At 69.2% G+C, this 113,702-nt stretch carries 95 protein-coding genes and 9 pseudogenes (1 of these 104 only partly in view); 42 read left to right on the top strand and 62 right to left on the bottom strand.

Going from position 1 to position 113,702, the window contains the following annotated elements; all coding sequences use genetic code 11:
- Positions 1-394, bottom strand: the 5' portion of a protein-coding gene (locus ACIGXX_RS18030; RefSeq protein WP_383825502.1) for an SDR family oxidoreductase. Its footprint begins 299 nt before the window's first position; 394 of the gene's 693 nt are visible here — the first part of the coding sequence; the start codon lies at positions 392-394; its stop codon lies beyond the left edge, outside the window.
- Between the two features lie 131 nt (positions 395-525).
- Between ACIGXX_RS18030 and ACIGXX_RS18025 the strand changes: the two genes are divergently transcribed.
- Positions 526-1,107, top strand: coding sequence for a TetR/AcrR family transcriptional regulator (locus ACIGXX_RS18025; protein WP_351173004.1), 582 nt, complete (start codon positions 526-528; stop codon positions 1,105-1,107).
- 45 nt (positions 1,108-1,152) lie between these two features.
- Here ACIGXX_RS18025 and ACIGXX_RS18020 read toward each other — a convergent pair whose 3' ends face one another.
- On the bottom strand, positions 1,153-1,443 hold the full coding sequence (locus tag ACIGXX_RS18020; protein ID WP_351173007.1) for a hypothetical protein: 291 nt from the start codon (positions 1,441-1,443) through the stop codon (positions 1,153-1,155).
- A 2-nt stretch (positions 1,444-1,445) separates the two neighbouring features.
- Here ACIGXX_RS18020 and ACIGXX_RS18015 point away from each other — a divergent pair, with 2 nt between their 5' ends.
- A complete protein-coding gene (locus ACIGXX_RS18015) occupies positions 1,446-1,631 on the top strand; it encodes a hypothetical protein (RefSeq protein WP_361470333.1) in 186 nt (61 codons plus the stop codon).
- Between the two features lie 126 nt (positions 1,632-1,757).
- Here ACIGXX_RS18015 and ACIGXX_RS18010 read toward each other — a convergent pair whose 3' ends face one another.
- Genes ACIGXX_RS18010 through ACIGXX_RS17990 form a run of 5 tightly spaced genes read right to left on the bottom strand, consistent with a single transcriptional unit; the run spans position 1,758 to position 8,212 of the window.
- A complete protein-coding gene (locus tag ACIGXX_RS18010) occupies positions 1,758-2,999 on the bottom strand; it encodes an amidohydrolase (protein ID WP_399976679.1) in 1,242 nt (413 codons plus the stop codon).
- Positions 3,000-3,022: 23 nt separating this feature from the next.
- Positions 3,023-3,814, bottom strand: a complete 792-nt coding sequence (locus ACIGXX_RS18005) for an ATP-binding cassette domain-containing protein (RefSeq protein ID WP_361470337.1) — start codon at positions 3,812-3,814, stop codon at positions 3,023-3,025.
- A complete protein-coding gene (locus ACIGXX_RS18000) occupies positions 3,811-5,649 on the bottom strand; it encodes a dipeptide/oligopeptide/nickel ABC transporter permease/ATP-binding protein (protein ID WP_399976675.1) in 1,839 nt (612 codons plus the stop codon). The genes ACIGXX_RS18005 and ACIGXX_RS18000 overlap by 4 nt, the downstream gene beginning before the upstream one ends.
- Positions 5,649-6,644 (bottom strand): ABC transporter permease, encoded by a 996-nt coding sequence (locus tag ACIGXX_RS17995; protein WP_399976672.1) that lies wholly within the window; start codon positions 6,642-6,644, stop codon positions 5,649-5,651. Before ACIGXX_RS17995 ends, ACIGXX_RS18000 begins: the two co-directional genes overlap by 1 nt.
- Positions 6,644-8,212: an ABC transporter substrate-binding protein gene (locus ACIGXX_RS17990; protein WP_399976669.1), complete on the bottom strand. Its 1,569-nt coding sequence runs from the start codon at positions 8,210-8,212 to the stop codon at positions 6,644-6,646. Before ACIGXX_RS17990 ends, ACIGXX_RS17995 begins: the two co-directional genes overlap by 1 nt.
- A gap of 119 nt (positions 8,213-8,331) precedes the next feature.
- On the opposite strand from ACIGXX_RS17990, the gene ACIGXX_RS17985 reads away from it, so the two are divergent.
- From ACIGXX_RS17985 to recA, 4 genes are all read left to right on the top strand, one after another.
- Positions 8,332-9,396, top strand: coding sequence for an Lrp/AsnC family transcriptional regulator (locus tag ACIGXX_RS17985; protein WP_399976666.1), 1,065 nt, complete (start codon positions 8,332-8,334; stop codon positions 9,394-9,396).
- Between the two features lie 262 nt (positions 9,397-9,658).
- Positions 9,659-11,110 carry an amidase gene (locus tag ACIGXX_RS17980; protein WP_361470347.1) on the top strand — a complete coding sequence of 484 codons (1,452 nt, stop codon included), beginning with the start codon at positions 9,659-9,661 and terminating at the stop codon, positions 11,108-11,110.
- 203 nt (positions 11,111-11,313) lie between these two features.
- Positions 11,314-13,302 carry an acyl-CoA synthetase gene (locus tag ACIGXX_RS17975; RefSeq protein WP_399976663.1) on the top strand — a complete coding sequence of 663 codons (1,989 nt, stop codon included), beginning with the start codon at positions 11,314-11,316 and terminating at the stop codon, positions 13,300-13,302.
- Between the two features lie 341 nt (positions 13,303-13,643).
- Positions 13,644-14,720 carry a recombinase RecA gene (recA, locus tag ACIGXX_RS17970; RefSeq protein ID WP_383825484.1) on the top strand — a complete coding sequence of 359 codons (1,077 nt, stop codon included), beginning with the start codon at positions 13,644-13,646 and terminating at the stop codon, positions 14,718-14,720.
- A 200-nt stretch (positions 14,721-14,920) separates the two neighbouring features.
- Here recA and ACIGXX_RS17965 read toward each other — a convergent pair whose 3' ends face one another.
- From ACIGXX_RS17965 to ACIGXX_RS17955, 3 genes are all read right to left on the bottom strand, one after another.
- Complete coding sequence (locus ACIGXX_RS17965) at positions 14,921-15,757, bottom strand: hypothetical protein (RefSeq protein WP_399976659.1); 837 nt, start codon at positions 15,755-15,757, stop codon at positions 14,921-14,923.
- Between the two features lie 77 nt (positions 15,758-15,834).
- Positions 15,835-16,479, bottom strand: a complete 645-nt coding sequence (locus ACIGXX_RS17960; protein ID WP_351174014.1) for a sigma-70 family RNA polymerase sigma factor — start codon at positions 16,477-16,479, stop codon at positions 15,835-15,837.
- Positions 16,480-16,757: 278 nt separating this feature from the next.
- Entirely contained in the window at positions 16,758-18,224 is a 1,467-nt protein-coding gene (locus ACIGXX_RS17955; protein ID WP_399976655.1) for a non-reducing end alpha-L-arabinofuranosidase family hydrolase, read from the bottom strand.
- A 697-nt stretch (positions 18,225-18,921) separates the two neighbouring features.
- Between ACIGXX_RS17955 and ACIGXX_RS17950 the strand changes: the two genes are divergently transcribed.
- Both ACIGXX_RS17950 and ACIGXX_RS17945 read left to right on the top strand, forming a co-directional pair.
- On the top strand, positions 18,922-21,087 hold the full coding sequence (locus ACIGXX_RS17950; RefSeq protein ID WP_399976652.1) for a glycoside hydrolase family 9 protein: 2,166 nt from the start codon (positions 18,922-18,924) through the stop codon (positions 21,085-21,087).
- Between the two features lie 245 nt (positions 21,088-21,332).
- A complete protein-coding gene (locus tag ACIGXX_RS17945) occupies positions 21,333-22,775 on the top strand; it encodes an endo-1,4-beta-xylanase (RefSeq protein ID WP_399976649.1) in 1,443 nt (480 codons plus the stop codon).
- Positions 22,776-23,242: 467 nt separating this feature from the next.
- On the opposite strand, the gene ACIGXX_RS17940 is transcribed toward ACIGXX_RS17945, so the two are convergent.
- The 3 genes from ACIGXX_RS17940 to ACIGXX_RS17930 form a co-directional block, all read right to left on the bottom strand.
- Positions 23,243-24,106 carry a carbohydrate ABC transporter permease gene (locus ACIGXX_RS17940; RefSeq protein WP_351174026.1) on the bottom strand — a complete coding sequence of 288 codons (864 nt, stop codon included), beginning with the start codon at positions 24,104-24,106 and terminating at the stop codon, positions 23,243-23,245.
- Complete coding sequence (locus ACIGXX_RS17935) at positions 24,103-25,071, bottom strand: sugar ABC transporter permease (protein ID WP_361470361.1); 969 nt, start codon at positions 25,069-25,071, stop codon at positions 24,103-24,105. The genes ACIGXX_RS17940 and ACIGXX_RS17935 overlap by 4 nt, the downstream gene beginning before the upstream one ends.
- Positions 25,072-25,164: 93 nt before the next feature.
- Positions 25,165-26,484 (bottom strand): ABC transporter substrate-binding protein, encoded by a 1,320-nt coding sequence (locus ACIGXX_RS17930; RefSeq protein ID WP_399976644.1) that lies wholly within the window; start codon positions 26,482-26,484, stop codon positions 25,165-25,167.
- Between the two features lie 269 nt (positions 26,485-26,753).
- Between ACIGXX_RS17930 and ACIGXX_RS17925 the strand changes: the two genes are divergently transcribed.
- Entirely contained in the window at positions 26,754-29,165 is a 2,412-nt protein-coding gene (locus ACIGXX_RS17925) for a glycoside hydrolase family 2 protein (RefSeq protein WP_399976641.1), read from the top strand.
- Positions 29,162-30,199: a LacI family DNA-binding transcriptional regulator gene (locus tag ACIGXX_RS17920; protein WP_351174038.1), complete on the top strand. Its 1,038-nt coding sequence runs from the start codon at positions 29,162-29,164 to the stop codon at positions 30,197-30,199. The genes ACIGXX_RS17925 and ACIGXX_RS17920 overlap by 4 nt, the downstream gene beginning before the upstream one ends.
- Before the next feature lie 41 nt (positions 30,200-30,240).
- Here ACIGXX_RS17920 and ACIGXX_RS17915 read toward each other — a convergent pair whose 3' ends face one another.
- From ACIGXX_RS17915 to ACIGXX_RS17905, 3 genes are all read right to left on the bottom strand, one after another.
- Entirely contained in the window at positions 30,241-31,260 is a 1,020-nt protein-coding gene (locus ACIGXX_RS17915; protein WP_399976637.1) for a LacI family DNA-binding transcriptional regulator, read from the bottom strand.
- A 90-nt stretch (positions 31,261-31,350) separates the two neighbouring features.
- Entirely contained in the window at positions 31,351-32,694 is a 1,344-nt protein-coding gene (locus ACIGXX_RS17910) for a cellulase family glycosylhydrolase (RefSeq protein ID WP_399976634.1), read from the bottom strand.
- Between the two features lie 335 nt (positions 32,695-33,029).
- Entirely contained in the window at positions 33,030-34,031 is a 1,002-nt protein-coding gene (locus ACIGXX_RS17905) for an ROK family protein (protein WP_399976631.1), read from the bottom strand.
- A gap of 325 nt (positions 34,032-34,356) precedes the next feature.
- Here ACIGXX_RS17905 and ACIGXX_RS17900 point away from each other — a divergent pair, with 325 nt between their 5' ends.
- A complete protein-coding gene (locus ACIGXX_RS17900; RefSeq protein ID WP_399976628.1) occupies positions 34,357-35,844 on the top strand; it encodes an aminotransferase class I/II-fold pyridoxal phosphate-dependent enzyme in 1,488 nt (495 codons plus the stop codon).
- Between the two features lie 371 nt (positions 35,845-36,215).
- Positions 36,216-36,659 (top strand): hypothetical protein, encoded by a 444-nt coding sequence (locus tag ACIGXX_RS17895; protein ID WP_351174052.1) that lies wholly within the window; start codon positions 36,216-36,218, stop codon positions 36,657-36,659.
- Between the two features lie 161 nt (positions 36,660-36,820).
- On the opposite strand, the gene xdhC is transcribed toward ACIGXX_RS17895, so the two are convergent.
- Genes xdhC through ACIGXX_RS17880 form a run of 3 tightly spaced genes read right to left on the bottom strand, consistent with a single transcriptional unit; the run spans position 36,821 to position 41,584 of the window.
- A complete protein-coding gene (gene xdhC, locus ACIGXX_RS17890) occupies positions 36,821-37,630 on the bottom strand; it encodes a xanthine dehydrogenase accessory protein XdhC (RefSeq protein WP_399976625.1) in 810 nt (269 codons plus the stop codon).
- 1 nt (position 37,631) lies between these two features.
- Complete coding sequence (gene xdhB / locus ACIGXX_RS17885; protein ID WP_399976622.1) at positions 37,632-40,073, bottom strand: xanthine dehydrogenase molybdopterin binding subunit; 2,442 nt, start codon at positions 40,071-40,073, stop codon at positions 37,632-37,634.
- Entirely contained in the window at positions 40,070-41,584 is a 1,515-nt protein-coding gene (locus ACIGXX_RS17880) for an FAD binding domain-containing protein (protein WP_351174061.1), read from the bottom strand. Before ACIGXX_RS17880 ends, xdhB begins: the two co-directional genes overlap by 4 nt.
- Before the next feature lie 753 nt (positions 41,585-42,337).
- On the opposite strand from ACIGXX_RS17880, the pseudogene ACIGXX_RS17875 reads away from it, so the two are divergent.
- The 7 genes and pseudogenes from ACIGXX_RS17875 to ACIGXX_RS17845 form a co-directional block, all read left to right on the top strand.
- Positions 42,338-43,456 (top strand): annotated as a pseudogene (locus ACIGXX_RS17875) (polysaccharide lyase family 1 protein); the annotation flags it as partial.
- Positions 43,457-44,201: 745 nt separating this feature from the next.
- Positions 44,202-44,567 carry a MerR family transcriptional regulator gene (locus tag ACIGXX_RS17870; protein ID WP_366465262.1) on the top strand — a complete coding sequence of 122 codons (366 nt, stop codon included), beginning with the start codon at positions 44,202-44,204 and terminating at the stop codon, positions 44,565-44,567.
- Positions 44,568-44,649: 82 nt separating this feature from the next.
- Positions 44,650-45,099 carry a MerR family transcriptional regulator gene (locus tag ACIGXX_RS17865; protein WP_399976618.1) on the top strand — a complete coding sequence of 150 codons (450 nt, stop codon included), beginning with the start codon at positions 44,650-44,652 and terminating at the stop codon, positions 45,097-45,099.
- An 86-nt stretch (positions 45,100-45,185) separates the two neighbouring features.
- Positions 45,186-45,548, top strand: a complete 363-nt coding sequence (locus tag ACIGXX_RS17860; RefSeq protein WP_351174067.1) for an NIPSNAP family protein — start codon at positions 45,186-45,188, stop codon at positions 45,546-45,548.
- 100 nt (positions 45,549-45,648) lie between these two features.
- Positions 45,649-45,892, top strand: a pseudogene (locus ACIGXX_RS17855) (IS5/IS1182 family transposase); the annotation flags it as partial.
- Between the two features lie 37 nt (positions 45,893-45,929).
- Positions 45,930-46,274, top strand: coding sequence for a hypothetical protein (locus ACIGXX_RS17850; protein ID WP_399976614.1), 345 nt, complete (start codon positions 45,930-45,932; stop codon positions 46,272-46,274).
- Between the two features lie 1,097 nt (positions 46,275-47,371).
- Positions 47,372-47,641: a DUF1905 domain-containing protein gene (locus ACIGXX_RS17845; RefSeq protein ID WP_351167913.1), complete on the top strand. Its 270-nt coding sequence runs from the start codon at positions 47,372-47,374 to the stop codon at positions 47,639-47,641.
- 94 nt (positions 47,642-47,735) lie between these two features.
- Here ACIGXX_RS17845 and ACIGXX_RS17840 read toward each other — a convergent pair whose 3' ends face one another.
- From ACIGXX_RS17840 to ACIGXX_RS17815, 6 genes and pseudogenes are all read right to left on the bottom strand, one after another.
- A complete protein-coding gene (locus ACIGXX_RS17840; protein ID WP_351167915.1) occupies positions 47,736-48,365 on the bottom strand; it encodes a molybdopterin-dependent oxidoreductase in 630 nt (209 codons plus the stop codon).
- 1,119 nt (positions 48,366-49,484) lie between these two features.
- Positions 49,485-50,876: pseudogene (locus ACIGXX_RS17835) on the bottom strand (SAV_2336 N-terminal domain-related protein); the annotation flags it as partial.
- A gap of 83 nt (positions 50,877-50,959) precedes the next feature.
- A complete protein-coding gene (locus ACIGXX_RS17830; RefSeq protein WP_351167589.1) occupies positions 50,960-51,967 on the bottom strand; it encodes a MoxR family ATPase in 1,008 nt (335 codons plus the stop codon).
- Positions 51,968-52,015: 48 nt separating this feature from the next.
- Positions 52,016-54,118, bottom strand: coding sequence for a trypsin-like peptidase domain-containing protein (locus ACIGXX_RS17825; RefSeq protein ID WP_383825196.1), 2,103 nt, complete (start codon positions 54,116-54,118; stop codon positions 52,016-52,018).
- Positions 54,111-54,503 carry a CU044_2847 family protein gene (locus ACIGXX_RS17820; protein WP_351167593.1) on the bottom strand — a complete coding sequence of 131 codons (393 nt, stop codon included), beginning with the start codon at positions 54,501-54,503 and terminating at the stop codon, positions 54,111-54,113. Before ACIGXX_RS17820 ends, ACIGXX_RS17825 begins: the two co-directional genes overlap by 8 nt.
- A gap of 284 nt (positions 54,504-54,787) precedes the next feature.
- Positions 54,788-55,819, bottom strand: a complete 1,032-nt coding sequence (locus tag ACIGXX_RS17815) for a hypothetical protein (RefSeq protein ID WP_399976609.1) — start codon at positions 55,817-55,819, stop codon at positions 54,788-54,790.
- Between the two features lie 241 nt (positions 55,820-56,060).
- On the opposite strand from ACIGXX_RS17815, the gene ACIGXX_RS17810 reads away from it, so the two are divergent.
- The 4 genes and pseudogenes from ACIGXX_RS17810 (at position 56,061) to cdgB (ending at position 60,063) form a co-directional block, all read left to right on the top strand.
- Positions 56,061-57,239 carry an acyl-CoA dehydrogenase family protein gene (locus ACIGXX_RS17810; RefSeq protein WP_399976606.1) on the top strand — a complete coding sequence of 393 codons (1,179 nt, stop codon included), beginning with the start codon at positions 56,061-56,063 and terminating at the stop codon, positions 57,237-57,239.
- 176 nt (positions 57,240-57,415) lie between these two features.
- Positions 57,416-57,766 (top strand): hypothetical protein, encoded by a 351-nt coding sequence (locus ACIGXX_RS17805; protein ID WP_361474189.1) that lies wholly within the window; start codon positions 57,416-57,418, stop codon positions 57,764-57,766.
- Positions 57,767-57,774: 8 nt separating this feature from the next.
- A pseudogene (locus tag ACIGXX_RS17800) lies at positions 57,775-58,410 on the top strand (caspase domain-containing protein); the annotation flags it as partial.
- Between the two features lie 117 nt (positions 58,411-58,527).
- Complete coding sequence (cdgB, locus tag ACIGXX_RS17795) at positions 58,528-60,063, top strand: diguanylate cyclase CdgB (protein ID WP_399976911.1); 1,536 nt, start codon at positions 58,528-58,530, stop codon at positions 60,061-60,063.
- Positions 60,064-60,225: 162 nt separating this feature from the next.
- Here cdgB and ACIGXX_RS17790 read toward each other — a convergent pair whose 3' ends face one another.
- On the bottom strand, positions 60,226-60,564 hold the full coding sequence (locus tag ACIGXX_RS17790) for a thioredoxin family protein (protein WP_351167917.1): 339 nt from the start codon (positions 60,562-60,564) through the stop codon (positions 60,226-60,228).
- A 138-nt stretch (positions 60,565-60,702) separates the two neighbouring features.
- Between ACIGXX_RS17790 and ACIGXX_RS17785 the strand changes: the two are divergent.
- A pseudogene (locus ACIGXX_RS17785) lies at positions 60,703-60,993 on the top strand (helix-turn-helix domain-containing protein); the annotation flags it as partial.
- Between the two features lie 163 nt (positions 60,994-61,156).
- Here ACIGXX_RS17785 and ACIGXX_RS17780 read toward each other — a convergent pair.
- The 5 genes and pseudogenes from ACIGXX_RS17780 to ACIGXX_RS17760 all read right to left on the bottom strand — a co-directional run.
- A pseudogene (locus ACIGXX_RS17780) lies at positions 61,157-61,255 on the bottom strand (IS5/IS1182 family transposase); the annotation flags it as partial.
- A 202-nt stretch (positions 61,256-61,457) separates the two neighbouring features.
- Positions 61,458-61,970, bottom strand: a complete 513-nt coding sequence (locus ACIGXX_RS17775) for a hypothetical protein (protein ID WP_399976603.1) — start codon at positions 61,968-61,970, stop codon at positions 61,458-61,460.
- Positions 61,971-61,995: 25 nt separating this feature from the next.
- Positions 61,996-63,219 carry a lytic transglycosylase domain-containing protein gene (locus ACIGXX_RS17770; RefSeq protein WP_399976600.1) on the bottom strand — a complete coding sequence of 408 codons (1,224 nt, stop codon included), beginning with the start codon at positions 63,217-63,219 and terminating at the stop codon, positions 61,996-61,998.
- A gap of 25 nt (positions 63,220-63,244) precedes the next feature.
- Positions 63,245-64,537 (bottom strand): lipase family protein, encoded by a 1,293-nt coding sequence (locus ACIGXX_RS17765; RefSeq protein WP_399976597.1) that lies wholly within the window; start codon positions 64,535-64,537, stop codon positions 63,245-63,247.
- Between the two features lie 96 nt (positions 64,538-64,633).
- Positions 64,634-65,848 (bottom strand): glycosyltransferase, encoded by a 1,215-nt coding sequence (locus ACIGXX_RS17760; protein WP_399976595.1) that lies wholly within the window; start codon positions 65,846-65,848, stop codon positions 64,634-64,636.
- Between the two features lie 670 nt (positions 65,849-66,518).
- Here ACIGXX_RS17760 and ACIGXX_RS17755 point away from each other — a divergent pair.
- Entirely contained in the window at positions 66,519-67,658 is a 1,140-nt protein-coding gene (locus tag ACIGXX_RS17755; RefSeq protein ID WP_399976592.1) for a DUF6801 domain-containing protein, read from the top strand.
- A 118-nt stretch (positions 67,659-67,776) separates the two neighbouring features.
- The gene (locus tag ACIGXX_RS17750) at positions 67,777-68,805 is read left to right on the top strand and encodes a WxL protein peptidoglycan domain-containing protein (RefSeq protein ID WP_383825170.1); all 1,029 of its coding nucleotides are present in this window, start codon (positions 67,777-67,779) and stop codon (positions 68,803-68,805) included.
- A 121-nt stretch (positions 68,806-68,926) separates the two neighbouring features.
- On the opposite strand, the gene ACIGXX_RS17745 is transcribed toward ACIGXX_RS17750, so the two are convergent.
- A complete protein-coding gene (locus ACIGXX_RS17745) occupies positions 68,927-69,913 on the bottom strand; it encodes a DUF6801 domain-containing protein (RefSeq protein ID WP_399976588.1) in 987 nt (328 codons plus the stop codon).
- 449 nt (positions 69,914-70,362) lie between these two features.
- Between ACIGXX_RS17745 and ACIGXX_RS17740 the strand changes: the two genes are divergently transcribed.
- Both ACIGXX_RS17740 and ACIGXX_RS17735 read left to right on the top strand, forming a co-directional pair.
- Entirely contained in the window at positions 70,363-71,634 is a 1,272-nt protein-coding gene (locus ACIGXX_RS17740; protein ID WP_399976585.1) for a DUF6801 domain-containing protein, read from the top strand.
- Positions 71,635-71,729: 95 nt separating this feature from the next.
- A complete protein-coding gene (locus ACIGXX_RS17735) occupies positions 71,730-72,893 on the top strand; it encodes a DUF6801 domain-containing protein (RefSeq protein WP_399976582.1) in 1,164 nt (387 codons plus the stop codon).
- 55 nt (positions 72,894-72,948) lie between these two features.
- Here the strand turns inward: ACIGXX_RS17735 and ACIGXX_RS17730 are convergent, their stop codons facing one another.
- The 18 genes from ACIGXX_RS17730 to ACIGXX_RS17645 all read right to left on the bottom strand — a co-directional run bounded on the left by ACIGXX_RS17730 (position 72,949) and on the right by ACIGXX_RS17645 (position 89,756).
- Positions 72,949-73,695 (bottom strand): class I SAM-dependent methyltransferase, encoded by a 747-nt coding sequence (locus ACIGXX_RS17730; protein WP_351167625.1) that lies wholly within the window; start codon positions 73,693-73,695, stop codon positions 72,949-72,951.
- Between the two features lie 158 nt (positions 73,696-73,853).
- Positions 73,854-74,930, bottom strand: a complete 1,077-nt coding sequence (locus ACIGXX_RS17725; RefSeq protein WP_399976578.1) for an HTTM domain-containing protein — start codon at positions 74,928-74,930, stop codon at positions 73,854-73,856.
- Positions 74,927-75,556, bottom strand: a complete 630-nt coding sequence (locus tag ACIGXX_RS17720) for a DUF5819 family protein (protein ID WP_399976575.1) — start codon at positions 75,554-75,556, stop codon at positions 74,927-74,929. Before ACIGXX_RS17720 ends, ACIGXX_RS17725 begins: the two co-directional genes overlap by 4 nt.
- 12 nt (positions 75,557-75,568) lie before the next feature.
- Positions 75,569-76,147, bottom strand: a complete 579-nt coding sequence (locus ACIGXX_RS17715) for a hypothetical protein (protein ID WP_399976572.1) — start codon at positions 76,145-76,147, stop codon at positions 75,569-75,571.
- A 13-nt stretch (positions 76,148-76,160) separates the two neighbouring features.
- Positions 76,161-76,808, bottom strand: coding sequence for a hypothetical protein (locus ACIGXX_RS17710; RefSeq protein WP_399976569.1), 648 nt, complete (start codon positions 76,806-76,808; stop codon positions 76,161-76,163).
- Positions 76,809-76,819: 11 nt separating this feature from the next.
- Positions 76,820-77,365, bottom strand: coding sequence for a hypothetical protein (locus ACIGXX_RS17705; protein WP_351167634.1), 546 nt, complete (start codon positions 77,363-77,365; stop codon positions 76,820-76,822).
- A gap of 30 nt (positions 77,366-77,395) precedes the next feature.
- The gene (locus ACIGXX_RS17700; RefSeq protein WP_399976565.1) at positions 77,396-77,911 is read right to left on the bottom strand and encodes a hypothetical protein; all 516 of its coding nucleotides are present in this window, start codon (positions 77,909-77,911) and stop codon (positions 77,396-77,398) included.
- A gap of 91 nt (positions 77,912-78,002) precedes the next feature.
- Positions 78,003-78,503 (bottom strand): hypothetical protein, encoded by a 501-nt coding sequence (locus ACIGXX_RS17695; protein WP_399976562.1) that lies wholly within the window; start codon positions 78,501-78,503, stop codon positions 78,003-78,005.
- Positions 78,504-78,553: 50 nt separating this feature from the next.
- Entirely contained in the window at positions 78,554-79,765 is a 1,212-nt protein-coding gene (locus ACIGXX_RS17690; protein WP_399976559.1) for an MlaD family protein, read from the bottom strand.
- Positions 79,762-80,919, bottom strand: a complete 1,158-nt coding sequence (locus ACIGXX_RS17685) for an MlaD family protein (protein WP_399976556.1) — start codon at positions 80,917-80,919, stop codon at positions 79,762-79,764. The genes ACIGXX_RS17690 and ACIGXX_RS17685 overlap by 4 nt, the downstream gene beginning before the upstream one ends.
- The gene (locus ACIGXX_RS17680; RefSeq protein ID WP_399976553.1) at positions 80,916-82,118 is read right to left on the bottom strand and encodes an MCE family protein; all 1,203 of its coding nucleotides are present in this window, start codon (positions 82,116-82,118) and stop codon (positions 80,916-80,918) included. The genes ACIGXX_RS17685 and ACIGXX_RS17680 overlap by 4 nt, the downstream gene beginning before the upstream one ends.
- Complete coding sequence (locus tag ACIGXX_RS17675; RefSeq protein WP_399976907.1) at positions 82,118-83,206, bottom strand: MCE family protein; 1,089 nt, start codon at positions 83,204-83,206, stop codon at positions 82,118-82,120. The genes ACIGXX_RS17680 and ACIGXX_RS17675 overlap by 1 nt, the downstream gene beginning before the upstream one ends.
- Positions 83,203-84,237: an MCE family protein gene (locus ACIGXX_RS17670; RefSeq protein WP_351167648.1), complete on the bottom strand. Its 1,035-nt coding sequence runs from the start codon at positions 84,235-84,237 to the stop codon at positions 83,203-83,205. The genes ACIGXX_RS17675 and ACIGXX_RS17670 overlap by 4 nt, the downstream gene beginning before the upstream one ends.
- Entirely contained in the window at positions 84,234-85,514 is a 1,281-nt protein-coding gene (locus tag ACIGXX_RS17665; protein ID WP_361472421.1) for an MCE family protein, read from the bottom strand. The genes ACIGXX_RS17670 and ACIGXX_RS17665 overlap by 4 nt, the downstream gene beginning before the upstream one ends.
- A 35-nt stretch (positions 85,515-85,549) precedes the next feature.
- A complete protein-coding gene (locus ACIGXX_RS17660; RefSeq protein ID WP_397707729.1) occupies positions 85,550-86,380 on the bottom strand; it encodes an MlaE family ABC transporter permease in 831 nt (276 codons plus the stop codon).
- Positions 86,381-86,383: 3 nt separating this feature from the next.
- Complete coding sequence (locus tag ACIGXX_RS17655; protein ID WP_399976548.1) at positions 86,384-87,181, bottom strand: MlaE family ABC transporter permease; 798 nt, start codon at positions 87,179-87,181, stop codon at positions 86,384-86,386.
- Positions 87,178-88,194: an ABC transporter ATP-binding protein gene (locus tag ACIGXX_RS17650; RefSeq protein ID WP_399976545.1), complete on the bottom strand. Its 1,017-nt coding sequence runs from the start codon at positions 88,192-88,194 to the stop codon at positions 87,178-87,180. Before ACIGXX_RS17650 ends, ACIGXX_RS17655 begins: the two co-directional genes overlap by 4 nt.
- A 119-nt stretch (positions 88,195-88,313) precedes the next feature.
- Entirely contained in the window at positions 88,314-89,756 is a 1,443-nt protein-coding gene (locus ACIGXX_RS17645; protein WP_399976542.1) for a DUF6801 domain-containing protein, read from the bottom strand.
- 706 nt (positions 89,757-90,462) lie between these two features.
- Between ACIGXX_RS17645 and ACIGXX_RS17640 the strand changes: the two genes are divergently transcribed.
- The gene (locus tag ACIGXX_RS17640) at positions 90,463-91,704 is read left to right on the top strand and encodes a PucR family transcriptional regulator (protein WP_399976539.1); all 1,242 of its coding nucleotides are present in this window, start codon (positions 90,463-90,465) and stop codon (positions 91,702-91,704) included.
- A gap of 100 nt (positions 91,705-91,804) precedes the next feature.
- Here the strand turns inward: ACIGXX_RS17640 and ACIGXX_RS17635 are convergent, their stop codons facing one another.
- The gene (locus ACIGXX_RS17635) at positions 91,805-92,368 is read right to left on the bottom strand and encodes a TetR/AcrR family transcriptional regulator (RefSeq protein ID WP_399976536.1); all 564 of its coding nucleotides are present in this window, start codon (positions 92,366-92,368) and stop codon (positions 91,805-91,807) included.
- 119 nt (positions 92,369-92,487) lie between these two features.
- On the opposite strand from ACIGXX_RS17635, the gene ACIGXX_RS17630 reads away from it, so the two are divergent.
- From ACIGXX_RS17630 to ACIGXX_RS17620, 3 genes are all read left to right on the top strand, one after another.
- Positions 92,488-93,993 carry an MFS transporter gene (locus ACIGXX_RS17630; protein ID WP_399976904.1) on the top strand — a complete coding sequence of 502 codons (1,506 nt, stop codon included), beginning with the start codon at positions 92,488-92,490 and terminating at the stop codon, positions 93,991-93,993.
- A gap of 246 nt (positions 93,994-94,239) precedes the next feature.
- A complete protein-coding gene (locus ACIGXX_RS17625; RefSeq protein WP_399976533.1) occupies positions 94,240-95,526 on the top strand; it encodes an erythromycin esterase family protein in 1,287 nt (428 codons plus the stop codon).
- Positions 95,527-96,064: 538 nt separating this feature from the next.
- Positions 96,065-96,319: a hypothetical protein gene (locus tag ACIGXX_RS17620; protein WP_351167665.1), complete on the top strand. Its 255-nt coding sequence runs from the start codon at positions 96,065-96,067 to the stop codon at positions 96,317-96,319.
- Positions 96,320-97,066: 747 nt separating this feature from the next.
- Here the strand turns inward: ACIGXX_RS17620 and ACIGXX_RS17615 are convergent.
- Positions 97,067-97,438: a helix-turn-helix domain-containing protein gene (locus ACIGXX_RS17615; RefSeq protein ID WP_351167667.1), complete on the bottom strand. Its 372-nt coding sequence runs from the start codon at positions 97,436-97,438 to the stop codon at positions 97,067-97,069.
- Between the two features lie 92 nt (positions 97,439-97,530).
- On the opposite strand from ACIGXX_RS17615, the gene ACIGXX_RS17610 reads away from it, so the two are divergent.
- Positions 97,531-98,370 (top strand): SDR family oxidoreductase, encoded by an 840-nt coding sequence (locus tag ACIGXX_RS17610; RefSeq protein ID WP_399976529.1) that lies wholly within the window; start codon positions 97,531-97,533, stop codon positions 98,368-98,370.
- Between the two features lie 318 nt (positions 98,371-98,688).
- On the opposite strand, the gene ACIGXX_RS17605 is transcribed toward ACIGXX_RS17610, so the two are convergent.
- Together ACIGXX_RS17605 and ACIGXX_RS17600 are read right to left on the bottom strand one after the other, a co-directional pair.
- Complete coding sequence (locus ACIGXX_RS17605; protein ID WP_361472358.1) at positions 98,689-98,994, bottom strand: hypothetical protein; 306 nt, start codon at positions 98,992-98,994, stop codon at positions 98,689-98,691.
- Positions 98,995-99,051: 57 nt separating this feature from the next.
- On the bottom strand, positions 99,052-99,642 hold the full coding sequence (locus tag ACIGXX_RS17600; protein WP_351167674.1) for a TetR/AcrR family transcriptional regulator: 591 nt from the start codon (positions 99,640-99,642) through the stop codon (positions 99,052-99,054).
- 85 nt (positions 99,643-99,727) lie between these two features.
- Between ACIGXX_RS17600 and ACIGXX_RS17595 the strand changes: the two genes are divergently transcribed.
- From ACIGXX_RS17595 to ACIGXX_RS17585, 3 genes and pseudogenes are all read left to right on the top strand, one after another.
- Positions 99,728-100,741 carry a saccharopine dehydrogenase gene (locus ACIGXX_RS17595; RefSeq protein ID WP_399976524.1) on the top strand — a complete coding sequence of 338 codons (1,014 nt, stop codon included), beginning with the start codon at positions 99,728-99,730 and terminating at the stop codon, positions 100,739-100,741.
- A gap of 398 nt (positions 100,742-101,139) precedes the next feature.
- Positions 101,140-101,961: an MBL fold metallo-hydrolase gene (locus ACIGXX_RS17590; protein WP_399976521.1), complete on the top strand. Its 822-nt coding sequence runs from the start codon at positions 101,140-101,142 to the stop codon at positions 101,959-101,961.
- Between the two features lie 198 nt (positions 101,962-102,159).
- Positions 102,160-102,534: pseudogene (locus ACIGXX_RS17585) on the top strand (transposase family protein); the annotation flags it as partial.
- 79 nt (positions 102,535-102,613) lie between these two features.
- Here ACIGXX_RS17585 and ACIGXX_RS17580 read toward each other — a convergent pair.
- Positions 102,614-103,129 (bottom strand): hypothetical protein, encoded by a 516-nt coding sequence (locus ACIGXX_RS17580; protein WP_399976519.1) that lies wholly within the window; start codon positions 103,127-103,129, stop codon positions 102,614-102,616.
- Positions 103,130-103,427: 298 nt separating this feature from the next.
- Here ACIGXX_RS17580 and ACIGXX_RS17575 point away from each other — a divergent pair, with 298 nt between their 5' ends.
- Positions 103,428-103,856: a peptidoglycan-binding protein gene (locus tag ACIGXX_RS17575; RefSeq protein WP_399976516.1), complete on the top strand. Its 429-nt coding sequence runs from the start codon at positions 103,428-103,430 to the stop codon at positions 103,854-103,856.
- A 230-nt stretch (positions 103,857-104,086) separates the two neighbouring features.
- On the opposite strand, the gene ACIGXX_RS17570 is transcribed toward ACIGXX_RS17575, so the two are convergent.
- Positions 104,087-105,016 (bottom strand): alpha/beta fold hydrolase, encoded by a 930-nt coding sequence (locus ACIGXX_RS17570; protein ID WP_399976901.1) that lies wholly within the window; start codon positions 105,014-105,016, stop codon positions 104,087-104,089.
- Positions 105,017-105,120: 104 nt separating this feature from the next.
- On the opposite strand from ACIGXX_RS17570, the gene ACIGXX_RS17565 reads away from it, so the two are divergent.
- The 3 genes from ACIGXX_RS17565 to ACIGXX_RS17555 all read left to right on the top strand — a co-directional run bounded on the left by ACIGXX_RS17565 (position 105,121) and on the right by ACIGXX_RS17555 (position 108,262).
- Positions 105,121-105,711 (top strand): TetR/AcrR family transcriptional regulator, encoded by a 591-nt coding sequence (locus tag ACIGXX_RS17565; RefSeq protein ID WP_351167690.1) that lies wholly within the window; start codon positions 105,121-105,123, stop codon positions 105,709-105,711.
- Positions 105,712-105,951: 240 nt separating this feature from the next.
- Positions 105,952-106,461: a DinB family protein gene (locus ACIGXX_RS17560; protein WP_361472388.1), complete on the top strand. Its 510-nt coding sequence runs from the start codon at positions 105,952-105,954 to the stop codon at positions 106,459-106,461.
- 430 nt (positions 106,462-106,891) lie between these two features.
- Positions 106,892-108,262, top strand: coding sequence for a HEAT repeat domain-containing protein (locus tag ACIGXX_RS17555; RefSeq protein WP_399976511.1), 1,371 nt, complete (start codon positions 106,892-106,894; stop codon positions 108,260-108,262).
- A gap of 292 nt (positions 108,263-108,554) precedes the next feature.
- On the opposite strand, the gene ACIGXX_RS17550 is transcribed toward ACIGXX_RS17555, so the two are convergent.
- Both ACIGXX_RS17550 and ACIGXX_RS17545 read right to left on the bottom strand, forming a co-directional pair.
- Positions 108,555-108,941 carry a hypothetical protein gene (locus ACIGXX_RS17550; protein WP_383825089.1) on the bottom strand — a complete coding sequence of 129 codons (387 nt, stop codon included), beginning with the start codon at positions 108,939-108,941 and terminating at the stop codon, positions 108,555-108,557.
- 331 nt (positions 108,942-109,272) lie between these two features.
- Positions 109,273-110,190 carry a MurR/RpiR family transcriptional regulator gene (locus tag ACIGXX_RS17545; RefSeq protein WP_366464149.1) on the bottom strand — a complete coding sequence of 306 codons (918 nt, stop codon included), beginning with the start codon at positions 110,188-110,190 and terminating at the stop codon, positions 109,273-109,275.
- Between the two features lie 375 nt (positions 110,191-110,565).
- On the opposite strand from ACIGXX_RS17545, the gene ACIGXX_RS17540 reads away from it, so the two are divergent.
- Together ACIGXX_RS17540 and ACIGXX_RS17535 are read left to right on the top strand one after the other, a co-directional pair.
- Positions 110,566-110,745, top strand: coding sequence for a hypothetical protein (locus ACIGXX_RS17540; RefSeq protein ID WP_384311867.1), 180 nt, complete (start codon positions 110,566-110,568; stop codon positions 110,743-110,745).
- Between the two features lie 337 nt (positions 110,746-111,082).
- Positions 111,083-111,817, top strand: a complete 735-nt coding sequence (locus ACIGXX_RS17535; RefSeq protein WP_351167710.1) for a trypsin-like serine protease — start codon at positions 111,083-111,085, stop codon at positions 111,815-111,817.
- 265 nt (positions 111,818-112,082) lie between these two features.
- Here the strand turns inward: ACIGXX_RS17535 and ACIGXX_RS17530 are convergent, their stop codons facing one another.
- The 4 genes and pseudogenes from ACIGXX_RS17530 to ACIGXX_RS17515 all read right to left on the bottom strand — a co-directional run.
- Positions 112,083-112,382, bottom strand: a complete 300-nt coding sequence (locus ACIGXX_RS17530; RefSeq protein ID WP_399976505.1) for a hypothetical protein — start codon at positions 112,380-112,382, stop codon at positions 112,083-112,085.
- Between the two features lie 80 nt (positions 112,383-112,462).
- A pseudogene (locus tag ACIGXX_RS17525) lies at positions 112,463-112,710 on the bottom strand (zinc ribbon domain-containing protein); the annotation flags it as partial.
- A gap of 86 nt (positions 112,711-112,796) precedes the next feature.
- Positions 112,797-113,249 (bottom strand): hypothetical protein, encoded by a 453-nt coding sequence (locus ACIGXX_RS17520; RefSeq protein ID WP_399976502.1) that lies wholly within the window; start codon positions 113,247-113,249, stop codon positions 112,797-112,799.
- 154 nt (positions 113,250-113,403) lie between these two features.
- A pseudogene (locus ACIGXX_RS17515) lies at positions 113,404-113,543 on the bottom strand (IS5/IS1182 family transposase); the annotation flags it as partial.
- Positions 113,544-113,702: the final 159 nt, after the last annotated feature.

The following is a 113,702-nucleotide window of genomic DNA, read 5'->3' as shown; positions in this document are numbered from 1 at the left end:
AGGACAGGGCGGACAGGACGTTGAGGACGGCGCCGCCGCCATTGCCCTCGATGACCGGGGCGAAGGCGCGGGTCGCGGCGAGCGGCCCGAAGAAGTTCGTCTCCATCTCCCGGCGGACCTCGTCCAGGTCGCCACCGATCAGGGTGGCGCCGGTGGAGATACCCGCGTTGTTGATCAGCAGCGTCGCATCGGATGCGGTGACGGCGGCCTCCCGGATCGACTGCTCGTCCGTCACGTCGAGGTGCAGCGGCGTGACGCCCGGCAGGTCGATCGACTCGGGGCGGCGGGCCGCCGCGTAGACCTTCGCGCCCTGCTCGACGAGCTGGACGGCCAGCAGCCGCCCGAGACCCCGGTTGGCGCCGGTGACCACTGCGACCGCGTTCTTCAGTTCCATGTCTGCTCCCAGCGTGATGGGCACCGTGTGGCCCGTGAAACTTAGATGTCGTTTGAAATCTATCCCCCAGCTTAGGATAGATTTGCCTAGACATCCAATCGGGAGTTCGGCATTCAACCGGGAGGTGGCTGATGGGCCGCGTATCGCAGGCGCAGGCGGACGAGAACCGCAGGCGGGTCGTGGAGACGGCCTCCCGGCTGTTCCGGGCGCAGGGCACGCAGGTCAGCGTCGCCGACCTGATGAAGGCGGCCGGACTGACCCACGGCGGCTTCTACAAGCAGTTCGCCTCCAAGGAGGCGCTCGTCGATGAGGCCACCGCCCACGCCTTCGCGGAACTCGCCCGGCGCCACACAGCCGGGCTCGAGCGTCACGGCGGGCAGCGCGAGGCCACCCAGCAGGCACTGATCGACACCTATCTCTCCCTCGCACACCGGGACGACCCGGGGGATGGCTGCCCGGTCGCCGCGCTCGCCGGCGACATGGCGCGCGAGGGCGCTGACGGCGAGGCCCGTCGCGTCTACACCGAAGGGGTGGGCGACTTCGCCGAGTGGCTCGCCACGGACGACCAGGACGGTCTCGTCCGGCTGTGCACCCTGTTCGGCGCGCTCGTCCTGGCTCGCGCCACCAAGGGGTCACCCCTGTCGGAGGAGATCCTCGCCACCGCGCGCGCGGCCCTGACCGGGCCCGAGCCCGCACCGGCGACGTCACGGTAACCATCGCCGCTGCCGTAGCTGTGGCTGTATCCGCACCTGTCGGCGTCAGCGGGGCAGGATGGCGCCCATCCGGGCCCGGACGTCCCGCAGGATCTCGTCGGTGCTCGCGGTGGCGTGCGGGCCGGCCGCCACGGCGAGGAACAGGACGGCGGACACGACGCGAACCGAGCCGCGTCTCGGCATCGGCCTGTCCCGCGCGGCCTTGCTGTGCAGTACATCGGCGATCGCCGCCTCGGTCCGCGCGGTGATCTCCAGGGCCTCGCGATGGCGCGGCTCGGTGGGATCACCGAAGACCATCTCGATCGCGAAACACTTGCGGACCGCGATGGGTGCCATGGGTGGCGCTCACGGCTCTGGTCGGGGTCCTGCTCTTCGACCTGCTGCCCGGTCGGAGCCGTCTCCCGCGACCCCAACGGCTCGAAGCCCGGATGCGGCTCCGGCGGCCCGTCTACCCCAACAAGAAATACATGCTCCTGTGCATGACCACCTCCCCCGGTACCGCCTGCTCCACCACCGAGCTCTGATTCCATGCCTCTGCTCCTGGGCCCGGAGCGGGGGCGCAAACGACCGGTCATCGCTCGGGCGCGGCAGGTCCCTCCCGCCAGTGCGTCCGCGACCTGACACGTGGACGTCGGCGTCGCCAGGTCAGCTCATGCCAGTCTGCTCAGCGCCGCCGACACCAGGGTTTGGACGCCGGGGACGAGCACCGACGGGTCGGGGGCGAACGACGGGCTGTGGTTTCCCGGTACGTTGCCGATCTTGTCGGCCAGGCCTGTTCCGGGCGCCGCCTCCCACGCCGTGGGCGGGGTCGACGTCACGTACCAGTAGTCGTAGGGCACGCCCTCGGGCGCGAGGAGGGAGAAGTCCTCGCTGCCCATCGCCGGACCGAAGTCGAACACCGTGGGCGCTCCGAACAGTTCGCGGTGGACAGCAGCGATCTCGTCGTCGAGGACGGCGTCGTTGACGGTGTTGGGGTATCCGGGCCGGACCACGACCTCCGGCGGAGTCGGGCAGCCGGCGGTCCGGCACTCGCCCTCGACGATGCGGCGGACGGCCCCAAGGACGCGGTCCCGCACATGTACGTCCTGAGTGCGCAGGTTGAGGGAGAGTCGGGCTTCGGCGGGGATGATGTTGTGCTTCGTACCTGCGTGGAACTGACCCACGGTCAGGACCACCGGGTGGGCGGCCGCGACCTCGCGGGACACCACGGTCTGCAGGCGCGTGACGATGTAGGCGGCCGTCACCACCGGGTCGGTCGTCGACTCGGGGCGGGAGCCGTGACCGCCGACGCCGTGCACGACGACGTCGATGTCGTCGGCGGCCGACATGGTGAGTCCCGGGGTGTGCGGGTAGAACCCGGCGAGGCCGGGCGTGACGTGCTGGCCTAGCAGGACGTCGGGGCGGGGGAAGCGGGTGTGCAGGCCGTCGGCGACCATGGCCGATGCTCCGCCGCCGGACTCCTCGGCGGGCTGCCCGACGACGACGAGCGTGCCCGACCAGGTGCCGCGGGCCGCGGCCAGCGCGTCGGCGGCTCCGGCGAGCCACGTGACGTGCAGATCGTGGCCGCAGGCATGCATCACGCCGTCGACGGCCGAGGCGTATTCCAGACCGGTGGCCTCCTGGACCGGCAGTGCGTCCATGTCTCCGCGCAGCCACACGGTGGGGCCGTCGCCATTGGCAAGTACACCGACCACTCCGGTGCGGCCGACGCCTTCCGTGACGACGTAGCCGGCCGTACGCAGCCGCGAGGCGAGCTTCGCGGCGGTGCGGTGCTCCTGGAAGGCGAGTTCCGGGTGGCGGTGGAGGTCCTGGTAGAAGTCCTCCAGGGCGGCGGGCTTCAGGCCCGCGGTGATCTCTTGTGTGAGGCGGGCGACGGCGGTCGGTTCGCTCATGCCGCCTCCTCCTTCAGGTTTGGTCATGCCGCTTCCTCCTTCTGTTCGAATGTCGGCACGCTCGCCAGGAGACGGCGCGTATAGGGGTGTTGCGGGGCTTGGTAGACGTCGCGCACCAGGCCCTGCTCCACCAGCTCGCCCCGCCGCAGGACGGCGACCTCGTCGCTGACATGGCGGACGACGGCCAGATCGTGGGAGATGAAGAGCATCGTCAGGGACAGGGAACGCCGTAGTTCCGCAAGGAGGTTGAGCACTTCGGCCTGTACGGAGGCGTCCAGCGCCGAGGTGATCTCATCGGCGATCAGGACTTCGGGCTCCACGGCCAGAGCGCGGGCCACCGCGATGCGCTGGCGCTGGCCGCCGGAGAACTCGTGCGGGTACCTGTCGGCAGCGGAGCCGTCCAGCGCGACGGTCCCCAGCCACCGCTCGACCGTCGCCGCGTGTTTCCTGGGATCGGCTCGCACGGGGTCGATGGCCTCGGCGATGGCCTGACCGACCGTCATGCGCGGGTTGAGCGAGGCGTAGGGGTCCTGGGAGACGAGCTGCACCCGACGGCGCACCGCGGCGAGCTCCCTCCTCCGGAGGCCGGTGAGATCCACTCCGTCGAGGAGGATGCGGCCGGCCCGCGCCGGGTGGATGCCGACGATCGCCTTGGCGATCGTCGACTTTCCGGAGCCGGACTCACCGACCAGGCCGAGGGTCTGCCCGGCCCGGACTCCAGTGGACACGCCGTGCAGCACGGTTCTCGCGCGCCTGCCGTGTCCGAAGGCGACGGTCAGCTCCTCGACGCGCAGCTTGTACGGGGATGCGGTCATGGGGCCTGTACCTCCTGGCGTACGGCATGGCAGGCCACGTCGTCGACCAGACGCGGCCGCAGTGTGGCGCAGACCGCGTCGAGCACCACGGGGCACCGGTCGGCGAAGGCGCAGCCGGAGGGCCGGGCGGCGGGCGCCGGGGGTCGGCCCGGAATCGTGGCGAGCGGTGCGCGGTGCCCCGTGCCGGTGTCCTCCAGGCGGGGGCTCGCCGCCAGCAGCGCCTGCGTGTACGGATGCCGGGCGCGGCCCGCCCGCAGGTCGGCTGCGGACAACTCCTCGACGACCCGTCCCGCGTACATCACCATCACCCGGTGGCACACGGTGCCGACGACGCCGATGTCGTGGGAGATGAGGAGCACGCTCGTGCCGCGTGTGCGGTTGATGTCCTGCAGGACATCGAGGACTTCGGCCTGGACGGTCACGTCGAGGGCGGTGGTCGGTTCGTCGGCGACGATCAGCCGCGGGCCGGGCAGGAGCGCCGCGGCGATCATCGCGCGTTGCCGCATCCCGCCGGACAGCTCGTGCGGGTACTGCTTCATGACCCGGGCGGGTTCCTTGATCCGTACCTGCTCCAGGGCCTCGACGGCCCGACGGTCGGCCTCTTTCTTGCGGACGCCTTGGTGGACGCGGAGTGTTTCGGTGAGCTGACCGCTCATCCGCAGGGCGGGGTTGAAGGAGGACGACGGGTCCTGGAAGACGATGCCGATCTCGGTCGCCAGACGCCTGGGGTCGGCTTCGGGGGCGGCCAGGTCGAGGTCGTCCAGGGTCAGTTCCGCCGTGTGGGCGGACAGCCCCTGTGGCAGGAGCCGGGCCACGCTCATCGCCGTGAGCGACTTGCCCGAGCCGGACTCGCCGACCAGGCCGACGATTTCGCCGGGCATGACGTGGAAGGAGACGTCGTCGACGAGCCGGGTGCCGTCCGCCAGGACGACGGCCAGGCCGTCCACCGTCACCAGGGCGCCGTCGGGGGCCCGGTGCGAGGGCGCGGGCACGGTGGCCGGTCGTGGCGCCGTGGTCTTCGTCCCGCCTGCGCGGGGATCGAGGGCCGCGGAGAGGCCGTCGCCGACGAAGCCCGCGAGGACTCCGGTGACGGTGATGGCCACGGCCGGGCCGATCGCCTCGGCGGGGTTGGTGTAGAGGGATTCCAGGCCGGTGTTGAGCAGCGCGCCCCAGTCGTAGTCGGGTGCCTGCACGCCGACTCCCAGGAAGGAGAGACCGGACAGTGCGACGAGCACGTTCGCGAAGGCCACCGACAGCAGCACGAGCAGTGGCCCGGAGATGTTCGGCAGGAGGTGCCGGACGAGCACGCGGTAGGGCGGTACGCCCATCAGGCGTGCCTGCGCCACGAAGTCGCGCTGTGCCACGGAGGCCGCCATGTTCGCCGTGAGCCGGGCGAAGGCGGGGGCGCCGCCCAGGCCGATGGCGAGGACGGAGGCGGTGGGCCCGGTCCCGAGGACCGTGGCGATCACCAGGGCCAGGATGAGCGCCGGATAGGAGATCATCACGTCGATCAGGCGCAGCCCCAGCTCGCGGACGCGCCTGCCCGACACCCAGACGCCGGTGCCGAGCAGGATGCCGGTGACCGCGGCGATCGCGGTCGCGGCGAGGGTCATCTCCAGGGTGAGGCGGGTGGCGACCAGGGTCCGGGCCAGCACGTCGCGGCCGAGGGCGTCGGTGCCGAGCCAGTGTTCGGCGCTCGCGTGGGCGCGTGCGGCGCCGCTGAGCGCGGTCGCCTCCTCCTCCAGGAGCAGCGGCGCGACGATGCCGAGCAGGAGGATCAGTCCGAGGCCGGCGAGGGCCACGACCAGGGGTGTGTTCCAGCGTATGCGTCGCATCAGTGGCCTGCCTTTCCGGCCAGGGTGCGGGGGTCGAGCAGCGCGAGGACGATGTCGACGATGAGGTTGAGCAGGGCGGCGAGCAGACCCAGGATCAGGACGCAGCCCTGGATGACGGGGTAGTCGCGGACGAGGAGCGCCTCGACGACGCGCTGGCCGATGCCGGGCCAGGCGAAGACGGACTCGACGACGACGGTGCCGCCGAGCAGCCCGGCGAGGATCAGCCCGCCGAGGGTGAGGGTCGCGGTCAGCAGATTGGGCAGCGCGTGGCGGGCGTACAGGCGCAGCGGAGACAGGCGGCGGCCCCGGGCGATGCGCATGTAGTCCTGGGCCAGGACGTGTCTGGCTTCGCTGCGCACGATGCGGGCCATGACGCAGGTGGCCGGCAGCACCAGGGCGGCGACCGGGAGCAGCATCGACGAGACGGTCTCGGCACCGGCCGCCGGGAACCAGCCCAGCTTGATGGCGAAGCCCAGGACGAGGAGGGTACCGATGATGTACTCAGGGGTGGCGCCCACCGTTCCGGTGACGAAGGTGAAGGCGCCGTCGGTGCGGCGGCTGCCCCGTGCCGCGGTGGCGAGTCCGATCGGCACGGCGAGCACCAGCACCACGAGAACGGCGATGAGCGCGATCTCGGCGGTGAACGGCAGACGGCCGCCGATGATCTCGGCGACGGGCTCCTGCGTCTGGAAGGAGGTGCCCATGTCGCCGCGGAACAGATTGCCGGTGTAGGTGGCGAACTGGGCGAGCAGCGGCTGGTCCAGGCCGAGTTCGTGGCGGGCCCTGGCCACGTCGGAGGGTGTCGCGTCGGAGCCGACGACCACGCGGGCCGGATCTCCGGGGATGAGCTGCACCATCAGGAACGTGCCGGCGACGAGCGTGACCGCGACGGTGGCGAGCCCGGCAAGGCGACGGACGAGGTAGGTGCCCCAGGGGCCGAGCAGGGATGAGCGCCCGGCCCCCGCGGTCGTCCCGGCGGCCGATGTCGCCGCCATCAGCCGGTGATCCGGAGGGTGGAGAGGGTCAGGGACCCGCTCGGCGTCGCGAAGGAGATGCCCTTGCGGGCGATGTAGCGCACGTCGACGGTGGCCAGCGGGATCACGTCGTTGGCTTTCAGCAGTGCTGCCTGGGCCTTTTGCCAGGCGGCGCACTTGGCGTTGCGGTCGGTGGTGGAAGTGGCGGCGACGTAGTTCTTCGCGTACTCCGCGTTCTTCACCGCGCCGTAGTTGAGGCCGCCCTTGGCCGGTTCGGGCCCCAGCAAGAAGGTGCCGCCGCGTGCGAGGGCGCCGGTGATCAGCGGGTAGACGGTGGCGTCCCAGTCGCCCTGGTTCGCGGTGACGTCGGTGGCCCAGGTGGCGTTGTCGGCATTGGTGAGCTTCACCTCGGCACCGGCAGCGCGCAGGGCCTCGGCCACGTAGGAGTTGCCGGCGCCGCCGGCCACCGCGTTGGACCCCTCCAGCTTGATCGAGACGCCCTTCAGCACCTGCTTCGCCGCAGCCTTGTCGGTCTTGGTCAGCAGGGATTTGTCGGTGGAAACGCAGGCCGCCTTCTCGTCCACATACGAGGTCAGGGCTTGTCCGGTGCCGCCGAAAACCTGGTTGAACGCGTCCGCGCTGACTGCCTGCGCGATCGCCTTGCGGACCTTGGGGTCGGTGCCCGGGCGCCCGGTGCGCTGGTTGAATCCGATGTAATTGCGGATGATCGGCGCGGACTTGGTCGTGAAGGTGTGGTCGCCCTTGAACCGCGTGGCGTCCGTGCCGGTGATGGGGGCCAGGTCGAGTGCGCCGGTCTGCAGCTGGTTGGCGAGCGTCGATTCGTTCTTCGAGATCTGGATCCGCAGGCGGTCGGCCGGCTTCCCCGCGGGCATCGAGGCAAATCGCGGATACGCCTCGAAGCCCTTGCGCAGCCGCAGTTCGTAGGAGGCTCCGCGCCGCGCCGCCGCCATCTCGTAGGGGCCGGTGGCCGCGCCCTTGACGGCGCCCCGGGCGAGCGCGGCGGCGCCCGCATCGAGGCCGGCCCCGCAGATGATCCCGGCGCCGGTGCCGGACAGGCCGGCGAGGACCTCGCCCCACGGGGCGGCGGTGGTGATGGTGACGGTGCCTGTCGCGTCGTCGCCGGTGATCCCGGTCTTCTTTCCGGCGTTCGCGGCGCCGAAGGTGAGCAGGGCATTGGCCGAGGTCGCCCGGTAGCGCTTGAGGGAGGCGACGACCTGCGCGGCGGTGAGCGCCGATCCGTCGGAGCAGGTCAGGCCCTTCTTCAGGGTCAGGGTCGTCTTCGTCGGTGTGGAGGTCCAGGTGTCGGCGAGGCCGGGGACAAACGTTCCGCCGTCGTCCTGGCCGATCAACGGCTGGTACAGCAGTGACGTGACGAGGTAGTCGGTCGCGCCCGCGCCTTTCGCCGGGTCGAACGAGGTGACGTCGGAGGTGACACCGATCTTGACGGTGCCCCCGCTCCTGGCGCCGCCCGAGGAAGGGCCGCCGGCTGGGCCGGTGGTGCAGGCGGAGGCCAGGAGGGACGTGGCGGCGGCCATGACGGCGCCGGAGAGGAACCGCGAACGGGGCATGGAGGACTCTCCAGGGCTGAGGACTGAGAGCGGGTGCTGCGGTGTGTTGCGGCATACAGAACAGGCCACTTCCCGCCCGGCCCCGCAATTGCAAGAATCCGCACCGGGAAGGTGATCACATGCATGAATCCGCAGCACTCAACGGCCCGACGACACAAGACACCCCGTCCCGGGGAACACTCGATGAACTCGATCTCGCACTCGTCAACGCCTTGCAGATGGCGCCCCGCGCCCCCTGGGCGCAACTTGCCCGTCCGCTCGGCGTGGACGCGGCCACGCTCTCCCGCCGCTGGGCCCGGCTGCGCGAGTCCGGTGACGCGTGGGTCACCTGCTACGCCGCCCCCTCCCAAGTCACCTACGGCGCACTCGCCTTGATCGAGGTGTCGTGCCTGCCGCAGGCTCGGGAGACGCTGGCCGAGCAGCTCGCCCGACACCCGCAGGCCATGAGTGTGGAACTGGTGGCGGGATCGTGCGACCTGCTCCTGACGGTAGCCACGGCGACCATGTCGTCGATGAGCAGATACGTCCTCGCCCTCGGCCGGATCGAGACGGTGACCGCCACGCGCACCCACCTGGTGCAGCACGTGCACCGGGACGCAAGCGAGTGGCGCATGGACTCCCTCTCCCGTGACCAAAGGCGCGACCTGACGGAGACCGAGGACGGCGGCGCCCAAAGCACCGCCGCCACACTCACGTCCGAGGACCGCGTCCTGCTGCTCGCCCTCGCGGAGGACGGCCGCCGCTCCGTCACCTCGATCGCCACCGCACTGGGCCGCCCGGAGTCGACGGTGCGACGGCTGCTGCATTCGCTCCTTCACGGCGGCAGAGCGGTGCTGCGCTGCGACGCCGCCCATCTGTACGCGGGCTGGCGCAGTTCGGCGACGCTCTGGATGTCCGTCCCGCCCGCTCAACTCATGGCTGCGGGCGACGAGTTGAGCCGCCTGCGGAGCACGCGTATGGCCGCCTCGGTGTCCGCCGAGGCGAACCTGCTGAGCGTCGTGTGGCTGCACGCCCTGGACGACCTCGCTCGCTACGAGGTCCAGGCAGCCGCCAGGATCACGGCCGTGCGCGTGCTCAACCGGGCCGTGAACCTGCGCTGGATCAAGCGCATGGGCCGCCTGCTCGCTGAGGACGGCCGCAGCACCGGCTGTGTCCCGATCGATCCGTGGCACCCGGTCGTCTGAAACGCTCCCCGCCCGCATCGCTCCGTCCGGCCGACTCCCTTCCTCCCTTCCTCCCTCGCTCCGGCCGAATCTCCTCCTTCCACCGCACCTCTCCTTCCCTTCCCTTCCCTTCCCTTCCCGAGCACCCTGCGTTTTCCGGCACGCCGCCCCCGGTCCTGGCGGATCCATGCAATCCGCGGACCGGGCGGGGCCGGTCCCCGAGGCTGACCCCACCGCCGGACGACCGACCGGCACCCTTGGCCTCCGAACGGGAAGGACGTCCATGTCCAGTCGCGCGCCCGCCGGTGAAGACCTCGTCCGCCTCAGCGCCACGCAGGCTCTGCGGCTCTTCGCCCGCCGTGAGCTGTCACCCGTCGAGCTCATGCGGGCCGTCATCGAGCGTGCGGAGAAACTCGAACCGCGGATCAACGCCTTCACCGAGCGGCTCTTCGACGAGGCACTGGAGCAGGCCCGGCACGCCGAAGACCGCTACCTCGGCACACGCGGCCTGGCTCCCCGCCCGCTGGAGGGGATTCCGGTGGCGGCCAAGGAGAAGCACGCCCTGGTGGGCCGCACCCTGACCGAAGGCTCCCTCGCCCACGCGGGCCGGGTCGCCACCGAGAACGCTCCGGTGATCGACCGCATCCTCGACGCGGGCGGCATCATCCACGCACGCACCGCCACCCCCGAGTTCTCCCTCGCCACTTTCACCCACTCCCGCATGTGGGGCATCACCCGCAATCCCTGGAACCTCGACTTCAGTCCCGGCGGTTCCTCCGGCGGCGCGGGCGCCTCCCTCGCGGCCGGCACGGCCCTGCTCGCCTCGGCCTCCGACATCGGCGGATCCACCCGTATCCCGGCCGCCTTCACCGGAACCGTCGGCTTCAAGGCCCCCTACGGACGCAATCCCGGTCTGGGTGTGCTCACAGCCGACCACTACCGCGGCGACGGCCCCATGGCCCGCACCGTGGACGACGTCATCGCGTTCCAGAACGTCCTGGCGGGCCCCGACCCGCGCGACCACACCTCGATCCGCCCCAAGTTGACCCTGCCCACCTCCTTCGAGGACGTGACCGGGACTCGTATCGCCCTGTGCATGCGGCTGGGTGAGTACGACATCCATCCGGAGGTCGAGGCCCACACCCGCGCCGCCGCCCAGGCCCTCGCCGACGCCGGCGCGCAGGTGGAGGACATCACCCTGCCCTGGACCCGCCTCGACCTGCTGACCGCGGTCGCCGGTCATTTCTCGACCATCTTCGGCGCGCTCGTCATCGAGGCCGCCGAGACCCATCGTGAGCTGCTCAGCCCGTATGCGGTCGCCTTCGCCGACACCATGACCCACGTGCGCGCCCGGGTGAGCTATCTCGACTCCCTCCGCGCCGAACACCGGTTGCAACGGGCGCTTGCCACCGCCATGGACGGATTCGACGCACTGATCTGCCCCACCACCGCCATTCCCGGCTGGCACGCGGGCGACGACCTGGCCGGCGACAGGGTCGTGGTGCACGGCGAGGAGGTGGCCGACACCCTGTGGAGCGCCATGACTACGCCTTTCAACATCAACAACCGCTGCCCGGTCCTCAACGTCCCTTCCGGCATGTCGAGTTGGGGCGTCCCCACCGGCCTCCAGATCGTCGGCCACCCCTACGACGACCCCGCTGTCTTCCGCGTCGGCAAGGCTCTGGAGGCTCTCCGGCCCTGGTCGTACGCACAGATCGAAGACGGCCTGGCGTGACCACGGCCGGGGCGCACGTGCGACCGCACCGGCCGTTCTCATTGCCGTTTGCCGTGGAAGCGCGGTCGACCGGCATCACAGTCGGTGCCCGACCAGCGACACCGGCCGGGCGGTCAGGACTCCCCCATCCGCGCGGGAATGCCCGGGCAGCGACCGGCGCCCGGGCCGCGCACCCACCAGCCCACCGTCGAAAGGCAGTTCCTGTGAACGCCCCTCAACCCGATCTGCTCTGGCCGGTATACGACCAGCCGGGCGCCCTGGCGACGATCGAGTCCATCGCTCTCGAGGACCGCGGCCTGCCCGGTTCCACGTACGACGTACTGGCACGCGCCGCCGTGTTGTGGCCCGACCGGACGGCTCTCACCGTGCTGCCCAGCGCGCAGCAGTGGACACGCGGCGAGAGCGTGTCCTTCGCGCAGCTGCGCGACCAGGTACACCGCATCGCCAACCTCTTCCACCGACACGGCGTCCGCCGTACCACCGGCGTCGGCCTGTTGACCCCCAATGCCGGGCTGCTGCCCGCCACCCTTCTGGCCGCCCAGCTCGCGGGCTGCGCGGCACCGGTCAACCCGGCGCTCGCCGCCGACCACGCCGAACGGCTGCTGGGTCTGGGCGGGGCCAGGGTCTTGGTTGCGGCCGGACCCGAACTCGACGCCGACGCCTGGCGGACGGCCCGCACCGTGGCGGCATCGCTGCGCTGCTCGGCACTGTTCGCCCTGCGTCCCGTCGGCGCGCCCGATCCCGCGCCCGAACTGGAGCGGGTCGAGGGGGTCCACGTCGCCTATCTGCACGCCGAGGCCGCCGCCCAGCCGGCAGAGCTCCATCCTGGCGTGGTGCCCCCGCAGGCCGGTGACCTGGCTGCGTACTTCCACACCGGCGGCACCACCGGCGCCCCCAAGCTGGCCGCGCACACCCACGCCAACGAGGTGACCGACGCCTGGATGATCGCGGCCAACAGCGTGTTGGAATCCGATTCCGTGCTGTTCTCCGGACTGCCGCTGTTCCACGTCAACGCGTTGGTCGTCACCCTGCTGGCACCGCTGTTCCGCGGTCAGCACAGTGTGTGGACCGGCCCCCTCGGCTACCGTGAACCGGCGCTCTTCACGGTCTTCTGGAAGATCGTCGAGCATTTCCGGATCGCCACCCTGTCCGCGGTCCCGACGGTCTACGCCGGTCTCGCCCGGGTGCCGCTCGACGCGGACATCACCTCGCTGCGCTTCGCGATCGTCGGCGCGTCCCCGCTGCCGCCGGCGGTACGGACGGCGTTCGAACACCACACCGGCGTCCCCCTCTGCCAGGGGTACGGACTCACCGAGGCCACCTGCGGCAGCGCTCGGAGCTTCCTGCACGAACACCAGCGCCCAGAGGCCGCGGGCCAGCGCATGCCCTACCAACAGGTGAAGACGGTACGGATCGGCGACGACGGCACCTGGCACGACCTCCCGCAGGGGGAACCCGGCATTCTCGCCATCAGCGGCCCCACCGTCTTTCCCGGCTATGTCGTCGGCCACGACGACACCGGGCCGCGTCTGGACACCCTGGGCAGTGTGCGCGAGGGCTGGCTCAACACCGGCGACCTCGCGCGCGTGGATCCGGACGGGTTCATCCACCTGCTCGGCCGTGCGAAGGACCTGATCATCCGCGGCGGCCACAACATAGACCCCGCCGTCATCGAGGACGCGCTCGTCGCCCACCCGGCCGTCACCGGCGCAAGCGCCGTCGGGCGCCCCGACCAGCACTCCGGCGAGGTTCCCGTTGCCTACGTCACCCTCATGCCCGGCGCGACCGGCACCGGGCCCGACGAGCTGATCGCCTTCGCCGCGCAGCACGTACCCGAGCGGGCCGCAGCCCCCAAGGACGTCATCGTTCTGCCGGCCCTGCCTCTGACCGACATCGGCAAACCTTCCAAGGTCCCGCTGCGTCTCGACGCCACGCGGCGCGCGATCTCCGCGGCCCTGGCCGGCCTCGGCATCGCTATGGCCGACGACCAGATCCGATGTGAACTGGCAGACGGCCGTGCGAAGGTGTCCCTGCCTCCCGTCACCGACCCCGGCCAGCGCCGCCGGATCAGCGCCCAACTCGCCCCGTACAACGTGAACTGGGCCTTCACCCCGTCTCCCCGGGAAACAGCCGAACAACCCCGGTCGGCCAAAGCGGCGTTCCTGGAGTCGCCCCGCACCGCTACGCCGTGAACCTGAGTCACGCCCTGGGAGCCACCCCTATCCGAGTCGTGGGATGCCGGTAGGAGGCCGGCCGCAGCGAAGTCTCCTACGCCACGAAGCCGGCGAAGGGCATTCGGAAGCGTCGACTGCATGCGACGGAGCCGCGGTTCAGCACAGGGAATCGGGCGACGGCGCAGCTGCTTCCGGAGTCGCGTTCCGTCCCGCTCCCCCCTCGGTGCGGTACCTTTCACTGGACACGCAAATCGATCGGATGTTCGCTTACTGGGATCTCCGAGACGTCCGTTGTCGGCAGTAGACGCTCACGTTCTCCGACGTGCGGCGTGCCACACCATCGGACCGGGTGACAGCTCATGGCAGGAACCGACCACGAAAAGGCGCTGGACACCGCGCTCGCACAGATCGAGCGGAAATTTGGCAAGGGTGCGGTCATGCGCCTCGGCGAGCGGCCCAATGAGCCCATCGAGGTGATCCCCACCGGATCTACCGCGCTGGACGTGGCGCTCGGCGTGGGCGGTCTGCCCCGCGGCCGTGTGGTGGAGGTGTACGGACCGGAGTCCTCCGGTAAGACGACGCTGACGCTGCACGCCGTGGCGAACGCCCAGAAGGCAGGCGGCTCGGTGGCCTTCATCGACGCCGAGCACGCCCTGGACCCCGAGTACGCCAAGAAGCTCGGCGTCGACACCGACAACCTCATCCTGTCCCAGCCGGACAACGGCGAACAGGCGCTGGAGATCGTCGACATCCTGATCCGCTCCGGCGCGATCGACCTCATCGTGATCGACTCCGTCGCGGCCCTGGTGCCGCGTGCGGAGATCGAGGGCGAGATGGGCGACTCGCACATGGGTCTGCAGGCCCGCCTGATGAGCCAGGCACTCCGCAAGATCGCCAGTGCGCTCAGTCAGACGAGGACGACGGCGATCTTCATCAACCAGTTGCGCGAGAAGATCGGCGTGATGTTCGGCTCGCCGGAGACCACGACCGGTGGCCGCGCGCTGAAGTTCTACGCCTCGGTGCGGCTCGACATCCGCCGGATCGAGACCCTGAAGGACGGCACGGACGCTGTCGGCAACCGCACCCGCGTCAAGGTCGTCAAGAACAAGGTCGCGCCGCCCTTCAAGCAGGCCGAGTTCGACATCCTCTACGGCCAGGGCATCAGCCGCGAGGGCGGCCTGATCGACATGGGCGTGGAGAACGGCTTCGTCCGCAAGGCCGGCGCCTGGTACACGTACGAGGGCGGCCAACTCGGCCAGGGCAAGGAGAACGCCCGCAACTTCCTCAAGGACAACCCCGACCTCGCCGACGAGATCGAGAAGAGAATCCTCGAGAAGCTCGGAATCGGGGTACCGGCGAAGGCCGCGGTCGCCGCAGACACGGGCGCCCTCCCGGTCCCTGTTCCCGCCCGGACCTCGGCGGGAAGCACCGCCTGACAGGCACGGCAGGTCCTGAGGTGGCTGAGGAACGATGCCTGCACCCCAGTCACGTGCGTTTCGTGCAGGAACGCGCTGCTGACGGATCCGCTGCGTGAGGTGAGGCGGTGAAGGTGAGGTGAGGCGGTGAAGGAACATGGCCGTGTTCTCCGCGAGATTCTGGCTGGCCCCACGCCCTCACCACCTGTACCGCGGCCTGCTTACTCCTTCGCGGTGAACTTCGGGTCCTTGGCCTGGTTGTAGATCTCCTTGCCCGACGCGTCGTAGGCATGGACGGAGGGGCTCGGGCCCACGTAGCGCGGGCCCGGTGGCGTGTCCGGGGCGAGGGCCGCCCCATAGACGAACGCGCCGCCCGCCATGCGAGCCGGGTACTCTTTCGGGTCGTCGCCGTAGCTGATAGTGATCTTGGCGACGTCGGACGTGTAGTGCCCGGCGCCCAGCATGAGGTACCTGCCCGTGGCGACGGGCTCGAGCATGGAGTCGAAATACTCGACCGTGCGACCGGTTCCCCATAGGCGGTCGTTGATGAACGTCGGCGGGGAATCCTGGCTGGTGCCCTTGTCACCCTTGGACTGGCACTGCACATACTGATCGGCGGAGTTGACGGCGACGACCACGCCGTCCCAGTCCCGTGAGGCGACGGGCGTGCGGACCGCGATCACGGCGTGGAACTGCGACGCCTCCGGCCCCAGACAGGAAGAAAGAATCTTTGTGACGGTCCCGGCGTCGATCGGTGTCGTCGTCGCGTCGGTGACGGTGAAGCCGGCCTCGGGCGACGTCCCACGGTGCGAAGACGGTCCGGAACCGTCTCCCCCCGACGTGGCACCGTGCGATGCGCTCGGACTCGGTGCCGGAGTGGACTTCACCGGGCTGCCGCCGCCGTACGCGGGGTCGGCGGCACTCGGTCCGGCGTCCTCTGTCCCCCCGAGGACTCCCACAGCCGCGACGCTCAATGCCGTCACTCCGGTGGCGACGCTGAGCGGCACTCCCCATCTGCGTCGCAGCGAAGCCCTGGTGTCCTGTGGACCGATCTTCATCAGTAGTTCCTCTCGGGTCCGCCGGTGGTTCGGCAGATCACGATCGGAAGGAGCCGCCGGAATGCCCTGCGCGTCATTCATCGTGCGATCTCCTTCGTGGCGACGGGATTTTTCGAACTGAACGGCGCTGGAACGGTGGCTCCGCCGAGATCGGCCCCCAGCCTCTGCCGGGCCCGGTGCAGCCGGGACTTCACGGTTCCGACTGCCACCTGCAACACCGCCGCGGCCGCCTGCTGGTCAAGGCCCGACCAGACGCAGAGCTCAAGGACCTCACGTTCGTGACGCGGCAGCCGGGCCAGCGCCCGGTGGATCTCCGACATACGGCGCTCGTCGTCGATCTGGACGGCGACGCTGTCCGCGTGGTCGCCCACCGACTCGTCATGCGAGACAAGCCGGTGCAGCAATGCCTCGACCCGCCTCAGCCGCCGCCTGGTGTTGGACAGCTGGCCGTTGGCGATACCCAGCAGCCACGGCAGAGCCGAGTCCCGGTCGAGTACCGTCTCCGATCGCCGTCGCCAGGCATGCAAGAACACGCTCGACGTGAGGTCCTCAGCCTCGGACCAGTCGGCCGTCCGCCGGAACAGATGGTTGTAGACGGCCTTCCCATGACGGTCGAAGATCCGGCCGAACGCCTCGCGATCGCCGTCGACGGCCCTCGCCCACAGCTCCCGGTCAGACATCCCGCCGACCGGTACGGCAGGACCAGCGTCGTTCAGTTCCATGTCCTGTCCGTGTCCGGCACCCCGCCGAAGGTTCCCACTGAACCAAATCCGCTCCGAAAGACAGCTGTGACCTACCGCGGAGTCATCTCCCTTGCTGCAGGACCCCCCTCGGCGGGCGCATGCTAACAGCGCGGTCACGCCGCCCGATTGGGGGCGTGACCGCGCCATACCTCAAGGGTCGGGCAAACCGGTCAGGCCTGGACGAACGCTCGGGCCGCCGGGATGGAGCCAGCGCTGACGTTGTCGCGCTGTCAGTGCTGTCAGTGCTGTCAGTGCTGTCAGTGCTGAAGTGTCAGCAGACCCGGGCGGTAGGGCAGGAGGCCGTAGTCGCCGCCGGAGTTGGGGCTGCGTCCCTGGTAAAGCATCTGCAGATTGCAGGGATCGACGGTCATGGTCTGATCGGCGTTGGTGCGGAGCAGTTCGCCATGGCTGATGTCGTTGGTCCAGGTGGCGCCGCTGTTGGCCTTGCCCGCGAAGGGATTGCTCTCGGTCACGGCCTGGGGTGTCCATGAGCCGTTCAGACTGGTGGCCGTGAACGAGCGGAAGTAGCGGCCCTGCGAGCCGATCGCCTCGACGATCATGAGGTAGCGGTTCTGGCCCTGGAGCTTGTAGACCTGCGGGGCTTCGAACAGGTTGTTCGTCGTATCGCTCATGACCACTGCCGAGTTGGAGCCGAAGCTGCCCGGGAAGTTCCCGATCGGCATGCTGGCCCGGTAGATCTTGCCGTTGTCTCCGGCGAAGAACAGGTACATGTTCGATCCGTCGGCGATGAGGGTCTGGTCGATGGGTCCGGTTCCGGAGCCGGGGATGCTCCCGGAGAAGAGCACCTGCTCGGATGACCAGCCATTCGGGTTGGTGGGGTCGTTCGACGTCCGGTAGGAGAAGGCGCTTCCACCCCACTGGTAGGCGAGCACCCAGATGTTCTTCGGCGCGAAGTAGAAGAGCGTGGGCGCGACGGTGGACGTCGACATCGTGTTCTGGCTGGCCGAGGCCATCTCCGACCAGTTGGTGAACGGGCTGAAGTTCATCGAACCCCACCTCGTCCCCGTGTCGTGCGTCGTCGCATAGACGAGTTGCTTGCCGTTGTAGGGGGCGACGGTGAAGTCCTTGAGCGAGACCCACCCCGGCTTGGGCTGCGCCAGCGCGCCCGTCGAGTTCCAGCGGTAGGTCGACGGAAGATCGCACGGGCCTGGGTTGCCGCCGCCGACCCTGATCAGCTGCCACTGCTGGTTGGTTCCGCCCCAGTCGTCGTACTGGACGATGTTGGCGTTGTCGGCGGTGGAGCCGCCCTGCACTTCGAGGGCCTTGTCGCTGTGGCGCGAGATGAGCCTCACGTAGCCGTCCGAGCTGTCGGCCAGCCGCCACTGCTGGTTGGTGCTGTTCTGATCGGTCCACTGAACGATCGAGCCGCCGTTGGCGGTGGACCGGTTGTGGACGTCCAGCACCTTGCCGGAGTGGCGGGATTTGAGGCGGTAGTTACCGCCGCCGGAGTCGACGAACTGCCACTGCTGCTGGTTCTGATCGTTCCTGGTCCACTGGGTGATGCGGGCGCCGTCGTTGGTCGCCAGGTTGTGGACGTCCAGGGCTTTGCCGCTGTTGCGGTTGACCAGCACATACCAGGCGTTGGTGTCGACGGTCGCCGCGGCGGCGGGCGGGGCACCGAGGAAGGTCGCCACGAGCAGCAGCGGCGCAAGGACGGCGAGTAAGCGTCTCAGGTGGACCGGGGACGGATGGTGAAACCACATCAGAAGAACTCCTTGAGCGGGGGCGAGGGCCGGGAGCGGGGACGAGGTGACCCCGGCGCCCCCGGCCTTCAGCCGTCCCAGCCGGCGACCGGGTGGGGCGGCTGCGGTCGGGACGTCACGCCTGCGGATCCACCAGGCGTCCAGGGGGTGTTGGTCAAGGACCTCCCGGGGTGGGGAGCGTCGATCCCATCCCGAAAACTTTTCGGAAACTTTTCGAGTTCTGTGACGCCATAAGCTAGGAACATGGGGTCTCCGGGTCAAGACCTGTCGCTGATCTGTCCATAAACAGCACCTTCTTTGGGCTTGACCAGCCCGTCGGCCCGACCGGAAACTTTTCGAAACTTTGCGACACAGTTCGCCAGCCGAGTCGTCCACGCAGAGGAGGGCAGGTGAGCAGGCAGCACCCGATCCTGGCCGCCACATCTTCAACTCCCGCACGAGTCCGCATCTGTTGACGACTGCTCCGCACGTCACTACTGTCCGCCTCGAATCTTCGGCTCGCCGACCGTTGTTCGATATTTCGACTGGGAGCGCTCCCAAACGGGCACGCTCACGACGCCCACCTGGACACCGCCGCTCCACCACCGGGAGCGAACCCTTCGCCGACCGAAACATCGTCACCTTCCCGGCCTGCTCCCCCAAACCCCTCCCCCTGTTGACCACGCCCTGCTGACCACGATCGCCACAGGAGCCGCTCATGCCCCCCACCCCCGCCCCTTCGTTACGCCACCCCAGACGCCACCCCAGACGCCTCGCCGGCACCCTGCTGACGAGTTCCCTCCTCGTCTGCGGCCTCCTGGCCGCGCCCACCGCGGCAGCCGCCCCCTCCGCGGCGGCGACCTCGGCCGTACGCGTCAACCAGGTCGGCTACCTGCCGGACGGACCCAAGCGCGCCACCGTGGTCACCACGGCGGCGCAGCCGCTCACCTGGCAATTGCGCGACGCGTCCGGGACGGTGGTCGCCTCCGGTGCGACCCTCCCGCGCGGCGCGGACACCCCCTCCGGGCAGTCCGTCCAGGTGGCCGACTTCTCCTCGTACCGAGGGACCGGCTCGGGATACGTCCTGGCGGTGGACGGCAGCGGCAGCGTGCCCTTCGACATCCGCGCGAACCTTTACGACGCTTTGCGCTCCGACGCGATGGCGTTCTTCTACCACCAGCGCAGCGGCACACCCATCAGCGCCTCCCTGGTGGGCTCCGCCTACGCACGCCCGGCCGGACACCTCGGTGTCGCGCCCAACAAGGGCGACACCTCCGTCCCCTGCCAGGCCACCGTGTGCGATTACACCCAGGACGTCAGGGGCGGCTGGTACGACGCGGGCGACCACGGCAAGTACGTGGTGAACGGCGGCATTTCCACCTGGCTGATGGTCAACTCCTTCGAGCGGGCCAAGCGGGCGGGCAAGGACGCGGCGCTTGGCGACTCGACCCTGCAGGTCCCCGAGCGGGACAACGGCGTACCCGACATCCTGGACGAGGCGCGCTGGGAGCTCGACTTCCTGATGCGGATGCAGGTGCCCGAGAACAAGCCGTACGCGGGAATGGCGTTTCACAAGATCCATGACGCGGAGTGGACCGGCATGCCGACCCGCCCCGAACAGGACGCCCAGCCCCGCGAGCTGCACCGTCCGTCCACGGCGGCGACCCTCAACCTCGCAGCGGCCGCGGCGCAGTGCGCGCGCGTCTTCAGGCCCTACGACGCCGCGCTCGCCGACCGCTGCCTGTCGGCTGCCCGGCGGGCCTGGACGGCGGCCCGGGCCAACCCGGACCTGTACGCCCCGGATTCGGACAGCACGGGCGGCGGCGCCTACGGCGACACCAAGGTCACCGACGAGTTCTACTGGGCAGCGGCCGAGCTGTACGCCACGACCGGCGACAGCGGCTACCGGGACGCGGTCACCGACTCGTCCTGGCACACGTCCCCAACTGCCTTCTCCGACTACGGGTTCGGCTGGGCGGATACGGCCGCGCTGGGCCGACTCACCCTGGCCACCGTCCCCCACGGCCTCCCCGCAGCCGACCGTGACCGGGTCCGGGCCTCGGTAACGGCAGCCGCCGACGGGTATCTGTCCCGGATGGCCGCCCAAGGCTACGCGGTGCCCGTCCCGGCGGACGGCTACTTCTGGGGCTCCAACGGCGCGGTCGCGGGCGACGCGATCGTCCTGGCCGTCGCCGGGGAGCTGACCGGCAACGAGCGCTACCGCACCGGCGCGCTGGAGACAATGGACTACCTGCTGGGCCGCAACGCCATCGGCCAGTCCTACGTATCCGGCTACGGCGAGAAGCCCTCGCGCAACCAGCATCACCGCTTCTGGGCACACCAGTTGGACGCCTCACTGCCCAACCCTCCGGCGGGATCCCTGGCGGGCGGGCCCAATAGCGCGCTCCAGGACCCGGTGGCCCAGGAGAAGTTGGCCGGCTGCGCGCCCGCGGCCTGCTACATCGACGACATCGGCTCGTACTCCACCAACGAGGTGGCGGTCAACTGGAACGCTCCGCTGGCCTGGCTCGCCGCCTACGCCGCCGAGCGGCCCACCGGCGAACCCACCGGTGCCTGTGCGGTGACGTACAAGGGCGACAGCGTCTGGAGCACGGGCTTCACCGCGACGGTCACAGTCAAGAACACGGGCTCGAAATCCGTGGAGGGCTGGAAGCTGAGCTGGAGCTACCCGGCAGGCCAGCGCGTCACGAACGCCTGGAACGCGACCGTCACCCAGGACGGCACCGCCGTCGTCGCCCGCAACGCCGACTGGAACCGGACCATCCCACCCGGTGCGACCGCGAGTCTCGGAATCCAGGGGACGTACAGCGGGAGCAACCCCTCCCCCACAGCCTTCACGCTCGACGGGCATGCCTGCATCTGATCCACGCTCGGTCAGATCCGGGCAGACGCTCCCCGCCCGGCCGCACTCCGCAAGACCCCTGCGTCACCCGGCGACCGATCGGGTGCTGTCCGTACCGGCCGACACCTTCTCGGTTCCATGACCACGGTGTCCGGTGCCCCCGTGCTGCCCGGGTCCGGCCGGCCCGTCCGTCTGCCGAGTGGGAGCGGACGACGTATTTCGCTGCTCTTCAGCCCTTCCGTGATCTCTACCCTGGAGGCACAGTCATGGCTTCGCATGCCCTTTCCCCATCCGCCGTCCGCCGGAAGTTCGGCGGTCTGCTGACAGCGCTGGTCGTCGGCGTCCTCGGTGCGGTCGCCGCACCGGTCGCGTCGCCGACCGCACACGCCGCCGAGAGTGCGGCCGAGAGCACACTCGGCGCCGCGGCGGCGCAGAGCGGCCGCTACTTCGGCACCGCCATCGCCTCGGGCAGGCTGGGCGACGCGACGTACACGACGATCGCGGGCCGCGAGTTCAACTCGGTGACGGCCGAGAACGAGATGAAGATCGACGCCACCGAACCACAGCGGGGCCAGTTCAACTTCACCGGCGCTGACCGCGTCTACAACTGGGCGGTGCAGAACGGCAAGCAGGTGCGCGGCCACACCCTGGCCTGGCACTCCCAGCAGCCCGGCTGGATGCAGAGCCTCAGCGGCAGCGACCTGCGCCAGGCGATGATCGGCCACATCAACGGCGTGATGTCCCACTACAAGGGCAAGATCGCCCAGTGGGACGTCGTGAACGAGGCCTTCGCCGACGGCAGTTCAGGAGCCCGGCGCGACTCCAACCTGCAGCGCACCGGCAACGACTGGATCGAGGTCGCCTTCCGCACCGCGCGCGCCGCCGACCCGGCCGCCAAGCTCTGCTACAACGACTACAACGTCGAGAACTGGACCTGGGCCAAAACCCAGGCCATGTACGCCATGGTCAAAGACTTCAAGCAGCGCGGCGTGCCGATCGACTGCGTCGGCTTCCAGTCGCACTTCAACAGCGGCAGCCCCTACAACAGCAACTTCCGCACCACCCTGCAGAACTTCGCCGCCCTCGGCGTCGACGTGGCCATCACCGAACTCGACATCCAGGGCGCCCCGGCCACGACCTACGCCGACGTGACCAACGACTGCCTGGCCGTCGCGCGCTGCCTGGGCATCACCGTCTGGGGTGTGCGCGACACCGACTCCTGGCGACCGGAGCACTCGCCGCTGCTGTTCAACGGCGACGGCAGCAAGAAGCCCGCCTACTCCGCCGTCCTGAACGCGCTCAACGCCGGCTCGCCTACGCCCCCTGGGGATTCCGGACAGATCAAGGGCGTCGCTTCAGGCCGCTGCCTGGACGTGCCCGGCGCCGGCACCACCGACGGCACGCAGCTCCAGCTGTGGGACTGCAACAACCGAACCAACCAGCAGTGGACCTACACCGCCGCGGGTGAGCTCAAGGTCTACGGCAACAAGTGTCTGGACGCCGCCGGCACCGGCAACGGCAGCAAAGTCCAGATCTACAGCTGCTGGGGTGGCGACAACCAGAAGTGGCGCCTGAACTCCGACGGATCCATCGTCGGCGTCCAGTCCGGCCGCTGCCTCGACGCCGCCGCAAGCGGCACCGCCAACGGCACGCTGATCCAGCTCTACTCCTGCTCGAACGGCAGCAACCAGCGCTGGACCCGCACCTGATGGGGCCTGCCACCAAGCTGCCGGACATCCATGACGCGTCCACCGCCGACGGCTCCCATCGGCTCAAAGCCCGGCATGGGAGCAAGGCCCCCGACGTGACCGCGGCTCGACCGCCGACGGTGCCAGGAACCAGCAGGGGGCCGAACGCAACAGGACGGGCCGGCAGTTCCGCCTGGCCGACTCCGACGCGAGCCCCGGCCGCCTGATCAGCCGCAACAGCACAGCTAGGCGGTGGAGGTGCTGGGCGCCTCCACCGCCGACGGCACCACCACCGTCCAGTACGGCGACTGGGACGGCGCCAAACAGTAACGTCAGCTGGTCAAGCTGCCGTCCGATGGCGGTGGACGCCGCCGCGCCCCGGCTCTGGCGGGTTCATCCTCAGGGCCCCACCGATCACGACAACAGGAACCGCTAGCGGCTGACGGCTGGGCCGATCGGCAACCGCGTTCGTAGCAGCCCGCGTGAGACTACTTGGTGGCCCCCTGCGCGAACCCGTTGTAGATGTAGCGCTGCAGGAACAGGAAGATGAGCAGAGTCGGCAGGATCACGAGGATCGCCCCTGCCGAGATGGCTTCCCAGTGCGCCCCGAAAGGCCCCTTGAAACGGAACAGCGCCGTGGAGATGGTCCCCTTGTCCTCGGAGGGCATGTAGAGGAACGGGATGTAGAAGTCGTTGTACGTCGTGATGCCCTTGACGATGACGACCGTGGCGATCGCCGGCTTGAGCAACGGAAAGATGATCTTGCGGTAGATCGTGAAGGTGTTCGCGCCGTCGAGCCGGGCCGCCTCGTCGAGTGAGGTCGGAATGCCGCGGATGAACTGCAGGAAGATGTAGATCGACACGATGTCCGTGCCCATGTAGAGCAGGATCGGTGCCCAGCGGCTGTCCACCAGGCTGAAACTGTTGACCACTTGGAAGGTGGCGACCTGCGTCGTCACGCCGGGGACCAGCGTGGCGACGAGGAAGAGGACCATCACCGTCTTCTTCAGACGGAACTCGAAGCGGTCGAGCGCATACGCGGTCATGGAGCCGATGAGCACGGTTCCGGTGATGGAGAACAGCAGGATGAACGCGGTGTTCCCGAAGGCTCTCAGCATCTCGCCGTCGTTGAACGCGGTCGCGTAGTTCGAGAAGTTCAGCCAGTCATGGGGCAGGCTCAGCGCGCCGCCGTCACCTACTTCCCGGGAGGATTTCAGGGAGGTGAGGAAGATGACGACGAGGGGGACCAGCACCACGAGCGAGGCGACGACCAGGGAGAGGTAGGTCAGAGCCGTGCCGATGCGGGGTCGCTTGCGGGTCGTGGGGCGGTCGTCAGTGGTGAGCGTGGTCATACGAGGTCCACCTTGTCGTCGGGCACGAGGCGGCGCTGAATCCAGGTGACCACCAGGATGATCAGGAGCAGCACCACGGCGCAGGCCGAGGCCAGGCCCGTCTTGTTGAACTGGAAGGCGAGCTTGACGGTCTGGATGACGAAGGTCGAGGTGCCGGTCGCGCCGCCGGTCATGATGTACGGGATCTCGAAGACGGCGAGTGAGCCGGAGATCGCGAGGATGACGCTGAGGCTCAGTACGGGCCGGATGCCGGGTGCGATGATGTGCCGGAACTGCTGCCAGCGGCTCGCCCCGTCGAGTTGGGCCGCCTCGTAGAGCTCACCGGGGATCGACTGGATCGCGCCCAGGAACAGGACGAAGTTCAAGCCCGTGAAGCGCCACACCGACACTCCGGCCAGTGAGGTGTTGGCCGACTCCGGGTCACCGAGCCAGGCATGGTCACCGCCGACGCCGAACCACGACAGGACCGAGTCGAGCGTGCCGCCGTCCTGGAAGAAGTACAGGAAGACGAAACCGATGGCGACACCGTTGATCAGGTAGGGGAAGAACAGGATTCCCTTGAAGAAGTTGCGGAAGCGGAGATCGAAGCTGAGGACCGTCGCGAAGTAGAGCGCGATGACGATCTGCACGGCCGACGCGGCCAAGTAGTAGAAGCTGACGAAGAACACCCGGAACAGCTCGGGCCGGGTGAAGAGCTGGGTGTAGTTCTCGAACCCGACGGTGTTGCGGTCGGGGCTGACGCCGTCCCAGTCCGTGAAGCTGTAATAGATCATGTTGCCCACCGGGACGTAGGTGAACGTGATCAGCAGCGCCAGAGGGGCCAGCAGGAACAGCCACGGGGTGATCCTGCGCAGCGGATGGTCGTGCCAGGAACGGGTGGGCCGGGCGCCCCGGCGGGGGCGCCGGCCGAGGGGGGCGGCTTGGCGCACGGGTGTCGGCGGCGCTTTGGACGTGGTGTCGGTCATGGCGAACAGGGCCTTTCGTGATCCGTGTCGAGCGTGATGCGGCAGTGGGGCCCGGCCCCGCGAACGGTGCGGGGCCCCGTGCTCGGGTCCGGGTCAGTTGCCGGCGGTGGCGGCCGCGTCGGCCCAGCGCTTGTCGAGATCCTCGAAGTAGTCCTGCAGGGAGCCCTTCTGGGCGCCGCGGGCGATGTCGATCAGCTTCTGCCGGTAGTCCTGCTTGGCGAGGCCGATCTCGGAGGCGTTGTCGATGGCGTTGACCTGCTCGGTCTTGGCCTCGGATCGCTCAACCAGCTTGACATCGTTGTCTTCGTATGGCTTGAGAACATCGGGGAAGCCCATGGAGGACAGGGCGGAGACCCCACCTTCTTCGGCGGCGAAGCCGGACTTCTCGGTGAACCAGTCGATCCAGGCGCGGGCGGCGCTCTTGTTCTCGGAGTGCGCGTTCACGGCCAGCTGGTAGTCGGAGAGCATCGTGGCGCAGAACTTGCCGCCCTTCTGAACCGGAACGGGCATGAAGCCGATGCCGTCCGGGTCATGGCCCGCCTTCCGGGCGGCGTCGCGTATCTGGTTCACGGCCCAGGAGCCGAGCAGCATGCTGCCGATCTCCCCTTTGGCCAGGTCGGTCTTGGACGTCTCCCAGTTGGTGGTCGTGGGGTCCTTCTCGGACATCTTCTCGTGGACGATGTCGTGGAGCAGGGAGTCGAGGACGTTGAGGTCGCTGCCCTTGGCCCATGGCTTGTCGGTGGTGGCGAGCGCGTCGGACGCCTTCGCGTCGCAGCTGACCGAGCCGACACTGTTGGTCCAGGGGCTGCTCAGCGGCCAGCCGTCCTTGAAGTTGGTGTAGTACGGCGTCGCTCCGGTCTTCGCCTTGATCTGCTTCAGATCGCCCAGGAACTGCGCGGGGGTGGTGGGCCAGTCGGTGATGCCGGCCTTCTTCCACACCGCCTTGTTGTAGACGAGGCCGTTGACGGTGCCGAAGTTGGCGATGCCGTATGTCTTCCCCTTGACGTCGGTCTTGCCGGTGAAGCGGTAGGTCCGTGCCATATCCTCGGTGTCGCCCAGAGGCGCGAAGAACTTCGGGTAGTCACCCTTGGCTATCACCGAGGGGATCAGCAGGACGTCACCGTAGTTCTCGGTGTTCATCCGGATCTTGACCTCCCCCTCGTAGTCGGTGATGCCCTGGAACTTCACCGCCACCTTGGGGTAGGTCTTCTTGAACTCGGCGGCGTACTTCTTCATCGTGCCGTCCTGCACCAGGTCGGTGCGGTTGGTCAGCACGGTGATGGTGCCTGACGCCTTGGCGGGGTCCGAGGGCGCGGTGGCGGCCTCCCCCGTCGCGCTCCCTCCTCCGCCACATCCCGCGACGGTCAGCGTCACGGCGGCAAGCAGCGCGGCGCTCAGCGGCTTCTTCCTCATGTGCCCAACTCCTTCCAAGGGTTACGGCTCAGGCCCAGCGGCTGACGGCACTATGTCAGCCCCACGTGAACCGGTAAAGTGATGATTTCCGGCACGATGCCTAATCGTTACCCGCAGAGTCGATAGCCGACGGCAAGTCACCGCTGCAGGCTGCGGAGTTATGTGCGGCGATGATCGCTTCCGAGGACTGGACCGGTTAACCACGTGAGGGTTAGGTTGGCGGGCGATGCGCACGACCAGGGCCTGCGCCTGTCTGATTGGAGCCGCTGATGAAGCACATCGTCCAGCTGACCGAGGGCTGGCACGTGAGTCACGAGGGGAGACTCCTCCAAGCCCGCGTCCCCGGCTGCGTCCACACGGATCTGCTGGCCGCGGGCCTCATCCCGGACCCCTTCCTCGGCACGAACGAGCGCGAGGTGGCGTGGGTGGGTCGGCGGGCATGGACCTATACGCGCCGGTTGGACGACGCCACTTGCGGCTCGACATCACACGAGCGCACCGACTTGGTCTTCGAGGGCCTTGACACTGCCGCCCGCATCGTCCTGGCCGGTCAGGAGCTGGGGCGCACGCGCAACATGCACCGCACCTACCGGTTCGATGTCACGGGCCTCGCGGGCGAACTGGACGTCACGTTCGCCTCTGCCTACGACGAGGCCGCCTCCGTGAAGGCGCAGACGGGCGAGCGGCCGAACGTCTATCCCGAGCCGTTCCAGTACATCCGCAAGATGGCCGCGAACTTCGGCTGGGACTGGGGGCCGACGGTGGTCACCGCGGGCATGTGGCGCCCGGTCCGGCTCGAACACTGGTCGACGGCGCGCATCGAGCGGGTGCGCCCACTGGTGACCGTGGACGGTACGCGCGGCCGCGTGGAACTGCGCGTCGATCTCGAGCGCACCGCCTCGGGCACAGGTCGACCTCTCACCGTGCACGCCACGGTGGCAGGCGCTGCTGCGCGCGTCGACGCGGCTGACAACGCTGTCACGCTCGTGCTCGACATACCGGACGTGCGACTGTGGTGGCCGCGCGGATACGGCGAACAACCCCTGTACGACGTCGAAGTGACTCTCCTCGACGGCGAAGGGGCGCTGGACGGCTGGCAGCGGCGGGTCGGCTTCCGCAGCATCGAGCTGGACCGCGCGGCCGACGAGCACGGCAGCGGGTTCACGTTCGTCGTCAACGGCGAGCGGATCTTCGTACGCGGTGTGAACTGGATCCCCGACGACGTGCTGCCCTCGCGGATCTCACCCGAGCGCTACCGCACCCGCCTGGAGCAGACCGCCGCCGCCAACGTCGACCTGGTCCGCGTCTGGGGAGGCGGCATCTACGAGGACGACGCCTTCTACGACGCCTGCGACGAACTCGGCCTGATGGTCTGGCAGGACTTCCTGTTCGCCTGTGCCGCCTACCCGGAGGAGCAGCCGCTGCGCGGCGAAGTGGAGGCCGAGGCCCGCGACAACGTCGTACGGCTCATGCCGCACCCCAGTCTCGTGCTGTGGAACGGCAACAACGAGAACCTGTGGGGATTCCGGGACTGGGACTGGGAGCAGCCCCTCGCCGGGAACTCCTGGGGCGAGGGCTACTACCTCGGGCTCCTGCCCCGCGTCGTCGCGGAGTTGGACCCCACACGGGCGTACAGCGCGGGCAGCCCTTGGTCCGGTTCCTGGGACCACCACCCCAACGATCCCGACCACGGCACGTACCACTCGTGGGAGGTGTGGAACCGCCAGGACTACACCGAGTACCTGGAAAACGTGCCCCGGTTCGTCTCCGAATTCGGCTGGCAGGCACCCGCGGCGTTCGCCACGCTACGCCGCGCCCTGCCCGGCGAGGACCTCGCGGCCGATTCCCCGGGCATGCTGCATCACCAGAAGGCCGAGGACGGCAACGGCAAACTGAACCGCGGCGTCGAGCGTCATTTCGCCTCGCCCGAGAACGACTTCGACCGCTGGCACTACCTGACCCAAGTCGTCCAGGCCCGTGCCGTCGCCACCGGAATCGAGCACTGGCGCGCCAACTGGCCCCGCTGCGCCGGCACCATCGTGTGGCAGATCAACGACTGCTGGCCGGTCAGCTCCTGGTCCGCGATCGACGGCGACGGTCGCCTCAAGCCGCTCCACCACGAGCTGCGCCGCGTCTACGCCGACCGCCTCCTGACCCTGCAGCCGGGACCTGACGGCCCCGAACTCGTCCTGGACAACCAGGCCACTGAGCCCTGGGACAGTGACGTGACGCTGCGCCTGATGCGGACCGACGGCACGCTCGCCACACGCGTCTCGCTCGGGTTCACGGTGCCCGCACGCGAGGTCCTGCGGCTGCCGGCCCCGCCGGAGGTGCGCCCCGAGGCGGGTGCCACGAAGGAGTATCTGGTGGCCGACGCCGACGGACTGCGCACGCTGCATCTGCCCGTTCGGGACAAGGAGTTCGACTATCCGGCGCCGCGGTTCGACATGGCGGTGGAGACGGTGGGGCAAGACCGGGACACGGTCGATGTCGTCGTCAGTGCGCACACGCTCGTACGGGATCTGCTGCTCCAGCCCGATCGCCTCGCACCGCGGGCAACCGCCGACCGCGGCCTGATCACCTTGCTGCCGGGCGAGCAGACCCGCATCCGTGTGCACGGGGCCGGTGGTGTGGGTGCCAATGCGTTCCGCGCGGCACTCTTCTGTGTGGAACCGGCGTGAGCGCCCCTGTCCCACGTGTCACCATCAAGGACGTCGCGGCGGCGGCCGGGGTCTCCAAGGGAGCGGTGTCGATCGCGTTCAACCACAAGCCCGGCCTTGCCGAGAGCACACGGGAGCGCATCTTCGCCGCCGCCCGGGAGCTGGACTGGGCACCCAACTCCTCGGCCCGGAGCCTGTCGACGCAGCGGAGCGACACGATCGGCCTCGCGCTGTGCCGGCCTGCCCGGCTGCTCGGCCTCGAACCGTTCTACATGGAGTTCATCTCCGGCATCGAGAGCGTCCTGGCCGAGCGGTCGTGTTCCCTGCTGCTGCGTCTGGTCAGCAGCCTGGACGAGGAGATCTCCCTGCAGGAGACCTGGTGGCGGGAACGGCAGGTCGGCGGATCCATCCTGGTCGACTTCCACCAGGACGACCCGCGGGTCGAACCGCTCAAGCAGCTCGGCATCCCGGCCGTGGCGGTCGGCCACCCCGACCTGACCGGCGGCCTCCCCTCGGTCTGGACGGACGATGCCACGGCCATGGCCGAGGCGGTGCGCTATCTCGCCGCTCTGGGCCACCATCGCATCGCCCGGGTCGGCGGCCCGCCCCGCCTGGGGCACAGCGCCATCCGCGAACGGGTCTTCGAAGACACCTTGCGGGAACTGGGCCTGGGTTCCGGCGCCCAGGTGGCGACGGGGTTCGCCGGTGAGGAAGGGGCCCGGGCCACCCGCTCCTTGCTCCTGCGGCCCGAGCGGCCGACCGCGATCGTCTACGACAACGACCTCATGGCCGTGGCCGGGCTCGGAGTCGCCGCCGAAATGGGCATCGCGGTACCGGACGACCTGTCCCTGCTCGCCTGGGACGACTCCCAGTTGTGTCGCCTCACCCATCCGACGCTGTCGGCGATGAGCCACGACGTGCACGGCTTCGGCGCCCAGGTCACCCGCGAGCTGTTCGCCGTCATCGCAGGCCAGGAGGTATCGCTCCTCCCACCCCGGGCCCCCGCACTGACGCCCCGTGCCTCGACAGCCGCACCGCGTCCGCCACGGAGCTGACTCGCGGCGGCCCGTGTCGGCCCTTGAGCCACCGGCTCACCTCAGCGGGGGCGAGGTGAGCTGGTGCTCGCCCGGGGCACCAAGCGGGCGGCGGCCAACTGGAGATGCTCGACAGGCTCCTTGCCGATGGCGGCCAGCAAGGTCCGCGCGGCACAGGCGCCGTACTCGTAGATGTCCCGGGTCAGGGCGGTGAGTTGAGGCCGCACGGCCTGGCTGAAGGGCGAGTCGTCCCACGCCACCAGGGACAGGTCGCGGGGAACCTCCAGGTTCAGCTCCTGGGCGACCGACAGACCCGCGACGGCCATGATGTCGTTGTCATAGACGATCGCGGTGGGACGGTCCGGGGCGATGAGCAGCCTACGGGTGGCCTGTGCGCCGAGCTCACCGGAATAGTCGGTGTGCACCACGGCGGGCTCGGGCAGGCCCGCCTCGCGGCAGCTCGCCTCGAAAGCGGCGTCGCGCACGGTAGTGTGCGCCAGGTGGGCGAGCCCCGCCACCCGCGCCACGCTGCGGTGCCCCAGAGCCGCCAGATAGGCGACCGTTTCCCGGATGCTGGCTCCGTCGTCGGACCAGACGGCGGGGACGTCCCCGGCCGCGTGCGGCGGACCGAGAGCCACCACGGGCATGTCCAAGGCCACGAGTGCGGGGACGCGGGTGTCGTCGTCGTGCAGGTCCACCAGGAGCGCACCGTCCACCCGGCCTTCGCCCCACCACCGCCGGTAGAGCTCTATCTCGTCGTCGTGACTGGTGACGGTCTGCAGCATGAGCGCGATGGAGCGCGGAGCGAGCTCGGACTCGATACCGCCGATGAGTTCCATGAAGAACGGCTCGACGCCGAGGGTGCGTGCGGGCCGGCACACTGCCAGGCCCACGGCTCGGGCCTGCGCGCCGTTCAGCGCACGAGCGGCGCTGCTGGGCCGCCAGCCGACCTCCTGCGCGATGGCCTTGACCCGCGCCCTGGTCTGCGCGGAGACACCCGGCTGGTCGTTGAGCGCGTAGGAGACCGCGACCTTGGAGACCCCCGCCTGGCGCGCGATGTCCGCGATCGTCGGCCGTTTCATGCGCCCTCCTGCTGTACCGGTTCCGCGCTTCAGCGGCCGACCCTACCGGTCGGCCGCTGAAGGACGCTCATCCGGTCATTGAACCAGGGCTCAGATGACGGTGCAGGTCCGGCTGTCGAGAGTGAAGGAGGTCGGCGCGGTGTTCGCGCCGGTGGAGGATCCGTTGAGACCGAAGCTCACGGTGCCTCCGGCGGGGATCGAGTTCGTCCAGGGCTCGGGGGTGATGTGGACACCGGCGCCGCTCTGGACAGCCTTGGCGTTCCACACCGAGTTGATCTTCTGCTGGCCGGGGAAGGCGAAACCGAGCTTCCAGCCGTCGATCCTCTTGTCGGACGTGTTGCGGATGGTGACGTCGGCGTTGAATGAACTGCCCCAGTCACTCAGGCGGTAGGTGACGGCGCAGGCACCCTCGCCCGGGTCGGTGCCCCCGTCGGAGCCGCCGAAGACGCTGGCCTCCTTGGCCGTGGACTTGATGCCGTTGGCCCCCTCGAACAGCCTCTTGCCCCAGTCGGTCAGCCGGCTCGCGTCGAAGTTCTGGACCAGGTCGAGGTACTCGACGCCGCTGCCGTTGCCGCTCCAGGACCAGCCCAGGTAACCGATGCCCTTCGACTGGGCGGTGGCCATGATGGCGTCCTCGTCCGGATTGCCGTCGGAGTGCATGTCGCCGAACTCGCCCACGACAATGGGCAGTTTGGCGGCGGTGAACCGGTTGAGGTAGTCGCTGACCTCGGCGGGGGTGTCGTAGACGCCGTACATGTGGACGTCGAAGAGAGTGTTGCGGTCGGGGTCCGCGGCGAGTACGGCGGCGGCGTTGTCGCGCATGGTGAAGGACCAGTCCTGGCCCCAGTTGGGGGCGTCGACCATGAGAGTGTGCTCCAGCCCCGCGGACCGAAGCCGGCCGATGGCGCTCTTGGTGTCGTTCGTCCAGGCGGTGTAGTTGGTGTTGCCGTGCGGCTCGTTGCCGATGTTGACCAGGACGTACTTCTCCTGACCGACGAGCGCGTCCCTAACGCTGAGCCAGTAGTCGACGGCCTTGGACAGCGGCACGGCGGCGCCGGCTTCGCCGTAGCCGGTGGTGTCGTGGGCTTCCAGGACGCAGATCAGCCGGTTCGCCTTGCACTGGGAGACGACTCTGGTGACATCCGCGGTGTCCTTCTTGCTCCACTGGTCCCCGGTGCCCAGCACCACGCGCACGGTGTTGGCACCCTTGGCCTTGATGTCCTTCAGCGCCTGGTCGGTCTTGTCCGGGTACCAGGTGTGCGCGTGGTTGACGCCGCGCATCACGAAGTCCTTGTTGTTGGCGTCCAGCAGTCGGCCGTCCTGGATGTGGAAGCCGGGTGCGTCGGCCGCCTGCGCGGACGGGGCGGTGGCCAGGGGTGCGGAGCAGGCGGCGAGGAGGGTTCCCGTCGCGACGGCGGCTCGTATGCGTCTCATCTACGGCTCCTGGTTCGATGGGTGTGCCCTGATCTCGGGCAGCCCGAATCGGCGGCCCACGGCACGACGTGTCATCAGGGGCGGTGCGCGCCGCACCCGCTGCACCGCGGGCGCGGTTGACCAGGACGCCTGGTTCGGCGCCTGGTGAACCGCTGCCCGGGCGGTGCGGCGCACCGGGGGCAGCGGCGTCCGAGCGGGACCGCGAGGGGTCCGTCGGCACGCCCGCCGGCCTGCGACAAGCAGAGGACAGCGGGCCGGTGCTCGTGGTTCCGCCCGGCGACGGCCACGACACTAGGGGGCGTGCGGCCGGAGCACAACGCTCTGAACGGAACCGGTTAAGTATTTATGAACGGAGCCAGTCCCCCGTTCCCGCTACCAGGCACCAGGCCGGTACCGGCGGCCGGCGTGCGGCGCGACAGCGCACGGGCAGCCGCCGCCGCGCCGACCAGCCCGGCGTCCTGCTCCAGTGCCGCGGCGCGGACCTCAAGACCCCGCACGAAGTCCAGCGTGGCGTAGGCGTCGAGGTGGCGCCGCAAGGGCGCGAACAAGAGGGGGCCGGCCTGCGCCACGCCGCCGCCGATGACTGCTACGTCGATCTCGACGAGGCAGGCCGTCGCGGCGATACCCGCCGCCAACGCCTGTGCGGCCCGGTCGAACGCGGCCAGGGCGCGGGCGTCGCCCTGTCTGGCGGAGGCGGCGACCGCCGCAGCCGTCGCGGCCTCACCCTCGGGCGGCGTCCACCCTGCGGCCAGCGCCTGCCGGGCGATCGAAGTCCCACTGGCCAGTCCTTCCACACAGCCTCTGGCCCCGCACGGACAGACGCTCCCGTCGAGGTCGACGCTGATGTGACCGATGTGCCCGGCATTGCCGGAACGGCCCGGATGCAGGCGGCCGTTGAGGACGAGGCCCCCACCGACGCCGGTGGAGACCACCATGCACAACGCGTTGTCGATGCCCCGCGCAGCCCCCTTCCAGTGCTCCGCGGCCGTCATCGCCACCGCGTCCCCGATCAGCACGGGCTCGAGCCCCGCGAACAGCAAAGGATGCGCCCGCACCGCACTCACCAACGGAAAGCCTCGCCAGGCCGGGATGTTGACCGGACTGACGGTGCCCTCCGCGGTGTCCACCGGACCCGCGCTGGCGACACCGAAGCCACGGATGACACCCCACGCCGGGTCCTGGGCCAGCGCGTCCAGCACGGCGCCGACCGCTCCCATCATCACGCCCGCCGACTCTTGCGCCGGGGTGGGCCGTTGGACGCGCCGCGTCACCCGTCCGTCCGCATCGACCAGGGCTCCGGCGATCTTCGTGCCCCCGATGTCCAAAGCCGCGTACATGACCCTCCCCATCCGGCACGGCCAGAACGGCACGCACCCCCAAGCACAAGTGACAACGTTGCCACGAGGATACTTAACCGATTCACTTCCGGTGGGCACCAGGCCGCCGACAGCCGGTTGCCGGCAGGTGGGCGTGGCCGAGGCCTGGGGTCACATCTGCTACGAGGAATCCACGGGACGGTCACCGTCGCGGCGATCCGGCTCTGGCTGCACCCGCGACCGCCGCCGCGCCACGTGGCCGGTTCGCGTCCTGTTCGTCCTCCGTTCCCCTCCCGAAAGATGGGGGCTTGCCAGGAAAGCGCACCTGTCGAGTGAGGAATCCACGATGACCAGGAACGCGAACGGCACCACGACACCGCAGCAGGGCTCCGAGGGCCGGAGCCCGGAGGAGATCACGGCGCTGCTCGCCGGGGCCGCCGACCCGGAGCAGCGGCTTGCCGTCCACCAGGAGCTCTACACCGATGTGACCAACCTCGCCACGGCGGAGAACGTGCTGGTCTATCCATCGCTGCGGGACAATGTCTACGACAGGCTGGGCGTCCTTGAGCAGAAAGACGTCAAGTACGCCCCGTCGTACGGCAGCCCGGGCCTCCGCCACCGCATCGCGGACATGCTCCGTCCGATGCTCGCGCCGGACCTGAAGAGCGAGGACATCTTCGGCACATCGGGTGCATCTGCCGCTCTGGAGTGCCTGGCATTCGCGCTCAAGGACGGCGGGATCCTGCGGAGCGGTGACCGGGTGCTGCTGCCCGCCCCCTACTGGCAGGGCTTCAACTGGTCTTTCGAGCAACGGCCCGAACTGGTCACCGTTCCCGTTCATCTCCGGGAGAGAGGCAAGGAGAACTTCGAGCTCACCCTGGCAGATCTGCAACACGCCTACCGGACCCAGCCGGAGCCGCCGAAGCTGCTCGTCCTCACCAACCCCAACAACCCGCTGGGCGACAACTACGACAAGGACCTGCTGGAGAGCATCTACCGGTGGGTGCTCAACGAGACGGGCATGCACATCATCTCCGACGAGATATACGCACACTCCCAACTCGCTTGGGCTCAGCCTGGGTTCGTCAGCGCCCTGGCACTGGACGCCTACCAGCACAGCCCGGAGGCGCAGAACCGGATCCACGTCGTCTATTCATTCGCCAAGGACTTCGGGATGTCGGGCCTCAAGGCCGGAGTCGTGATCTCCAAATCGCCGGTGGTCCATCAGGCCATGCAGGGCATCAAGGACAAGCAGAACTCCCTCTCCTGGTTCAGCCCGTTCGACTCGCTCAAGCACTTCGTCATCGGGAAGATGCTGGAGACCACCATCGACGGCAAGAGTTATCCGCTCGAGCTGATGAAGCAGTACCGGGACTGGCTGACGACCGCGTTCCAGGAAACGCGCCGTGCCCTCGATGACGGCGGAATCCCCTACCGCTACCGCGAAGGGCAGAACGCGGCACAGTTCTTCTGGCTCGACCTGCGCGCCTATCTGCCGCCGGCGGGCACGGCCGTGATCCCGCCGGAGATCGGTCCGCACTTCCCGCAACTGGACCGCGTACCGCAGCCGTTCGCCGAGATGAGCGCGGAGGCCGAGAAGCACGGGACGGTCGCCCTGCCGATCCTCTTCCCGAACATCTCCAGCGAGGAGGAGTGGCTGCGCTGGTACATCGCCACGTACGCACAGGTACAGCTGCTCCCGGGGCAACTCCTGTCGTGCGCCGAGCCGGGCTACTTCCGGCTGTGCTACACCGCCGTCGACACCACCCACGTCATCGCGTCAATACAGAGGTTCGCTGACCTTCTGGCTCCCTGGGGGAACGGCGGCCGCTGACGCGCCCAGTGCGGGGAGCGGCCGACGAGGCGGGCCCCGGTCCACTGCGAGGGGGCTCTGCCGATCTCATGGTCCACCAGCAGCAGACGCTCCAAGGACCTCAAGACCCGCCGGACAGGGCCTAGGCGGAATTTCGTGCCGGTCGTGGTCAGGTGGTCATCGGTGTCGTGGTTGGCTGTGGGAATGCCCTGGACATGCGGGTTCTGCCCACGTCGAAGGACGTGCTGGTCCCAGCTGGCACGTCGAGCTCGGGTTCCGGCGGCCGAGCCTGAGCGTGTTGGATCCGCTCGGTCTCGCGCCGTAGCTCCTCTCTTCTTCGATCATGAGCCAGGCAGCCTTGTGGGGAGTGAGCTGAACGAGCGGAGTACGGAATGCCGTTGGTACATCGTGAGCAGTTCCCGGTCCTGGTCGAGCGGTTCTTGCTCTGGTTGCAGGAAGCCGACGAGGGCGTGATCGACGACTGGCCCGATGGCGCGGACGGGCTGGTCTCGGCGCAGCACGGGCGAGTGGACATCAAGTCGGGAGGCCATACCCACACAGCGGTGTTCACTATCGAGGTCTGGGACTCACCGCCGGAGCCGGATCGCACCACCTCCTGGGAGGCGACCGGGGAGGCGGAGCTGGACTCCGTGACGGGGCAGCTTCAGTTCCATACGGCTGGCGGGCCGGACGAGAACGAGATCGACCTCGGCATCGCGAACAGGCGATGGCGGCTGCGCGCTCATGTGGTGGGGCAGGAAGAGGTCACGGCCCTCGCTGAGCAGGGCGTGCCCGAGGGGGTGGAGCGATTCCTGCTGCAGTTCTGGCCGGTGTGACGGTTCCTGTTGGCGGGGCCCTCTCCCACGGAACGTGCAGGTAATCACACCTTGATCAGGGAACCGTCGTCCCGGGGGCCGACGGTGAGGCGTCGACAGGGGCCCCGCACGCGCGCATGCGCACCAGTGCGGGGCCCCTGTCTGTCCCGTCGGGGAGAGAGTCAGTTCCCCTCGGTCTCAAATGTGCGCAGCAGATCGGCGGCGACGCTCACGGCGATGGTCGCGGGTTCCTTGCCGGTGATGTCCGCCAGGCCGATGGGGGTCTTGATGCGGTCGATGGTCGCCTCGTCGTGGCCTCCCTCGGTGGCGAGGCGGTTGCGGAACCGTACCCACTTGGCCGCCGACCCGATCAGGCCGATGGATCCGAGATGGGGGGTGCGCAGGGCGGCGTCGCACAGCGCTGCGTCCTCGGCGTGATCATGGGTCATGATCAGGACGTGGGTGCCGCGCGGCAGTTCCGCCAGCACCTCCTCGGGCAGCAGCAGTCTGTGGTGCACATGCACCTGCCCCACCGCGTCCGCCAGCACGCCGAGCCGCTCCTCGGCGAGGATGTCGGAGCGGGTGTCGATCAGATGCAGGTCGAGGTCCTGACGTGCCAGGATGCGCGCGAGTTCCAGCCCGACGTGCCCGACGCCGAAAATCGCCACCGCCCGTACCACCGGCAGCGGTTCGAGCAGCACCGAGACCGTGCCTCCGCAGCACTGCACGCCGTGCTGGTTGGTCACCTTGTCGTTCAGCGCGAAATCGATCAGCTCCGGCTCCGGCTTGGACACGGCGATCATCTCCCGGGCCCGGTCGATCGCCACGGCCTCCACATTGCCGCCACCGATCGAGCCCCACGTCTGGCTCTGCCCCACGACGAGTTTCGCACCGGCCTCGCGCGGGGCATGCCCCCGCACGGCCGCGACCGTTGCGAGCACGCCGGGCTCCCGGCGTGCCCGCAACCGTGCGACCGCGGCGACCCACGTCATGTCAGGCACCACTCAGCGTTTTCATTTCGCTTTGCATCCTGCCGCTTTGGATCTTGCCGTCGGCCGCAAGACCGTGGCTGGCAGAGTCGTCGCCGACGACCCCGTTCCCCGGGACATCACCCTGGCGCGCCGACTGGATCGCCCAGTACACCGCTTCCGGCGTCGCCGGCGAGGCCAGCTCGACGCTGACCCCGCTCGGGCCGAACGCGGCGGCGGCCTGCCGCAGCGCCTCGCGCACCGAGAACGCCAGCATCAGCGGGGGCTCCCCCACCGCCTTGGACCCGTAGACCGCGCCCTCCTCGGTGGCGTTCTCCAGGAGCATGACGTTGAACTCCTGGGGCATCTCCGAGAAACTCGGCAGCTTGTAGGTGCTCGCCGCCTGGGTGAGGAGCCGGCCGCGGTTCGGCCCCTCCGTGGCGTCCCAGCGCATGTCCTCGAGGGTCAGCCAGCCCGCGCCCTGCACGAAACCGCCCTCGACCTGACCGATGTCGATCATCGGGGACAGGCTGTCGCCGACGTCGTGCACGATGTCCACCCGTCGGATGCGGTACGCGCCGGTGAAGCCGTCCACCTCCACCTCGGCTGCCGCCGCGCCATGCGAGAAGTACTTGAACGGCGAGCCCCTGAAAGTCTTCGCGTCCCAGTGCAGTCCCTCGGTCCGGTAGAAACCGGCCGCCGACAACTGCACCCGCTGAAAGTACGCGGTCCGCACCAGGTCGTCCCAGGCCAGTTCCCGGTCGCTGCCCAGCGTGCGCGCGATGCCCTCGACGATGCGTACGTCCGAGGCGCCGGACCCCAGTTGGGTGGCGGCCACCTGCAGCAGCCGGTCGCGCAACTGCTCGCAGGCGTTCTTCACCGCCGCGCCGTTGAGATCCGCCCCGGCGCTGGCGGCGGTGGCAGAGGTGTTGGGCACCTTGTCGGTACGCGTCGGGGCAAGGCGCACCTTGTGCAAGGGGATGCCCAGTGTGGTCGCGGCCACCTGGAGCATCTTGGTGTGCAGGCCCTGGCCCATCTCGGTGCCGCCATGGTTGATCAGGACCGAGCCGTCCTTGTAGATCAGCACCAGCGCGCCGCCCTGGTTGAAGGCGGTGAGGTTGAACGAGATGCCGAACTTGACGCCGGTGACCGCCAGGGCCCGCTTGGTGTGGGCATGCGCGGCGTTGAAGGCGGCGATCTCACGCTTGCGGTCGGCGACGCCGCCGTTGTCCAGGGTCTTGTGCCAGACGGCGGAGATCCGTTCGTGCTGGAGGACCTGCTGTCCGTACGGTGTGGACTGACCCTGCTGGTAGAAGTTGCGCTCCCGCAGGTCCATCGGATCCAGGCCCAGCAGGGGCGCGCACCGCCCCATGATGTCCTCGATCACCAGCATCCCCTGCGGTCCGCCGAAACCACGGAAGGCAGTGTTGGAGACCTTGTTGGTCTTGGCGATGCGGCCGGCGATGCGGGCGTTGGGGATCCAGTACGTGTTGTCGATGTGGCACAGGGCGCGGGCCACCACCGGCTCGGAGAGGTCCAGGCTCCAGCCGCCGTCCGCGGTCAGGGTGGCCTCCAGGGCCCGGATCCGGCCGTCGGCGTCGAAGCCGATCTTCCATGCGGCGTGGAACCCGTGCCGCTTGCCGGACATCGTCAGGTCCTGCGTGCGGTTGAGCCGCAGCCGGACCGGCCGGCCGGTCAGCTTGGCGCCGAGCGCGGCAATGGCCGCGAACCCGTGCGGCTGCATCTCCTTGCCGCCGAAGCCGCCGCCCATCCGCAGGCACTGCACGGTCACCTCGTGACTGTGCAGACCCAGGACGTGCGCGACGATCTCCTGGGTCTCCGAGGGGTGCTGGGTGCTGCTCTGGACGAACACCTGCTCGGCCTCGTCGATGTGGGCCAGCGCCGCGTGCGTCTCCAGGTAGAAGTGCTCCTGGTCGGAGAACTGGAAGTCACCGGTGAACACATGCGCCGCATCGGCGAAGCCCGCGTCGACATCGCCGGTCAGCATCAGGGGCCGGGCACCGTGGAAACTGTCGGCCGCCATGGCGTCCTGCAGAGTGACCACGGAGGGCAGTTCGTCGAGGTCCACCTCGACGGCCGCCGCTCCGAGCCGGGCCGCCTCAAGGGTCTCGCCGAGCACCCAGGCGACCGCGTGGCCGTGGAACATGACCTCGTCGGGGAACAGCGGTTCGTCGTGCTTCATCCCGGCGTCGTTGACGCCGGGCACATCAGCACCGGTGAGCACGCGGACCACGCCGGGCACACTGAGTGCGGGCTCGGTGCGCAGCGCGGTGATCCTGCCATGGGCCTTCATGACCTGGACCGGGTACGCGTGCAGCACGTCCTTGGTGCGCTGGACCAGGTCGTCGGTGTACAGCGCGGCGCCGGTGACGTGCAGGACGGCGCTCTCGTGCGGCATGGAGACGCCGACGACCGGCTTTTCGGGACGCTCGGACAAATGACTCATGACGACACCGCCTCGGTGGTCTGTGCGTGCAGCTTCAGCAGGCTCTGGCCGAGCATCGCGGAGCGATAGCCGGCGCTGGCGCGGTGATCGTTCATCGGCGTGCCCTCGGCCCGCAGCACCAAGGCCGCATTCTCGACAGTCTCCGCCGTCCACGGCCTGCCCTCAAGGGCCGCCTCGGTGGCCAGGGAGCGGATCGGGGTGGCGGCCACGCCGCCCAGGCCGATGCGTGCCTTGCGTACGACGCCGTCCTCGATGTCGAGCGCCAACGCGACCGCCACGCTGGAGATGTCGTCGAAGCGCCGCTTGGCGATCTTGTGGAAGGCGGCGACCGGGGACAGCGGCAGCGGAACGCGCACCGCACGGATCAGCTCGCCGGGACGGCGCACGCTCTGCCGGTAGCCGGTGAAGTAGTCCGCCAGCGGGACCTCGCGCTCACCGTCGGCGTCGGCGAGCACCACCGCTGCTTCGAGGGCGAGCAGCACCGGCGGACTGTCACCGATGGGTGAGCCAGTGCCCAGGTTGCCGCCGAGGGTCGCGCCGTTGCGGATGAGGCGCGACGCGAACTGCGGGAACAGCTGGGCCAGGAGCGGGACTTCACCGTCGAGGCGGCGTTCGATCTCGGTGAGCGTCAGTGCCGCCCCGATCTCGATGTGGTCGGATTCGACGCGCAGCTCCCGCAGTTCGGGCAGCCGGTCGATGGCGACCACGCAATCCGCCCGCCGGGAGCGGATGTTGACCTCGACGCCCCAGTCCGTGGACCCGGCCACCACCACCGCGTCGGGCCGCTCGCGCAGCAGCCGCAGCGTTTCGGCCAGGGTGTTCCTGCGCAGGAACACCCTGCCGTCCTGCCTGTACTCGGTGGCGACCGGCGCCGGCGCGGACTGCTCGCGGCGTTGCGCCAGCGGGTCCTGGTCGGTGGGCGTACCGACGGCGAACGCGGCATCGCGAATCGGGCGATAGCCGGTGCAGCGGCACAGGTTTCCGCTCAGCGCGTGCAGGTCGAAGCCGTTCGGACCGTGCTCGGCGTCGGTGCCTTCAGCCGCGCCTGCGCCTGAGCCACCGCCCGAGTCCGCGCTGTCCGCGCTGTCGCCCGCGTCCGCGTGGACGCAGCGGTCGGGGCGGTAGTACTCGGCAGCCATGCTGCAGATGAATCCCGGTGTGCAGTAGCCGCACTGGGAGCCACCGCGGACCGCCATCTCCTCCTGCACCGGGTGCAGTACGCGCGGCCTGCCGGATTCGTCGACGGAGGCCAGACCCTCGGAGGTGATGATCTCCTGGCCGTCGAGAGCCGCGGCCGGCACCAAGCAGGCGTTGACCGCGACCCAGTCGGTCGCCTTGGTCACCCCGGGCCGGGCCACCAGCACCGAACAGGCGCCGCATTCACCCTCGGCACACCCCTCCTTGGTACCGGTGAGACCCCGCTCACGCAGGAAATCCAGCACGGTGGTGTGGCACGCGGCCGGTGAGATCGGTGCTTCTTCCCCATTGACCGTGATCCGCGGCGCCGTCATGACAGGCCATCGATTCGGTGCGCCATCGGTCGATTCATCATGTTCGCCAATTTCAGGCAGCTTTCTGTGTTCACACGCGCCGTGTAAATGAAACGGCGCACGACAGCACGCAGCAGTGACGTGCAGGAAAGTGGTGGTGGCGGGGAGACCCCGCAAGGTGCCGCGGACGGGCGACCACGAATGCGCCCCGGACGAGCACATCCGGGCACATCAGAACGGCGTACTCAGGCGCCGTGCGCGATCCGACCCGGGACCCAGACCGTGCGCTGGGCGAGGCGACCAAGATCAGAGCTGGTGTTCATCCGCTGGTCGCCCCCTTTCGATAGTGACAGATCGACAGCCACCGCAAACTAGTGGCTGGGGCCACCGGGGTCAAGAGGCCGACCTCTGTAGCTGCTTGCGAGACAGCTCCTGGCCCACGTCGACGGATCGGCAGGAACACCGCCGAGCACCGGCCCCTCTCGGAGCAGCGGGGCCTTGGGCTCGACCGGGTGGGCGGCCCGCTCGGGGCCCAAGTCCCTCGGCGAGAGGTCGTACGAGTCGCTGTTTGTCGGCCGCAGAGACGCCAGGTCCGGGAGCGAAGGCGCAGCCCCACCGACTCCACCCCGCACAGCCGTACTGAGGGTCTGGCCGTCCGACAGCGCGACGTCGAAGACCACGGCGACAGGCGGCAACCTCCCGGGCTCCCGCGACGACTACGGCACGCGGGACGACAACACCCGGCATTCAACGATGAACACCAGGGAGCCGACCATGAGCCGAGCACGTTCACGAAGACTGCACGTCACGCTGGCCGTGCTGGCCGTCACGGCCGCCAGTGGTGCGGCGCTGACGCTGCCGACGGCGTCGGCGCAACCCACGGCCGCGGCCGCGGCCGGCAGCGCCACCGGCTACGCGACACAGAACGGCGGAACCACCGGCGGCGCGGGCGGGCAGACGGTGCGGGCCACGACGGGCACCGCGATCCACACCGCCCTGTGCAACCGCGCCGCCGACGACACCCCGATCACCATCGAGGTGGAGGGGACGATCAACCACGCCAACACCGCGAAGGTGTCGGGCGACAGCTGCAACACCGCCGCCGGCGTGATCGAGCTCAAGCAGATCAGCAACGTCACGCTCATCGGCGTCGGCAGCGGCGCCGTCTTCGACCAACTGGGCATCCACATACGGGAGTCCAGCAACATCATCATCCGGAACGTGACCGTCAAGAACGTCAAGAAGTCCGGCTCCCCCACCTCCAACGGCGGCGACGCCATCGGCATGGAGAGCGACGTCCGCAACATCTGGGTCGACCACACGACCCTGCAGGCCTCGGGCGGGGAGTCGCAGGGCTACGACGGGCTCTTCGACATGAAGAACAACACGCGGTACGTGACGCTGTCGTACAGCATCCTGCGCAACTCCGGGCGCGGCGGCCTCGTCGGATCCAGCGAGAGTGACGTCTCCAACAGCTACATCACCTACGACCACAACAAGTACGAGAACATCGACTCGCGCACGCCTCTGCTTCGCGGCGGCACGGCCCACATCTACAACAACTACTACACCGGCCTGAACGAGTCCGGCATCAACTCCCGTGCCGGAGCCAAGGCCAAGGTGGACAACAACTACTTCAAGAACTCCAAGGACGTCCTGGGCACCTTCTACACCGACGCGGCCGGCTATTGGCAGGTCAGCGGCAACACCTTCGACACGGTGACCTGGTCCCCCGCCGACGACGAATACCGCCCGGCAGGCCCCAACCCGACGTCCAACACCACGGTGAGCATCCCCTACTCCCACTCCCTCGACAGCGCCACCTGCGTGCCCAGCATCGTGAACAGAACCGCGGGAGCCGGCACAGGCCTCAAGGTGTCCGACGGCACCTGCTGAACACAGCAGCCGTCCTGACGGCACGGCCAGCGGGAGACCGCCGCACCGTCAGGACGGCAACGCCACGCCAGCTGTCCACCCCGCGGTTCGCAACACCGGTATGGGATCTTGGGGTTTCCCGGTGCGCCAGCGTGATCAGCGGCATGGCGGCACCTGGATCTGGTCAACTGCATCGCCCACACAGCCTGGTTGGGCATGCTCAGTCACACCTGCCCATGGCTGACTGCTCCGGGCATGACGGGCTCGTGGCACCCACTTGGTCAGCGTCAGCGGGTGGGCGGGCGCTGAGAGACGCGTCGCCTGCGTCGAGGGCCGTGCTGTCGCCGCTGTTCTGTTCCGCTCGGGCGGCAGCGCAGGTGACGGGACGTCGTGGGAAGGCATGCCGGTGGGCGCCGGCGATGAGGAACCACGACGCGGACACGGTGGTTTGGGCCCGCGGTGCGGCCGTGAGCGCGGCGGACTGCAGGAGGGTGGGCAGACCCGCGAAGAGCAGCCCCCATCTGACGATCGGGATGAGGCTCACGGTCGTGAACTCGCCCGTCGCGGCCAGTGCTACGAATACCAGTGCCAGCGCGGCGGTGTTGCCGGCGAACACCACGGCCGACGGCGCGGCCCCTGCGCTCCGCGGGGCCGACCGTCCCGGACCGGCGGGAGGACGTGGTCTTTGCGACGTGATTCACGGCCGGGACGTTAGACCTATACATTGATGTCAAGGTCAAGTCGATGGAGAGCAGGGCGCAGCTTGAAGATCAGTGAGCTGTCTCAGCACACAGGGATCAGCAGCCGCTCGCTGCGCTATTACGAGCAGCAGGGCCTGCTTCACCCCCGCCGTCTCCCCAACGGTTACCGGGACTACTCCGAGGGATCTGTCGCATGCGCGGAGCGGGTTCGCGACCTGCTCCGGTCCGGTCTCGGCACCGAGGCCATCAAAGGCATCGGATGCTGCTTCACCGGGTCGGGCGCGTCGCTGCGGGCGACGGTGGACTCGGAGCTCGCCGCCAGCCTGGCCCACGAGCTCGCCAACATCCAGAGTCGGATCGACACACTCACCCGGAACCGCGACGCCATCCAGACCTACCTGTCTGAAGCACGTCTCACAGAGGATTGAGCCCGCACCCGCCGAGCGGCCGGCCCATCCGGCATGTCCGACGGCACCAGTCCGCATCGCCGACCAGGACCTGATATCCACTATGCGTTCTTATTCCTCGGCCAATCCATCGCGTGACGCCGCTGCGGCATCTCCGAGGGCCGTGCCCCCGGCAGTGGAGGACAGTCACGTACACAGCTCCGAGTCGCTGTCCATCAGTGAACTCGCTCGCCGGTGCCAAGTGAGCACGCGGTCGCTGCGGTATTACGAGGAGCAAGGCCTCCTGTTCCCCGCACGCAACGCCGCAGGGCATCGCCGGTACCAGGCCAGGGACGCCGACTGCGTCGGTTTCATCCAGCGCTTGTACGGCGCGGGCCTGCCGAGCGACCTGATCCGCACAGTGGTCCAGGAGTGGAAACTCCCCGACTCCGCACCCCGTATCGAGGCACTGCTGCGCACGCGGCACGCCGAACTCTCCCTTGAGGCGGAAGAACTGCACGCCAAGCTGACCGGCCTGGAAGCCGTGCTGAACGCCGTGACCGGCGACAGCTGACTTGCCCTTCACACCAGTGTGAACGTCTACCTTCCAGGCATAGGCCCCGGAGAGAAGAAAAGGGCCCATACAGGGAAGACGGCCGAATGAGCAGCTACATGCTGGCGCAGCTCCAGCTCAAGTACGGTTTCGCGAACCTGGCGCGCTACGAGGCCGCCATGGCGACAATCCGCGAACTCTTCGAATCCCAGGGCATCACGCTCGTCGCAGGCACGGTGACGCAGGTCGGACCGCTGTACGAGGCGTTCAATCTGTGGGAGATCGAGGACCAGGGCCACTTGGAACGCGCACTTCAAGCCATGACGCTCGGCGATCCCCGCGCCCTGGAAGCCATGGGTGAGCTGGACGCCACAGTGGAGCACGAACAGACGCGGTTTCTCCGATCACTCGCCTTCGCGAGGACCCCGACCACCGCGAGAGGCTTTCAGGCAGGCGCGCCCCAGCAGTGAGCCTTCTACAACCTCACGCTGACGCGTGGTGACGGATGAGGACGCTTCACCACGTTGGTCCTGTGGCTGGTGCCGCAGCGGAGCTTTCGCAAGATTCGCCGGCTCTCGAGACGCCGGCGGCACGGTCCGCACGGGGCGTACTGGGGACGATGGGAGACCCTTTCCACTGGCCGAAGAGCGGTGGTCCGGTCCCGCACGAAAGGTCCGCGCACTCGTCGAGCAGGCCATGGCCATCCTCAAGTCCTGGCAGCTCCTCCGAAAGCTTCGCTGCTCCACGGCCCGAGTCACCGCCTGCCCTTGCCCGAGCAGTCCTCATCCTTCAAATGTCCAGGTCAAGCCGCTGACGGCGAGCCTCCTTGAATCGAACTGCACACTTGGACCGTGATCATCCTCTTCGCCTTGAACGCGATTCTCGCCGCGGGTGGCGTCTTCTCCGCGATACTCGCCGCACTCCGTCCTTCGGCGCTCGTCACGAAGGGCGCCGAAAGCGTCGGTGTTCGCTTCTACGCACAGATGTACGCGGCCAAAGCCGTCCCACTCTGCCTGCTCGCCGCCGTCATTCCGTTTCTCGCCACGGGAGTCGTACCCGGCCTGTGCCTGTTCGGTGCAGCCCTCTCCCAGGCCATGGACGCAGCAATCGGACTGGGACAACGCAACCTGCGCCAGATCGTCGGCAGCACCGTTGCAGCCGTCGTGCATGCCCTGGTCGGCATCCTGATTTGGTGACGCGAGCGCGCTCGTGCCGTTCCTGTCGCGCTGAGATCATCGTGTTGCCCACGTGCGCCGCGGCCTGGGGAAGCGGACTGTCGGATGGGACGGCGGGTGCGCGCTCATGGAGCAACAGCAGGCCAGGCGCTGGTTCGCACTTCTTGGTACAACGCGTGGAGGGGCCCGGGTGCCGTGTGGCACCCGGGCCCCGAAGGAACTGCTACACCATCTGCCGGCCCTGCTACTGCGCCGGCCTTCTGTGTCCGCCGACCCGACCTGGGAGTTGTCGGGATTGCGGGGATCGCGGTTGCTTGACCGGAGACCACCTCACTATCGATGTCCTGCGGTACCCGGGCTCAACACGTCCGCCCGGGCGATCCTGATGGCGCTCGGCTCCTCCGTTCTTCCCTCTTGAACACTTACTCACCTACGGGGAACCGCATACTGCTGGGTGATGCGAACCACTGGTGACCTGATGGAGCGTCACCCTTCGGCAGCCAGCCCCGTCGCCTCTCCTGCATCTGCTCTGGCTTAGAACCCCACTGCCGAACTTCCCGGTGCGCGCGTCCGCAGCCGACGCCTTCACCGAGGTGCTGCTCACTTACCTGCACTGCTGGATACCGCGAACTGCACTTGCTCGTACTGCGGTCCTGCTCACGGCGGCCCCTGATCACTGCGGGCCACCCGGTCCGGCGGTCAGTCCCGTCACCGTCCTGCAACCGCTCTGGCTCCGGAACTCCACCACCGCACCGTCCTGCGTACTGCACTTGCGGGTCCTGCTGCCCGGCAGTTCATCTCTGCCGGGCCCTGCTGTCTCTCTGGGCTACGAGAGAAACCATAACCACACCACCGCCCAATGTCTACTCCAGCCAACATAGATTTCCGCATGTTCGACAGTGAGGTAGTCGACCTCGAACAGAACGGGAAGCGTGGGCGGAGGCCTCTGTCGTGTCCAAGTGGTGTGACGACGCGGTGGTCGGCGGCGGTGCGGTGGCGCCAGTTCGTGGCCAGCGCAGCGATGAGTTTTCCCGCCTGGCTCCGTCTGACCTAGTGGCGGGCCCCGGACGCTAACAACCCATTCGGCACCGAAAACTCCTGAACAGGCGGTCTCCATGATGGACAAACAGTTCACCGCGACCCTGCGGAAGAGCCCGAACAAAGGCGGCTGGACCTACGTCGTATGGCCCGAATCAGCCGAGTTCTTCGGCACCCGCGGCCTCGTGAAAGTCCGGGGCACGATCGACGGCCATCCCTTCCAGAGCTCGTTCATGGCTCTGGGGGACGGCACGCACAAGTTGCCCGTGAAGGCGGACGTACGCAAGGCGATCGGCAAAGGGGAAGGAGACACCGTGACCATCCGCCTGGAGAAGCGAGTGGATGCCTGACTCCGCAAACAGCAGCACCTACGACAGCCGCGCCCTCACCCGCTACCCGGGGGGGGTGGCGGAGGATCTACTTCTACGGCCCAACAAGCACACCTCACAAGGCCGGCCCTTCACCCTCCTCCTCCTGGTAGGAGTATCGCTGCTCACGCCAGACCTCGCCGAGGTTGTGATAGCCGCGCTCCTCCCAGAATCCGCGGCGGTCCTGTGTCATGTATTCGATGCCCCGCACCCATTTCGGGCCCTTCCAGGCGAACAGGCTGTCGGGGACCACCAGACGCACCGGGAATCCGTGCTCCGGTGTCAGGGACTCCCCGTTGCGGAACCGTGCCAGGAGAGTGCGATCGGACGCGAATTCGTGCTGACGGAGGTTGGCACTGTAGCCGTAGTCGGCCCAGACCATTACGTGGGTCACATCGGGTGCGGGAGGGGCAAGCGCCAGCAGCGTCGTCGCGGCGACACCCGTCCATTCACTGCCCGTGACGGACTTGCCGGAGACGCAATGGAGGTCGGCCACGACTGAGGTCAGGGGCAACTCGACGAACTCCTCGAAGTTCCAGCTGTACTTGTCGCCGGAGGCCGTGGCGCCGAAGATCCGGAACTCCCAGCGCTCGGGCCTGAACCTCGGAACAGGACCGTAATGGCGCACCGGCCACCCCTGCACCAAACGCTGCCCCGGGGGAAGAGCCGCATGCTCGCGGGCATGGGGAAGCGGCGGGCCTGGCACCTCGTCCGGCTGACCGCTGTTCCAGTCAAACCGCTGCCATCGGCCGAGCTTTCGGCGGGTGTCAAGGGTGTCGTCATGGTCGGCGCCCAGCCTCTCGGTCTGGTCCGCCAGCAACTCGGACAACGCAAGGTTGGCCTTACGGGCGAGGCGCTCCGCCAGGTCCGGGCGTTCGGCACGGGTCACCGGCCCCTGCCCTGTGAAGTGACGGGTCAGTTTCATCGCTGCCGCAGCCCTGCGGGCCGGGTCGCGGCCGGCGCCCTCCTCGAGCAGAGCCAGCGCGCCCACGAGACAGCCCTCATACTCGAGGGCGATCAGGTTCTCTTCACCGGCATCCTCCGCCGGGGCCTGGGCAACCGCGTCGGCCGCCAGCAGCATCGCGGCCGCCCTGCGCACAGCGTGTTCCTCGTACTCCTCTTGCTCGGGGTGGCCCGCCACGACGCCGTAGGCGTCCGCTGCCCGCGTCAGCAATCGGTACACCGCCCAGGAGGAGTCGGACTGTTCCCGCGGGCCGTCCAGCAACGTTGGGGGGACGAGACGTACCCAGTCGGCCGTCCTGTCGTGCTCCCCTGCCACCGCGACGAGGGCGTTCCCCAAAGCGCCGGTGGTGGTGAAGTCCCCTGGCGCGACGGGGCGGTTCAGGTCCCGCAGACGGGCGCCCTGGACCGCCGTCGACAGCGCATCGGCCAGATCCTCGGTCATGCCCAAGGCCCGCCAGCGGCGTAGCAGTGCGCCGGAGAGGAGCCCGTGCAGCCACGTCGACCTCGCGTTGTCGCATGGACTGGCCAGCAGCAGGCGCAGCAGTCTGATGGCCTCCTCGAGATCCCGTACGGCAGCGTCCTCGTCGTAGCGTTGCAGGTGGCGGTCGGCGCGCCGGAAGTGGTCGAACCACTCGGCCTCCCGCAGCCGTAGGGGCTCAGCGGCCGGGGCACTAGCTGGACCCGACGCCTCGCTTACGCTGGGGTAGAAGCGCCGGAGCACCTGACTCGATACCTCGGCGAATGCCGCCTCCGCGGGGTGCGCGTACTCGTCACCCGTCCCCGGGTCGCGGATGTGTCCTGTGGTGCCGTCGAGGTAGGTGGCGGCCAAGGCTGGGAAGTTCCGCGTGCCGCGTCCGAAGTGGCGTGACACGTAGTGAGAGAGCTCGCGCAGGACGAGGGCGGCCTCGCCGCGGTCGACGCGCTCGAGCAGCAGTTCCCGCACTCCGGCGTGGAAGTCGAAATGGATGTTGTCGATGTCGGACGACGCCTCGGGACGACGGGTGAGGAGGCCGCTGAGCAGGACCTCCGCCAGGTCCGACGGGCCGGTGTGGGGCAGCATCACTCGCTGGACGAGGCGCATGACCGGAAGGACGAGGGGCGCGGTCGCCAGATAGCGGGCGAGCCGGACGGCGTCGGGTGAGGCAACCGTGAGAAATGCGCGCAGCAGAGCTGCCGGGTCTCGAACAGCGGCGTCGGCGCGTGGCGCACGGGACGCCAGATGGCCGGGGAGCACCCAGGCAGCAGCGCCCCTGGCCACCGGCGTGGTCCCCGCCAGCAGGCGGGACCAGGTGCCGAGGGCCGAGGCCGTCGGAGCGAGCACAGGAACGGCGAGGGCGTGTGAAGCCGGGGCGGGCATCTCCTGGTGGGCTCGAAAGTCCCAGCGCGCACCATGGTCCTGCCGCCGCAGGGTGCCCGGGACCGGTGGCAGGTGGGTGCGGGACCACATGCGCTGCGGCAGCGGCTGGAGCACGGCGACCGGTGCGGTCTGTGACCACTGGTGAAGGTTGCGCTGCATTCGGCCGCTGCGCCAGATGGGCCCCGTGCAGTCGGACAGGACCAGGCTGATTCTCCGCCCGGTGGGGTCTCGGAGCCCGACGGCCGGAGCTGCCGCAGAGTCCGGTCGGGGGGAACTGGAGAATACGACAGCTCCGTTGCCGGGGAGTTCATGCAGGTAGCGCACAGAGATGTCCTGGAAGGCACCCGAGCGGCCGCACACTCGCCGCAGTTCGCGGAGCAGCTGATGCCAGGGCGCCATGGAGGTGGAGACGTCCATGAGGAGCTGCAGGCGTGCGGCGGGACGATCTCGACTCTCCATCACGGGCAGCAGAAGGCCGGTCTCAGCGGCGAGCTCGGCGGTGGCAGCCTCGTCGACGGCGGTATCCGAGGGCGCCCCCGCGGGTGGTCGGTAGTGCCGGAGGGGGCGCAGGGCGCGTCGCAGCGGCCGGGTGCCGGGCAGCGCGGCGCCGCCCGGCACATGGACGGTCGCGGGAACGGCGGCCTTACCGGGCGCTGCCCGGAGGCGCACCAGGCGGTCGCCGCCGGAATCGGCCCCTGGGGAGGGAGTGGGCGCGGGCCGAGAACCGTCGGTCTGCCCGCCGTCCGCGCTCGTACGACCGGGGGCTTCCTCCGCTCCGGCGTCCCCCCGACCGGTCGGGGAGGGAGTGACGAACCGGGCCAGCCACAGGGCATCCGCGACGGTGTCGGGGGACGCGGACAAGCCGGCGCCGGTGAGCCTGCGCAGGAACTCCTCCATCGGCGGGCCCGACCGCGTGCCGTCCTGTCCTGGGGCTCCCGCATCCCTTTGTGTCGGCTGTGTGCCCCGGGGCGGCTGCGTGTTCATGGCCTTCCTGGCCCCAGTGGACGCATCAGCAGGTCCGCGAGGCGCTCGCGGCCCACGGGGTCCTCCTGAGCGCTGTACTGGGTCAGATAGATGGCGTTGAGGAGCTGATCGGCGGCGCGCAGCCCTCCAGGAGACGCGGAGAGGAACCGCTCGATGATGTCCTCGTTCTCCTCTGCGGATGCGCTGCCAAAGTGCGCTTGGACCATGGAGGCGAGCCGGTCGGCGCTGGGGGTGCGGATGTCGAGGTGGATGCAGCGGCGCAAGAGCGGGGCGGGGAAGTCGCGTTCGTCGTTGCTGGTCATCACCACCACTGGGAACGCACGGCAGCGTACGCGGCCGTCTGCGATGGCCGCGGACGTACCGTCTTCGGTCAGCACCGTAACCGTCCCTGCCGCGTCGGCCTGGCGGGAGCGCACCAGCTCCGGGATGGAGAACTCCCCTTCCTCCAACACGTTGAGGAGGTCATTCGGCAGGTCGACGTCGCCCTTGTCGAGTTCATCGATCAGCACGACTCGCGGCCGTTCGGAGGGCAGCAGCGCCGTGCCCAGCGGACCGAGCCGCAGATAGCGGCCGATGCCGGCGTCGGTGCTGCCCGGCAGCTGCGAGTCCTGGAGCCGGCCGATGGCGTCGTACTGGTACAGCCCGTCGCGCAGGCTGCTGCGGCTGACGACGGGCCACTGCAGCACGCGTCCGAGGTTCAGCTCGTGTGCGATCGAATGGGCGAGGGTGCTCTTGCCCGTTCCGGGGTCCCCTGTGATCAGCAAGGGGCGGCGCAGGTACAGGGCCGCGTTGATCAACTCGAGTTCGTCAGGGAGGCCGCGGGCGGCGAACAGCCCCTGGGATGTGCCGAGTCGGCGGGTGGAGGCGCTGTCGAGTGCGGGCACTGGTGGCGGGGGCCCCGCAGGCTCGCCGTCGAAGGCGCGCCAAGGCGGCGGCGGGGGCAGCCGGGTGATGCCGTCGTGGGGTTCGCTCAGGCCCTGGTAGATGAGCCAGTCGCTGGTCACGGTACTCCTCGGTGCTGGAGGCGGGGTGCGGACGAAACGGGTCAGCGGTCAGGGGGCGTCGAGGACGCCCGCGGGTTTGGTCAGTGGCCGGTCGGCGTCGTCGTACATCAGGGCCAGAGGTTTGGCCCAGTAGGCGTGCGGGTCGCGGCGGTGGATCCGCTCACGCAGGACGCGCAGCAGCTCGGGCAGTTGGGCTGCCGAGCCTGCGGCGGCCAGCAGCTGGGCGGCGTTGCCGCTGAAGCTGCGGCATCGGTCGTCGCAGCCGTCCGGGGGGTGTGTTCCGGTGTTCCACAGGAAGATGCCGTGCCCGCTCTCGAGTGCCATGCGCAGGGCCTCACGGCCGGTGGCGTCGGCAGCCGGACGGCACACGACGGGAACCTGGTCCGGGCCGGCGCCGGTGAGGCCCGCGCGGCGCAGCACACGGCCGGGCGGCGGCGTCGGCAGGGCACGCAGCGGCGCCGCCGCGGCCGTGTCCTTCCAGCGCATCTCCCACAGGGGGTCGCCGCCGCCCCGGCGAGACGCGTCTCGCACGACGACTTGACGACGTACGCCCAGCGGCCAGCAGGTCGGGTCCGAGAAGTCCAGGTCGGTGACGGTGGCCTGAGGCAGCCAGTGATGCACTGCCAGATCGAAGTGCTCGGGCGGCAGGACGACCTCCAGCGGAGTGCGACGCTCGGGAGTGTCCAACTGGAGGAAGAGCCGGGCCAGCGGGCGCTGCAGGCGCACAGGCAGCTCGTCCGCCGGGATTCCGTCGCCGGACTCGTCGGAGTCGACGACGGCGCCGTCGTCGTGCTCGGGGTCGAGGACGCACAGACGCCAGTGGAAGGAGACCGAGGGCGACCACAGAACAGGTTCGAGCTCCAGCAGAACGCTGGGCCCGTCGCCGGGCCGGGCGTCGAAGACGCCGACGTGGATGTGCTCGGCGGCGGGAGGCGGGTCCTGGGGGATCTTCCCGTCGGAGTGACGCAGCACCCCCGTGTTGTTCACCCCGCCACGCAAAATGACGTCTCCTTCGGCCCATCGGGGCAGGGCGACCTGGTCCACGCTGACGTCGGTTTCCAAGCCGAGGCGACGTTTGCGGCGTCTCACCCAGCGGGCCAGCTCCGACGCCGCGGACGCCGTGTCGGGCATCGCCCCGGCGGCGAGGGCGACGAGCTTGGCGTACCTCAGATATGGCAGGGCCTCGATCATGAACTGCATCCGGTGCTGGTGGATCTCGCCGTGCCCGTCCCGCCAGTGCCGTAGAGAGGTGGAGGCCGGGAACTTCACCCGGTCGTGGAACACTTCGCGCAGCAGGGTCCTGACCAGCGTGGGGTCCTCGGGCGCCGGCAGGGCCGCCAGCAGTTCGAACAGCTCGAGCCGGTCGCCCGGTGACCAGGAGGCAGGGCTGTCCGGCAACCCGTTGCCCGGCAGGTTTCCCTGGACATCGGGCCATCCCTCGCGCAGATCGCTCTCGGCGTGCCACCGGTCGTGGGCGCAGATCAGGGCATAGTAGGGATCCGGTCCGAGGACGTCATCGGGATCCACGACGACGGGGCTGACGAACTCACGCAGTAGCGTGGCCCGTACGGCCCTGCCGCCGTCCTTGATGTCGCCTTCGGAGGTGCGCCTGCTGGCCTTCGTGAGGCCGACCAGGGCGCCCTGAGAGAGATCGACGATCGGTCCGCCGGAGGCTCCCTTGGGGATCTCCGTCTGCGGGCCCAGGCGGAAGCTGTACGGGCCGTCGTTCCCGGCAACCGCGCAGAGACCGTTCCATTCGAGCAGTTCGCCGGTACGCTCGCCGCCGGCGACATACCAGCCGTAGGCCCGCACGTCCCGCGAGGGCGGATCGCCGCGGTCGCTGAGCCAGACGCAGCCGTGGTCGGTGTCCTCCTCCAGCAGCCGTACGAAAGCGATGTCCGACTCCGGGGGGACAGGTCCGCTCTCGGGCACGCCCGTCAACAGGTAGGCGGTTCTCGCCGGGACCGAGCGGCCGTTCCACAGGCTCACGGTGTACGGATCGGGTCCCGCAGTCCGGACCACATGCGCCGCGGTCAGCGCCCAGCCGGGGGCGATCAGGCCGGCGGAGCCCCAGTGCGTGCCGTCCACGGCGCCGATCGCCGCGGTCGCCGCCCTGGCCAGCCGGTCCAGGCGCGGAGTCTGGTCAGGCATTCCCCTGCACACTGGCGACCGCGCCATCGCTCCGGTCGCCGGGTCGCCAGGTGAGCGTGACATTGAGGGTCGCCTTGGCCTCGCCGTCGGCGAGGAACGCGACCATCTTGCCGGACTTGGCCGCGAGTTCGACACCGAACGAGACGCTCACCTCGTCGGCACGCGCGGCCTCCCGGGCGGCTTCGAGCACGGAGGTACCGACCGACCGGATCACTCGCTGGACGCTGTCGACCCGTTCCAGCAAGGTGTCGAGGGCGGTGACTTCTTCCTCCTCGCCGTACTCGGTGGGCCGCTTGCGCAGCTCCAATTCGTCCGGATCGAGCGTCTCCACACGGGCGAGGACCGTCTCGCCGCCGATTTCCACTTCCCGCACCCGGTACGCCACCGCTTCGCCGCTCCCGTCACCGATCACCGTGCCATTCGCGCCCACCCGGGCCCCAACAGGTCTCTCCTATACCTGAGTTGTCCAGGCTACTTGCCGGGCGCTGACCGCGGGCCAGTTCACGGGTTGCCGTGACGGAGAACCCGAGAGTCCATCGCCCCCCGTTCACCTGGCTCATCAGTGAGAGCCGCGCCCCGGGGACAAGTCAGCGCAGGACGAGCACCCCGCGTACCGTGAAGCGCCGACGGCAGAAACTGATGCCGTTTCAGGCACCGTTTCAAGCGGCTTTAGGGTGCGGGCGGAAGTTGCAGGTCGGTGCAGTCGTGCCGCACGGCCGCACGCTCGGCGAATGCCGCCAACGCGGCTCGCGCGAAGGGCGGATCATCGGACGTCGCGCTCTGCGGGCTGATCTGGAACAGGGCGCGGGGCCCATCCCCCGGACAGTCGGCACTCGCCCAGAAGAACTCCTTGGTTTCCTCACCGCCGCCGGCCGGCTTCGCGTTCAGTTCGCTGTACAGGTCGTCATTGCGCTCGCGCAGGGCGTAAGGGCCGAACAAGGCTTGCAGGCGATAGCCGTCATCCGTTTCCTCGTCGTCCAACAAGCACGTCGCGGAGGGCGCGAACCGGTCCGCGGGGGTCTCCGTGACCGTGTCGATCCGCTTGTTGCGCGCCCAGGGCAGCCCGGCACACGTGCCGTTGGCCTCCTTGGGAGTTGAGGAGTCTGACACCGGGTCGACGACCTGCACACGGCTGCCCGGCTTGCTCTCGCAGCCCCATCGGTCGGCGGCGTTGACCGCGGTCGCGGTGACCAGTTCGGCCACCCTGCGGCTCACGCTCTTGTCGGGCTCTTCCGTAGTGAGCTGCGCGGTGGCAGTGATCGCCCTGTCCTGGTTGGTGCACGGAAGAACGACCGCGGTGTTCACGCCGTCGGTGACGCCCCGCCAGCCCCCGCCGATCGGTGTGGGAAGTGCCTCTGCGCGCAGCCGCGGGAGGTAGAACTTCAGGTCGATGGAGGTGCTGTTGGGGATGCGTGCGGCGGTGACGACGATGTCCATGCTTTCGACCCAGCAGAAGTCGTACCCCTGTTGGGGCGTGCCCTCTCGAACGTCGTGGGGCAGTCCCGTGGCCGGGTCGGACGACAGGCCCGTGAAGGCCACGGTCTCCTCGTACGGCAGCACGCCGCCGCAGTACGACTCGAGCCTGTCTTCGTAACGCCAGCGTTTCCCGGTGTCGCTCAGGCGATACCAGCCGTAGCCGCCGAGCAGCGCCAGCACCACCGTCAGCGCACCGGCCCATGCCCAGCGACGTATTCCCCGCATCCTCTACCCCCGTGATCGATCAGTCGCCGCACCCTACTCCCCGCTTACCAGTCACCCCACGGGGGTGCCTCGGGATCCGTCTCCGGCGTCAGGCCCGGCTCAGTTCGGCTGCGATCTGGTCGGCAATGCGCTCCGCACGCCGCCTTCAACTGCCGGATGGTTGGCGCTGGTTGGAGCCTTCGGGCCGACCGCCGGGCGTGCGTGAGACGATCGGGAAACAGGTCACAGGGAGAGGGATTCCATGGGGGTCAAGGGTCGGCTGCATGTCAGTGCGGAACTGGCAGGGGTGCTGGAGCGGATCGACGCGCTCGGCGGGATGCTCGATGAACGGGCCGATGCCGCCGAGGAGTTGGGGAGACTGCCGCAGGACACGGCGCGGGCGCTGCTGGACACGGGGATCGTACGGGCCGAGCTTCCGCTGAGCCTGGGCGGGTACGAGTTCGCGCCGCGGCAGCTGATCGAGACGGTGCAGCGGGCGAGCTACCACGACGCCTCGGCCGGGTGGACCATGCTCGCGCTGCAGCTGATGACCGGGACCACCGCGGCGTACCTCGCCGGGGATGCGGCGGCCGAGCTGTTCCCGGACGTGACCAACGGGAAGTACGCGTTGCTCTCCGGGCACGGCACGCGCCCCGGGCTGGCCGTGCCCGTGGAGGGCGGCTACCGGGTCACCGGCCAGTGGCAGTTCGCCTCCGGGATGGCGCACGCCACCCACATCCACAGCGCGATCCAGGTCGAGGGCACCGGTGAGCTGCGGGTCCTTGCGATGCCGAAGCCGCAGGTGACCCTGGACGGCAACTGGGACGTGCTGGGACTGCGCGCGACACACAGCGTCGACTACCACTGCACCGATGTGTACGTCCCGCATGAGTACACCTACGCCGCGACCACGCACACCCCGGTCAGCGGCGGGGCCGTGTACCGCCTCGGCCTGGTCAACATGTCCGCGATCGGGCATACGGGCTGGGCCCTCGGCGTCGGCCGGCGGCTCCTGGACGAGCTGAAGCGGGTCGCCGCGGCGCGCACCGGTTCGCGGGGCGCCGCGGTCGACACCTCTCACTTCCACGCGGAGTATGCGACGGCGGAAGCCAGGCTTCGGGCGGCGCGGGCCTGGGTGAACGACGTCTGGCAGGACGTCGAACAGACCCTGGACCAAGGCGCGTTGCCCAGCACGGAGCAGGACACCCTGATCCGTCTCGTCCTGAACCACACGACCTCGACCGTCTACGAGGTGGGCCGCACCGTACACCGCTGGGCCGGCTCCGCGGCGATCCGCCGCGGCCCGGTCGACCGCTTCTTGCGCGACCTGGGGACGGGCGCGCAGCACATAACGTCGAGCCCCGTCGTGCTCCAGAACTGCGGCAGGTGGCTGAGCGGCGCCCAGCCGGACGCCCAATGGAGCTTCCTCGACCTGGCCTGACCTGACCATCCGAGGCCGGCGAGCAGGGGGCCCGAAATCACCCGGGGCCGACCCCCAGAAGGGGTCCGGCCCCTGTCGCCGCCGGGATCGCTCGCCCGCTCCACGTATCGCATGGTCCGGGTGCGTGTGCCCTCTATGCTGGCGGCTCTGTCCAATTCAATTGCGGGGGTGGGCACTTGAAGGTCTCCTTGCAGATCGTCGGCGGCACGGGCGAGGAAGACGCTCGGTCTCTCCATGACTGGCTTCTCCTGGACCGGACGGTCCGCAGCGCCGCGCAGATGGACCTGACGTCCTCGTCGCAGCCCGTGCCCGGGCAGCAGGGCGCAGTGTTCGACATCGTGTCCTTGGCACTGGGCAGCGGCTTCAATGCCGCCGCGCTGGGGCTGTCCATCGCATCGTGGCGGGCCACCCGGCCCCAACAGCCGACTGTCACGGTCGAGCACGAGGACGGCACCAAAGTGACCATCACCGGGGCTTCGCCACAGGAGGCGCAGCGCGTGGTGGAGCAACTGCTCGCCCGGCAGTAGGAGGAGCGATGTCGAGGCTCCCCGTACCCGAGAGGTCTCAGGCCCTGTTCATCGGTGTGGACGGGTTCGAGTCGCTGGAGAATCTGCCGGCGGTGGCAAGGAACCTGACCACCCTGACCGACCTCTTCGCCGACGAGGTGTGGGGCCTGGGGCCGTCCCGGTGTCACCAGTTGCTCAACCCCGCCTCGATGCGCGAGGTCGATGAGGCCATCTTCCGCACAGCCCAGGCCGCGTCGGACACCTTCTTGCTGTATTACGCCGGGCACGGTCTGCTCGATCTCAAAGGCCGCCTCCATCTGGCCATGCCCGGCAGCGACCAGGCATCGGTCCATTCGACGGCCTTTCCCTATGACTGGGTGCGCATGAGGCTGTCGGCGTGCCCCGCGCAGCGATGCATCGTGATCCTGGACTGTTGCTTCAGCGCTCGCGCCATGGGGGTGCAGGCCTCCGGATCGAGCATGGTGGAGCTTGCCGAGGCCGAAGGCACCTACGTGCTGGCCGCCGCGGCGGAGAACGCTTTCGCTCTGGCCCCGCCCGGTGACCCGTACACGGCGTTCACCGGTGCTCTTGTGCGCGTACTGACCGACGGCATCTCCGATGCACCGGAACTGCTCGACCTCGACACCGTCTTCATGGGAATACAGTCCATTCTGAAGCGACAGGGACGCCCCGACCCCCAATGCCTGGGGCGCAACCAAGTGGGCCGCACCTTCTTCGTCAAGAACTCCGCCTACACGGCGGAGGAGGAAGAGACCTACAGCCTGCAGGGTTCCTTCGAGGACCTTCATCAGGCCCGGAGCCTGGCGGACACACTGCAGACCGTCGCCGACGGCGTGGTCAACGGCCTTGGCTACGAGCTGGCCAGCGTGCATCTCGTACGCCCTGACGGCGATCTCGTGGTGGCCGCCTTCGCCGGTGACGCCGCCGCCGAGGCCCTCGTCACCGGCCGGGTCGGCTCTCGCGACGCCTGGGAGCACTGGCTCGCCGCTGCGGAAGCAAGAGGCACGATTCGCTTCGTTCCGCACGCCGCATCCCGTGAGCTCGACGCACACGCAATCGGGCTGTGGCACACAGAGGACCGGCCCGCGCACCAAGGGGAGAACGCGTGGCAGGCCGCCGATCATCTCTTCGCCCTCATGAACGTGTTGGGACCCGGGGGCGGCGAACTGCTCGGCGTGATCTCCGTGGACCGCCCCCGCAACGGCCGCAGACCCGGACCAGACCAGCGGGCGGCCCTGCGGTCCTACGCCTTCCAGGCCGCCATCGCGATCAGCAACGCCCGCCTTCGCGCCAACATGCAGCGCGCCCTGGTCCGCCTGGAGCGCGAACAGCAGGCGATACGGTCCAGCGAGGAATCCTTCCGGCAGGCCTTCGAATACGCCCCATCCGGCATGGCCATCGCCGAGATGGGCGGCGACCAGCACGGCCGCATCCTGCGCACCAATGAAGCGCTGTGCCGCCTGCTCGGCCGCCCCGCGTCCGCGATGCGCCGCTACTCCTTCTCCGACCTGGTCCACCCCGAGGACATCGGCACCCTCCTGCAGACCTCCGCCGAGGGCGGCCGGGCCGAGCTGCGCCTGGCCCGGCGCGACGGGACGTACGTCTGGGTCTTCCTGCGCAACTCCGTCGTCGCGGACGCCGCCGACGGGCCGCGCTTCCTGCTCACCCACATCGAAGACATCGAAGAACGCAAACTCCGCGAGCTCCAGCTGCTCCATCAAGTCAGCCATGACCCGCTGACCGACCTGCCCAACGCCACCGAACTGCGCAACCGCCTCGGCGCACGACTGTGCAACGGACCGCGCGATCCTGCTGACGCAGACGTGGATGTGGACACCGCCGCGCCCCCACACCACGTGCACCTGTTCTCCCCCGAGGACTTCGGCGGCGGTGCCGCAAAGGGCCTTGCCGTGCTCGCCTGCGATCTCGACGGCTTCAAAGCCATCAACGACCGCTTCGGACATCAAACCGGCGACGCTGTCCTAATCGAGGTGGCGAGACGACTTGTCAACGGTGTGGGCGATGGGGACACCGTCGCACGGCGCGGAGGCGACGAATTCTTCATCCTCGCCGACGATCTCAGCCACGCCGACGCCCAGGACCTCGCGGTCCGGCTGCGGAACGCGATCATCCCGCCGATCCGCATCGATGGCCGTGCGGTTCGCGTAGGTGCCAGCTTCGGCATCGGCTGGGCGCACTGCGGAGTATCGCCGGAGGAGGTGCTGCACCTGGCCGACCAGCGGATGTACCTGGAGAAAGGGACCCACACCCAGCGGCGCCGGTCAACGGAAAGCTGAGAGCACCGCACAGCACCCGCACGCGCAGCACCGGCTCCCGTCCGGCGATGCGGAACGTGGAGGTCAGCAGCGCCCCGTAGCCGATGCGGGCGGAGGGCGTCGACCGGCGTCGACCGGCAAGTGTTGCCTGGCGCCTTGTCTCTCGGACCCCGGTGCGCATGATCAGACATGCAGTGCCAGGAACTCCCTCAGTTCTTCCCTGCTCATCGGCCCCTCCCACGTCGCTGTCACTTCTCCCTGCTTGATCAGGAGCAGTGACGGTGCTCCGGTGACCCCGTATCGCCGTGTCGGCTCCGGACAGCGGGTCATGTCGGTCTTGACTGCCGTCAGGCGATCGCCGTACACGTCGGCCATCTCACCTACGACGGAGTCCATCTCCTTGCACGCCTTCAGGGCTTTGGGCCAGGTTCCGGAGAAGTAGGCGAGCACCGGTGCTCGGGATGCGGTGAGGATGAAATCGAATTCCTCGCTCTCCATTGGCTGGTGAACACGGCTCGCCATCGATGGCCCCTCGGTAGTCAGTAACACGTCCGCCACCATCATGACGGCTTCGCGCACCGCAATCCGGCCCCTCCCCCGCGCGCGATGCCGGTGGCAAGCACAGCGAGCGGACCGCCGTCCGCCGCGGTGGCGCGATGCCGCCGCACCGGCGGGCTGCGGCGCGAGGAAGTAGCGGCACTGGCCGCAATGTCGACCGACTACTACAGCCGGATCGAGCAGCAGCGCGGCCCGGTGCCGTCGGAGCGCATGCTCGTCGCGCTCGCCCGGGCGCTACGTCTGAACTTGAGCGAGCGTGACCACCTGTTCATCCTCGGCGGGATCCCAGCACCGCGGCGCCTCCTGCGGGCCGATCACATCAGTCCCACGATGATGCGGGTCGTCACCGGCCTCTCGAACGTCCCCGCCATCGTGCTGTCACGGTGCGACGAGGCCGCCGGCCCTGCACGCGCAGGCCGCCGAAGGCACGGTCTCCGGCAAGGTCCTCGCCCTTCCCTCCGCCGCTTCTCCCGTCTAGGAGTTGACGTCAGGCGGGCCGCACCCGGGGCCGTCCCGGACCGACCCGGGTTCGGCCCGCCCCCCTCACGGCGGTGAACTGGGTGCAGTCGTTGGTGTTCCCGCCCGTGAGCGTGAAGGCGAGCGGACGGCCCGACGCATCGCAGGCCAGGTGAATCCTGCTGGTCAGGCCGCCGCTCCGGGGCGCGCAGGCGAAGGCGGACGCAGACGGCGGCATCGACTGGCTGGTCTCGGTGGGTTCCACCACCGTGCGCGCCCGCCACGTGCGGTTGCTGCTGTGCCGATCCGCATTGGCTTCCTGAGGCGGCTCTCGTGGGTGCGGTCTCCGGCTTGATTCAGCTTCGGCCTCCGGCTCGGATTGGTTCCGCCGGTGAGTCGGATCAGAGCGTTTGGTCGTGCGTGCCTCGTGCCCAGTCTTCTCGTGGACGTATGGGCGCGAGCATCCTTTGGGCTTCATCGCGGACACCGTGATCGCTGTCCGTCGCCAGCTCCCGCAGTTGCTTGATCAATCGGTCTGCGCCCGCCGTAGTCATCCAGTCCGGGTCGCAGTCCAGTGCTGCCTGGATCTCCCCTGCCGTCGAAAGGTCCGCGGCCCAGCTCCTGGCCAGCAGCACACAGCGCAGGCCAGGGGTGTCCTTGCGCGCCAGCAGGGCTTCGGCCGTCTCCGACGTCACGGCGGTGTCTTGGGCATCGAGGAGGAGACGGTGGAGGACGTCTGCCACCTCGTGGAGTCTGTCCGACATCGCGAGCTGCCGCCCCGCCGCGGCACGGACCGACCAGGCCGGAGCATCGGCATGCTTGATCGCATGCTCAGTTCTCGACTGCCGGAGACCACCATGCGGCCAGCTTGCCATCGAGGCTGCTGGTATCGCGACCATGATCTTCAGGCGCACCGCTGCACCACCGCGGAGCCGCCCCTTACGGGGTGCAGGCGTCGGGCGGCGTCGAGTCGGTCGGCGAGGGCGAGGGTGATCCCGTCGGTGAGGGCGTAGGGGAAGGAGAAGAGGAGTCCGAAGGGGGCGGGGTGTCGGAGGGGGACGGTTCGTCTGTCGGGGTCGGGTCGTCGGAGGGGGTTGGGGAGGGGCACTCGGGGGCCGTTGGGCCAGGGTCGGAGGGGCCGGGAGTGGTGGGCCTGGGGCGCGGGTCGGTGGCGGTGGGGCGTGGGGCCGGGCGGGTCGGGTCAGGGGAGGCGGAGTCACCCGGGCGGGGGTTCGTCGGGTTTCCTGGCTGGGGGCCGATGACCAGGCCGCCGCCCCCGCCCTCGCCGTTCGGGCGGGTCGCGGGGGTCTTGCCGCCCGGTCCGGGACTGGTCGGCAGTGGGCCTCGGCCGTCGGGGACCTCGTGGGCGCCGCGGCGGTAGAAGTCCAGCCAGGCCAGGACCGTGCGCAGGTAGGCGGATGAGTGGTTGTAGCTGAGGATCGCTCGGTCCAGGTCCGCTTTGTCGGCCAGGTTGCGGTCGCCCGCACACAGGTAGCGGCCCGCCGCGAGCGCGGCGTCGTGGATGTTGTTGGGGTCGGCGCGGCCGTCCTCATTGCCGTCGGCGCCCCAACGGGCCCAGGTGGAGGGGATGAACTGCATCGGCCCCACCGCCCTGTCGTAGGTCGCGTCGCCGTCGTACTCCCCGCCGTCCGTGTCGGAGATCCGGGCGAAGCCGCTGCCGTTGAGGACCGGGCCGAGGATGGGGGTGAGTGTCGTGCCGTTCTCGTCGACCCGGCCGCCGCGGGCCTGTCCGGACTCCACCTTGCCGATGGCCGCGAGGAGTTGCCAGGGCAGGCGGCAGCCGGGGTCGGTGTCCGCGAGAGCGTCCTCGGCGCGCCGGTAGGCGGTGAGAACCGTGGCCGGGATGCCGGACTGGGTCCGCACCTCGGGAGCCTCGCTCCCTCCGCCGCGTGTTCCTTTACTGCCGCGCAGGGGCGGGAGTTCGGTGTGGTACGCGTCGGCCGAGGGGCCCGCCGGCGGGATCCAACCGCCGTTCCCGCTACCGCTGTCCGGGGCGGCGCCACGGCGGGGCGCGGCGTGTGGGTCGCCGGGCGCGCCCGATGCGGTGAGCCCGGCCACCGCGACGGCCGCGACGACGGTGCCGGCCATGCCCCGGCGCATCCGGCCGCTGCCCTTCTTGCGGTGCTTGTTGCTCGTCGCCATGTCTCACCTCTCGAAGTCGCGGCGCTCAGCAGTTGGGGGTGGCGGGCCGGTCCGCGAAGCGGTCGGCGAGATACGTCATGGCCTCGGCGTTCGCCGCCTGGATCGGCCAGAGGTGGTCGGCGACCGGGGGGTGGCTGGTGGTGTCGTACGTCTTCCAGGTCAGCGGCACGCCCTGGGCGCAGTACTGCTTGTGCAGGGCGTCGGCCTGGTTCGGTTCGACGAGGGCGTCCTGGGTGGCGTGGTACTGAAGCACCGGCACCTTGATCTTCGGGCTGCCGCCGAGGGTGTTCTCCGTGTAGCGGGCGACCCAGGGCGCATCCACGAGCGGGCTGCGGGTGACGTACGCGGACAGCGGTTTGTTGCCGTACTTGTTGATCATCTCTAGGGCGCAGCCGCCCGCTTCGAGATCGGCGACCATCGCCCGTCCCGCGTCGTTGAGCACGTCGCCGAACTTGAGCTCCGGATAGGCATGGTCGAGGCCGATCAGGGCGTAGAAGAGGAAGCCGGAGCCGGGGCGGCCGTTGAGCGGCAGGGCCACCTCCATCAGGGTGGCGGGGACGCCGCCCGCGACGATGCCCTTGAGCTTGAGCTCGGGCGCGTAGTCGGGCTGGAACTCACCGGCCCACAGCGCGGCGCCTCCGCCCTGTGAGTAGCCGCGGAAGGCGACCGGCGCGTCGGCGGAGAGCCCGGTGGCGGACAGCCGCTGGGCGGCGCGGACCGCGTCGATGAGGGCGGGGCCGAGGGACTTGCCGACCATGTACGTCGTCTTCGGTCCTGGCCGGTATCCCTCGTAGTCGGGGACGACGACCGCGTAGCCCGCCCTGAGCATGGCGTTGATGACCCACTGCTCGTACAGCGCGCCCTTGGCGATCATCCGTGACGGGGTGCAGCGGAAGGCGGGGCCCTGGGTGCCGGGTCCCCAGCCGACGATGGGCCGCGCGGCGGGGGTGCCGCCCTTGGGCACCATGACGGTGGCGGTCACCGCGTGCGGCTTGCCGAGCGCGTCGGTGGACCGGTACATCACCTGCCAGGTGTCGGCCAGGGCGCGCGGCGTGGGGGTGCCGGGCTCGACCTTGCGGGAGCGGATGACGTCGCCGGGTCTTCCGTCGGGCAGGGCGGACGGCGGTACGTAGAAGTCGTCGGCCGGCAGCGGCGCGGCGGCGTTCGCGCTCAAGCTCAAGCTCGCGTTCGCGTTCGCGTTCGCGGGGGCCTGGCGGGGCTCGCTGCCCGCCGTGCCCGGAAAGAGCGTGCAGGCCGCGAGGATCAGGGCGAGGACGGATGCGAGCCGTCCTGGCCGGCGGGATATCCGTGTCGGCATGTCAGTTCCCTTGAGGGCCGGTGGCGTGTGGTGGCTGGTGGAGCGGGGTGTTCTCGCGGCCGGTTGCGGCTGTCCGCAGGGCCTGCCTGGTCACGGCTAGATCTGCAGTCCCTGGCGTGGGTTCTCCTGGTCGGCGATGGCGAGCTCTTCGAGATGTGCGGCCGCCGTGGGAGCTCCGCCCGCCTCGCGGAAGGAGTGGCTGACGCGGCGGGCGGCCGCGGCGAAGTGGGGTTGACCGAGCACGGTGTCGAGGGCGGATCCGACGGCCTTGGCATCGGTCCGGCCGAACCGCACCCGCACTCCCGCGCCCACGGCGGTGACCTGGGCAGCGACCACGGGCTGGCCGTCGCGGACCGGGGCCACCACCAGGGGGACGCCGTGCCACAGGGCCTCGGTGACGGTGTTGTGCCCGGCGTGGCAGACGACGGCGTCCGTGCGGGCCAGAAGGGCGAGTTGGGGCACGGCCGGGCAGATCAGGAGGTTGTCGTCGTGGCGCGGTGGCCCGAGGACGCCGTCGGGGTCGACGACCACTGCGCGCAGTTCGCGTGATCGGGCGCGTATGCCGTCGACGCATTGAGCGAGGAAGTGGGCGCCCACGGTGGTGTCGGCGGTGTCGAGGGACACCAGGACCAGCGCCCGGCCGTCGTCCCGGTCGACCCACCCCCAGGGGAAGTCGGTGGCGTCGATGCGCGAGTCGGGCGCCTGGCCGAGCGCCGGGCCGACGAAGCGCACCGGGCCGCGGTCCAACGCCTGCGGGCCGGTGAGTTCGGTGGTGGAGAAGACCAGGGTGAGCCGTGGCGAGAAACGTGGGTCGTAGCGGGCCGAGGGGTCGCCCAGGCGCAGCCGGAGTCCGTCCAGGAGGTCGGTGATCCACTGGTCGAACTGCGGAGTGTCCATGGGGCTGCCCGACAGCTCCGTAGAGGTGGTCGAGGAGGTGACGTAGGGGACGCCGAGCCGCTCGGCGACCAGTGCGCCGGCGACCGTCTGCTGGTCGACGACGAGCAGGTCGGGTCCGAACTCCATGACCGCGGCGGTCACTCCGGGCGCCATGGCGTACGCGAGCGGCGCGAAGAAGTCGTCCCACAGGAACTTCAGGGCGGCCGTGCCGCGCAGATCGCGGGGCCTGTCGTCGATGCCGGGCGCGCCCGCGCAAGGGAATACGGGGGCGTCGGCGGCCACCAGGCCCTCCAGGGCGGTGGGCTGCCCGGCCCAGGCCACCTCGTGTCCCCGGTCGGCGAGTTCGGCGGCGACGGCCGAGGCCGGGTTGACGTGACCGGCCAGAGGCGGCACCACGAAGAGGAAGCGGCTCATCGGGCACCGCCGCCGTACGGCGTGATGTGCCCCGCAATGCCCAGGGCCGGTTGGGCATTGCGGGTGTCCAGGTCGCCGGTCCCGAGGCCGGGTCTGCCGCCGGCTGCGGCCCGCCACACCCCGCTCACCGGTCTCCCGTTCGCGTGGCCGGAAGGGCTCAACCCTGGGACCGTGTCCGGGATTGCCTCACAAGACAGCATCAGAACTCCGACCGCTCGGCGACACAGGCACAGGCACAGGCAGGCAGCAGGCAGGAAGCAAGTAGGCGGGCAATTACGTTGAATTGACGATCGAGCCGAAAGCGGAAGCTAGTCGCGCCTCGAGAAGCCGGTCAAGAGCCGTTTCACCGCGTACCGAAGATCTGTTGCGTGATGAGTACGGAGCCGGGATCGGTTGTCACCCCGGCTCACCCCAGGGATTTGGCATCGAAGTACAAGTCCCCAGTTCTCATTACTCACCCCGAGATGAATCAACCGTCAAATCCAGGCAGCTGAATTCTGCTGGTAATTGACATCTTGACCGCCCAACTACCCGTCAGTAGTTTACCGATCCGAAACAGGACCGTATCTGGCGAAGATAACGACATGTACGGCCATTCTTCCTTCACCCGTTCTGCTCCTTCACGCAGTACGAGAGGCAGCTCATGAGAGCTCATCGAAAGAGAGCCGGGGTGCGTGGCGCCCTGGCCGCTGTCGCGACCGCCGGTCTGGTCACCGGCCTGATGACCGCCACCGGAGGTACCGCGTCCGCCGTCCCGCTGAATCTGAATCAGAAGTACACCTGTAAGTTCCCGATCATCAACAACGACCCGATCGAGGTTGAGATCACCGCCGACATGCCCGCCACCATGAAGGTGGGCGAGACGGTCCCCGAGTACGACATCAAGGCCGTCACCAAGGTCAGCGCCCGCGCCGCCCAAGGCCTGGGCGTCATGGGAGCGGTGACCCTCGAAGGCAAGGCCACCGCCGACGTCAACGTCACCCTGCCCGGCGGCACCGGCAACCTTCCCATCAAGGTCGTCAACACCGTCGCCAAGGCCAACATCCCCAACCCCGCGGCAGCGTTCACCGTCGACGCCACCGGCAAGTCGCCCGGATCTCTGCTGACCTGGGCCGACCCCGGTACCGCCAAGTTCGACGTCACGGGCCTCAAGCTGCACAACATGATCGCCCGTGACGCGGCCGGGGCTCCGGTCCAACTCCCGCCGTTCGGTGACGAGTTCGAGACCGCCTGCACGCTCGACGCGGGCCAGCAGACGCTCCTGCACACGATGGAGATCCAGGGTGGCAGCACCGACCCCGGACCCGATCCTGACCCCGGACCCGATCCTGACCCGGGCCCGGGCCCCTCGACGGGCAAGCAGAACGTGAACACCAAGGTCACCCCCAAGCAGGGCGGCGGTCAGCTCACCATGGCCCAGGCGGGCGACACCGTCGCGCTGTCCCCGGTCCAGGAGGGCGCGGGCGGCAGCTCGACCGGCGACCTGCAGAAGGTGACCGTCAAGGACGCCCGTAACGGCGCCACCGGCTGGTCGCTCACCGGGAAGGTCACCGACTTCACCGGCGCCGGCACCATCGCCGCGGACAAGCTCGGCTGGACGCCGTCCTGCGAGACGGCGGCCGGGTCGGCAAGCACCTGCGTGCCCGGCACCAAGGGCACGGTGGGCGGGGCGGGCGCCACGCTCGCCAGCGCGCCCGACGCGGCGCAGACCGGCGGCGAGTTCACGGTCGGCGCGGGCCTCGCGCTGGACGTACCGGCGACCGCGGCCGCCGGTGACTACGCGGCCGTGCTCACGCTGACGCTGACCTGATCCTGGGCTCCGCCTCGGTGGACCGGCCGTCGCACGACGGCCGGTCCACCTCTTCGGCGTTGCTCCCCCCTTCCCCTCCCGTCACCTCTCTCGCTTCTCCGCTCGCTCTGGGGGCCGCATGCACCTCGTCCGTACGCAGCTCACGCATCACCGATACGCCGCCGTGCTCATCACCGCCCTTGCCCTGGCGCTCGGCCTGCTCACCGCGAGCCCGCCGCCGGAGGCGTACGCCGCCGACAACGGACGCTGGTCCGTTTTCCCCGCCAAGACCGGCAAAGACGGCAAGGCGGCCGGGAAAGCCGCCAAGGGCAAGGCTCATCGGGCGTACTTCCAGATGAAGGCAGATCCGGGGCGGACCGTGCACGACAAGGTCACCGTCTCCAATCTCGCCAAGGAGCCGGTGACCTTCCTGCTCTATGCCGCCGACGCGTACAACACTCCGCGCGACGGCGGCTTCGCGGTGCGCGAGCCCACGGAGAAGCAGCGGTCCGTCGGAGTGTGGACGCGCCTTGCCCGTTCCGAGGTCACGGTGCCGGCGGGCGGCAGGACCACGGTCCCCTTCACCGTCGCCATTCCGCGCACCGCATCGCCCGGCGACCACCCCGGAGCCGTCGTCGCCCTGGACAAGCGCGTCGCCCGCGCCGAGGGGACCGGCGTCGGCATCCGGCAGGCGGTCGGCGCGCGGATCTATCTCCAGGTCAACGGCGAACGCAAGCCGGGGCTGAGCGTCCAGGACGTCCGGTTCGACTACGAGGTTCCGCTGCTGCCCGGCTTCGGCAAGGACGCCACGGTCACGTACACGCTCGTCAACAACGGCAATGTGCAGCTCGAGCCGAGGGTCGACCTCAAGGCGAAGGGGCTGTTCGGCCGGACGTCCTTCGACAGCGCGGGCACCAAGCTGCCTGCCGAGCTGATGCCGGGCCAGCGGGTGCGGATCACTCAGAAGTGGGCCGCGCCGCCTCCGCTGGACTGGGGCAGCGTCGAGCTGACGGCGAGCGACAAGGGGGGTGAGCTGGTGGAGAGCGGGAGCGCCGCCTATCGCACGGTGAACTGGGGTGTCCTGGTGACGCTGGCCTTGGTCGTGCTTCTGCTGATCGTGGGCGTGGTGGTGCGGCGCCGCAGGGCCCGCTCCGCCGTGCGGAGCTGATCCGTACGGCATGACCGCGGGCCCGGAGCGCCGTCGCTGCTCCGGGCCCGCTCTCTGCGCTGCCGTACAGCGGGGAGTGCCCCCGGGGACGCGGGACTCCGGGTGACGTACAGCAGCAGCCTCAGACGGCCCGCTCGTCCCTCCGGATGCGCCGGGGCAGATAGTGGAAGGCCGCTATGCCGGCGGCGCCGAGGCCTCCCGCCGCGGCCAGCATCAGGCCGACGCCGGACATGCCGGTCGCCGCGAGGCTGCCCGAGCCGCCGGTCACCTGGGTGTCCAGCTGGGTGCCGGAGGATCCGGAGCCGCCGCTCGAGCCCGAGCCGCCCGAGGTGCCGGCGGCGCCGCCCGAGGAGCCGCCGGTCGTGGTGCCGGGATCGGTCGGGTCGGTGGGGTCGGTCGGCGGGTCGGTGGGCGGATCCGTCGGCGGGTCGGTGGGAGGGTCGGTCGGCGGATCGGTGGGCGGGTCCGTCGGGTCCGTCCCGCCGTCGCCCGTGATCGTCATCGTGTGCAGGAGCGTCTTCTGACCGGCGTCGAGCGTGCACTCCGCCGTGAACTCATCGCCGTTCGGGGGAAGTTGGACGGGCTTGCCCGCCGCGTCGCGGGCGATCATATTGTGCAGCTTGAGGCCCTTCACGTCGAAGGCCGCCTTGCCCGCCGTGCCCCAGGTCAGCAGCCCACCGGGGGACTTGCCCGTCGCGGTGACCTCGAATGCCGCGGCGGGATCGGGGATGTCGGCCTTGGCCACGGTGTTGGCGACCTTGATGGGCAGAGTGCCGTCGCTGCCGGGCTGGGTGACGACGACGTCGGCGGTGGCCTTGCCCTCCAGCGTGACCGCGCCGAGCACCCCGAGGCCCTGTGCGGCGCGCGCGCTGACCTTGGTGACGGCCTTGATGTCGTACTCGGGGACCGTCTCGCCGACTTTCATCGTGGCGGGCATGTCCGTGGTGATCGCGACTTCGATGCCGTCATTGCTGATGATCGGGAACTTGCAGGTGTACTTCTGCGCGAGCGACGCCGGCTCGGCCCATGCACTGCCGCCACCGCCGGTCAGCGCGATCAACACCCCGGCGACACCGGTCAGGGCCGATCCCCGCGCCAGCCTGGCCACGACTTTTCCCGATTGCTCTCCGCTGCGGACTCCCATGCGGTCTCCCATGTGTGGCCCCACTTCTGAGAATTGACACAATCCAGAAAGGAGTACTGGCAGGTAAGGTGCCCGTCAACCCGATCGGCGCGGTTCGGCACGGGCAGGCGGCGCGGGCCGCACAATTTGTCATCCACGCACCATCCCGTACTCACCGGGGCCACAGAACCGCAAGGCCGTCAACTCCCTTTCGCCATTGGCCCTGAGCAGACCTTGACCGCCCAACTACTCATCAGTAGTTTGCGTATTCGAAACACCGCCGTAGCGTCTGCAGCAATTCATTCGGCAGATTCCCTCGCGGCGACGCATTTCGCCCCTCCGATTCCCCTGGACAGCTGGGCCGGCGAGTCCGGAATCGCAGAGGTGGCACCGACGTTCGTTTGTGCCCGTTCACGTAGCCCGAGAGGTAGCTCATGGGAGTGCACAAGAGACAAGCCAGGGCACGCGGTGCCCTGAGCGCGGTGGCGGCCGCCGGCCTCGTCACCGGCCTGGTCACCCTGAGCGGCGGTTCCGCCTCCGCCGACCCGGTCAAACTCACGCAGAAGTACACCTGTAAGTTCCCGATCATCAACAACGACCCGATCGAAGTTGAGATCACCGCCGACATGCCCGCCACCATGAAGGTGGGCGAGACGGTCCCCGAGTACGACATCAAGGCCGTCACCAAGGTCAGCGCCCGCGCCGCCCAAGGCCTGGGCGTCATGGGAGCGGTGACCCTCGAAGGCAAGGCCACCGCCGACGTCAACGTCACCCTGCCCGGCGGCACCGGCAACCTTCCCATCAAGGTCGTCAACACCGTCGCCAAGGGCGACATCCCGAACCCGGCTGCCGGATTCACCCTCACTGCCAACGGCAAGTCGCCCGGCGGTCTGCTGACCTGGGAGAAGGAGGGTACGGCCAAGTTCGATGTCACGGGCCTCAAGCTGCACAACATGATCGCCCGCGACGCCGAGGGCAAGCCCGTCCAACTTCCGCCGAACGGCGACGAGTTCCCCGCGGACTGCACCCTGGACGCGGGCCAGCCCACAGCGCTGCACACCATGACCATCGGTGGCGGCAGCACCGATCCCACGGACCCGCCGACCGACCCGCCCACCGATCCTCCGACCGACCCGCCCACCGATCCGCCCACCGACCCCCCGACGGACCCGCCCACCGACCCGCCGGGCGATGACCCGGTGAAGCTCAACTTCGACATCAAGGGCAACTCGTTCATCAAGGCGGCCAACGGCAACGCCCCGCTCACGGGCGGCATCGACACCCGCTACGACCTGAACAAGGGCACCTTCGACGCCGACCTGAAGCTCAACCCGACCAAGGGCAAGTTCACCATCCTGGGCTTCCTGCCGACGACCGCGGACATCGCCTTCGAGCAGACCGGCAAGACCACCGGCACCCTGGACACCGCCGGGGTCCTGAAGTCGAACTCCGAGATGTACGTCAAGCTCGCCAGCGTCAACGCCTTCGGCCTGCCCATCGGCGGGGGCGCCGACTGCAAGACCTCCTCGCCCGCCAAGGTCGACCTCGCCAGCGAGGGCCGCTTCCAGCCGTACAAGGGCGGCAAGCTCAAGGGCACCTACACCCTGCCCGGCATCAAGGGCTGCGGCGCCCTCAACGACATCATCAGCACGTTCATGGCGGGTCCCGGCAACACCATCGACATGGACCTGACCTACAAGAGCTGACGCACACCACAGCGGTGAGAGTCCGCATCCCGATCCGGCCCCCCGCCCCCTTCCAGGCGGGGGGCCGGACCAGTCCCCCAGTACTTGGAGAGGCAGTGCTGAGATTGCGCGCCACAGGGTGGCGGGCCGCCGCGCCCGTCGCCGTGCTGCTGGCCGGGCTGATCGGCTTCACCTCCGGTCAGCCGGCCGCCGCGGAACCGGCGTCCCTGACACAGACGTACAAGTGCGTGTTCCCGATCATGGAGGAGGATCCGCTCACGGTCGTCATCAAGGCGGATCTGCCGGCCAAGGTAAAGGTCGGCGAACAGGTCCCGGCCTTCCATGTCACCTCGGTGTCCAAGGTCAGCAAGTCCGCTGCCACGGCCCTGCGCACGGTCGGCGGCGCCACCCTCGAAGGGGTCGCCACGGCGGACGTCACCGTCCACATGCCGGAGGGACCGCTGAACATCGGCCTCGACAACACCATCCCGAAGACACCTCTGCCGCAGCCGCCCGCCGACTTCGAGGTGACCGCGACCGGCCAGGCCCCGGCGCTCACCTTCCGGCAGCCCGGCAGCGTGAAGATCGACGTCAACCGTCTGCTCCTGACCATGACGCCACGGGACACGACCGGCGCCAAGACGGCCCTCGACACCTTCGAGACCGAGTGCACCCTCGATCCCGCCGACCAGAACAAGACGCTGCACACCGTCCAGGTCGAACCCGGCACGACGGACCCGACCGATCCGCCGGACCCGGGCGGCGGCGATCCGGTGCCGCTGGACTTCGGCATCAAGGGCAGCACGCACATCAAGGCCGCCAAGGGCAGCGCCCCGCTGGCCGGCGGCATCGACACCCGCTACGACCCGGACAAGGGCACCTTCGACGCCGACCTGGAACTCGACCCGACCAGAGGCCAGTTCACCCTCCTCGGCTTCCTGCCGACGAGCGCGGACATCACCTTCGAGCAGGCCGGAAGGACAACAGGAACCCTCGAGGCCGCGGGCAGCCTCACGGCGCACTCCGAGATGTACGTCAAGCTCACCGGCGTGAGCGCGCTCGGCCTGCCCATCGGCGGCGGGCCGAACTGCAGGACCGTCGAGCCCGCCAGGATCGACCTCGCCAGCGAGGGCCGCTTCCAGCCGCACATCGGCGGCAAGCTCAAGGGCACTTACACGCTGCCCGGTCTGAAGGGCTGCGGCGGCTTCAACGACATGATCAGCGCGTTCACCGCGGGTCCCGGCAACACCATCGATCTGGACCTCACGTACGAGAAGTAGCGCGCGCACGCGGGTCCGGGCAGCCGTGCCGCCCGGACCCGCGCTCATCGGGCCGTCAGCGGGCCATCAGTGCGAAGACCCCCCAGCCGACGTATTCACGCTGGTAGCGCGTGTAGTCGGCGGGGCCGGTGGTGAGCTCGGCCCGTACCTCGGCGGCCAGCTCGTCATCGGGATTCGCGTCGAGCCAGCGGCGCATGTTGAGCCACTGTGCCGCCTGGTACCGGTCCCAGCTGTCCTGATCGGCCAGCACCATTTCCACGACGTCGTACCCGAGATCGCCGAACTGCTCGATCAGCTCCGGCAGCAGCAGGAAGTCGTCCTTGCTGCCCGCGTGGCAGGCTTCGGCGGTTTCCTGGTCCGGCACTTCCCGGCGCCAGTACGGCTCACCGATCAGCATCAGGCCGCCGGGGCGCAGACTCTTGTCCAGCAGCTCGACGGTGCCGGCCACGCCGCCGCCGATCCAGGTGGCGCCGACGCATGCGGCGAGACCGACCGGCTCGTGCGCGACGAAGCCGACGGCGTCGTCGTGCACGAAGGTGACCCGGTCGGCGACACCGAGTTCAGCGGCACGGGCGCGCGCCTTCTCGGTGAACACCGTGCTGATGTCCACCCCGGTCCCGGTGACCCCGTGGTCACGGGCCCAAGTGCACAGCAACTCGCCCGACCCGCTGGCCAGATCGAGCACGCGCGTCCCGGGAGCCAGGTGCAGTGCCTGGCCCAGGTCGGCGAGCTTGCCCGGGGTGATCGGGTTGTGGAGGCGGTGGCTACTTTCGCGAATGGTGAAGATGCGTGGAAGATCCACGAGAGGTGTTCCTTCGGTTTGATGAGGTCATGGCGTCTGCGGGAGACAGCCGACCGGAGTCGGCAGCCGTGGCTCGGACCGTCATCAACACACCTCGTTAGAACGCATGGATCTTGAGCCGCCGAGTGTAGACATCCCGGATCGGCCTCTCCACCGAATTACTGCCGCTTCGAGCGGGGCCAGCCAAGCAGCCGAGCTGCCCGGGCGGCCCGAGCTGCCCGGGCGGCCCGAGCTGCCCGGGCGGCCCGAGCTGCCCGGGCGGCCCGCAGCCAGAACGACGTCGGCAGGAACACCAGGTCCCCCACGACGGTGATCGCCGAGAACATCGGCAGCGCCATCAGCAGACCGATGCCCAGATGCGTGCCGAGCGTCACGACCAGGACCGCGTACTTGAGCCGCGGGATGAACACGAGTACGGGGAACAGGAGTTGAGAGGCGACGGTCACATAGGCGAGCAGCGCCATGCCACTCCCCTGCGCCGCCAGCCAGTGGGAGAGCTCCGGGAAGGTCACGAAGTCGTCGAGACGCAGGGCGTAGTGCAGCGCACTGCCGTCCCGCCACGTCGAGCCGCGGATCTTGTAGAGAGCCGCGGTGCCGTAGACCACCATCACCTGGAAGGCGATCAGCGCCATGCCCGTGTTGTGCAGCACGGTCACGACACGGCGCCGCAGCTCCTCGTAGGGCGTCACCGGTCCGGGGGTCGCACGCGCGACGCGGCGGGCGTCCAGGGACCAGCGGCGGCCCGACGCGCACAGCACCAGATAGTTGGCGAACAGCAGGCTCAGCAGCTCGAACCCGCTGGCGGCGACGGCCGAGCGCATGTGGAAACCCGCGACGACGAAGGCGAACAGGACCGCCATGAGGCGGGTGTGCCAGCCCAGCAGGTAGAGCACGCTGACCGCGACGGCCAGCACATAGGCGGCCCAGAAGTAGTCGGGGCTCTGGGTGCCCAGCCAGGTGTACCACCAGGACATTCGGCCGTCGGCGCCGTGTGCCTCGACCGAGGCGCGGAAGAGGTCGGGGGTGTACGGGGATCCAGGGCCCCAGAGGCGGTCCGCGTGGCCCGCCTCGCGGAGCAGGTTGAGCAGGAAGAGGCCCGCGACACCGATGCGGAGGACCGCGGCACCGTACAGCCCGAACGGCGTGAGGCTCGCGGCGCGCAACCGGTCCCGCACGCGCCGGGTGCCGTCCTCGGTCGCGGCGGCTTCCTGGTCGGGGGCCTGGCGCAGTGTCATGGGAAGGCCTCCCAGGTGCCCAGGGGCCGGCGGCTCGCAGCTGGTGCGGGGCCGCCGGGCGGGGGGATGGGCACGGTGCGCAGGCGCAGTTCGACGGCGTCCGGGCGGGGCTCGCCGAGGTCTTCGAGGCGGACGACGACGGCATTGCGCAGGTATCGCGCGGCGGGGGTCAGCGGCGCCCTGAGCTGGGTGTGCGGTGAGGCCGCGAGGTGGGCGCCGACCGCCTTGCGCAGAACGGTCTGATCCTCCCGGCTGGGCAGCGGGTTGTCCCGGTGGGCGGCGATGTCGTGGGCGGTGAGGTCGATCCACCGGCCGGGGCGGTCCGCGCGCCAACTGCGGGCCTCCAGATGGGTGTTGGCGCGGGGCGGGTCGGGCGCGAAGATGTCCCAGTCCTGCGGGAAGAGCGGCCGCAGCCAGGCGTCGGCCTGCGCCGAGCGGGTGCTGTCCGAGGAGAGGGCGGAGCTCAGGTGCAGGACGAGGAACGCCATATGGGTCAGCGCGACGGCCACGACCAGCAGGGCGGCGCCCCGCCCCACCGCCCGCAGCGGGCCGCCGAGCGGGGTGCCCCGGGGTGCCAGCGGATCGGGCGGCTCGACCAGGAGGGCCGTGTGCTCCGTGCCGTCCACGGGGCTCCGCCCTTACCCGGCCGACGGTGCCGAGGGTCCGACACCGGGCAGGTTCTCGCACTCCGGCGCCTTGTCGAAGGCTTGCTTGAGTGCGGGGTCGGCACGGAAGTCGTGGGCAGGGCCCTGGTAGCCGCCTGCCTTGTCCATGCCTTCGCCGGCCTTCTTCAGCGCCGCCTTCAGCGACTTCTCGTCGGTGACCTTGGCCTTCTTGAGCTCGGCTGTGGTGCCGGCGAGGCTGCTGCGGGCGCCCCGGAGGTTCTTGAGCGCCTTCTTGTACGCGGCGTCGCCGCCGTCCACGGGCGGTGCGCCGTCCTGCCGCATCTTCTTGTCCAGCGCGCCGAGTTGCCGGTCGAGCGCTTGCATGAAGGTGACGACCTCCGCGTGGTACTTCTTGGCGTCCTTCTGGTCCGCGGCGGGCAGCGTCAGCTTGGACCCGACGTCCTGCACGCTGTCGCAGACGTCCGAGGCCCAGTCGACCCGCGGTCCGTCGTCCACGCGTGAACTGCACCCGGACATCACCGTCGTGACCACGACCCCGAGGGTGGCGGACAGCAGCGCGGTGGTGCGCCGCTTGCGTCTCGTGTTCTGCACGCTTGACTCCCCTTCATCGGCTGAACGTGTCGATGTTCGCGATCTGCCAGGTCCCGCCCCGGTGGACCACGTCCACGGCGAACATCGCTGCCGCGTGCGTGGCCGAACCGTCCTTGGCGGTACTGGTGTTGCTCTGGTCGGCGAAGACCAGGACGCGGGCCCTGTCGCCGTCGACGACCTCGACCCCGCTGTGCGTGACGGTGGTGCTCAGGACGAGCTTGTGCCGGTCTCCCCCGGCGCGGACCTGCGCGAGCATCTGCCGGTGCTGGCCGACCGCCTTGCCGGTGAGGTACTTGTCCGCGGCCTTGTCGGTCCGGCCGGGGTCCGCGTGGTCGTAGGAGAAGACCGCGTCGACCGCCTGGCCGACCGTGCCCTTGACCTCGCTGGTGCGGGCCGTGTCGGTGAGCGCCGCGTTGCGCAGGGCGGGCAGGTCGCGCTCGCCCTCGGCCCGGGTGTGGGCGAAGACCGCGAAGGCCGCGGCCAGTACGGCGAGCAGCGCGAGCAGCGGGGGCCAGGGGACAACTCCGCGGGCGGTCCGCGCGGGCCTCTCCCGTGACTTCGGGCGCGGGCGCGGGACCCGCGGTGCGGGCGTGGGTGTTTCCCGGGCCTTGACCGCGGCAAGGCGCCGCTGCCGGTTGACCATATGGCGTGTCGTCGACATGGATAGGCCCCTCAGTCGGACGGAGTGTCGGTGGGCGTCTCGCCCGCGGGGGCCTGGCCGAGGCCGCTCAGCTTCCAGCCGTCGCCGGTGCGGGTCAGCTCGCCGAGCAGCCGGCTCTCCTTGGTGCTCGGCTTCTTCTTCGGCGGGTCGACCGTGATCCGCATCGCGATCAGGACACCTGCCCGGCCCTCGCGCTCGTCCAGTTCGGTCACGGCGCCGGACAGCACCTCCGCCGTGGTGACCGTACGCGCGGTGCGCACCTGCTTCTCGAACTCGGGCCTGCCTTTGCGCAGTTCGTCGAGGAGGCTGCCGGTCGCGGACTGCTCCCAGGTGTCGAGGCCGCGCTCGAGGTCGCGGTGGTCGAGGGTGTTCATGTTCAAGGCGGCCTGTTCGCCCGCCGCGAGAACCTCGTCGCGGGTCTGTGCGAAACGCGCGGAGTCGTCGTGGGCCGCCGCGTACCAGGTCGAGCCCGCCCAGCCGGCGAAGCCCAGGGCGAAGGCGGCCGCCGCGGAGGCGAGCGAGAGTTTCGTACGCTGTCGCGATGTCGTACGTGCCATGTCCCTCTCCGGTGGAGCTCCGGTGGTGCCCTAGCGGGCCTTGATGTCGGTGATCGTCCAGTGGCCGTCGTGCAGGCGTGCGGTGACCGAGAGCTGGGCGGCCGCGGTGGTCGCCTTGGCGCCTTTGCGCTTGGCCCGCTGGTCGAGGAAGACCAGCAGCTGCGCCTTGTCGCCGGTGAGCTCGACGGCGCCGGCCCGTACGACCTGAGTGGTGAGCGACAGCTGCTGCTCGGTGACTTGCCTGCGGAGTTTGCCGAACAGGGCCCGGTAGTCCTTGGCCGCCTTGCCGCGCAGCAGGTCGCGTGCGCGTCGCTCGGTGGTGGACAGGTCGTCGGGTGTGTAGGTGAAGACGGTGGTGAGTGCGTCGCTGACGTCCGCGATGACCCGGCGGGTCCGCTCGCTGTCGGTCAGTGCCTGGTTGGCGGCGCCCGGCGTGTCGGCGGTGCGGTCGGTGAGGACCAGGAGTGTGCCGCCGGTCAGCAGCAGCACGGCCAGGACGAGGGCGAGCAGCGTGCGGCTCCTGCGGCTCTCGCGTCGACGGGGCACGGGCCTAGTCCCGGCATCCGCATCCACACCCACGCCCGCACCGGCTTCCGCCGCACGCTGGGATCTCAGTCCGGCGCTCATCTGCATCCCCTCATTCCACCGCGACCGGGACCGCGCTCAGCGAGCTGAGTTTCCAGCCCGCCCCCTTGTCGTCGAGGCCCGCCTCGAAGCGTTTGCGGTCGGTGGTGGACTTGCCGGTGCGGCCGGTCACCTCGACCCGGACGGTGGCGATGACCTTCGCCGTGCCTCCCCGGCTGTCCAGGGCGGTGACCGCCGCATCGGTGACCGTGCCGCGGGTGCTTGTGCCCTCCTGTTCGAGGGCCTTGACGCTGTCGTCACCGGTGCGCCGCAGTTCGTCCGCGAGCGGCCCGTTCGCCGCCTTGGTCCAGGCGCGCAGCGAGGTGCGTACGTGTTGGCCATCCATGGTGTTGAGTACCGCGATGTGCGTGCGGGCGGCGTCCAGTGCGCTGTCGCGGTCGCGGGCGTAGGTCAGATCGTCGTCGGCCCGCGTGTGCGCGTACGTCCATCCCGCGAAGCCGCAGAACACTGCTCCCGCCAGTAGCGCGGCCGACCATGCGCTCCGTCGCCTCATGACTCCTCTGTCCGTCACCACTCCCCCTTCCGTCACCGCTCCCCCTTCGGTCACCACTCCCCCATCCCGAGCAGCCCGCCCAGGTCGTCCGGACTGTTGGACGGCGCCTGGCCCTGTCCGAGAGCGCCTGAGCCCGGCCGGGCGGGTGCGGGCACGCCGCCGCGCGGTGCGTTGCCCGAGCCGCGTACGTTCTGACCGCCGCCGGGGCCCGCGGTGCAGGCCGCCTTGGTGTTGGCGGGGGCCGGTGAGGTGTCCAGGCCGTTGCGGTAGGTGGTGCCGCCGTATCCGGCGGTGCAGGGCAGCGGCTTGAAGAAGGTGGTGATCATGCCGAAGCGCACGCCGTCGGGGCCGATGGCGGTGGCTCCGGTGGCGGCGACCTGTGGGATGCGCACCATCAGTTCGCGGGTGCCGCGCTGGCGGGTCACCAGGAGCTCGGAGGTGGTGACGAGGTTGGCGAGCACGACGCTCAGGCCGGGGTCGGTGTCGTGCAGCAGCGCGGTGAACTGGGTGGCCGCGTCCGGGGTCTGCGCGATGAGCCGGCGCAGGTCGGGGTCGGACTTCTTGAGCTGGGCGGCCAGCTCGGCGGTGCCGCTCGCGAAGGACTTCAGGGCGTCGGACTGCTGGTTCTGGGTGCGCAGGACCGTCTCGCCGTCGATGAGGAGCTTGGTGGTGGCGGGCAGTGACTTCTTGGCCGCCCGGATGAATTCGCTGCTGGTGTCGATGAGGATCTGCAGGTCCTGCCCGCGCCCCTCGAAGCTTCTGCCGAGTTCGTCGACGACCGTGCGCAGTGCGGCGGTGTCCACCGAGGAGGCGAGCCGGTCGACGCTGGTGAGTACGTCGGTGACCGGCGCGGGAGTCTGTGTGGCCGCGCGCGGGATCACCGAGCCGTCGGCGAGATAGGGCCCGTCGTCCGTGCGCGGGCTCAGGTCGAGGTACTGCTCGCCGACCGCCGAGAGGTTGGCGACCTTGGCCTCCAGGTCGCTGGGGATCTTCGGCGCCGATTTCTTGATGCGGATGCGGGCCTCGACTCCGTCGGGGGTCAGCTCGACGGCTTCGACGCGGCCGACGTCGACGCCCCGGTAGGTGACGTTGCCGTGGCTGAACAGGCCGCCGGTCTGGGCGAGTTGGACCTTGACCGTGTAGTGGTCGCGGGCGCCCACGTACCGTCCGAGGTCGGCGTACGTCGTCGCGATGTAGGCGAGGACGAACACGCCGAGAACGAGGAAGGCGATGTTCTTGAGGTGAGTGGAGCGGGTGATCACTGGGAGTCGCCTCCTGAGGTTCCGGTGACCGCGGGCAGCGGCAGGGACGAGCGCGTGGCGGTGCCGCCGCCTCCGCGGACCGGTGGCACGATCTCCGTGCCGGGGGCCGCGGCGATCTTCAGGTAGACGTTGAGGTAGTCGCCCTTCACTCCGGTGAGCACCTCGTCCGTGAACGGGTAGGTGAACATCACCTGGAGCGACTCGGGCAGGTCGGCGCCCGAGTCGGCGAGGTTCTTCAGGACCGGGACCAGGGCCTTGAGGTCGGCCACCAGGTCGTCCTTGGTGCGGTCGACGGTGTCGACGGCGACCGTGGAGAGCGAGTCCAGGGCGCGCAGCATGCCGACGAGGGAGGAGCGCTGGTCGCTGAGGACCTTCAGGCCGGGCGGCAGGTCCCGCAGGATTTCGCCGATCTCGCGGTCGCGGGTGGCGAGGGTGGTGGAGAGCCGGTTCATGCCGTCGAGGGCGGCGGTGATGTGTTTCTTGTTCGTGTTCAGGCTCTTGGCGGTGGTGTTGATCTGCCGCAGCACGGAGCGCACGTCGCCTTCCTTGCCGCCCAGTGCCTTGTTGAGTTCGCGGGAGATGGTCCGGATCTGCTGGACGCCGCCGCCGCTGAGCACCATCGACAGGGCGCCGAAGACCTCCTCGATCTCGGGGTTGCGGTTGGTGCGGGCCAGCGGGATGACGTCCCCGTCGCGCAGCCGGCCCCGGTTGCCCGCGTACGCCGCCGTGGTGCCGGCCTTGGTGTCCTGGAGGTCGGGGCGGGCCCGCATGTCCTGGGGGGCGGCGAGCTGGACGTACTTCTCGCCCAGGACGCTGGATTGCTCGAGGTTGGCGTAGGCGTTGGCGGGCAGCCGTACGCCGCCGTTGACCTTGAGGGTGACGCGGGCGGCCCAGCCGTTGTCGGCGAGGGACACCCGGGTCACCCGGCCGACGTCCACGTCGTTGACCTTGACCGCGGAGTGCGGGAAGAGACTGACGACGTCGCGGAACTCGGCGGTGATCTCGTACGGATGGTCGCCGAGGTCGGCTCCGCCGGGCAGCGGCAGATCCTCCAAGCCGTCGAAGTCCGGCAGGCCGCCGGCGCCCAGGGCCAGGCCGACCAGGGACACGGTCAGGCAGAGGCCCATCGCGATGCGTGCGGTACGGCGTTTCATGGTCGGCCTCCCCCGGCGTTCTTGGCCGTGCCGTACACGGTGCCGATGGGCGGCAGCGGCAGCACGGGCAGGTTCTTGACCTGTTGTTCGGGGACGGCGACGAGATCCTCTGCGCCGCTGCTCCTGGTGCCTCTTGCTCCGGCCAGTTCGTTGATGTTGGCTCGTCCGTCGATGGTGCGGGTGCGCGGGTTGTAGGCCTGGTCGAGGTTGGCGGCGGCCAGCGGCAGGACGTCCAGGGCTTCGGCCACCGAGGCCCGCTGCTCGACGACGGAGTGGGTCAGGCCCGCCAGCTTGTCCACGTTCGACTTCAGGCGGCCCCGGTTGTCCTTGATGAAGCCCTTGACCTGACCCAGCGCCGTGCCGAGCTCTTTGAGGGCGCCCGCGAGGTCGTCCTTGTCCGCGGCGAGGAAGCCCGCCACTTCGGACAACTGCGTTTCGGCGCGGGCCACTTGGCCGTCCTTGCGCTTGAGCATGCTGATGAACTCCTGCAGCTGCTCGACGGTTTTGACGAGGTCGCCGCTGTTGCCGTTGAGGACGGCGGAGGCGCCGCCGAGCTGGTGGATGGTGTCGCCGATGTCCTTGCCGTTGCCGTCGAGGTTCTTCGCTCCGGTCTCGACGAGTCCGGCCAGGGCGCCGTCCTTGTTCGCACCGTCGGGTCCCAGGGCGTCGCTCAACTCCGTGACGCTCTTGAGGAGTTCGTCGACCTCGACGGGGGTCGCGGTGTGCTCGGCGCTGATGACGTCCCCGTCGCGGATCTGCGGTCCGCTGCTGTAGGCGGGGCTGAGCTGTACGAACCGGCCGGAGACCACGCTGGGGGCGACCACGACGGCCTGGACGCGGGCGGGCACCTTGACTCCTTCGTCGAGGGTGAGCCGTACCCGTACCTGTTTGCCCTGCGGCCGGATCTCGTCGACGCTGCCGACGCGGACCCCGAGCACTCTGAGGTCGGATCCTTCGTGGACGGCGACGGCCCGGTCGAAGTAGGCGGTGATGTGCTTGCCGTCCCCGCCGCGCGCCAGGGCGGTCACGCCGGCGATCCCGCCCGCGGCAAGGAGCGCGAGGACGACGAGGATGACCACGAGCCGTCCGCCCCACAGGGCGCCGGTCGCGTCCGCGATCCGCTCGCCGATCCCGGGTCTGGCGCGTTGGTGTGCGCGGGCGCGCGCTGGGGTGCGGGCTTGCGCCTGGGTGCGGGCCATCAGCGTCCGCCTCCTTGTTTCGGCGGCCTGCATCCGGTGGCCGGGTCCGTGCCCGCGGGCAGATAGTCCTTGGGCACGAGCCCGCACAGGTAGCCGTCCATCCAGCGCCCGTTGCCCAGCGTGTTGCCGACGAGCCGGTAGTACGGTCCGGCGGCGGCCAGGGCCTTGTCCAGGTTCTTCTGGTTCTTGCTCAGCACGCCGGTGACACGGTCGAGCGCGGCCAGCGCGGGGCCCAGTTCGCGCTCGTTGTCGTCGACGAGACCGCCGATCTCGATGCCGAGGTCCCGGGCGCCGGTGAACAGCGCGTGGATGGACTTGCGGCGGTGGCGTACCTCCTCCAGCAGCAGATTGCCGTTGTCGAGCAGCCGCTCGAACTGCTTCTTCTTGCTGTTCACGGAGGTGGTGAACTGAGCTGACCCGTCGAGGAGTTCGGACAGTTCGTCGTTGCGCGTGGAGACCGTCCTGGAGAGTGCGCTGAGGCCCTTCATGGCCTTGCGGACGTGCGGCGGAGTGTTCTTGAAGGCTCCCGAGACGGCCTTGAAGCTCTTGGCTAGCTGGTCCTCGTCCAGCGCACCGGTCGTGCGGCTCAAGCCGTTGAAGGCTTCCATCACGTCGTACGGGGAGGTGGTGCGGCGGGTCGGGATGCGCTCGCCGGGGTCCTGCCGGCGGCTGCCGAGCGGGTCGACAGCCAGGTATTTGGCGCCCAGGAGGGTCTTGATGGCGATGCCGATGGTGCTGCGGTCACCGATCCAGGCGTCCTTCACCTCGAAGGTGACCTTCACCTTGGGGCCGTCCAGGGCGACGTCCTGCACCTTGCCGACCCGTACGCCCGCGATCCGCACCTCGTCGCCCGCCTTGAGTCCCACCGAATCGCGGAAGTCGGCGGTATAGCGGGTGCCGCCGCCGATCACGGGCAGTGATTCGGCGTTGTAGGCGAGCAGACCGATGAGGGCCATGGCCAGCAGCCCGGCCAGGGCCACGGACACCGGGTTGCGCTCGTTGACGGGTTTGATGCGGGGGCGCCGCAGCCGCGGCAGCTTCGGGCGCGACCGCTTCGCACCGGAAGGCTTCCCGCCGGGCGGCTTCATGCGCGACACCTCGCATCCTTGATCGCGAGTCCGGTCGGCGGCGGGCTGTCGTCGTAGGTCGAGACACCGCTGACCTTCGCCTCGCAGAGATAGAGGTTCAGCCAGGAGCCGTAGGAGGCCATCCGGGAGATGGCGGCCATCTTCTGCGGTGTCTTCTCCAGGAAGTTCTCGATCAGGGGTTCGTTGTCGGCGAGGGTCGTGGACACCCGCCCCAGATCACGGATGCCGTCCTTCAGGGGTGCCCGGCTCTTGCCGAACAGGTCGGCCGTGCTCACGCTGAGCTTGGCCAGCGAATCGACGGACCGGCCGACGCTCTTGCGGTCGCCGGAGAACCCGGAGACCAGCTTCTCGACCGTGCCGATGAGTTCGGTGAAGCCCTTCTGCCGGGTGTTGACCGCTTTGAGGACGCGGTTGAGGTTGCTGATGACCTCCCCGATCACCCGGTCCTTGGCGGCGACCGTGGTGGTCAGCGAACCGACGGTCGCCAGCAGGCTCTCGACCGTGCCGCCCTCGCCCTGAAGAACCTGCACGATCGACCCCGCGAGTTCATTGGTGTCCTGCGGGGACAGGCCCTGCATCAGCGGCTGGAACCCGTTGAACAGCTGGGTCAGGTCGAGCGCCGGGGTGGTGCGGCTCAGCGGGATGGTCTGCCCCGGCTCCAGGGTGCGGCCGACCGGTCCGGCCCCGCGGCGCAGATCGACGAAGCGCTGCCCGAGCATGTTCAGGTACTTGATGGACGCCGTCGCGGACGCAGGCAGCCGCCGCTCGCCCTCCAGCGTGAACTCGACCTGTGCGTAGCGGCGTTGGACGACCTCGACCGACGACACCTGGCCCACCTTCACCCCGGCGACGCGCACCGAGTCGCCCTCGTTGAGTCCGGTGGCATCGGTGAACCAGGCCTTGTAGCTGCGGGTCCCGCCGACATCGGTGCCCGCGACGCTCAGGGCCAGGACGGTGGTGGCCAGGGCGGTCACCACGATGAAGATCAGCGATTTGACGGCGGGGCCGGTCAGGCTGCGCTGTCCGCTCACCTCAGCTTCACCTCCGCCCCGCGGAAGGCCGGTCCGGCGAGCACACTCGACCAGTCGGGCAGGGCGCCGCGCCGGCCTGGGTCCGGAGCGGCGAGCAGTTCGGTGACAAGGTCGTTCTCCTGGGGCGAGTTGGCCACGCCGAGCCCGCCGGACACCCCGCTCAGGGTGGTGGCCGTGCTCTGCTGCGCGGCGTACGAGCCGCCCGTGTAAGGGACGGGGTAGCAGCGCGGCCCGCCGCCCGCGTCGTAGCGGGGCGTGTCCCGGCCCGGCGCGTAGGCGCCTCGCGAGGGGACGACCCGCACATCGACCCGCAGGCCGGGCCGGTCGGTGCCCTTGCCCAGGGCGGCGTCCATCGCCGGTACGAAGTCGGCGACCGTGCTCAGAGTGCAGGGGAAGGCGGGCGCGTAGCGGGCGATGATCTCCAGGGTCGGGCGGCTGGTGGCGGTCAGGCGGATGAGGTTGGCCCGGTTGGCGCGCAGCCAGCTGCCGGTCTCCTGGGAGCTGCTGGTGACGGATGCGTACAGGGTGGACAGCTCGGCTCGCTGGGCGGCGATGGTGGCACTGGTGGTGGTGGCGTCGTGCAGCGCGTCGACCAGGTCGGGAGCCGCGTCGGCGTAGGTGTCGCTCAGCTCGACGAGTGCTTTGATGTCGCGGTTGAGGGACGGCAGATGAGGGTTGAAGTCCTTCAGGTAGCCGTTCAGCTCCACCAGCGCGTCGCCGATCTTCTCGCCCCGTCCTTCGAGGGCCTGGGCGAGGGCGGACAGCGTCGCCGAGAGCTTCTGCGGCTGTACGGCGGTCAGCAGGGGCAGCAGATTGTCGAGCACCTGCTCCAGCTCGACGGCGCTGCGGCTGCGGTCCTGCGGGATGACGCTGCCTGCGGCGAGCGGACGCGAGGAAGGGTTATCGGGCGGGACGAGGGCCACGTACCGCTGTCCGAACAGGGTGGTCGGCAGCAGTTGGGCCCGCACGTCGGACGGAACCCGGCCGATCTTGTCGGGCTGGAGGGCGAGGGTGAGCCGCGCGGTGCGGCCGCCGGTGTCGATCTTCTCGACCTCGCCGACGACGACGCCGCGCAGCTTGACCTCGGCGCTGGGGTGCATCTCGCTGCCGGCCCGCCCCGTCTCGACGACGACGGTCGCGGAGTCGGTGAACTCCTTCTCGTATACGGCGATGGAGAGCCACACCAGCAGGGCGGGCACCACGAGGTACACCACTCCGGCGAGCCGCCTGCGGCGGGCCAGGGCGCCCTCGCTGGGGCGCTTTCGCGCCGCGGGCATCACCATCGGGCGGGTCGGGGTCTTGGGCGGGGCGCTCATCCGGCGACCTTCACGGTGGTCGTGGCGCCCCACAGCGCCAGGCTGAGGAAGAAGTCGGTGACGCTGATGAGGACGATCGCGGTGCGCACGGAGCGGCCGACGGCCACCCCGACGCCGGCGGGGCCGCCCGAGGCGCGAAAGCCGTAGTAGCAGTGCGCGAGGATCACGAGCACGCTGAAGATCAGTACTTTGAGGAAGGACAGGAGCACGTCCGTCGGGACCAGGAAGAGGTTGAAGTAGTGGTCGTAGGTGCCCGTGGACTGCGAGTTGAACAGCACGGTCGTCGCCCGTGAGGCCAGGTAGGAGCCGAGCAGCCCGATGCCGTAGAGCGGGATGACGGCGATGGCGCCGGCCACGATGCGGGTGCTGACCAGGAAGGGCGTCGAGCGCACGCCCATGCTCTCCAGGGCGTCGACCTCTTCGTTGATGCGCATCGCGCCGAGTTGCGCGGTGAAGCCCGCGCCGACCGTGGTGGACAGGGACAGGGCGGCGACGAGCGGGCCGATCTCGCGGGTGTTGAAGTAGGCGGAGACGAAGCCGGTGAACGCGTCGGTGCCGATCTGGCTGAGCGCCGCGTACCCCTGGAGGCCGACGACGGTGCCGGTGAAGACGGTGATGCCGATCATCACGCCGACGGTGCCGCCGATCACCCCGAGCCCGCCGCTGCCGAAGGCGACCTCGGCGAGCAGGCGCTGGATCTCCTTGGGGTAGCGGCGCACGGCGCGCGGGATCCAGAACAGCGCCCGCAGGTAGAAGAGGAGTTCGTCGCCGGGCCGGTCCAGCCAGGCGAAGGCGCGGCTCTTGCCGCCGCGTTCCGTCAGGGCCATGGCTCACAGCCCCTTCGGGGGGACGAGCTGGAGATAGAGGCCCGTCATGACCATGTTGACGAAGAAGAGGATGAGGAAGGTGAAGACGACGGACTGGTTGACCACATCGCCCACGCCTTTGGGGCCGCCCTTGGGGTTGAGGCCGCGGTAGGCGGCGACGACGCCGGCGATGAAGCCGAAGATCAGCGCTTTGAGCTCGCTGATGTAGAGGTCGGGCAGTTGGGCAAGGGCGGAGAAGCTGGCCACGTACGCGCCCGGGGTGCCGTTCTGCATCACGACGTTGAAGAAGTAGCCGCCCAGGGTGCCGACCACGGAGACCAGGCCGTTGAGGAGCAGCCCCACCAGCATCACGGCGAGCACCCGGGGCACGACCAGGCGCTGAACGGGCGATACGCCCATGACCCGCATGGCGTCCAGTTCCTCGCGGATGGTGCGCGAGGCGAGATCCGCGCAGATCGCGGATCCGGCGACGCCTGAGATGAGCAGGGACACGATCAGCGGGCTGGCCTGCTGGATGATGACCAGGACGCTGGCGCCGCCGGTGAAGGCCTGGGCGCCGAACTGCTCGATGAGGGAGCCCACCTGGAGGGCGATGACCGCGCCGAAGGGGATGGTCACCAGCATCGCGGGCAGGATCGTGACGCTCGCGATGAACCAGAACTGCTCGACGAACTCGCGCCACTGGAAGGGCCGTTTGAAGATCAGGCGGAGCACGCTGACGGCCAGCGCGAACATGTGGCCGATCTCGCGCAGCACGCCCAGGCCTGGCAGGGGCTGACGTGGTGCGGGGGGCGCGCTCATGTGGCCGCTCCCCTGGCGACCCGGGGTGCGGCGAGCGTGGGGGTGTCCGCCTCTCGCAGGCTCGCCTCGATGGCGCGGCGGGCCGCGGGCGGCAGCTCGTGCAGCATGCCCTGGACCCGCTCCCGGCGGCGGCGCACCGCCTGGCGCTCGGGCAGTCCTGGAGTGGGCGCCAGCTGCGGCACGATGGTGCGCTCGGTGGCGGGTCCGGCGACGATGCCGTGCGCGGCCTCCAGGTCCAAGGTGGCCTGGTCCTTCTCCTCGGACATGCCGATGGGGCCTGCCCTGCGGGCGCTGAGGAACTGCTCGACCACCGGTTCCTCGCTGGTCAGGAGCACTTCGCGCGGCCCGAACGTGACGAGGTTGCGGCGGAACAGCATCCCCATGTTGTCCGGGACGGTCGCCGCGATGTCGAGGTTGTGGGTGACGATGAGCATCGTCGCGTCGATCTCCGCGTTGATGTCGATGAGCAGCTGCGAGAGATACGACGTGCGCACCGGGTCGAGCCCCGAGTCCGGCTCGTCGCACAGGATGATCTGCGGGTCGAGCACCAGCGCCCGGGCCAGGCCCACACGTTTGCGCATGCCGCCCGATATCTCGCCGGGCAGCTTCTTCTCGGCACCGGCCAGACCGACCAGATCGAGCCGCTCCATGACGATGCGGCGGATCTCCGATTCCTTCTTGCGGGTGTGCTCGCGCAGCGGGAAGGCGACATTGTCGAAGAGGCTGAGCGAGCCGAAGAGCGCGCCGTCCTGAAACATCAGGCCGAACAGCTTGCGGGCCTCGTACACGTCCCGTTCGCGGCTGTTGACCATGTCCACCCCGTCGATGAGGACGTGCCCCTGCTCGGGGCGGACCAGGCCGACGATCGACTTCAGGAAGACCGTCTTGCCGGTGCCGGACGGGCCGAGCATCACGCTGACCTCGCCGCGCGGCAGGGTCAGGGTCACGTTCTGCCAGATGTTCTGCCTGCCGAACGACTTGGTCAGTCCTTCGATGACCACTTCGACTCCCATCGCACCTCCTTGCTCAGAGTTCGGGGTTGCTCACGGTTGAGGTCTCGGCCTTGCGCTGTCGGACCTCGGCTCGCTCGGCGATCAGCGGTTCGCTCAGTGATCAGCGACTTGCTCGGCGGTCAGAGGTCGGGAAGCTCCGGGATCTTGCAGGTCGTCGATCCGGCGCCGCAGACACGCCCCTGGCGGATCTTCAGTGCGTTGCCGGGCCCGGAGACCGCTCCGGACAGGAGGGCGTCCAGGTCCTCGCCGTTCGCGCCGCACCCCGAAAGCGCCGGGATGTCCAACTCGCCCTGGAGCAGACCGCCTTCGCTGACCGGATAGTTTCCGGTCAGTTCCGTCTCGACGGGCCGCGAGGTGCGGCAGCGGGGCCCGACGTCGAGGGGCACCCCGTTGACCCGTACGTCGTACAGACGCAGATGCTGGCGGTAGCCGACCCTGGTGACGGCCGGCTTGCCCGGCCGGATGATGTTGACGATGGTGGCCGGTTCGGGCTCGAAACGGACCTTGGCGGTGGTCGGCTGGAACCCGAAGGTGAGGAACGTGCCCTGGGTGTCGGGCAGTTGCATGATGCCCAGGTGGTCGTACTCCACGTAGTCGGGCGCCCTGACCTCGCGCATCCGCATGGCCAGGTGCATGAGCCCGAGCTGCCGCCCGCGCGGGTCGTTGACCAGGGCCGAGCTCTTGAGTTTGCGCAGCGTGGCAACGCCCGCCGGCACCGCGCACATCGAGGTCGGTTCGAGCTCACTGGCTTCGCCGCCCGGCGGCACCGGCGGCAGCCGCTGGGGGTCGAGCTTGCCCGCGGGCGGCTGTGCGGGGCAGGCGTCCGTGGCGGCACGGGGCTGCGGCCCTGCGTCGATGCCCTTGGAGGTGTCGCGCGGCGTATCGAGCGGGGTATCGCTGTCCGGGGCCGCGGAGCCGGTGGCCGGCTGCGTGGGCGTCCCCGAGGCGGGCGCCTCGACAGGGACGGCGGCGATCAGGGTGTCCGCGCCCCAGGCCGGGGTGCAGGCCAGCTCGGCCGGGGCGGACCGCGCGCCCGGCGCGCCAGGAACTGAGGCCGTGAGGGTGAGGTCCAACTTCCCCGCCGTGAAGGTGACATCGCCCGCGGCGTCGACGGTGACGTACGGCACGCGGCCGCTGAAGCCGATCTCCATCGCGCCCCGGGCGGGCAGCTCCACGTCCGCGGACGTCAGGTCCGCCCACTGGGCCCCCACCCGCTCCCGTCCCTGGGCGACCGTCGTGGCCAGCACGGCCGTCCCCGTAACCGATGCCGTCCCCTGGGGCAGCAGCTCGGCCACGACCGGACGCGGCAGGCTCGCCCGTACGCTCACCGCCGTGGGCCTGATCGGTTTCCCGATCGCACCGCGGTCGGGAAACGTGGCGTCGAAGGCGACCTCGACCCGCCGGGTGCCCGAGGGCAGTGCGCAGTCGTACGCGGCCGCGAGCCGGGCCTCCCGCTGATCCCGCGCGGCCGAGCCCGAGCCCGGCAGCAGGCCGAGCACACAGGCCACCACGACAACCGCGGCCAGTCGTGCGGTGCGCCCGCCGCTCAGGGCACCAGTCATCGCTGCTCTCCGATCAGAGGCGGACCCCGCGGCAGGGGGGCCGCCGCGGGGTCCGATGGAGTGGTCCTCACGCAGTCCCCGGGGAGAGCCGGGACCACTTGCGCGAAGGGGCATCCGCACCCGGAGGACCGAAGCAGACATCGGGCAATACCGTCCGACAAGGCCCGATCTGCTTCCCGTTCCGTTGCGATCCGGACCTTACGCACGGGTAACTCAGCGGCGCAACGGCCGAATTGGAAAAGCATCCCGGACCGAAATCACCAGGCATTTCCTTGTCCTCGGCACAGCAAATCCGAGAGCGGCTTCGTACGCAGGTGAGCACTCCGCGCCCGCCCTCTTGACGAAGGGCGCATCCAGCTCTCCTCGCGCGAACACAACCGGAAGCAGGTACTCGCTTTTGTCACCCGGACCACAACATGCGGAAGAGGTTCATCCCGCGGTGAGCACTCTGCTTCCGACCTCTTGACGGACCCCGCTCGGGCAGGGCGCCCTGAACACCTCACCAGTGGAACGGCGTTGACCGAAAGGGAGTGATGAGCAGGGTGCGCACCGGCTGTCCATGGTCTACCGTGCCACTGGTTCCAAAGCGCCAAGATCAGTTGTGACCCGCCGCCAGCCGGCGGCCACCGGGGTCGCCCGGGACCGGTTTCGTCCCCAGCCACTGCCGGTCAGCGGTTTCGATCACGGGCGGAGTAAGGGGAGTTCCATGACGACTGCATTAAAGGCGGGGGATGCGGGGCATCCGGTGTCCGCTCTCCCTCGCGAGTTCGCCGCGATCATGCGCCCAGAACTGCCCGGACTCATCCAGGAAGTCATCGACGAGATCCACCGCTCCTACCCCGAGTACGCGGAAGTCCTCGACGGCCCCTATTCCCGGGCCGTACATCTTATCGTCGAGCACAATCTGACGAGCTTCGTGGACCAGGTCGCCGCCCCGGACACCTCCACCGTCCAACGCGACAAGGTGTGCCGCATGTTCGGCCGCTTCGAGGCCTACGAGGGCCGCAGCCTGGACACCATGCAGGCGATCTTCCGGCTCGGCGCCCGGCTCGCCCTCAACCGGGCCAAGGGCGTACTGCGGCGGCTCAATCTGCCGGCCGGCCTGATGCTCTCCTTCGCCGACGCCCTCCTGGCCTACGTGGACAACCTGATGGAGGTTTCCCGCGAGGGCTACCAGGAAGCCCGCGCCGAGATGGAGCAGGGCCAGGACATCCAGCGCCAGCGGCTCCTGAAGCACCTCCTTTCGGAGGTCTCCGTCCCCCGGGCGACCCTCGTCGAACTCGCCGAGCGCGCCAAGTGGCAGCTGCCCGACGAGGTCACACCAATCGCGTTCAGCACGGACGGACGGCCGGACCGGGGCGCCATCGCCGAGGACGTCCTGGTCGACCTGGGCTCCTCGCTGCCGCACGCCCTGATCCCCGGGCCCGTCGACGAGCACCGCCGCGCCTTCATGGACGCGGCCCCGCACACCATCCGCGCGGCCGTGGGACTGACCGTGCCGCTGGCGGACGCGGCGGAGTCCTTACGCTGGGCCCGAAGAGCCCTGGGTCTTGCCGAGGCGGGCATCCTGGAGCAAGCCGCCTACATCCACTGCGAGGACCACCTGGTAGCCCTCTCCCTCTTCGCCGATCCCGGCCTCATCTCGGCGCTCGCCAAGCAGCAGCTGACTCCGCTGGCGGGCCTCACGGCCAATCAGCGCGACCGGCTCATCAGCACCCTGCGCGCGTGGCTCGACACCCGCGGAAACGTCCTGCAGATGGCCGACGCGCTCCATCTGCACCCGCAGACGGTCCGCTACCGGCTGCGCAATCTGGAGAAGGTCTTCGGCGACCTGCTGGCCTCACCGGACGCCCGGTTCGCCACCGAACTGGTCCTGCGCGCGCTGGAGTTGCGCTCCCGCCGGAACACCACGACGCGTCGCCCGGGCCCATCGGCCATCACGGGCTGACCAGAGGGCTGGATGCCTGAGGCGGGATGGCACGCAGAAGAGCGCCTCACGGAACCCTGGCACCGTGTCCGAAGGCTGGCCCCGTGGGACCGGGTTGGGGTTACAGCATTCGGTCGACCAGCCCGTCGACGTAGTCCGGGGTGAGCTCCATGCCGAACAGGACGCGGATATACATCGGGGCCATGATGTGGTCCAGCACGTCGAACGCGTCGGGCGCGTGCTCGCCACGTTCGCTGGCGCGATCGAGCATGGACTGCAGTTGCCGGGTGCGTTCGGCGCGGAGGTCGTCACCCGCCTTCAGACCCTGCTGACCGCTGCCCGACAGGGCGACGGCCAGGCGCAGCACCATCAGACCATCGGGCCCGGTGATCTCGCGGGCCACTTGTGCCGCGTAAGTGCGCAGGTCGCCGGCCAGACTCCCGGTATCGGGCATCGGCGACTGCGCGTTGAGGCGGGCGAGCGCCACATCGGTGAGCAGGTTTTCCAGGCTGCCCCACCGGCGGTAGATGCTGCTGTCGGCTACGCCCGCGCGGGCCGCGACCTCCCCGACGGTGAAGTTGCCGTAGCCACGCTCATTGATCAGGTCGATGACGGCCTGATGCACCGCCGCACCGACGCGGGCGCTGCGCCCGCCGGGCCTCCGGGCTCGCTGTCGCTCGTTCATGCCCCCACCTTAACGCAGTCGCCACTTGCGTTTACGGGGCAGCCCTCCCTATAGTCGCCTAACGCAGTCGCTGGCTGCGTTAGAGCGCCCGGTATTCGTCCGTGTCGGCCATGTCGGCCATGGAGAGGCGCGACCGACCGTTGAGAGGAATCCCCATTACTGCATCACCCGCGGCCCCAGGCAGTCGACGAAACCGGGCCGTGCTGCTCACGGTGACCTGCCTGGGCCAATTCATGGTCCTGCTCGACAACACGATCGTTGGAGCAGCGCTGCCCGACATGCAGCACCGGCTGCACACCGAGCTGACCGGTCTGCAATGGATCGTCGACGCGTACGTACTGCTGGTCGCCATGCTGCTGCTGTCCGGCGGTGTCTTCGCCGACCGGTTCGGCCGCAAGCGGGTGTACCTGACCGGTGTTGCGGTGTTCACCGCCGCGTCGGTGCTGTGCAGCCTCGCGCCCTCGGTCGGCTGGCTGGTCGCAGGCCGGGTGCTGCAGGGCATCGGGGCCGCGGCGCTGAGCCCGGCCTCGCTCGCCCTGCTCGCCGCCGCCTATCCCGTGCCGCAAGAACGGGTCAAGGCGATCGGGCTGTGGGCCGGACTCAGTGGAATCGGTCTGGCCGCGGGCCCCGTGGCCGGCGGCGTGCTGACGGATGCCTTCGGCTGGCCCGCCATCTTCCTGGTCAATGTGCCCATCGGCGTGGCCCTTCTGCTGCTCGGTCTGCGCAGCCTTGAAGAGGCCCGCAATCCGAACGCCCCCGCGATCGATGTCCCGGGGACGGTGCTGTCCGTTCTGGGGGTGGGGGCGCTGACCTACGGACTGATCGAGGGTGGTGCCCGCGGCTGGACGTCGCCGGTGATCCTGGCCGGCTTCACCGCCGCCGTGCTCCTCCTCGCCGCCTTCGTCGCCGTCGAAGCGCGTCGCTCTGTTCCGATGCTGCCGCTGCGGCTGTTCCGCGAGCGCCTGTTCACCGTGTCCAACACCGCCATGGTCGTGGTGGGATTCGCGCTCATGGGCTCGTCGTTCTTCTTCTCCCAGTACTTCGTGTACGTCCAGGGCAGCTCGATCCTGCGCGCCGGCCTGCAGACCCTGCCGGTATCCCTCGCCATGGTGATCGTCAGCCCGTACGCGGGCCGGCTCGCCGCCCGGTACGGCTTCCGCATCGTGGTGACCACCGGCATGTCCCTGGCCGGACTGGGCCTCCTTGCGCTCGGCATGGTGCACGCCGACACCGGCTACGGGAACGTGTGGTGGCGGCTGGGCGTCATCGGCACCGGCTTCGCCCTGACCATGTCCCCGCTGACGGGAGCCGCCATGCAAGCAGTCAGCCCGCAGGAGGGCGGCCTCGCATCAGGCATCAGCAGCACCACCCGACAGATCGGCGCGGTGCTCGGCGTGGCGCTACTCGGAGCCATCGTCCGCACCCGGCAATCCGGCGGCGCCTCCTTCGAGACCGGCCTCAACAGCGCCTTCCTCGCTGCCGGTGCCGTCACGTTGGCCACCGCCGTGTTCACCGGCCTGTGGCTGGCCCGGTCCCAGCCCGCGGAAGGCTCCGCCGCGCCGCAACGCTCCACCGATCCAGATACGGCCCCCACCTCGAACAAGGCGCCCGCGAACAGCCGTTGACGGCGACACCGACCTCGGTCGGGAGGGACGTCCCACCAGATGATCCCCCGGCGGGACGCCTCCCGGCCAACAGGATGACGCTCCGCACCTCTCACGAATGACCCCCGCGAGAGGTTCGAGAACGCCCGCGAGCGATCATGTCCGGCAGCATCGACGCACCACAGGACGCGGCACCCGCACCCCCGCACCGCTGACCCATCCGCGTGCCCGCACCCTCCCCGGTTGCCCTCACGAAAGAGCCATCAGATGCCTGCCACCACCGACCCCACACCGTTCACCGACTGGCTCAACGGCCATGCCGTCCCGCTCAGCCACCTCGACCCGGACGCGCCCCTGGACGACCTGGAGCCACTGCGCGGCATGATCGACGGTGTCCGCGTGGTCGCCCTCGGCGAACACTCCCACTTCATCGCCGAGTTCGCCCAGATGCGCCAGCGCATCCTGCGGTTCCTGGTCGAACGCTGCGGCTTCACCGCCCTGGCCTTCGAATACGGCTTCAGCGAAGGCTTCCCCCTCGATGCCTGGGCGCAAGGCCAGGGAGCGGACGACGACCTCGCCGCCCACCTCGCGGGTACCATCCCCATCGGACTCCAGGAGCCGCTGCGCTTCCTACGCCGGCACAACCGCACCGCCACACCACCGGTCAGCTTCGCGGGAATCGACATCCCCGCGGCGGGCGGGTCACTGCTCCCCGCCCTGACCCCGGTGGCCGACTACCTGCGCCAGATCGACCCCGAAACGCTGCCGACGGTCCAGGCCGCGATGAGGATCGCCGAGTCCTTCGCCGGGGACTCCGCGGCCGTGGCCGCACCCGCCTGGGCCCGCCTGGCCACCGCCGAACAGGACACCCTCAGCGCGCTCCTGGCCCGCCTGCTCATCCGATTCCGCTCCCTGAAACCGCTGTACCTCTCCCGCGGAGACCGGCGCAGCTACGACATCGCCCTGCGGCGCCTCGAAGGCGCCTGCCACGGCGACTACACCTTCCGTGCCATGGCCGGCCTCTTCGCCGGGGACGGCCTCACCGCCGACACCTCGGCCCGCGACCTCTACATGGCCCAATCACTCCTGTGGCACCTGAACCACCTCGAACCCGATGCCCGCGTCATCCTGGTGGCCCACAACGCCCACATCCAGAAGACACCGATCACCTTCGACGGCCACCTCACCGGGCTCCCCATGGGACAGCACCTGCACAACGCCCTGGGTGACGCGTACTTCGCCCTCGGACTCACGAGCCCCACGGGACACACCGCCGAGATGCGCCGCGACGAGAAGGCTCCCTTCGGATTCGCCATCGACGACACCCCGCTGGGGCCGCCCGAGCCCGGAAGCATCGAAGCCGCCTTCGCCGACACCGGTACCGGACTCGGCATGGCCGACCTCCGCCGGGCACGAACAAAGAACCTCAGCGGCCCCGACCGCATCCGACTGCAGAGCGTCTACCTGCACACCCCCGTCCTCGACGCCTTCGACGGCATCCTCAGCACCCCGGCCTCCACCATCGCCGACATCGCCGACATCGCACCGAGTTGAGACCCGCGGGAGGCTGCCCAAGCTGACCTACGTGGACGACTGCCACTGCTTCGGGGTGCTGGTGAGGCTTACGCCCAGGCGTGAGCCGAGGACGGCCGGAGGGGTGTCGGCAGCGAAGGTTACGAGGGTGATGAGGGCGGAATTGCGCCCGGGGATGACCGGGGGTCCGTGGTGTCGCGCCGAGGAGCGGCCTGCGCGGTAGGGCAGGTCTCCTCGCCGTCCCCTCGCCGTCGACATTGGCCGCGTCGATCACCGTGGTGACTGCCAGCCACCCTGCGCTCCAGAAAGAAGTGCAGTGCATCGCCCGACTGATGACGGATCGTGTCGCCCGCCGACGGGCGGATCTTGTCGGTGGGAGCCCCAAACCCGCCCAAGTGTCCAGATGTCCAAGCAGGTCAGCGCGTGTCCCGCGGTTGCAGGACGAGTATTCCGCAACCGAGTGAATCTTGATCAGAACACCGCCAGGCGCTAACACAGAGTGAACGGGCGCAGCCATTCTGTCCCAGGAAAGATCCCTGCTTCAGAACGGATTCCTCGTATGCGCATGCGTCGTTCGCTCGGACTTCTGGCCGTCACGGCCGCCATCACGCTCGGCGGCAGTGCAGGCACCGCCTACGCCGAGTCGGCTCCCCTGCAGCCCGGCCACGTACAGGCCATGGACATGGAAGGTGAGGACACCCTGCAAGTGGTCGACAACACCGACGAGCGCATCGTGGTCGGGAACGTCGTGGTCGAGAGCCGCGCCATCCGAGGCACGTGCGGCGGCTCCGCTTGCGGGCCGGGCTGGCTCTGAGCCTGCCCCGACGAGACCCTGCCGGGGCCCTGAAGTCCCGGTAGTCGCGTGCCACCTGGCCGCCGCAACGCGGCGGCCAGGTCCTTTTCCCGGGTTAGCGGATTACGACCCGCGGCGCTGGGATGGCGTCGGCGGTCGCATCCTGGCAGCCGCCGGGACCGTCTTCCCTGTCGGATCGGCGTGCTGATCTTCACCGGCTCGGTGGTGGTCCTGGTGAAGGCGATCTCGAAGCCGCCGGCGTCGGAGGGGGGACGAGTACGCCGACGTCCGCCTGCGGTGCGCCGGTCATCAGTCCCGGTCGGTGTGTGCGAGTTCGCCCAGCACGCGGAGGCCCAGCCCGGTTGCGTGGCGACGACGAACGAGGCCCCGCGGGCGATCGTGAACAGAAGCGAGTCGCGGGCCTCGAGGGCACCGGTCGGCGTCTCGGGTTCGGTGGCGTGCGCGCCGATCTGCGGCGCGCGATCGAAAGCGTTCCGGTTTTCGCGCAGGCATCGTCGACGCCCTCGGTGGAACCGGCGAACTTGGACCTCTTCCACGCCAGTTGCCGTGAGAATCCCAGCTGGTTGGCTACCTGCTGCCACGCCGCGCCGCTGCACCGGGCCACGGGTCACGGTCGTGGTGATCTTCCACCTGGAGGTCATGCAGCGCGTTCAGGGCGGCCAGAGGGCGCTATTGAATCAGGGCGGAGAGCCGGCTCAGCAGGTCGTCCATCGCGTCGCGGATGCGCACGCACCAGCCAGTGCCACGCTATCCCGCGCTGCGCGGCGACAGCCGCTGTGTGACCCGGTCGAACAGCTCCGTCAGCGGCTCGCCGACGTCCTGGCCGAACTCGGTCAGCCCGTAGGTGACCTGAGGCGGCGTCGTCGGCTCGACCTCCCGCCAGACCAGGCCGTCCTGGACCAGCGCACGCAGGGTCTGGGCGAGCATCTTCTCGCTGATGCCCTGGATGCTCTCGCGCAGCTCGTAGAACCGGAGGCTATTGCTCCGCAACGCGATCAGCACCCAGACGCCCCACCTGCTGGTCACATGGTCGACCACGTCACGCGCGGGGCAGTCGGTGTGAAACACGTCATACCGCTCCCCCACCTCGGCCTGCCTGTGCTGCACACTTCCCGTCATTTCATGAGCTTACCTCAAGGTATGTCCTTACCAAAAGTTAGCCCTTGCTCCTAGCGTGCAGCCCACACAGGACATCCGACAAGGAGCTGACCATGATCGTAGTGACCGGGGCTACCGGAAATATCGGCCGACCGTTGACGCAGACCCTGGCCGAGGCGGGCCAGCAGGTGACGGCAGTGTCACGGCATACGACGGAGGTGCCGAACGGTGTCCGCCACGTGGCGGCCGACCTGACCAAGCCGGCCAGCCTCAAGCCCGCGTTGACCGGGGCGAAGGCGCTGTTCCTGCTGCTCTCCGGCGACCTGCACGCCACTGGAGCCAACCCTGCCGACATCATCAGCGAAGCTGTGGCCAGCGGGGTCCGCCGGGTCGTCCTGCTCTCCACGCTGGGCGTGGTGACCAGACCCTCTGGCCAGACGCGGATCGCGATGCGCGCACTGGAGGACATGCTGCGGGAGTCCGGCCTGGAGTGGGCCATCCTGCGGCCGGGCGGCTTCGCCTCCAACGCCCTGTGGTGGGCCGAGTCCGTCCGTGCGCAACAGGTCGTCGCCGCGCCCTTCGGCGACGTCGGGGTGCCGATCATCGACCCGGCGGACATCGCCGCGGTCGCGGCAGCCTGCCTGTTGGAGGACCGGCACACCGGCGGCATCTACGAGCTGACCGGCCCGGAGGTGATCACTCCGCGCCAGCAGACGGAGGCCATCGCTGCCGCCCTGGGCTCGCCGGTGCGGTTTCACGAGCTCACCCGTGACGAGGCCAAGACCGCCATGTCCCAGAGCATGCCGGCGGAGCTTGCCGACGACACGCTGGACATCCTCGGCTCCCCGAGCCCGGCCGAGCTGCGCGTCAGCCCGGACGTGCAGCAGATCCTCGGCCGCGCCCCACGCCCCTTCGCCGACTGGGCCGTCCGCAATGTCGCCGCGTTCCGCTGAGACTGGCCAGCGCCGCTGGAGTTGACGCCGACATGGCCCTCAGGCGGGCCGGAACCGACGCTGCGGCCGCACCTCCGTTGACCTTGCGAGCCTAGGTTGGCGCCGCGGGAGCGGCACGTCGTCGCCTGGCGACGCTTCCCCGCGCGCCTCACGCCAGTGGGAGAGCGTCATCGGTGAACGGTGCGGCGCGGTTGCGGCCGGGGTGGGTGGGGGTGGGTGCCGACGTGGTTGGGGCCTGTCGTAGCCCTTGTCGCCGATGACGTGGTCCGGGCGCGCCCGAGGGCGTCCCGGACCGGTTCGGGGGGCAGTGCCCGGCCCTCAAAGGTGGAGTTCGGTCTCCCAGGCTTCGAACGGCGGCTCTACCCGATAGCTCGGGTCGCAGCACGCCCGAATCCACTGCGCGACCCGGTACTGCGCGTCCCCGTCATTCAGCACCATGGCGTCGACATCGACTCGCAGCACGTTGCCGTAGATCGCGAAGACCTGCTCCAGCGATGAGCCGGAGTGAAAGACGGTGGAGCGGTAATCGACCTCATCGAGCAACTCGACGTCAATGGTGCCGTTCGCCAGGTAGAAGGCGAACAGCCGAAGCGAAGCGCGCAGATCGACAGAGAGATGCTCCACGCACGCATCATGCACGACCTCAGCACTGTCTCGGCAAGATCTTCTTTAAGTCAGGCCCTAGCTGTCGGTCTTGGCAGCGAGGCTGCCCACGATCAGATCGGTCAGTGCGGTGACCGAGTCGTCGACAGTCGTCCGTTCCCGGTTCAGCTCGGCAGCAATCGCCTCGGCCGCACCCAGCACGCCGACGCAGCGCAGCCGCAGGGCTCCGGGGGCGAGGCGGGAGTGCGGCTGAAGCGCGGAGGCCATCAGGTCCGTGTAACCGTCGATCAGCTCGTGCTGGATCGCCTCCATCTCCGGATTCCCCCTCAACGCGGCGGACACGGCGCTGAGTTCCGGCATGTCGGTGGCACAGGTGAAGTATGCGGCGCTCAGGGCGCGGGCGACCTCATGAGCGGTGGGTGCAGCCTCCTGCAGCGTCTGCGCGATCGCGGCCCGGTGACGTTCGTCGAGTCGCTGGTAGAGCGCGAGCAGCAGACCGGGGCGTGTGCCGAAGTGGTCGTACGTGATCGGTCTGCTCACCCCGGCTGCCTCGGCGAGGGTGACCAGAGTCAGGCCGTCGGCCCCCTGGGTGCGCACGAGCTCCACAGCGGTGTCGAGCAGCTGTTCCCGCCTGGCCTGCTTGGACAGGCGGGTCGACGTGGTGGCCATGTCGCCCTCCCTTGCGTTGCATCGCAGCTTAGGCTACAAAACGTAGGTTACAAAATGTAGCTTCATGGATGCGAGGGGAACCACCGTGGGACAACCGGAATCAGTACTGATCTTGGGCGGCTCGGGCCAGGCGGGTGCGGGGGCCGCCGCCCTCCTACGCCGTTGGCACCCAGCACTGCCGCTGACGATCGCGGGGCGCGACATCGACCGTGCACAGCGGGTGGCCGACGAACTCGGCGCCGCGACCGCCGTGACCATTGATCTGGCAAGCAGCGATCTCGGCCTTCCAGCCGATCACGGCTACTCGGCAGTGGTCGCCGCACTGTGGGACAACCATCTGCACGGCCTGCGCTACGCACAGCGCCACGGAGTGCCGTACCTCAGCATCTCCAGCGGCCTGGTGGAGGTCGCACCGGAGGTCGTCGCGAGCGCCCAGCAGGCGAGTGCCTCAGCGGTCCTGATGGCCAGTCACTTCTGCGCCGGCGCCGTTGTCCTCGCCGCTCTGCACTTGGCCCGGGAGTTCGAGCGGATCGACACCATCCGGATCGGCGCCGTACTGGACGAACAGGACACCGGCGGGCCTGCCGGAATAGCGGATCTGGAGCGGTGGTCCACCGTCACCTCCGCGGGACTGGTACGCCGTGACGGCGTCTTCACCTGGGTCTCAGGAACCGACGCGCAGGTGGATGTGCCCAGTGCCGACGGCGGTGTCCTGCCCGGCCAGAGCATCGCCGTCCTCGACGTACCGAGCCTTGCCCTCGCGACGGGCGCACCGAACGTCCGCTTCGACTTCGCCGTCGGTGAATCCGCGGGCCGGCACCACGGCGAACCCGCCTCTTTCGAGGCCCGGATCGACCTCGAAGGCGTAGGTCGAAAAGGTGCGCCGCTCAGCACGAGTCGCTACCTGCTCCACCCGGCAGGGCAACGCCCCCTGACCGCACTCTCCATCGCCCTCGGCGTCGAGCGCCTGCTGGGCCTGCGGGGCGAAGCCGTCCCACCAGGCATCCACAGCCCTGAGGCACTGCTTGACCCGGCCTACGCGGTCGAGCGGATGGTGGAAACCGGCGCCACCTTCGTCGATGCTCCCGGAGATAGCTGAACGCCCTGCTGAAGCGGCCTTAATGCCCCGTTCAATGCCCAGTTCCGAATGATCGGAATTGGGTGCGCCTCCTCATGGCCGCAGCCTCCTCCTCGTCAAAGCCCTATCGATGCCAAAGCCCTATCGATGCGCTGCTGCACCGAGATGGCAGTGAGCCTCTTGCAACCTGAAGTGCCATCTCAGGGCAGTCATTTGCCATAGGCTCAACACTGAAGAAGCTTCCGTGGACGGTCTCGTCGTTGGGGGGCGCCATCGCACACCCCCGTCCGGTTGTGTTGATGTGCGTCAGACTTCTGGCAGGGTGACGCGGCAAAACCGGGCAGAGAGCTCGATCCAAGCAAGACCAACGACCCAGTGCCGGCCAAGACGCGGCCGCAGTCTTCAAACGGGAGGGGCCCATGCTGAAGCAGGTCGCCAAGGGTGTACTGATCCACCAGAGTGAGTTGCTCGAGAACAACACCGTTGTCGTGAATGGCAGGGACGGCGTGCTGCTCGTAGACGTCGGGATTACCGGCGCCGAAATGACCTGCCTGGCAAACGACCTTCGTGAGCTGGGCCAGCCCGTGGTTGCAGGCTTCTCGACGCATCCTGATTGGGATCACGTGCTCTGGCATGCCGCACTTGGTGAAGCGCCTCGTTACGGCACAGCCCGCTGCGCGGCCTTCATGCAGGATGTGTTGTCGAACGCGGACTGGAAGGCTGACGTCGCCGAGGGGCTGCCGCCGGAAATCGCCGAGGACACACCGCTGGCCTTGTACGGCCTCATCACTGGTCTGCCTGCTGAAACCGCGCAGCTTCCTTGGGATGGCCCCAAGGTGCGGATCATTGAGCATACGGCGCATGCCCCGGGCCATGCGGCGCTGTTGATCGAAGAACGCCGAGTTCTCATCGCCGGCGATATGCTCTCCGATGTCTTCGTTCCCATGTTCGACGACACCGACAACCCGATTGAGGACTACCTCGTCGGGCTGGGACTGCTCGAGGGCGTAGCGGACGATGTCGATGTCCTCATCCCCGGACACGGATCCGTCGCCAGGGACGAGGAGGTACGCGCAAGGATCAAACTGGATCGAGCGTACGTGGAGGACCTACGTGACGCCCGGGTCTCCAACGACCCACGGGTCGTATCGCCCAAGCCCGGCTGGGAGTGGGCGAGCGGCATTCACGAAGGGCAGGCTCGAAGCCTCGCCCGAGGGAGCGAGCCCGAGGGGCCTGACTAGAGATCCGCTTCCGCCACAGGACGACCCCGTCAGTGAACTGTTGCCAAGATGGCGTCGCTGGCCGCGAGATGGATAATCCTGCGCATTGAAGAAGCTCCTGGTAGACGGGCCCTCGGCCAAGATCACCCGTGTTCGCCAGGAGCTTTGCGTCCTTGTCTATCCGTCCTCGATAGATCTGTCCAGCCGTACCTTGCGCGAATGAACGTCCAGATCCTCACCAATCCGTTCGGCCGGCTGCTGTGGGCCTCGCCCGCACTGCCCGGACCCACGCGCGACCTCACCGCCGCGCGACAACACGGGGCTATCGAAGCCCTTGCTGATGCGGGACTCAAATGCCGGGCCGATAAGAGGTATCAAGGCGCTGGCGCCCTTGTCCGGGTGCCGTTTCGGAGCCGCCGTCTCAAGCGATGGAAGCGCCGGCACAACACCAATCACGCCAAGATCCGCTGTGTCGGTGAGCTGGCGACGGCCGCCCTGAAGGGCTAGTGCCTCCTGCGGAAACTCCGCTGCGGCACCAACCGCATCACCAGCGTCGTGAAAGCCGTCCTGGTCCTTCACCACGCCTCATCGTGAGGTTGGAAAACGCTCAGTGGCCTGCACTACACCATTGCGACCGGGATAGGTGCTCTCATGCGGGCTGAGATGCGCCGTCCTAGGCAGCCTCCAAAGCAGCGGCGGCCGCGTCCACGAAGGGCCCGATCAAACGGATGTAGGCGCGTAACGTCTGCTGGAACTCACGGCGGTTGTCCTGAGTGGCGTTCTCAGCCGTAGCCGCCAGAGCAGTCGAGAGCGTGCCCGACATGATCAGCAGATTCGACGCCGCGACCTGGACCGCAGAAGGGCCCTCCAGGTCAACGAGGGTCACCGCGCGGCGCAGTTGCTGATGCCGTTCACGGTGAGCGGCCAAGACCGCTTGCGACTCGGCAGCCGCCAGGCCCTCCACACCCCGCAGCCCGTCGGCGACGACCTGGGCCTGCTCGATCAGGGCCAGGTAGGCGGCCCGCCGGGTCTGTCGAACGCCCTCCTGGCGCTGCGCCCGGGTGGTGGCCTCGACCTGGATCCGAGCAGCCTGGGCGTTGCCCCTGCTGGTCAGCCAGCTCGCCAGGGAACTGGCCGCGATGGCCGTCGCCCCCGTCAGTCCTGCGATCACCAGTGAGCTGTCCCCCATGCACAGGAGTCTGTCCGAACAGCCCGGCCACTGCCACCACTTCCCCTACTGCGGTTTCCCGGCGCCAGGGCCGAACCGCTGCGCGCCTGCCATCGGGGCCAGCGATGAGCGATGATCAGCGCCAGACCCGGCGGTGCGGGGCGGCGGGTCCAGGACGAGAGCCGGCTCACGGCATGGCGTTCGCGTTCCTCGACTGTGGCCTGCCCACCCCGGTCCGCCGCGCTGATCCCACGACTGACTCGGACGCTTAGGAATCTGCCAGGAGTTGACAAGATTCCTTCAATCTCTACAGCAGATCGTGACCTGTGCAGCCCGCAGGCTGATGCCGTACCTGGGCTTCGACTCTGTCCACGACGAAAGCAACGCCGTATGCCTGTGGCAGAAGGTCCTGTGGGCCGAAGGCACTGACGAGACGAACGGCACGAACCTCGACCCCGCCGATATCGACGGAATATTCGGCCCAAGCACCCGAGGGGCTACGGAAGAGATCCAGGACCGATGGGGCTTGGTCTCTGACGGGGTCCCGACCTCCACGACGCTCAGCAGGGCGCAGGATCGGCTGAAGGTGACGGGCGGCAGTGAGGCCCGTGGCAAGCAGCTCAACTTCACCTACTACGGCGACGTCGGCTCGTTCTCCGTGATCCGCAACAGCGAGGGCAAGTACGCCTTCAGGGACGGCGACAACGAGTGGCGCAACGCCGGCTACAGGTACAGAACCTGCCGCTGACGCAGCACCCGTGGGGAGCAGCCAGCCTTTCGGGAGCTACTCCCCACTCACAATGATCCGCCCCTGGACACAGCGCTGGCCCTGTACGACGGGGAGTCCGCTGCCGGAACCGGGCAACTCAAGGACTGGGACGCCCTGTTCACCGCGGCTGCTGCACCCCGCCTCTGCCCCGGCGACCACGCTACCTCCAGCAGGAGCCGGCCGCACTCGTCGCCCCGCTGGTAGACGAACTACTCGGCACGCTCGGGCTCGATGAACGCGGTCAACACGTCCACAGTTGCCTCGGGCTGCTCCTCGGGAATGAAGTGTCCGGCTTGTGGGATGAGGACGCCGGTCGCGTTCTCTGCCCACGGGCTGAGGGAGGCGGCCATGTCGGGGATCGAGCCGTGGGAGCTGGAGATTCCCAGGACCGGGACGGTCAAGTGCCCTCGTTCGAGAGCGTCATGATTTTTGCGCGCTGATTCCGCGGCGTCGCGGTAGTAGGCGAGGGACGCCGAAAGCCCTCCCTCGGCCGCGATGGCGGCGGCGTAATGGTCGATCTCGGCGCCGTCGAAGGTGTGCGGGGACAGAGCCTTGACCTTCAAGAACCAGCCGACGTAGTCGCGCTCGCGGCCGGTAAGCAGCGTCTCGGGCAGTTCGGGCACCAGGTGGAAGGCGAAGTGCCAGGTCTTCCAGGCCCGGTCAGGGTCCGTCGGGATGGAGTCCGGGAGGGTGATTCCGGGAATGCCGGCGTCAAGGAGAGCGACGCCGTGCAGGCGCTCTTCGTACGTCAGGGCCAGCGAGAAGGCGACCCAGGCCCCGATGTCGTGGGCGACGAGCCAGTACTTCGACACGTGGAGCGCGGTCAGCGCGGCCTGGACACGCGAAGCGACGGTGTGCGTGTCGTAGCCCTCTTGAGGGCGGTCGGAGTGGCCCTGTCCCGGCAGGTCGATGGCGATCACGTGGAATCGCTCGGCAAGGCCTGGCATCACCTTTCGCCAAGCCCACCAGGTCTGCGGGAATCCGGCGAGCAGGACGACGGTGGGACCGGCCGGCCGGCCGCCTTCCACGGCGTGCAGTCGGATCCCCTCCGCGTCGACCCAGCGGTGCGTGAAACCCGCAAGGTCGTACAGCGGCAACCCGGGGACCGGGTTCGGGGCGCAGGAGCGGTTCGGGGCCATGGCGTCGTCGGTCACGTCTTGAGCCTACTGCATCTTGAACTGGTCAGTTCAAGATAGGATGGGCAAGGCCACAACGGCTGGTCCAAGAACGAGGTGCATGCGTGATGGCCGGCAAGAAGCAGTTCGACGTGGGCGTCGCGCTCGACGCGGCGATGATCCAGTTCTGGCGGGCCGGATACGCCGACACGTCTCTCGACGACCTCTCCAGGACGACCGGACTGAACCGCAGTTCCCTCTACTCCTCGTTCGGCGACAAGGACTCCCTCTACCTGCGCTGCCTGGACCGCTACGCCGCGCGGTACGGAAACAGCTACGACCAGGCACTTTCATGTGCGTCCGAGGAACCGCTCCAGGCGGTACGGGCGTTCTTCGAGGTCACCCTGCGGCGCATCGCCGACCCTGACGTACCTGATGGATGCCTGATCGCCCAGACCGCGATGGCGGCACAGGTGCTCAGCCCCACCATCGCCGCACGCGCGATGGAAGCTCTGGGCCTTCAGCATGCGCGGCTGCGGACCGCCTTGGACTCCGCGCAGTTGGCCGAAGGCGACGCCGACGCCTTCGCGGTTCACCTCACGGCGGTCAACCAGTCGCTGGCCGTGATGAGCAGGGCCAGGGCGAGCCAGAAGCAGCTCCGCACGGTCATCGACATCAGCGTCAGCGCACTCTCGCACGCCTTCCAGGCCCGGAGCTAGCCCCGCCGTTTCGCCTGAACACGGCGGCTGATGGAACGGACACGCGCAAGCACCTTCCTGCCTGGGGACGATGAACCTTGCCGAGGGGTTCGGTCGGTCCGGAAGCAGGGCGCTTTCTCCGTCGCGCTCAGACCACTTCGGCCACGCGGGACCGGGGTCTTGGACAAATTCAGAGCCAACGACAGGCCGTCACCGCCCGCCATACCGGCGTGTTCCCAGCCCAGGGGTGACCATGGACGGATGAACACTGCAGAGCTTTTGGCGGGCGCGTTCGATCGCGTCCAGGAGGAAGTGCATGCTGCCGTCGAGGGGCTTTCACCCGAGGAGCTCGCGTTCCGTCCGGACGACAAGGCCAATTCGATCGTCTGGCTGGTGTGGCACCTCACCCGCGTCCAAGACGATCATGTCGCTGACGCGGCGGGCCGGGACCAGGTGTGGACCGCCCAGGGCTGGTCCGACCGGTTCCAACTACCCCTCGGCGAGGAGGAGACGGGATACGGGCACACGCCCAAGCAGGTGGCATCGCTCGGTGGCGTCTCCGCCGATCAGTTGCGCGGCTACTACGACGCCGTCCACGAGCAGACCCTCGCCTACGTACGCACACTCGACGACGCCGCACTCGACCGCGTCGTCGACCAACAATGGACGCCACACGTCACCCTCGGCGTCCGGCTGATCAGCGTCATCTCGGACGATCTGCAGCACACCGGGCAGGCCGCGTATGTCCGGGGACTGCTGCAGCGCCGTTGACACACCCGCTCCCCCCGGCCGCCGCATCCTTCGCAGGCGCCGGACCCCGCGTGCTGGGGCCAGGTGTGTCCGCGGCACACCCCCGCCCGCTCTCTCTCGCTCGCTCGCCGTAGCTTCGTACGATGCACGGCTCCTCGGCCGGGGCAGCGGCAGAGTCTGCTCATCTGCAGCAGTCGACACCACCTCTGGGGATCACGTGGTGACCGCTTCGGTATCAAGTCCGGCCACCACGGGTGCCCGGCGCGGGTGTATCCGCCATCGCAGAGACACCCCGCTCCGGCGCGCCGGCCGCCGTGTCCAGGCGCTCGGCGAATGTCGCGTCGCCTGCTTAGCCGCGATCTGGGCATGTCGCTGAGGGCATGTGTGCGGCACCTATGTGTGGCACCTCTGTTCGGATACCGTGTGCTGATCGAAAAGCACCTGGGGGATTGTGCCGACATCGCAACACGACCTGAGCGACCAACTGGTGGCTGCCGTATGCGCCAAAGACGCCGATACGGTCAGAGCCCTTCTGGAAGAAGGCGCCCCGCCGGACACTCCGGGCCCCGACGGCCTTCCGCTGCTCTGTGCCGCGGTGGCCGGGTTCGATGACAAGACCGCTGAGGTGTTGACGGAGGGCGGTGCGGATCCCGGCCGCGAGCTGCCGGACGGCACGACGCCCCTGCTGCGGGCCGTGGATCTTGGTTCGGATGCGCTGGTCGATGCCGTGCTCGGCAGCGATCCGCGGTTGCGGCTCGCCCCCGGCGTCCGGGAGCGCCTGCTCGACCTCGCGCGGCACTGGTGGGAGACGGGCGAGGAGGAGGAACTGCGCCGGCGAACGGAAGCCACGGGCCCGGCCATCCGCCGCCTGGTCAACGACGGCATGTACACGGACGTCGAGGAGGTCTCCCTGGGCGGACTCACCGTCCGGGCCGGCCACAGCGCCATCCTCACCTCATTGGAGGAGCGGCTCGACATCCTGGCACCGGTGGCCGAGCTGGTGGCACGCGCCGTCCTCTACAGGGTCCCAAGCCAGTTAGACGTCAACTGGGCCAACGCCAGACATGTCCTCGGCCGACGCCAGAGCCCGCAGGACTGGTCCGAGCTGAAAGCCCTGCAGCACCACCCCGACCCCGTCCGCCGCAGCTTCCTCGCCGATGTCGTGTGGAGCCGGAACCATTCGGCGTGGTGGGACCAGCGCCAGGACACCGCGCAGGATGCTGAGTTCCTCGCGGCCTGGGCCCTCGCCGAACCCGACGGCATGGTGCTCGCCCGGGTCCTGGAGGTCTATGCCGAACATGAGCACCCCGACCACGAGGCCTTCGCTCTCCGATACGCCGACCATCCCGATGCGCGCGTGCGCAGCCAGATTGCCAACCTGATCCCACGAGAGGCCCCGCCGACCGAAGCTGCTGCCACGACCCTGCTCACCCTGTCGCGCGATCCCGAACCCGATGTCCGTAGCTCCACCGCCCCAGAGCTGGCCGCCCACGCCACGCCCGCGTTCCGAGCGGCGCTGCTGACCCTCACCGGCGACCGCGACTCCACCGTCCGGGCCCAAGCCGGCATCTCATTGGTCAACTGCGACGACCGGACGCCGGCCGTCACCGACGCCCTCGTCGCCCTGCTGGACGAGGAGCACCAGCTCCTGCGTCTGGAGATCGTCTACGCCCTCGCTCGCCAGGATGATCCCCGCACCGAGCAGGCCTGGGAACGTGTCGGCGAGCTCCCTCCGGATTTCGGCTGGATCGGCCCACACCAAGAGGACCACCGCATTCTCGCCTACTGGGCCTATCAGCAGCGCCACCGGCCAACTGACTGAGCAACAGGCAGGGAAGGTGACCGCCCTGGTTGCTTCTCGCGCCGGCTGCGGGCCACCCGGACCGCCGACGAGCGAACGTCCGACAGGCCACGGCCGCGGGCATCCGGTTGAAACCCAACTGAACTGAAGGCCGCCGAACAGGAGCTTTCACCTGCCATGGTCGTCGGCGACCGGTACGACCGAGTCGCCATCGGCACCGTAGAACGCTGATGTTCCTGGCGAAGTCCCGGGTGTACTGGCGTGGACGGGTGCCAGGTGCCTCGCCGTTTGACCGCGGATGTGATCGCTGAAGTCAGCGCCGAGATCGGCCCGTTGTGGGCTGCTCCAGGGCGTCGCCGATGAGGCGGACTCCTCGGGACAGGCGGCCCAGTTGCTGGAGTTCAGCGGCGTACATCCTGATGGAGTTCTCGATCACGGACGCGGACACGCCCATCGCCGGCAGTTCCGCCCGGCTGGTCTCCAGGGCGATCCGCACCGTCCGTACCTCGTGCTGCAGTTGGAGCTGTGCGTGCCGGACGAGCAGTGCGGGATGGCGGGACAGCGTCGGATAGGTGCCGTACCGGGCCGGGAGCAGGTCCCGCAGCCAGCGCATCGCCGTGCGTTCCCAGTCCTGGGTGCCGGGCGGGTTGACCTGGCAGGGCCAGTCGGGGCTGAGTGTGAAGGAGGCAGTCTGGCGCATTCTCGTCGCTTCCGAGTGGTGTCGAACTCTGATCGAGACGTTGTTGCGGCGGCCTCGGCCCAGGGGTTGACCGAGGCCGCCTTGAGCGCTCCGGTGTGATCCGAAAGCCGGGACCGGGCACGGGCGGGACGTGAGGAGGAGACGTCACACCGCGTGTCTGCTTCCGGGAGGGCTTGGGGTCGCTCTCCCTGGCGTCTGGTGGATCCGGGGCGCCGGGCAAGTAAACATATATACCGTTGAGTAAGCAAGGGAATGAAAAATTACATGCGGAGGGAAGGGTGAAATGCCCAGCGCAAGACAGGGGGGCGGCGGCCCGAGTGGGGGGATCGACCTACAGGAAGAAACCGTGCTGGTCGGCGACCTGCTCGTAGCCTTCGAGGCGTGCCTGCGTCCGCTCAGGATCCGCGTCGGCCATCGCCTGCAGCAGGGCCGCGGACAGCATTCCGGGCGCCGCGTAAGAGTCGAAGACGAGCCGGGACCCGGTGCCCGCGGTCAGAGTCACGTCCGCCGCGTCCGCCAGCGGCCCCAGGGTGGAATCGGTGATCAGCGCGGTACGGAGCCCCACGCTCCGCGCGGCCCGGAGCGCGCCCAGGGTCTCCTTGGCGTGCCGGGGCATGGCATAGGCCAGCATCCAGGTTCCGCCCGCCTCCCGGGACTGCAGCAGGGCGTCGTAGGCCACGCTGCCGCCACGGGTCACCAGGCGCACGTCGGGGTGGATGCGCCGGGCCGCGTAGGCGAAGTACTCCGCCAGCGACACCGAGATCCGCAGGCCGAGCACGGTCAACGGCACGGAACCGGCCAGCTCGCGCCCGATGTCCAGCGTCTGGTCGGTGTCGGCGAGCAGGCGACGTAGGTTCTGCAGGTTCTCGATCTCGGCGTCCACGGCCGCCTGCAGCGCGTTGTGCCGGAACTGTTCGCTGCCCCCCGGGGAACCCGCGACCGCGCTCAGGGCGATCGGCTGGAGCGCGTCCCGCAGGGCGGGATAACCGCTGAACCCGAGGGAGACGGCGAAGCGGGTCACGGACGGCTGGCTGACACCGACCCGTTCCGCCAGCTCGGTGATCGAGAGGAACGCGGCCTCGGTGAGGTGATCGATCAGGTACTGGGCGATGCGCCGCTTCCCCGGGGACAGCCGATGGCCGTCGAACAGCGCACGGACCCGCTCACCGGGGGCGCGCTCATGGTCCGGCGACTTCCCGCCCGGCGTGATGGCGGCCGCCTGGGCGCGTGCCTGCTGCCCGGATGACACCGACGGGCCTCCCTCTTATGTCACTCGGCACCCAACATAGCTCACACCCTGTGCCCACCCCGTCAGCCGCCCACCGCCGCCTGTGTCGGTGCGACGGACCGGACAGCGGCGGGTGGAGGCGGGCGAAAGCCTCCCGGCGCTCGTACGGCAAGTGCGGGGCGGTGGCCGGGCAGTGGACGGGCAGTGGCCGGGCTCGGCTCACTGGCCGCACGGCGCGCGGCACAAACGACTGCCCCGCTCGACGGGTGGGCCGTGCCCGCGCTCATGTCCTCGCGACCCGCCGCGGTTGCCGGGAACTCACCGACGGCGAGCCCAGCCCCCGTCATGGAGAGCACCGCGGCGGCATGGGCATCCCCGTGCGTGTCCCCTCCTTGGGTGGACATGCACCGGCTTTCGGGTGGGGATCAGTTCGGACGGCTACTGAAGGCGGTCCGCGACCGCACGGTTGCCGCGTCCTCGCGCAACTACCGCTTCTCCGCGGACGACTGGCCACAGGACCTCGGCTCCGCCGAACCGCAGCCGTGTTCACCCCGTGAGGCGGCGTTCACCCCGTGAGGGCGCGCGCTGGGCGAGCTCGCCGCCCGGCCTCGCGTAGAGCGCTCGCGTAGAGCGCTCGCGTAGAGCGCTCGCGTAGAGCGCTCGCGTAGAGCGCTCGCGTAGAGCGCTCGCGTAGAGCGCTCGCGTAGAGCGGGTTGCCCAGTTCACTGACCGGCGGCGCCGGCGTTCCATTCCCTGGCGTGGTCGTAGGCGCCCTCCTTGCCGATCGTGCCAACTACGTCCTGGGCTGCGGCCCGAGGCCCGGAGCCAGTTGTTTTGATGACGCGGAACGCTTTTGCTCAGGAGGGCCTCTCACTACCTGTACATCTGTACCCCCTGAGAGGAGTTGTTCTGCATGGTGCGTCGCTTTCGTGTCCTGCTGCTGACCGCCCTGGCGCTGGTCGTGGGCTCGGTGATGTCATCCACTCCGGCCTTCGCCGTCATCGGCGGATCAAAGAGCACCTACGGCCCGTGGGCGGTACGCATGCTCGTTGACGGCAAACCGGCGTGCACCGGGACAGCGGTCTCCCGCCAGTGGATCCTCACCGCCTCACACTGCTTCTACGAGCAGGCACTGCCGGTCGCCGACAAGCGGATCTCTTTCCGGGTGGGCCATCTAGACATGCGACGAGGCACTACGGTCCGCCCCATTCCCCGCAAGCGCGTGGGCAGCGCGCACGCCGACATGATGCTCGTCAAGGTCCCGCCGATGAACGTCCGCACGGCGCGCCTGGCCACGGTCGGCGTCCACCGCGGCCAGGCCGTACGGCAGTACGGATGGGGTGCCACCTGCACCACCGACGAGAGCGCCTGCCAGTCTCCCGTCCTCAAGCAGTCGGACCTGAAGGTCGTACGGCCGGACGACCCCCGGTGCGCGGGCCACACCGCCCCGGGCGGCCCCGACTTCTGTATGAAGAAGGTGTCCGGGATTCCCGCCGGGGGCGACTCCGGAGGCCCGGTGATGACCGTCGGTCCGCGTGGCACCGAAACCCTCATCGGTGTCTTCAACGGCTCCGACCGTGAGAAGGGCGCCCAGGCCGGGGAGGTGTCCCAGCAACTCTCCTGGATTCGCTCCGTCATCCGACGATAGCGTCGGCGCGGCGTACTGCGCCGCGCCGTCCTGGAGGCCTTCGTCCCCGACCTGCGCCCCGGCCGCCAGTTCCGCCAGGGGGGCCGGGGTTGCGGCCCCGTTTTCGTAGCCCCTCAACCTCAGCCGAGAGCCGCCGCCAAGCCGCTTGTTCCCAGGCACCGAGCACGAGGACGATCCCGCCGCCGCCTCCTCCGCGCTACTCGATAGCGCTCACATACGTCCAGCAGAACCGCACAAGCGCAACCTGGCGTACGGAGCACTTCTGCTACCAGGAGGATGGGGGCGCTGTGCGGGTCACTACGGCAGGCAGGCGACCGTTCTCGATGGTCTGCTGCGGCAGGGACAGTGCGAAGTGCTCACCGATGACTGCCAGCACCTGGCGCTGTTGTGCGTGTGCCGACAGTTCCTCGTCCGCACCCAGCATGTCGTCGATGGAGTCTCGTGGCGCGATGACTCCGGCGGCTTCGAGGCCGGGGCGCAGCAGATCGGGCCGGGCTCCGACCGGGTCATAGCCGGCGCCCAGCTCAAAGTGAAGCTGTACCTCGCCGTTGGCGTGGTAGGTCAACTTGACCCGTCCCTTAAGGGCCGGGCTTGGAGGTAGCGCCCCGTTGGCTGCTGGGTTGACTCCTCCGTCCAGACACCCTGTTATGGGGTGGCAGGGACGCGTGACTCACGCCCCGCATTCCACACAGCAGCGCCGCGTGCGGCGATGTTGTGGGAAGCGTTCCGGTCGGCGTGGGCAACGCCCCCGCACCCCCGGCAGATGAAAAGCCCCTGGTCGACACGGTTGCGCTGGTCGACGTGTCCGCAGGATCAATGAAGACCAAGGGCACCCCGGCCCGCTTGGCCTTGTAGACGATGAAGCCTCCGAGCTGGGCGAAGGCCCAGGAGTGGAGTTGTCCCGTAAAGCCACGCGGGAAGGAGGGTGCGGACTGACATGTGGGCGGGCGGCAGGGCTGTCGCGATTGAAGGCGGCGCTCTACGGCAGCATCACCCACGTGTAGAGAGCCCCGGCCAATGCGACAACGATGCTCACGGCTGAGAGCCAATGCCCTTGGTCCCACCCCAGGAAACGCGGGTCAGAGGGGCACGTATCGTCCTCATGCCGTTGCAGACGCATTGCCTCCATGTCGAGTGCGTCAGCAAGGCGGCTCTGCAACTCGGCAACGGCCCTAGCGGCAAGTTCTGCTGACGCCCTCAGCCGCGATGACTCCAAGTGAAGAGCTACCACGCTGAGCGCCGCCAACACAGCGAAGCAGCCGCCAATCCCGTAGAGCCTCGCCTGCAGCGTGACGCCGTAGGCCGTACCCAGTATCGCCAGCCACACGACGAGAATCTGCATCAGATAGTGAGCTCGACCCCGTCGGTTCTCGTACCAGCGCCAGGCGTGATCCAGCGCAACCGCCAGTGTTTCCCGTTCCCCCTCGGTCACCGATCCACCCTCGCAGAGGGGAGTGGGAGCCGTCCAGAATCAGCCGCGCAGTTCTGGTCCGACCGAACCGGGACCCATTCACGGGACAGAATTTAACGCCTGTTGCACAGGGCTGTGTTCGGGCAGGTCAGGGTGAGTGAGCGCGGTCTTCTGGTCATGATGCGAGCGCGAGGTTGTACATGTGGGCGACGGCTTGGACGGCGTGGTGGAGGCCGTCGCCGTGTTGCCGGCAGTCGCGGAGGATCTTGTAGCTCTTCATCCGTCCGATCACACGCCCCACCGAGCGCGGACCGTGCGGTGCGCAGCATTGTCGTCCTTCGTGCGGTAGTACACGGCCACCACCAAGACCCGTTCGGCCAACGGAAGGCTCCACGGCCGCCCCCGCAAGGTTCCGTTGCCGCTCCGGTCCCGGACCGTCTTCAGCAGCCGCCCGAACTGCTCTACCGACAGCCG

The organism is Streptomyces sp. NPDC055243, assembly GCF_044544025.1.
Classification (GTDB): domain Bacteria; phylum Actinomycetota; class Actinomycetes; order Streptomycetales; family Streptomycetaceae; genus Streptomyces.
This window is presented reverse-complemented; position numbering and strand designations above follow the sequence as displayed.

Excerpts from the sequence above, each read along its gene's own strand:
- ACIGXX_RS17810 (WP_399976606.1), top strand. The coding sequence starts at position 56,061 with ATGGGGGTCAAGGGTCGGCTGCATGTCAGTGCGGAACTGGCAGGGGTG.
- ACIGXX_RS17590 (WP_399976521.1), top strand. The coding sequence starts at position 101,140 with ATGCTGAAGCAGGTCGCCAAGGGTGTACTGATCCACCAGAGTGAGTTG.
- ACIGXX_RS17535 (WP_351167710.1), top strand. The coding sequence starts at position 111,083 with ATGGTGCGTCGCTTTCGTGTCCTGCTGCTGACCGCCCTGGCGCTGGTC.
- ACIGXX_RS18005 (WP_361470337.1), bottom strand. The coding sequence starts at position 3,814 with ATGACCGCATCCCCGTACAAGCTGCGCGTCGAGGAGCTGACCGTCGCC.
- ACIGXX_RS17900 (WP_399976628.1), top strand. The coding sequence starts at position 34,357 with ATGACCAGGAACGCGAACGGCACCACGACACCGCAGCAGGGCTCCGAG.
- ACIGXX_RS17825 (WP_383825196.1), bottom strand. The coding sequence starts at position 54,118 with ATGCCTGACCAGACTCCGCGCCTGGACCGGCTGGCCAGGGCGGCGACC.
- ACIGXX_RS17630 (WP_399976904.1), top strand. The coding sequence starts at position 92,488 with ATGGAGAGGCGCGACCGACCGTTGAGAGGAATCCCCATTACTGCATCA.
- recA (WP_383825484.1), top strand. The coding sequence starts at position 13,644 with ATGGCAGGAACCGACCACGAAAAGGCGCTGGACACCGCGCTCGCACAG.
- ACIGXX_RS17915 (WP_399976637.1), bottom strand. The coding sequence starts at position 31,260 with ATGAAACGGCCGACGATCGCGGACATCGCGCGCCAGGCGGGGGTCTCC.
- ACIGXX_RS17640 (WP_399976539.1), top strand. The coding sequence starts at position 90,463 with ATGACGACTGCATTAAAGGCGGGGGATGCGGGGCATCCGGTGTCCGCT.
- ACIGXX_RS17790 (WP_351167917.1), bottom strand. The coding sequence starts at position 60,564 with ATGGCGAGCCGTGTTCACCAGCCAATGGAGAGCGAGGAATTCGATTTC.
- ACIGXX_RS17625 (WP_399976533.1), top strand. The coding sequence starts at position 94,240 with ATGCCTGCCACCACCGACCCCACACCGTTCACCGACTGGCTCAACGGC.
- ACIGXX_RS18025 (WP_351173004.1), top strand. The coding sequence starts at position 526 with ATGGGCCGCGTATCGCAGGCGCAGGCGGACGAGAACCGCAGGCGGGTC.
- ACIGXX_RS17675 (WP_399976907.1), bottom strand. The coding sequence starts at position 83,206 with ATGAAGCCGCCCGGCGGGAAGCCTTCCGGTGCGAAGCGGTCGCGCCCG.
- ACIGXX_RS17710 (WP_399976569.1), bottom strand. The coding sequence starts at position 76,808 with ATGTCGACGACACGCCATATGGTCAACCGGCAGCGGCGCCTTGCCGCG.
- ACIGXX_RS17615 (WP_351167667.1), bottom strand. The coding sequence starts at position 97,438 with ATGACGGGAAGTGTGCAGCACAGGCAGGCCGAGGTGGGGGAGCGGTAT.
- ACIGXX_RS17950 (WP_399976652.1), top strand. The coding sequence starts at position 18,922 with ATGCCCCCCACCCCCGCCCCTTCGTTACGCCACCCCAGACGCCACCCC.
- ACIGXX_RS17600 (WP_351167674.1), bottom strand. The coding sequence starts at position 99,642 with ATGGCCACCACGTCGACCCGCCTGTCCAAGCAGGCCAGGCGGGAACAG.
- ACIGXX_RS17860 (WP_351174067.1), top strand. The coding sequence starts at position 45,186 with ATGAGCAGCTACATGCTGGCGCAGCTCCAGCTCAAGTACGGTTTCGCG.
- ACIGXX_RS17770 (WP_399976600.1), bottom strand. The coding sequence starts at position 63,219 with ATGGCGACGAGCAACAAGCACCGCAAGAAGGGCAGCGGCCGGATGCGC.
- xdhB (WP_399976622.1), bottom strand. The coding sequence starts at position 40,073 with ATGAGTCATTTGTCCGAGCGTCCCGAAAAGCCGGTCGTCGGCGTCTCC.
- ACIGXX_RS17880 (WP_351174061.1), bottom strand. The coding sequence starts at position 41,584 with ATGACGGCGCCGCGGATCACGGTCAATGGGGAAGAAGCACCGATCTCA.
- ACIGXX_RS17645 (WP_399976542.1), bottom strand. The coding sequence starts at position 89,756 with ATGACTGGTGCCCTGAGCGGCGGGCGCACCGCACGACTGGCCGCGGTT.
- ACIGXX_RS18010 (WP_399976679.1), bottom strand. The coding sequence starts at position 2,999 with ATGAGCGAACCGACCGCCGTCGCCCGCCTCACACAAGAGATCACCGCG.
- ACIGXX_RS17980 (WP_361470347.1), top strand. The coding sequence starts at position 9,659 with ATGTCCAGTCGCGCGCCCGCCGGTGAAGACCTCGTCCGCCTCAGCGCC.
- ACIGXX_RS17925 (WP_399976641.1), top strand. The coding sequence starts at position 26,754 with ATGAAGCACATCGTCCAGCTGACCGAGGGCTGGCACGTGAGTCACGAG.
- ACIGXX_RS17930 (WP_399976644.1), bottom strand. The coding sequence starts at position 26,484 with ATGAGGAAGAAGCCGCTGAGCGCCGCGCTGCTTGCCGCCGTGACGCTG.
- ACIGXX_RS18020 (WP_351173007.1), bottom strand. The coding sequence starts at position 1,443 with ATGGCACCCATCGCGGTCCGCAAGTGTTTCGCGATCGAGATGGTCTTC.
- ACIGXX_RS17990 (WP_399976669.1), bottom strand. The coding sequence starts at position 8,212 with ATGCCCCGTTCGCGGTTCCTCTCCGGCGCCGTCATGGCCGCCGCCACG.
- ACIGXX_RS17995 (WP_399976672.1), bottom strand. The coding sequence starts at position 6,644 with ATGGCGGCGACATCGGCCGCCGGGACGACCGCGGGGGCCGGGCGCTCA.
- ACIGXX_RS17650 (WP_399976545.1), bottom strand. The coding sequence starts at position 88,194 with ATGGGAGTCGAAGTGGTCATCGAAGGACTGACCAAGTCGTTCGGCAGG.
- ACIGXX_RS17705 (WP_351167634.1), bottom strand. The coding sequence starts at position 77,365 with ATGGCACGTACGACATCGCGACAGCGTACGAAACTCTCGCTCGCCTCC.
- ACIGXX_RS17660 (WP_397707729.1), bottom strand. The coding sequence starts at position 86,380 with ATGGCCCTGACGGAACGCGGCGGCAAGAGCCGCGCCTTCGCCTGGCTG.
- ACIGXX_RS17815 (WP_399976609.1), bottom strand. The coding sequence starts at position 55,819 with ATGCGGGGAATACGTCGCTGGGCATGGGCCGGTGCGCTGACGGTGGTG.
- ACIGXX_RS17680 (WP_399976553.1), bottom strand. The coding sequence starts at position 82,118 with ATGGCCCGCACCCAGGCGCAAGCCCGCACCCCAGCGCGCGCCCGCGCA.
- ACIGXX_RS17740 (WP_399976585.1), top strand. The coding sequence starts at position 70,363 with ATGGGAGTGCACAAGAGACAAGCCAGGGCACGCGGTGCCCTGAGCGCG.
- ACIGXX_RS17910 (WP_399976634.1), bottom strand. The coding sequence starts at position 32,694 with ATGAGACGCATACGAGCCGCCGTCGCGACGGGAACCCTCCTCGCCGCC.
- ACIGXX_RS17695 (WP_399976562.1), bottom strand. The coding sequence starts at position 78,503 with ATGAGGCGACGGAGCGCATGGTCGGCCGCGCTACTGGCGGGAGCAGTG.
- ACIGXX_RS18000 (WP_399976675.1), bottom strand. The coding sequence starts at position 5,649 with ATGCGACGCATACGCTGGAACACACCCCTGGTCGTGGCCCTCGCCGGC.
- ACIGXX_RS17960 (WP_351174014.1), bottom strand. The coding sequence starts at position 16,479 with ATGGAACTGAACGACGCTGGTCCTGCCGTACCGGTCGGCGGGATGTCT.
- ACIGXX_RS17665 (WP_361472421.1), bottom strand. The coding sequence starts at position 85,514 with ATGCCCGCGGCGCGAAAGCGCCCCAGCGAGGGCGCCCTGGCCCGCCGC.
- ACIGXX_RS17765 (WP_399976597.1), bottom strand. The coding sequence starts at position 64,537 with ATGCCGACACGGATATCCCGCCGGCCAGGACGGCTCGCATCCGTCCTC.
- ACIGXX_RS17610 (WP_399976529.1), top strand. The coding sequence starts at position 97,531 with ATGATCGTAGTGACCGGGGCTACCGGAAATATCGGCCGACCGTTGACG.
- ACIGXX_RS17985 (WP_399976666.1), top strand. The coding sequence starts at position 8,332 with ATGCATGAATCCGCAGCACTCAACGGCCCGACGACACAAGACACCCCG.
- ACIGXX_RS17565 (WP_351167690.1), top strand. The coding sequence starts at position 105,121 with ATGGCCGGCAAGAAGCAGTTCGACGTGGGCGTCGCGCTCGACGCGGCG.
- ACIGXX_RS17580 (WP_399976519.1), bottom strand. The coding sequence starts at position 103,129 with ATGGGGGACAGCTCACTGGTGATCGCAGGACTGACGGGGGCGACGGCC.
- ACIGXX_RS17560 (WP_361472388.1), top strand. The coding sequence starts at position 105,952 with ATGAACACTGCAGAGCTTTTGGCGGGCGCGTTCGATCGCGTCCAGGAG.
- ACIGXX_RS17865 (WP_399976618.1), top strand. The coding sequence starts at position 44,650 with ATGCGTTCTTATTCCTCGGCCAATCCATCGCGTGACGCCGCTGCGGCA.
- ACIGXX_RS17635 (WP_399976536.1), bottom strand. The coding sequence starts at position 92,368 with ATGAACGAGCGACAGCGAGCCCGGAGGCCCGGCGGGCGCAGCGCCCGC.
- ACIGXX_RS17905 (WP_399976631.1), bottom strand. The coding sequence starts at position 34,031 with ATGTACGCGGCTTTGGACATCGGGGGCACGAAGATCGCCGGAGCCCTG.
- ACIGXX_RS17685 (WP_399976556.1), bottom strand. The coding sequence starts at position 80,919 with ATGAAACGCCGTACCGCACGCATCGCGATGGGCCTCTGCCTGACCGTG.
- ACIGXX_RS17550 (WP_383825089.1), bottom strand. The coding sequence starts at position 108,941 with ATGCGCCAGACTGCCTCCTTCACACTCAGCCCCGACTGGCCCTGCCAG.
- ACIGXX_RS17725 (WP_399976578.1), bottom strand. The coding sequence starts at position 74,930 with ATGACACTGCGCCAGGCCCCCGACCAGGAAGCCGCCGCGACCGAGGAC.
- ACIGXX_RS17895 (WP_351174052.1), top strand. The coding sequence starts at position 36,216 with ATGCCGTTGGTACATCGTGAGCAGTTCCCGGTCCTGGTCGAGCGGTTC.
- ACIGXX_RS17750 (WP_383825170.1), top strand. The coding sequence starts at position 67,777 with ATGCACCTCGTCCGTACGCAGCTCACGCATCACCGATACGCCGCCGTG.
- ACIGXX_RS17570 (WP_399976901.1), bottom strand. The coding sequence starts at position 105,016 with ATGGCCCCGAACCGCTCCTGCGCCCCGAACCCGGTCCCCGGGTTGCCG.
- ACIGXX_RS17655 (WP_399976548.1), bottom strand. The coding sequence starts at position 87,181 with ATGAGCGCGCCCCCCGCACCACGTCAGCCCCTGCCAGGCCTGGGCGTG.
- ACIGXX_RS17620 (WP_351167665.1), top strand. The coding sequence starts at position 96,065 with ATGCGCATGCGTCGTTCGCTCGGACTTCTGGCCGTCACGGCCGCCATC.
- ACIGXX_RS17955 (WP_399976655.1), bottom strand. The coding sequence starts at position 18,224 with ATGTGGTTTCACCATCCGTCCCCGGTCCACCTGAGACGCTTACTCGCC.
- xdhC (WP_399976625.1), bottom strand. The coding sequence starts at position 37,630 with ATGACGTGGGTCGCCGCGGTCGCACGGTTGCGGGCACGCCGGGAGCCC.
- ACIGXX_RS17945 (WP_399976649.1), top strand. The coding sequence starts at position 21,333 with ATGGCTTCGCATGCCCTTTCCCCATCCGCCGTCCGCCGGAAGTTCGGC.
- ACIGXX_RS17845 (WP_351167913.1), top strand. The coding sequence starts at position 47,372 with ATGGACAAACAGTTCACCGCGACCCTGCGGAAGAGCCCGAACAAAGGC.
- ACIGXX_RS17935 (WP_361470361.1), bottom strand. The coding sequence starts at position 25,071 with ATGACCGACACCACGTCCAAAGCGCCGCCGACACCCGTGCGCCAAGCC.
- ACIGXX_RS17940 (WP_351174026.1), bottom strand. The coding sequence starts at position 24,106 with ATGACCACGCTCACCACTGACGACCGCCCCACGACCCGCAAGCGACCC.
- ACIGXX_RS17965 (WP_399976659.1), bottom strand. The coding sequence starts at position 15,757 with ATGAAGATCGGTCCACAGGACACCAGGGCTTCGCTGCGACGCAGATGG.
- ACIGXX_RS17760 (WP_399976595.1), bottom strand. The coding sequence starts at position 65,848 with ATGAGCCGCTTCCTCTTCGTGGTGCCGCCTCTGGCCGGTCACGTCAAC.